93 protein-coding genes, 1 tRNA gene and 2 pseudogenes (2 of these 96 running past the window's edge) are annotated in these 115343 nt (G+C 65.1%); 43 read left to right on the top strand and 53 right to left on the bottom strand.

The annotated features are described in order from the left end of the window. From VT84_RS33320 to VT84_RS33305, 4 genes are all read left to right on the top strand, one after another. Positions 1-1311 carry the 3' portion of a DNA repair helicase XPB gene (locus VT84_RS33320; protein ID WP_162666341.1) on the top strand. Its footprint begins 456 nt before the window's first position, so the window shows 1311 of its 1767 coding nt (coding positions 457-1767); its start codon lies off the left edge, out of view; it ends in the stop codon at positions 1309-1311. 4 nt (positions 1312-1315) lie between these two features. Next, entirely contained in the window at positions 1316-2365 is a 1050-nt protein-coding gene (locus VT84_RS33315) for a TIGR02996 domain-containing protein (protein WP_082842571.1), read from the top strand. Positions 2366-2577: 212 nt separating this feature from the next. Next, the gene (locus VT84_RS33310) at positions 2578-2805 is read left to right on the top strand and encodes a hypothetical protein (RefSeq protein ID WP_052551018.1); all 228 of its coding nucleotides are present in this window, start codon (positions 2578-2580) and stop codon (positions 2803-2805) included. A gap of 82 nt (positions 2806-2887) precedes the next feature. Next, entirely contained in the window at positions 2888-4975 is a 2088-nt protein-coding gene (locus VT84_RS33305; RefSeq protein ID WP_082842570.1) for a helicase-associated domain-containing protein, read from the top strand. A gap of 272 nt (positions 4976-5247) precedes the next feature. Here VT84_RS33305 and VT84_RS33300 read toward each other — a convergent pair whose 3' ends face one another. Both VT84_RS33300 and VT84_RS33295 read right to left on the bottom strand, forming a co-directional pair. Then, positions 5248-5784 (bottom strand): hypothetical protein, encoded by a 537-nt coding sequence (locus VT84_RS33300; protein ID WP_082842569.1) that lies wholly within the window; start codon positions 5782-5784, stop codon positions 5248-5250. A gap of 120 nt (positions 5785-5904) precedes the next feature. Then, complete coding sequence (locus tag VT84_RS33295) at positions 5905-6381, bottom strand: hypothetical protein (RefSeq protein ID WP_082842568.1); 477 nt, start codon at positions 6379-6381, stop codon at positions 5905-5907. A gap of 621 nt (positions 6382-7002) precedes the next feature. Here VT84_RS33295 and VT84_RS33290 point away from each other — a divergent pair. From VT84_RS33290 to VT84_RS33275, 4 genes are all read left to right on the top strand, one after another. Continuing rightward, complete coding sequence (locus VT84_RS33290) at positions 7003-8133, top strand: AI-2E family transporter (RefSeq protein ID WP_082842567.1); 1131 nt, start codon at positions 7003-7005, stop codon at positions 8131-8133. Between the two features lie 244 nt (positions 8134-8377). Beyond that, positions 8378-8788 (top strand): ester cyclase, encoded by a 411-nt coding sequence (locus VT84_RS33285; protein ID WP_082842566.1) that lies wholly within the window; start codon positions 8378-8380, stop codon positions 8786-8788. 113 nt (positions 8789-8901) lie between these two features. Continuing rightward, positions 8902-9474 carry a hypothetical protein gene (locus tag VT84_RS33280; RefSeq protein ID WP_082842565.1) on the top strand — a complete coding sequence of 191 codons (573 nt, stop codon included), beginning with the start codon at positions 8902-8904 and terminating at the stop codon, positions 9472-9474. A gap of 437 nt (positions 9475-9911) precedes the next feature. Further along, positions 9912-10250 (top strand): low molecular weight protein tyrosine phosphatase family protein, encoded by a 339-nt coding sequence (locus VT84_RS33275; protein ID WP_052551032.1) that lies wholly within the window; start codon positions 9912-9914, stop codon positions 10248-10250. Positions 10251-10271: 21 nt separating this feature from the next. On the opposite strand, the gene VT84_RS33270 is transcribed toward VT84_RS33275, so the two are convergent. Next, the gene (locus tag VT84_RS33270; protein WP_082842564.1) at positions 10272-10895 is read right to left on the bottom strand and encodes a hypothetical protein; all 624 of its coding nucleotides are present in this window, start codon (positions 10893-10895) and stop codon (positions 10272-10274) included. 32 nt (positions 10896-10927) lie between these two features. Then, positions 10928-11524, bottom strand: a complete 597-nt coding sequence (locus VT84_RS33265; RefSeq protein ID WP_157470120.1) for a hypothetical protein — start codon at positions 11522-11524, stop codon at positions 10928-10930. Between the two features lie 823 nt (positions 11525-12347). Here VT84_RS33265 and VT84_RS33260 point away from each other — a divergent pair. From VT84_RS33260 to VT84_RS33225, 8 genes are all read left to right on the top strand, one after another. Then, positions 12348-12797 carry a hypothetical protein gene (locus VT84_RS33260; RefSeq protein WP_052551037.1) on the top strand — a complete coding sequence of 150 codons (450 nt, stop codon included), beginning with the start codon at positions 12348-12350 and terminating at the stop codon, positions 12795-12797. A gap of 53 nt (positions 12798-12850) precedes the next feature. Beyond that, positions 12851-13042: a hypothetical protein gene (locus tag VT84_RS33255; RefSeq protein WP_052551039.1), complete on the top strand. Its 192-nt coding sequence runs from the start codon at positions 12851-12853 to the stop codon at positions 13040-13042. Between the two features lie 70 nt (positions 13043-13112). After that, complete coding sequence (locus tag VT84_RS33250) at positions 13113-13457, top strand: hypothetical protein (RefSeq protein ID WP_052551040.1); 345 nt, start codon at positions 13113-13115, stop codon at positions 13455-13457. Between the two features lie 712 nt (positions 13458-14169). Further along, entirely contained in the window at positions 14170-14385 is a 216-nt protein-coding gene (locus VT84_RS33245; protein WP_052551042.1) for a carbon storage regulator, read from the top strand. A 197-nt stretch (positions 14386-14582) separates the two neighbouring features. Beyond that, positions 14583-14849 (top strand): hypothetical protein, encoded by a 267-nt coding sequence (locus VT84_RS33240; protein ID WP_052551044.1) that lies wholly within the window; start codon positions 14583-14585, stop codon positions 14847-14849. Between the two features lie 95 nt (positions 14850-14944). After that, entirely contained in the window at positions 14945-15883 is a 939-nt protein-coding gene (locus VT84_RS33235) for a N(4)-(beta-N-acetylglucosaminyl)-L-asparaginase (protein WP_052551046.1), read from the top strand. 485 nt (positions 15884-16368) lie between these two features. Next, entirely contained in the window at positions 16369-17193 is an 825-nt protein-coding gene (locus VT84_RS33230; RefSeq protein WP_082842563.1) for a hypothetical protein, read from the top strand. A 78-nt stretch (positions 17194-17271) separates the two neighbouring features. Continuing rightward, positions 17272-18555, top strand: a complete 1284-nt coding sequence (locus VT84_RS33225; protein WP_082842562.1) for a YkgJ family cysteine cluster protein — start codon at positions 17272-17274, stop codon at positions 18553-18555. Between the two features lie 10 nt (positions 18556-18565). On the opposite strand, the gene VT84_RS33220 is transcribed toward VT84_RS33225, so the two are convergent. Then, the gene (locus tag VT84_RS33220; protein WP_082842561.1) at positions 18566-19444 is read right to left on the bottom strand and encodes a WD40 repeat domain-containing protein; all 879 of its coding nucleotides are present in this window, start codon (positions 19442-19444) and stop codon (positions 18566-18568) included. Between the two features lie 382 nt (positions 19445-19826). Beyond that, positions 19827-20762: a WD40 repeat domain-containing protein gene (locus tag VT84_RS33215; RefSeq protein ID WP_082842560.1), complete on the bottom strand. Its 936-nt coding sequence runs from the start codon at positions 20760-20762 to the stop codon at positions 19827-19829. Positions 20763-21845: 1083 nt separating this feature from the next. On the opposite strand from VT84_RS33215, the gene VT84_RS33210 reads away from it, so the two are divergent. Beyond that, positions 21846-22085 carry a hypothetical protein gene (locus VT84_RS33210; protein WP_052551055.1) on the top strand — a complete coding sequence of 80 codons (240 nt, stop codon included), beginning with the start codon at positions 21846-21848 and terminating at the stop codon, positions 22083-22085. 156 nt (positions 22086-22241) lie between these two features. On the opposite strand, the gene VT84_RS33205 is transcribed toward VT84_RS33210, so the two are convergent. Both VT84_RS33205 and VT84_RS33200 read right to left on the bottom strand, forming a co-directional pair. Next, positions 22242-25652, bottom strand: a complete 3411-nt coding sequence (locus VT84_RS33205; protein WP_082842559.1) for a protein kinase domain-containing protein — start codon at positions 25650-25652, stop codon at positions 22242-22244. Positions 25653-25756: 104 nt separating this feature from the next. Continuing rightward, complete coding sequence (locus VT84_RS33200) at positions 25757-26356, bottom strand: RNA polymerase sigma factor (RefSeq protein WP_162271935.1); 600 nt, start codon at positions 26354-26356, stop codon at positions 25757-25759. A 216-nt stretch (positions 26357-26572) separates the two neighbouring features. Here VT84_RS33200 and VT84_RS33195 point away from each other — a divergent pair, with 216 nt between their 5' ends. Then, entirely contained in the window at positions 26573-29422 is a 2850-nt protein-coding gene (locus VT84_RS33195) for a beta strand repeat-containing protein (RefSeq protein WP_157470114.1), read from the top strand. Positions 29423-29660: 238 nt separating this feature from the next. Here the strand turns inward: VT84_RS33195 and mazF are convergent, their stop codons facing one another. The 7 genes from mazF to VT84_RS33160 all read right to left on the bottom strand — a co-directional run bounded on the left by mazF (position 29661) and on the right by VT84_RS33160 (position 35766). Further along, positions 29661-30029: an endoribonuclease MazF gene (gene mazF / locus VT84_RS33190; protein ID WP_052551061.1), complete on the bottom strand. Its 369-nt coding sequence runs from the start codon at positions 30027-30029 to the stop codon at positions 29661-29663. Further along, positions 30026-30184 (bottom strand): hypothetical protein, encoded by a 159-nt coding sequence (locus VT84_RS33185; protein ID WP_157470112.1) that lies wholly within the window; start codon positions 30182-30184, stop codon positions 30026-30028. Before VT84_RS33185 ends, mazF begins: the two co-directional genes overlap by 4 nt. A 142-nt stretch (positions 30185-30326) precedes the next feature. After that, on the bottom strand, positions 30327-30659 hold the full coding sequence (locus VT84_RS33180; protein ID WP_052551063.1) for a hypothetical protein: 333 nt from the start codon (positions 30657-30659) through the stop codon (positions 30327-30329). A gap of 115 nt (positions 30660-30774) precedes the next feature. Continuing rightward, positions 30775-31803: an NAD-dependent epimerase/dehydratase family protein gene (locus VT84_RS33175; RefSeq protein WP_082842556.1), complete on the bottom strand. Its 1029-nt coding sequence runs from the start codon at positions 31801-31803 to the stop codon at positions 30775-30777. Between the two features lie 105 nt (positions 31804-31908). Next, positions 31909-33015 (bottom strand): glycosyl hydrolase 53 family protein, encoded by a 1107-nt coding sequence (locus VT84_RS33170; protein WP_082842555.1) that lies wholly within the window; start codon positions 33013-33015, stop codon positions 31909-31911. A 72-nt stretch (positions 33016-33087) separates the two neighbouring features. Continuing rightward, positions 33088-33438, bottom strand: coding sequence for a c-type cytochrome (locus VT84_RS33165; protein WP_082842554.1), 351 nt, complete (start codon positions 33436-33438; stop codon positions 33088-33090). Between the two features lie 135 nt (positions 33439-33573). Next, a complete protein-coding gene (locus VT84_RS33160) occupies positions 33574-35766 on the bottom strand; it encodes a glutamine synthetase III (RefSeq protein WP_082842553.1) in 2193 nt (730 codons plus the stop codon). Positions 35767-36009: 243 nt separating this feature from the next. Between VT84_RS33160 and VT84_RS33155 the strand changes: the two genes are divergently transcribed. Next, positions 36010-36954, top strand: a complete 945-nt coding sequence (locus tag VT84_RS33155; protein WP_052551073.1) for a ParA family protein — start codon at positions 36010-36012, stop codon at positions 36952-36954. 146 nt (positions 36955-37100) lie between these two features. Here VT84_RS33155 and VT84_RS33150 read toward each other — a convergent pair. The 12 genes and pseudogenes from VT84_RS33150 to pgi all read right to left on the bottom strand — a co-directional run. Further along, a pseudogene (locus tag VT84_RS33150) lies at positions 37101-37943 on the bottom strand (tyrosine recombinase); the annotation flags it as partial. A gap of 5 nt (positions 37944-37948) precedes the next feature. Continuing rightward, entirely contained in the window at positions 37949-38701 is a 753-nt protein-coding gene (locus VT84_RS33145) for a hypothetical protein (protein ID WP_052551077.1), read from the bottom strand. Between the two features lie 33 nt (positions 38702-38734). Then, positions 38735-39493, bottom strand: a complete 759-nt coding sequence (locus tag VT84_RS33140; protein ID WP_052551079.1) for a DUF480 domain-containing protein — start codon at positions 39491-39493, stop codon at positions 38735-38737. A 152-nt stretch (positions 39494-39645) separates the two neighbouring features. Further along, positions 39646-41127, bottom strand: a complete 1482-nt coding sequence (locus VT84_RS33135; RefSeq protein ID WP_082842551.1) for a cytochrome-c peroxidase — start codon at positions 41125-41127, stop codon at positions 39646-39648. An 81-nt stretch (positions 41128-41208) separates the two neighbouring features. Continuing rightward, on the bottom strand, positions 41209-41811 hold the full coding sequence (locus VT84_RS33130) for a peroxiredoxin-like family protein (RefSeq protein WP_255359520.1): 603 nt from the start codon (positions 41809-41811) through the stop codon (positions 41209-41211). Beyond that, positions 41808-42251 carry a TIGR03067 domain-containing protein gene (locus VT84_RS33125; RefSeq protein WP_052551085.1) on the bottom strand — a complete coding sequence of 148 codons (444 nt, stop codon included), beginning with the start codon at positions 42249-42251 and terminating at the stop codon, positions 41808-41810. The genes VT84_RS33130 and VT84_RS33125 overlap by 4 nt, the downstream gene beginning before the upstream one ends. Then, positions 42248-43282 (bottom strand): glycosyltransferase family 2 protein, encoded by a 1035-nt coding sequence (locus tag VT84_RS33120; RefSeq protein ID WP_052551087.1) that lies wholly within the window; start codon positions 43280-43282, stop codon positions 42248-42250. The genes VT84_RS33125 and VT84_RS33120 overlap by 4 nt, the downstream gene beginning before the upstream one ends. A gap of 80 nt (positions 43283-43362) precedes the next feature. Next, positions 43363-44049, bottom strand: a complete 687-nt coding sequence (locus VT84_RS33115; protein WP_052551832.1) for a sugar transferase — start codon at positions 44047-44049, stop codon at positions 43363-43365. Positions 44050-44187: 138 nt separating this feature from the next. After that, positions 44188-44838 (bottom strand): hypothetical protein, encoded by a 651-nt coding sequence (locus tag VT84_RS33110; RefSeq protein WP_052551089.1) that lies wholly within the window; start codon positions 44836-44838, stop codon positions 44188-44190. A 57-nt stretch (positions 44839-44895) separates the two neighbouring features. Beyond that, positions 44896-47202 (bottom strand): tyrosine-protein kinase domain-containing protein, encoded by a 2307-nt coding sequence (locus tag VT84_RS33105; protein ID WP_082842549.1) that lies wholly within the window; start codon positions 47200-47202, stop codon positions 44896-44898. Between the two features lie 88 nt (positions 47203-47290). Then, the gene (locus VT84_RS33100) at positions 47291-48184 is read right to left on the bottom strand and encodes an exosortase/archaeosortase family protein (protein ID WP_162271933.1); all 894 of its coding nucleotides are present in this window, start codon (positions 48182-48184) and stop codon (positions 47291-47293) included. Between the two features lie 399 nt (positions 48185-48583). Beyond that, positions 48584-50218, bottom strand: coding sequence for a glucose-6-phosphate isomerase (gene pgi, locus VT84_RS33095; protein ID WP_082842547.1), 1635 nt, complete (start codon positions 50216-50218; stop codon positions 48584-48586). Between the two features lie 300 nt (positions 50219-50518). On the opposite strand from pgi, the gene VT84_RS33090 reads away from it, so the two are divergent. Then, positions 50519-51679, top strand: a complete 1161-nt coding sequence (locus VT84_RS33090; protein WP_082842546.1) for an acyltransferase family protein — start codon at positions 50519-50521, stop codon at positions 51677-51679. Positions 51680-51914: 235 nt separating this feature from the next. Here the strand turns inward: VT84_RS33090 and VT84_RS33085 are convergent, their stop codons facing one another. Next, the gene (locus VT84_RS33085; protein ID WP_082842545.1) at positions 51915-53354 is read right to left on the bottom strand and encodes a TIGR04222 domain-containing membrane protein; all 1440 of its coding nucleotides are present in this window, start codon (positions 53352-53354) and stop codon (positions 51915-51917) included. Positions 53355-53631: 277 nt separating this feature from the next. Between VT84_RS33085 and VT84_RS33080 the strand changes: the two genes are divergently transcribed. Next, entirely contained in the window at positions 53632-55680 is a 2049-nt protein-coding gene (locus tag VT84_RS33080; protein WP_082842544.1) for an RNA polymerase sigma factor, read from the top strand. 52 nt (positions 55681-55732) lie between these two features. Here VT84_RS33080 and VT84_RS33075 read toward each other — a convergent pair whose 3' ends face one another. After that, positions 55733-56227, bottom strand: a complete 495-nt coding sequence (locus tag VT84_RS33075; RefSeq protein ID WP_082842543.1) for a Clp protease N-terminal domain-containing protein — start codon at positions 56225-56227, stop codon at positions 55733-55735. 337 nt (positions 56228-56564) lie between these two features. Here VT84_RS33075 and VT84_RS33070 point away from each other — a divergent pair, with 337 nt between their 5' ends. Beyond that, on the top strand, positions 56565-57452 hold the full coding sequence (locus tag VT84_RS33070; RefSeq protein ID WP_082842542.1) for a hypothetical protein: 888 nt from the start codon (positions 56565-56567) through the stop codon (positions 57450-57452). Between the two features lie 14 nt (positions 57453-57466). On the opposite strand, the gene rdgB is transcribed toward VT84_RS33070, so the two are convergent. Continuing rightward, positions 57467-58081, bottom strand: coding sequence for an RdgB/HAM1 family non-canonical purine NTP pyrophosphatase (gene rdgB / locus VT84_RS33065; RefSeq protein WP_082842541.1), 615 nt, complete (start codon positions 58079-58081; stop codon positions 57467-57469). Positions 58082-58219: 138 nt separating this feature from the next. Here rdgB and VT84_RS33060 point away from each other — a divergent pair, with 138 nt between their 5' ends. After that, entirely contained in the window at positions 58220-59533 is a 1314-nt protein-coding gene (locus VT84_RS33060) for an acyltransferase family protein (protein WP_082842540.1), read from the top strand. Between the two features lie 7 nt (positions 59534-59540). Here the strand turns inward: VT84_RS33060 and VT84_RS33055 are convergent, their stop codons facing one another. Then, positions 59541-60698, bottom strand: a complete 1158-nt coding sequence (locus tag VT84_RS33055) for a serine hydrolase domain-containing protein (protein WP_082842539.1) — start codon at positions 60696-60698, stop codon at positions 59541-59543. Between the two features lie 105 nt (positions 60699-60803). After that, positions 60804-61127, bottom strand: a complete 324-nt coding sequence (locus VT84_RS33050) for a hypothetical protein (protein ID WP_082842538.1) — start codon at positions 61125-61127, stop codon at positions 60804-60806. A gap of 304 nt (positions 61128-61431) precedes the next feature. Here VT84_RS33050 and VT84_RS33045 point away from each other — a divergent pair, with 304 nt between their 5' ends. Continuing rightward, complete coding sequence (locus VT84_RS33045; RefSeq protein ID WP_082843479.1) at positions 61432-62856, top strand: trypsin-like peptidase domain-containing protein; 1425 nt, start codon at positions 61432-61434, stop codon at positions 62854-62856. Positions 62857-62922: 66 nt separating this feature from the next. Here VT84_RS33045 and VT84_RS33040 read toward each other — a convergent pair whose 3' ends face one another. The 3 genes from VT84_RS33040 to VT84_RS33030 form a co-directional block, all read right to left on the bottom strand. Beyond that, a complete protein-coding gene (locus VT84_RS33040; RefSeq protein WP_082842537.1) occupies positions 62923-64437 on the bottom strand; it encodes a DUF4339 domain-containing protein in 1515 nt (504 codons plus the stop codon). Between the two features lie 144 nt (positions 64438-64581). Continuing rightward, the gene (locus VT84_RS33035; RefSeq protein WP_162271932.1) at positions 64582-65115 is read right to left on the bottom strand and encodes a TIGR03067 domain-containing protein; all 534 of its coding nucleotides are present in this window, start codon (positions 65113-65115) and stop codon (positions 64582-64584) included. 569 nt (positions 65116-65684) lie between these two features. Beyond that, positions 65685-66974 (bottom strand): NADH-quinone oxidoreductase subunit D, encoded by a 1290-nt coding sequence (locus VT84_RS33030; protein ID WP_082842535.1) that lies wholly within the window; start codon positions 66972-66974, stop codon positions 65685-65687. Positions 66975-67059: 85 nt separating this feature from the next. Between VT84_RS33030 and VT84_RS33025 the strand changes: the two genes are divergently transcribed. Beyond that, positions 67060-67719, top strand: coding sequence for a GDSL-type esterase/lipase family protein (locus VT84_RS33025; protein WP_082842534.1), 660 nt, complete (start codon positions 67060-67062; stop codon positions 67717-67719). A 110-nt stretch (positions 67720-67829) separates the two neighbouring features. Here VT84_RS33025 and VT84_RS33020 read toward each other — a convergent pair whose 3' ends face one another. From VT84_RS33020 to VT84_RS32990, 7 genes are all read right to left on the bottom strand, one after another. Further along, positions 67830-68948 (bottom strand): hypothetical protein, encoded by a 1119-nt coding sequence (locus VT84_RS33020; protein ID WP_082842533.1) that lies wholly within the window; start codon positions 68946-68948, stop codon positions 67830-67832. 64 nt (positions 68949-69012) lie between these two features. Further along, positions 69013-69546, bottom strand: coding sequence for an NADH-quinone oxidoreductase subunit C (locus VT84_RS33015; protein WP_052551127.1), 534 nt, complete (start codon positions 69544-69546; stop codon positions 69013-69015). Positions 69547-69561: 15 nt separating this feature from the next. Beyond that, positions 69562-70176, bottom strand: coding sequence for an NADH-quinone oxidoreductase subunit B (locus VT84_RS41470; RefSeq protein WP_052551129.1), 615 nt, complete (start codon positions 70174-70176; stop codon positions 69562-69564). After that, positions 70176-70754: an NADH-quinone oxidoreductase subunit A gene (locus tag VT84_RS42045; protein ID WP_082842532.1), complete on the bottom strand. Its 579-nt coding sequence runs from the start codon at positions 70752-70754 to the stop codon at positions 70176-70178. Before VT84_RS42045 ends, VT84_RS41470 begins: the two co-directional genes overlap by 1 nt. Before the next feature lie 75 nt (positions 70755-70829). Beyond that, the gene (locus VT84_RS33000) at positions 70830-71405 is read right to left on the bottom strand and encodes an NADH-quinone oxidoreductase subunit I (protein WP_052551131.1); all 576 of its coding nucleotides are present in this window, start codon (positions 71403-71405) and stop codon (positions 70830-70832) included. A 227-nt stretch (positions 71406-71632) separates the two neighbouring features. Beyond that, the gene (locus VT84_RS32995) at positions 71633-76315 is read right to left on the bottom strand and encodes a carboxypeptidase-like regulatory domain-containing protein (protein WP_157470110.1); all 4683 of its coding nucleotides are present in this window, start codon (positions 76313-76315) and stop codon (positions 71633-71635) included. Positions 76316-76349: 34 nt separating this feature from the next. Beyond that, positions 76350-81230, bottom strand: a complete 4881-nt coding sequence (locus tag VT84_RS32990; RefSeq protein ID WP_082842530.1) for a VWA domain-containing protein — start codon at positions 81228-81230, stop codon at positions 76350-76352. 211 nt (positions 81231-81441) lie between these two features. On the opposite strand from VT84_RS32990, the pseudogene VT84_RS42040 reads away from it, so the two are divergent. The 9 genes and pseudogenes from VT84_RS42040 to VT84_RS32940 form a co-directional block, all read left to right on the top strand. Beyond that, positions 81442-81902, top strand: a pseudogene (locus VT84_RS42040) (formylglycine-generating enzyme family protein); the annotation flags it as partial. After that, positions 81809-82312 carry a formylglycine-generating enzyme family protein gene (locus VT84_RS41450; protein WP_410000373.1) on the top strand — a complete coding sequence of 168 codons (504 nt, stop codon included), beginning with the start codon at positions 81809-81811 and terminating at the stop codon, positions 82310-82312. The pseudogene VT84_RS42040 and the gene VT84_RS41450, both read left to right, overlap by 94 nt. A 69-nt stretch (positions 82313-82381) precedes the next feature. Further along, a complete protein-coding gene (locus VT84_RS32970) occupies positions 82382-83731 on the top strand; it encodes a response regulator (protein WP_204249677.1) in 1350 nt (449 codons plus the stop codon). Positions 83732-83874: 143 nt separating this feature from the next. Next, positions 83875-84633, top strand: a complete 759-nt coding sequence (locus tag VT84_RS32965; RefSeq protein ID WP_082842527.1) for a MinD/ParA family protein — start codon at positions 83875-83877, stop codon at positions 84631-84633. A 154-nt stretch (positions 84634-84787) separates the two neighbouring features. Beyond that, on the top strand, positions 84788-85255 hold the full coding sequence (locus tag VT84_RS32960) for a DUF5684 domain-containing protein (RefSeq protein WP_204249676.1): 468 nt from the start codon (positions 84788-84790) through the stop codon (positions 85253-85255). 40 nt (positions 85256-85295) lie between these two features. Next, on the top strand, positions 85296-85667 hold the full coding sequence (locus VT84_RS32955) for a DUF5684 domain-containing protein (protein ID WP_052551140.1): 372 nt from the start codon (positions 85296-85298) through the stop codon (positions 85665-85667). A gap of 9 nt (positions 85668-85676) precedes the next feature. Continuing rightward, a complete protein-coding gene (locus tag VT84_RS32950; protein ID WP_082842526.1) occupies positions 85677-86375 on the top strand; it encodes an RNA ligase family protein in 699 nt (232 codons plus the stop codon). Positions 86376-86556: 181 nt separating this feature from the next. Beyond that, positions 86557-87909: a DUF1501 domain-containing protein gene (locus tag VT84_RS32945; RefSeq protein ID WP_082842525.1), complete on the top strand. Its 1353-nt coding sequence runs from the start codon at positions 86557-86559 to the stop codon at positions 87907-87909. Positions 87910-88261: 352 nt separating this feature from the next. Further along, positions 88262-88549 (top strand): hypothetical protein, encoded by a 288-nt coding sequence (locus tag VT84_RS32940; RefSeq protein WP_052551146.1) that lies wholly within the window; start codon positions 88262-88264, stop codon positions 88547-88549. A 111-nt stretch (positions 88550-88660) separates the two neighbouring features. Here VT84_RS32940 and VT84_RS32935 read toward each other — a convergent pair whose 3' ends face one another. Together VT84_RS32935 and VT84_RS32930 are read right to left on the bottom strand one after the other, a co-directional pair. Next, positions 88661-89227, bottom strand: coding sequence for a hypothetical protein (locus tag VT84_RS32935; RefSeq protein ID WP_082842524.1), 567 nt, complete (start codon positions 89225-89227; stop codon positions 88661-88663). An 86-nt stretch (positions 89228-89313) separates the two neighbouring features. Continuing rightward, entirely contained in the window at positions 89314-89673 is a 360-nt protein-coding gene (locus tag VT84_RS32930) for a hypothetical protein (protein WP_082842523.1), read from the bottom strand. A gap of 81 nt (positions 89674-89754) precedes the next feature. Between VT84_RS32930 and VT84_RS32925 the strand changes: the two genes are divergently transcribed. Together VT84_RS32925 and der are read left to right on the top strand one after the other, a co-directional pair. Further along, a complete protein-coding gene (locus VT84_RS32925; protein WP_082842522.1) occupies positions 89755-90534 on the top strand; it encodes an SDR family NAD(P)-dependent oxidoreductase in 780 nt (259 codons plus the stop codon). Positions 90535-90634: 100 nt separating this feature from the next. Beyond that, entirely contained in the window at positions 90635-92122 is a 1488-nt protein-coding gene (gene der / locus VT84_RS32920) for a ribosome biogenesis GTPase Der (RefSeq protein WP_082842521.1), read from the top strand. Between the two features lie 493 nt (positions 92123-92615). Here der and VT84_RS32915 read toward each other — a convergent pair whose 3' ends face one another. The 4 genes from VT84_RS32915 to VT84_RS32900 all read right to left on the bottom strand — a co-directional run bounded on the left by VT84_RS32915 (position 92616) and on the right by VT84_RS32900 (position 98516). After that, positions 92616-93929, bottom strand: a complete 1314-nt coding sequence (locus tag VT84_RS32915) for a DUF1080 domain-containing protein (protein WP_082842520.1) — start codon at positions 93927-93929, stop codon at positions 92616-92618. Between the two features lie 108 nt (positions 93930-94037). Continuing rightward, complete coding sequence (locus VT84_RS32910; RefSeq protein ID WP_052551157.1) at positions 94038-95147, bottom strand: WD40 repeat domain-containing protein; 1110 nt, start codon at positions 95145-95147, stop codon at positions 94038-94040. Between the two features lie 322 nt (positions 95148-95469). Further along, on the bottom strand, positions 95470-96759 hold the full coding sequence (locus VT84_RS32905) for a DUF1501 domain-containing protein (protein ID WP_204249675.1): 1290 nt from the start codon (positions 96757-96759) through the stop codon (positions 95470-95472). A 122-nt stretch (positions 96760-96881) separates the two neighbouring features. Continuing rightward, a complete protein-coding gene (locus VT84_RS32900; protein ID WP_082842519.1) occupies positions 96882-98516 on the bottom strand; it encodes a DUF1549 domain-containing protein in 1635 nt (544 codons plus the stop codon). Between the two features lie 462 nt (positions 98517-98978). Here VT84_RS32900 and VT84_RS39195 point away from each other — a divergent pair, with 462 nt between their 5' ends. After that, positions 98979-99659, top strand: a complete 681-nt coding sequence (locus VT84_RS39195) for a hypothetical protein (RefSeq protein ID WP_157470105.1) — start codon at positions 98979-98981, stop codon at positions 99657-99659. A gap of 299 nt (positions 99660-99958) precedes the next feature. On the opposite strand, the gene VT84_RS32880 is transcribed toward VT84_RS39195, so the two are convergent. Further along, positions 99959-101578, bottom strand: coding sequence for a trehalose-6-phosphate synthase (locus VT84_RS32880; protein ID WP_082842517.1), 1620 nt, complete (start codon positions 101576-101578; stop codon positions 99959-99961). A 523-nt stretch (positions 101579-102101) separates the two neighbouring features. Here VT84_RS32880 and VT84_RS32875 point away from each other — a divergent pair. The 4 genes from VT84_RS32875 to VT84_RS32860 all read left to right on the top strand — a co-directional run bounded on the left by VT84_RS32875 (position 102102) and on the right by VT84_RS32860 (position 105783). Next, positions 102102-103601 (top strand): c-type cytochrome domain-containing protein, encoded by a 1500-nt coding sequence (locus tag VT84_RS32875; protein ID WP_082842516.1) that lies wholly within the window; start codon positions 102102-102104, stop codon positions 103599-103601. A 637-nt stretch (positions 103602-104238) separates the two neighbouring features. Then, positions 104239-104718 (top strand): RICIN domain-containing protein, encoded by a 480-nt coding sequence (locus VT84_RS32870; protein WP_052551167.1) that lies wholly within the window; start codon positions 104239-104241, stop codon positions 104716-104718. A 52-nt stretch (positions 104719-104770) separates the two neighbouring features. Next, entirely contained in the window at positions 104771-105631 is an 861-nt protein-coding gene (locus tag VT84_RS32865) for an alpha/beta fold hydrolase (RefSeq protein ID WP_052551168.1), read from the top strand. 68 nt (positions 105632-105699) lie between these two features. Beyond that, positions 105700-105783: transfer RNA gene (locus VT84_RS32860), tRNA-Leu, on the top strand. A gap of 501 nt (positions 105784-106284) precedes the next feature. Here VT84_RS32860 and VT84_RS32855 read toward each other — a convergent pair. After that, positions 106285-109551 carry a hypothetical protein gene (locus tag VT84_RS32855; RefSeq protein ID WP_082842515.1) on the bottom strand — a complete coding sequence of 1089 codons (3267 nt, stop codon included), beginning with the start codon at positions 109549-109551 and terminating at the stop codon, positions 106285-106287. 410 nt (positions 109552-109961) lie between these two features. On the opposite strand from VT84_RS32855, the gene VT84_RS32850 reads away from it, so the two are divergent. Beyond that, positions 109962-110822: an ADP-ribosylglycohydrolase family protein gene (locus VT84_RS32850; protein WP_052551174.1), complete on the top strand. Its 861-nt coding sequence runs from the start codon at positions 109962-109964 to the stop codon at positions 110820-110822. A gap of 47 nt (positions 110823-110869) precedes the next feature. On the opposite strand, the gene VT84_RS32845 is transcribed toward VT84_RS32850, so the two are convergent. Continuing rightward, a complete protein-coding gene (locus VT84_RS32845) occupies positions 110870-111286 on the bottom strand; it encodes a hypothetical protein (protein WP_052551176.1) in 417 nt (138 codons plus the stop codon). A 103-nt stretch (positions 111287-111389) separates the two neighbouring features. Next, positions 111390-113318, bottom strand: coding sequence for a DUF362 domain-containing protein (locus VT84_RS32840; RefSeq protein WP_239465540.1), 1929 nt, complete (start codon positions 113316-113318; stop codon positions 111390-111392). 35 nt (positions 113319-113353) lie between these two features. Between VT84_RS32840 and larC the strand changes: the two genes are divergently transcribed. Next, positions 113354-114571, top strand: coding sequence for a nickel pincer cofactor biosynthesis protein LarC (gene larC, locus VT84_RS32835; RefSeq protein WP_204249674.1), 1218 nt, complete (start codon positions 113354-113356; stop codon positions 114569-114571). A 7-nt stretch (positions 114572-114578) separates the two neighbouring features. Here the strand turns inward: larC and VT84_RS32830 are convergent, their stop codons facing one another. Continuing rightward, positions 114579-115343 carry the 3' portion of a hypothetical protein gene (locus VT84_RS32830; protein ID WP_052551181.1) on the bottom strand. 1326 nt of this gene lie beyond the right edge of the window, so only the last 765 of its 2091 coding nucleotides appear in the window; the start codon falls outside the window, past its right edge — the gene reads right to left on this strand; it ends in the stop codon at positions 114579-114581.

Here is a 115343-nt window from a genome sequence, read left to right as displayed (position 1 = left end):
GAGAAGCTCGACGACACGAGCTTCGTGGTCACCCCGGCGTACCGCGGGGTGCTGAAACAGGCGCTCATTACCGTTGGGTACCCGGCCGAAGACATCGCGGGGTACACCGAGGGGGCGATGCTGCCGATCGCGCTACGCGAAACGGCCGCGAGCGGGGTACCGTTCCACGTCCGCGATTACCAGCGCGAGGCGGCGGACGTGTTCCACGCGGGCGGCGACGTGCGCGGGGGCAGCGGGGTGATCGTGCTGCCGTGCGGCGCCGGGAAGACCGTCGTCGGCATCGTGGCCATGTCGCTGCTCCAGAAGAACACGCTCGTGCTGACCACGAGCATCACCGCGGTGAAGCAGTGGCGCCGGGAGATCATCGACAAGTCGACGCTCACCGCGGACGAGGTGAAGGAGTACACTGGCGAGACGAAGGACATCGGCCCGGTGACGGTCGCGACCTATCAGATCCTGACGTACCGACCCGACAAGACCGAGGACTTCCCGCACTTCGGGCTGTTCGAGCAGCGCGATTGGGGCCTCATCGTGTACGACGAGGTCCACCTGCTCCCGGCCCCGGTGTTCCGCGTGACGGCGCAGATCCAGGCGCGCCGGCGCCTCGGGCTGACGGCCACGCTGATCCGCGAGGACGGGCGCGAGGGCGACGTGTTCTCGCTGATCGGCCCGAAGAAGTACGACGTGCCGTGGCGCGAACTGGAAACGAAGGGGTGGATCGCGAGCGCGAGCTGTTCGGAGATCCGCGTCGCGCTGCCGACCGACGCCACCCGCATGGAGTACGCGGTCGCCGACCACCGGGCGAAGTACCGGATCGCGAGCGAGAACGTGGCGAAGGACGAGGTCGTCGCGGAGCTACTGGAGCGCTACAAGGACCAGCGCGTGATCGTGATCGGGCAGTACCTCTCGCAACTGCACCGGCTCAGTGACCGGTTCGACCTGCCGCTCATTACGGGCAGCACCGGCAACGTGGAGCGCGAGGACCTGTACGGCAAGTTCCGCCGCGGCGAGGTCCGGCACCTGGTGCTCTCGAAGGTCGGGAACTTCGCGATCGATTTGCCGGACGCGAACGTGCTGATCCAGGTGAGCGGGACGTTCGGCTCGCGCCAGGAAGAGGCCCAGCGCCTCGGGCGCATCCTGCGCCCCAAGAGCAGCGGCGACGGGGACGCGCACTTCTTCACGCTGGTGACGCGCGACACCCGCGAACTCGACTTCGCCCACCACCGCCAGATGTTCCTGACGGAGCAGGGCTACAGCTACGAGATCCTCGACGAGCGCGACGTGCTCCCGTCGAAGTCCGCCGCCGGGTAACGCGATGGACCGCGTCACCGAGTTCTTGGAAATCGAGTTCCCGAACACTGAGGAGCGAGCCATGCTCCTCGGTATCGCTACTTCACCGACCGACAAAACTGCAAAACTCGTTTACGCCGACTGGCTCGAAGACCGCTCCGACCCGCGCGGCGAGTACGTTCGTCTGCTGGCCGAAGGAAAGAAGCTCGCGCCGCGAGGCACCAAGCGCCTCGCGACGCTCCGGAAGAAGTGCTCGCCCGCGTGGTTATCGGTGATCGGCGAACTGCATACCGAGTTCGCGGACATCAAAACGCGGGCTGAGCCTCAAGGCCGGCGCCGGCCCAAGTTTCGCGCGACGTGCGACCGCGGACTCTGGGACATCCAATACTCCTGCGACCTGATGTCCGCTGACGGCCCGTTGGTCTCGGTGCTCGCGTTCCTGGCGCGAGGGGATATTGCGCCAGTGATTCGCTCGATCCGCCTTGATGTCAGCGGGACCGCGAGCGGGTTCATGGTGCTCGAACTGAAACTGCTAACGAAAGCGAAAACCGGTTTCGCCTATCTGGAAGCACTGGAAATTCAGGGAATGGGTGTAACCATCGGGGATAGCGCGGCCCTCTTCCCGTATGAGGAAGGCGGACAACTCGCGAAAATCCTTGCGCTGGCGCCGCGACTGAAATCGCTGATCGGCCCCTCTGCACCCAATGTGGCCTTCTGTAAAGGCGCTGGCCACCCGTTAGAGGTGCTAAACGTCCGCGCCGGCGCCGGCACGCAGAACTTCATCCGAAATCTGTCGCGCTCGACCCGGTTTCCCGACCTGCGGGAACTGGTTTACGACGATCTGGACGGGGACACGTTTCCGGACCAGGGCGACTGGACCCCGTTCGGTGATTTCGTCGCGTTCCTTCGGTCACCGGCAATGGCGAAGGTCGACAAGGTCCAACTGACTGGGATCGTCGCGACTCCGGCGCAAATTCGCGAACTCAAGAAGCTCCGCGCCAAAGGATTAACAGTTCGTCGACACCCATACGCGGCTTCTGCGGAAGACGGGGCGGACGGCGAGGAATACGATTGACGCTCCCGCTGCGGCGGCCGTAATTTCTTCGATCATTCGACTCCGATACGTGCCCGGTACGAGAGTCGTTCCCAGCGTGACCGCGGGTCGGGTCGAGCCGTACTTTAAAGATAAGTCCGAAAGACAGTAAGATAACGAGTTCCCGTTCGCGGTTGGTACGACCGCGGTTCGGAACGACCGGAACTGGTGACCGCTAACGGCCCGATAGAATTATGACCAACCCGACCGCTCGATTGGCCGCGAAATTGCATCGCCGGGTGTGCCTCGTCCTCACGGAGGACGCGGTACTCGCGGAGGAACTGCTCGCGCGGAAGAAGCTCGCGTCTGAGGTCGCCGGGCGCCTGTCCGAAAAGGTGCTGCTCATTCGCCCCGGGCGCCTCGACGCGGTTCTCGACGAACTCCGCAAGATGGGCCACACGCCGCAGGTAGTAGGGAAGTAAGCGAACGATCCGCGACCGCGAGGGAGCGGATCGTGAGAAAAACTCGACACCCGACGCCACCCGGTCGCCATACAACACCTTGATGCCCGCGATTTCCGAAACAGACTGGTCCCTTCGTTACCGTGACGCGCTCGCACGCTACGCCGAGCCGCTCCTGCGTGCGGTCGCGGACAAGCTCGTGCGCCCGCGCGCGAAGCAGCCGGCCGAAGAACTGCTCGACAAGGCCGTTGCGACCATCATCAACGCGCCGGTCATCGACCGGCGCATTAAAGACCAGCCCCCGGCCGCGCGGAAGCTCCTCGCGTTCATGGGGTTGAGTCGCCAGCCGCGCTGGAAAGTCGGGCACCTGCTCACGCTGCTCGCCGCGCTCGACCACAACGACGGCTTCGCCCCGGTTCAAACGCTCCTCGAAGCCGGGCTGCTGTTCCCCGAACTCGACGCCCAGGGGCCGCCGATCGACGACTTCGCCGCGTGGTTCGGCGCGGCCGGTACGCACAACGCGGTCGTGGTCGCACTTCCCGGGGTCGCGGCCCGCGCACGCAGCGAAGATTTGGGGCTGCCGAACCTGGCGAACCCCGACCACGAAGGCGGGACCGCGCGGCAGGCTGACGGACTCGAGTGGCCGCTGCGTCTCGCGGTCGTCTGGCAGCAGGTTCACGCCGATTCGGTCCGGCTCACGCAGGGGAACACGCTCTTTAAGCGCGACCTGCTCCGGCTCCAGTCGGACGCAGTTCTGGCCGCGCCGCCCGTTGACCAGATCGCGCCCATTGCTGACGCCGGCGTGTTCGCGCTCCTGTGGGCGCATGCGGTCGGACTGCTCACCGAGCGCGACGGCACGCTCGAAACCGGGGCGTTCCCGCCGGTGTGGGAGGGACCGCTGTTCCCGCTCCTCACCGACCTGTTCGCCGCGCTGCCGCTCGTAGAGTCGTGGGACCCGCTCGTGGGGTATGCCCCCACGGAAAACGGGCTGTCGGCTACCCCCACCGCGGGGCTACTCGCACTCCTGCTCGCGCGTGATTTCGTTCATCCCGACGCAGTCGCGGAGTGGCTGTGGTCCCAGCACCCGTCGTGGGCCGGGGCGCTCCCCGCGGAGTCCGCAAAGGACCGGGGGGCGGGCTGGGTCCGCGGGTTCCTGCTCGGCGTCGCGTACCCGTTGGGCGTGGTCGAGGTGTCCGGGGATCTCGTGCGGCTATCCGCGTTCGGCCGGTTCGCGCTGTTCGGCGAGAAGGAGCCGCCCGCGCCGCCCGCGTTCCCCCAAACGCTCCTGGTCCAGCCGAACGCCGAGGTGCTCGCGTACCGGCAGGGGCTGACGCCCGCGCTGATCGCGTCGCTGTCGCGGTTCGCGGGGTGGAAGGGGATCGGCCCCGCGTGTACGCTCGAACTCACGCCGGAACAAACGTACCGCGGGCTGGAGTCCGGGCTCACGCTGCCGATGATCGTGCAGACGCTCAACCGGCACGGCACGCGCCCGGTCCCCGCCGGCGTCGCGGATCTGCTCCAGCGGTGGGCCAGCAAGCGCGAGCGCATCACGGTCTTCGCGTCCGCGGTGCTGGTCGAGTTCCAGACGCCGGCCGAACTCGACGCGGCCGTGGCGCGCGGAATGGTCGCGCTGCGACTCACGGACCGCATCGGCATGACCGCGGACGGCGGGGAACCGTCGCTCTCGCACCTCCGGCTCATCGGGAACCGCGACTACGAATCGAAGCCGCAGCGGTGCCTCACGACCGCCGACGACGGCGTGACTCTAACTGTGGACACCCCCCAGGCAGATTTGCTTTTGGAAGCGGAAATCGGGCAGTTCGCGGAACCGCTCCCGATCGAGCCGAACGGCACGCGCCGGTTCCGGCTCACGCCCGCGTCGCTCCGGCGCGCGATCGAGAACGGCCGGCCACTCGTGGAACTCGATGCGTGGTTCGTCGAGCGCAGCGGGGCGCCGCTCTCGGCCGCGGGGAAGTTACTGTTACTCGGCTCGCAGCTACCCTCCCCGCAAGCACTTCGACTGCTCGTGGTGAAGCTGCCGACGGTCGAGGTCGCCGACGGCGTGATGCAGTGGCCCGGAACGCGGGCGCTCGTCGCCGAGCGCCTCGGGCCACAAGCCGTGAGCGTGGACGAAGACCAATTCGAGGCGTTCCGTGCCGCGCTCAAAGAACTGGGCGTGAACGTGACGTGAATCGGCCGGTAGCGGGCCGCGGCTTGACCCGCGACCGCAAGGGAGCGGGTGCAGAGGCTTCACGAGTGGTGCGCGCCGGCGCCAGGAACCACGTGTTTCCCACGCCCTTGCGGTCGCGGCTCGTCCCAAAAAACAACAGGATCAACAAGATCAAGAGAGCGACGTGAGCCGCCTTCTGAATCCGGTCGATCCTGGTAATCCTGTCAAAAACTCTTCGCGGATCTCACCGGCCGGCTCACACCGACCGTCCGCCTCAATAAGGGCCGTTCACGTTAGTGGCTCGCGGTTTCGCCCGTGGACGACACGGGTTGCGATTGGGGCTCACCGGTCCAGACCTGGGCCAGTTCCCGGTACTCGGCTTCGAGCCGGGCGAGGACCGCTTCGCGCTGGGCCGGGTCGTCCACCATCAGGCGCTCGACGCGGTTGATGGTGTGGCGCGCGTAGAGCAGGCGCGGGTCGCGCAGGGCCGGGTGCATCGTTTCGAGCGTCGCCCGCGACCCGGGCGCGTCCCGGAACAGGTCCGCCATGACCACGGCCGTGGTCGCGAGGTCGGCGTCGCGGGTGACGAGCCGGGCGGCGAACTGGTCGGCCAGGACGCGGCGCCGGGCGGACTCTTCGCCCTTGGCCACGATATCGTCCCGCTCGTCGGTCACCCGCTGCTGTTCCGCTTCGGCCGTTGCGAAGTTCCACACGTCCAGCCCCACGCTCCGGGACCACTTCGGAGCGAGCGCGTGAGCGGCGACCATGCTGATGCTCAGCCCGACCAGAACGGCCGCGGACGCGGCACCGGGGCGACGGATCGTAGCCATATCGGGAAACCTCGTAGCGTCGGGGACACGTGCGGGCGCCGGGGGGAACGCCCCGGCACTCCGCCGGGGCGTTGGAGAGATCCCGCCCGGTGAAACGGGCGAAGTCTGCGTGGCGCTAGCTCAGTGGGTGGCGCTGAGGGCGATCATCTGCTGCAACTCGTCGTCGAGGCGCTCGGTGAGGTCCGCGCGGGCGCCGGCCGGCGCGCGGAGGAGGGCAAAGGAGATCACGTTGCGGGCCGCTTTTTCCTGATCGGTGGTCCCGGAGTAGGTCGCACGGATTACGGTCCGGTACTCCGCGCGGGGCGCGTTCAGTTCGGTGAACTTCGCGGTCACTTCGGCGAGGCTGGTGCGGGCGGCGAGCAGGTCGTCGATGAGGGCTTCTTTCACCGCGATCCGGCGCAGGATGACGTCGCCCTGGGCGTCCAGTTGACCGCGCGCCTCCGTCGATTCTTGAAGTTGCGATTGGAGTTCGGCAACGTTCCACACGTCCGCGCCGACGGACCGGGCCAGCGTCGGGTGGCCCGTGAGGATCGCGAAGGACGCGAGCACGGTGGCGGTCGCAACGAGGCGCGGGCGTGTCGTCAGGGTGGCGAACAAGGATCAAGCTCCGTCGGAACAGTGTGTAAAGTCCCCGGACCCGTCCGCCGCAGGTGGCAGAGGGCAAACAGATATCGGCCGACGAAGCACCCATTGGAACCCGTCGGGGACGGTCCCGGTGTGCGGTGTCGGAGGGGGAGGTAGTCAGCACACGGTTAACCGAGCGGGGGCGATCCGCGGGTTATAGCCGGGCTGTTCGCGAGGGCCGTGCGGGTGCGCTTTCGCGCAACGGGACCGCAACGAGCAACGCCCGCTTCTGGCGAGGACCGTTCGTCTCATTCCGGGCCGGTGTTCCAGGCCGACTCGGATCGCGAACGGTAGGGGTGGGGAGTTCTGCTCTTCGCTCTCTTAAGGTAGTTCCGGCTACCCGAGAGCAATCTAACATTAATTCATGATGCAACACCCGAGCCGTGCGGATAATTTCTCCTGTCATTATTGCAAAGCCTTGTTAAGTAAGGATTTGCGGAATGAGTTTTTCTCGTGTGGATTCCCGAGGTACCGCGGTCTGCCCGACTGTGAGGCGGATTCTGCTCTGATTCGGCACACTTAACGAAGTGAGAATATTGCGGACGAAATTCCTTCACAAGTCGCGAGTGGCTCGCACCGGGAGCGTCGGGTAAGATGCGCGAACCCGGTTCCCGAATGGCCGCGCGCGAGAACCCGATGCCCGCACCCGATCCACCGCCCGACACCAAACCCGCGCCCCTCGTACCCGCGAAGTGGCGCGACCCGGACATTATATACACGGTCACGCTCCTGCTCGTGGGGGCGGCGGCTGGCTGGTACCTGATGCTGCAACTCGCATCGGTGCTGCGCCCGCTCCTGGTCGCGGTGTTCCTCGCCTACGTGCTGATGCCGTACCACTCGCGGTTGCGCAAGCACGTCGGCACGCCCGCGTCGATCGTGACCCTCGCCGGGGGCACGGCCGGGGTGCTCGTGGGGCTGGCGTTCGTCACGTCCGCCAGTGTGCTCGCGCTCCGCGACGACGTGCCCCAACTCGAACAGCGCGCCGACACCTTACTGACGAGTTTGGAAGAGACGATTGGGTCATACGCCCCCTGGATCACGCCCATCGATACCGGGCGCCCGATGCGCGGGCAGGTCGTCGAGCAGATCACGATCATCGTCCGGTTGGGGCTCAACGTGGCCGCGACCGCGATGCTCGAAGCGGGCGTGGTCGCGCTCTACCTGCTGTTCCTGTTACTCGAGGGCGCGCGCTTCCCGGACCGGGTCCGGCGCGCCTACCCCGAGGACCGCGCCGACCAGATCCTGCAAATGGCCGGGCAGGTAAACGCGGCTGTTATCAGTTACCTGAAGGCGAAGGTGAAATCGAGCCTGTTCCTCGCGGCGCCGGTCGGAGTGGTGCTGGGCGCGGTGGGCGTGAAGTTCGCGCTCCTGTGGGCTGTGCTGACGTTCCTGTGCAACTTCATCCCGTACATCGGGACCGTTGCCGCTTACGTGTTGCCGGTCGGGTTCACGTTCCTGTGGTTCGGACCGGCGTGGCAGCCGTTCGCCGCGGCCGGGCTGTTACTGGTGTGCCACGGGGTGTCCGCGTCGGTCCTCGAACCGATGATTATCGGCAACGCGGTCGGCGTCAGCCCGCTGGTGATTCTCGGTTCGCTCGCGTTCTGGGGGCTGCTCTGGGGCGTGCCGGGCATGTTCCTCGCGGTCCCGCTCACGGCCGTGATGGTCCTCGTGATGGAGCACTTCGACCAGACGCGCGCGCTCGCGAAGCTCCTCAAGGGCGGGTGATTTCCAAGGATGCGTGTAGCCGGCCGGTTACGCGGTTGTTGGTGAACCCCGCCCGCAAGGGCGGTGGGTGGACGTACCAGGCGCGAACACCACACCCAACAGGTGCCAAGCGACCCACCGCCCTTGCGGGCGGGGTTCACCAACAACCGGCACCTCACACCTTGTCGTCCCCACTGCCCCACGAACCACGCACCCGCCTGTCGTGTCTGCACCAGCGTTCACAATTCGAACGGAGGGCAGGGGCGTGCGAACGGTGCGCGAGGTGATGGTGGCGTGGGGAGAGGCGTGGAACGGGCACGACGCGGACGCGCTCGCGGCGCTCTACCACGACGACGCGGTCAACCACCAGGTCGCGTTCGGCGACCCGCGCGTCGGGCGCGACGCGATGCGCGAGGACTTTCGCGCGTTCTTCGCCGCGTTCCCGGACAGTTACACCCGCGTCGAGGTCACGCTGATCGACGGCGCCCGCGCCGCGGTGGAGTGGGTCGGCGGTGCGACGTGGACCGGTCCGTTCGCCGGGCGCGCGCCGACCGGGGCACCGTTCACGCTCCGCGGGTGTGGGTTCTTCTTCATCGTGGACGGCAAGATCAAAGCCCAGCGCGGCTACGTGGACCGTGCGACGTGGTTCGGTCAACTCGGGCTGCCGATTATTTGATAGTTCGCGGCGGAACGGTGGCTTTTGGCGCCCGACTTGCATCTGGGGCGATCGGAAGTAACTTGTTCCCAACGGGAGTAATTCGCTCCCACCCTTCTCGATGAGGCCCAGTCATGCTCGTTCGTTCACTTTCGGTTCTGGCCCTCGTACTGGCCCCGGTCGTTGCCCGCGCGGCCGACGAAGAGCACCCGTACAAGAGCGCCAAGGTCGGCGACTTCGCCACGTACAAGATGACCACGAAAGTGGCTGGCATCAACGTCAACGGTACGATGACCCAGACCGTGACCGAAAAGAGCGATAAGGAGGCCACCGTCAAGGCGTCCATGTCCATCGAGGTCAACGGCCAGAAGCAGGACATCCCGGCCCAGGAGCAGAAGATCGACCTGACCAAGCCGTTCGACCCGACGAAGGCCGCGAACCTGCCGGACGGGGCCGAGGCCAAGATCGAGAAGGGCAAAGAGGGGAAGGAGAAGGTCAAGGTCGGTGGCAAGGAGTACTCCACCACCTGGACCGAGTACACCGCGAAGATGAAGGTCATGGGCCAGGAGCTCGACGCCAAGATCAAGACGTGGACCGCGAAGGACGTGGGCGCGGGCGGGATGGTGAAGATGACCATGACCGCCTCGATCGCCGGTCAAGACATGGAAGTGCTGATGGAACTCACCGAATCCGGCAACAAGAAGTAACTCGCGCGGTTGCGCGCTCACACCGCCCGGCGCCGGATTCGTTTCGGCGCCGGGCGGTGGCGTTTCCCGGGCACTGGAAGGTGAATAAGAGCCGCTGATAACGCTGATAACTCTGATCAGACGTGAGTGTGGTTGGGTTTACGTGCCAACGGGCCGAGTACCGCGCAGTTCTATTGTCGAGTTACGGCCGAGCCATCCATTTCTTTGAATCCTGTCGATTCTGTCAATCCTGTCAAAATGGGTCTTCGCTAGTTGATGCGGCTGTTGTCAGCAAGAAGTGAATATTAATCGTCACTTCGTATTTGTATTTTTGCTCTGTTTGATCGCGAATTTGAGTGGATTGTTAGCCGGGATTCGGTCGCGTGCGGTCGAGAATGATGCGCTTTGCAGCAAATGTTAACCTGAAATGGTAACACGTCTCGGCAACGGAGAGCGGGATGGCGGCCGACGCGGTGTGCGCGCTGTTCGTCTGCGAGGGCAACCGGCACCGCAGCCCGACGGCCGAGAAACTGTACTCCGCAACGCCCGGAGTCGCGGCGCGCTCGGCGGGGCTGTCTTCGCTGGCTCGGGTGGAACTTACCGAAGAGTTGCTCGCGTGGGCGGACGTGGTGTTCGTGATGGAAGCCCGACTCGAAAAGCTCGTGCGGCGCCGGTTCGTACTCGGCGAGAAGCGGCTTATCTGCTTGAAGATCCCCGACGACTACCAGTTCATGCAACCGGAGCTGATTACGGTGCTGACCGAGCGACTCGTCCCTCACCTCGGCGAACCGAAGTGAGGGTGTTTCGCAACCGCGCGTCTACGCGGCGACAGGGGCTGCCGGGGCCAATCCGACAAAATTCAGAACCACACCGAGGATGCGGTCCGGCTCGGCGATGAGATATTCGGCTGTATCGATCTCAAGTGTCGTTCCGGTGAGACGCAGAAACTTCCACCCTTCACCGTCCGTCACGCACCCGTAAACGGTCGTGATTTCCGGGGTCCGCGTGCGGTTGAAACGCAGAGCCGCGACCATCGCCGCCGCACACTGCCCCAACCCGCCCATGATGCCCTCGTTCTTGGCTTCGGTGACCATCATTACCGGAGCCGTGACGGTATCGAGTTGCGGCGGGTACCCGAGAATGAAGTCGCACACGCTGGTCAACTCCGTGGCCGCGTCCACGTCGAACGCGACACCCGAGTAGAACGAGATCCGCCCGTTCCCGACGCGCCACGCTTCCGCAAGTAACGGAGCGATGAGCATTTCCGACCGCGCTTTTTCGGTGTTGATCGTCGTGGCGAGGCCGCGCTTGTGGACGAGCCACATGGCGACGGCGGAATCGACGGAAACGGGGGGAATGTGGCCGAACACATTCAGGCCCGTTTGCACCGTGATGCCGAAGTCCGACTGAACGCGGGCCAAATTGAAAGCACTGTAAGCCATTGCGACACCTCCCCGCCAGCATAGCGGCGCAGCTACTTGCTGTCGCTGGTGAATGATTTCAGCGACACACTGGCGGGGCCGCTCATGCGCACCAGCCCGAAGCCGTCCGCGTACCAGTACGAAACCACCTGGCCCGGGTTGCACTCCCAATCGACGCGGGCCGCGAGGATCTCACCGGCCGGGGTCTTCACTTTCTCGACCGGCCCGGATTTCATGTCGCCCCCGTGCCCCTCCGTGGTCCAGGTCTGTCCCTCTTTGTGCGGGAGTTTGAAGATGCACCACGGGACCGGGTACGTGGAGCCGTGTTCGGCAACCAGATAGATCCCCTTATCGCTGACCGACAGCGTCATGTGGTGGCTCCGCTTGCCGCCCGCATGGACGTATTCGGTGGTGACGAGCGCCGCTCCGTTCTTCTCTTCGACCTGACTGATCTGGCGCGTGCTCTCCTGCTTGTTGCCGACGTCGTACACCCACGTCGTTCCGACTCGAGTCGGGTGCGCGAACCGCGGTTCTTTGGGCATCAGGTGTTTGGGCACCGGGGCCGCTGCCGCGTGGGGCGCGGTCGCATCCGCTAAGGACGCGAAACCGATCGCGATACCGATGCACAACCAAGAGGTAAAACGGGGCACGGGCGTCCTCCGCGTTGGTGGGTTCCCGATGATACCGCGCCGATCGCGGCCGTTGAAACGATGTCTACGAGCGACCTCTGGGTGATTTGTGATTTTTTGTCCACGTGTATACAATTGGGTAAAACAGGTACAGGGTGGCAGCGTGTGGGAGGGCAGTTTTGGGTGCTGACGTTAGCCGACGGGAGCAGATCGTCCGTGTGTGCAACGGGGAATGTTGGCGAATGTTAGCAATCGGGAGCGTGATTCTGAGCGATTTTTAGACGTAAACATTTGGGATTTCAGTGCTTATTGCAGAGGTGCGTTCGGGGAGTCTCCGGGAATGTTAGCAAATGTCAGTGTGACTGCCGGGGGCGTGGCGGGTGGGTAAGTGTCTTTTCGTTTTCAACGGCCTGTGTCGGCTTCATTTCAACACGGTTCTCCCGGCGCTCGGGGAACTGGCGCTCTTCAGTGCATCAGATTCGGGCGACTGCGTGAAGTAGGCAATTAACGCAGGTTTCGGCCCGTTCTTTTTCCTCAGCGTTCGGCAGTTTCTGGCCGCAAAGCGAGAGCCTTCACGCTTTCAGAAGCCGCCGCACGCGACTCCACTTCAACACCGCATTAGTACGTGGACCGCCACTGCAAATGTCTGTTTTTGAACCTAGATGTTGTCTAAAATCGTCTATCAAAATCACGAAATGCGTTCTGGCAAAAAGAAAACCGAAAAATATGCACTTTGAAAGTTGACAGGGTTACTGAACAGGTGTATAAGTAGTGTGTCGGATGCAAATGAGGAGTTGGGAACAGCACCCGACGGGTGAAGCGGGAACAAGTGGGAGGGGCGACGATGGAAAGCTGGCGTCTGGTATGGCGTGACGGGTTCGTGCCGGTCCTCTCGACTGCCGGGTTGGAATCGCTCCGCGACGCACTCCGCGGCGACGATCCCCGGCTGACGCAGGGCAGCACCACCACCCCTCCGCCGCTGATGTGTGTGCAGGACTGGCCGGTCGAAGCCGCATGTGCCCTCGGGTTCTGTGGCTGGCAGGGCGACGAACTTGAGTCCGTGGGCCAGGTCGAAGAGTTCTTCGCCCGGGCCTGTTTCGAGGCCGATCAGCGCCTCGGCGAGCCGGCCGCGTGCCGCTGGTTCCTCAACTGGTTCGATGACACCCCGCGCGACGAGATGCGCCGCGACCTGCTCGCCGAGGTCGAACAGGCCCTCGCTCAGCGCCTGCCGATCGATCGCGTCGGTCCCGAAATCGACCGGCTCGCGAAGCACCCCGAAATCACGGCCGCGTAAACCGCACGCACGAAACACTAAACAAGATAACACTAGCCGACCGGGAGTCCACCATGTTTGAGGTAATCATTTGCACAGTTAGCTCGGGTCGGGTTCAACGCAAGGCGTTCACCAACTGGGAGGCGGCCCGTGCTTACGCGGACCGCTGGTCGGAAAAGGGCCGCGGGTATCGAGTTGCGCTCGAACGCATCGTTAAGCCGATGCCGCTTCGCGTGCTCCGCCCCGGTCGTTCGATGAGCATCTGACGCGCACAATCACCGCGGATCGCCCAAACGGTTTAACCCAAACATTCATCACAAAATACTGGATATCGCCATGAACCCGATCTGCCGCCACTGCGTGAAGTCGAAGGTCAACCGTCCCCGCGGGCTGTGCTGGAGCTGCTACTACACCCCGGGCGTGAAGGAACTGTACCCGTCCACGTCGAAGTACGCCCGCCGCGGGGTCGGTAACTTCACCGGTAGCGCGCCGCTGCCCTCGTCCCCGACGACCGCGGCCCCGGGTTCGCCCGAAAAGCTGGCCGTTCTTGAACAACGGGCGAAACTGAAACAGGCGATTTTCCACCCGGCCGACGCGCGGTTCGAGGGCGATCCCCGGCCGCTGGAGTTCATGAAGAACAAGGGCCGCAGCGCTGTGAGCGAGATGTCGTGTGTGGCGTGACCGCAAAAAGTCGCGGGTCGCGGCCGAATCCCGATTCCTGAACCGTAGGGGCGCCCCATTTCATCGTCAGAACGTCGCCGGCAGCCTCGCTCACTGCCGGCGACGCATTCTGACCCCTTTTGGCGCCGGCCTACCGCAGCAATCGGTCGATGACGTCGCGACCCGCGTCAAAACACGAGATCCGGGCGAATACAGGAAGCGTTTCGCCCGTTTCTCGCCGACGGTCGCCCGTTGTGTGCGGGCGACCGTCGTGCTTTCGCGACGTTTCTGCACTGTTCTGGGGCTTTCTGCTCATTTGCGGCTCCAAATGCGGCTAACAGAGCCGCAACAGTCCGAAAATCGCGTGATTCGGCCTCCGTCCGCACAATTCCTCGGCAAGTGACAACCGGTTGTCACCGCGTCCCACGCACAACGTGTCTAATCGTGGGGGGGGGGGGGTTACGCGGTTTGTGCAAATTGGGCGGAACAGATCTGTGAACCTCGGGCCAGTTGCGGTGGTCACCCTAATACCTGGCGCGATTCCGCCTGCAATGTGGGTTGGGCGCGGTGTTCACCCGTTCGGGTGTCTGGCGCACTCATTATTCCGGCCGTGCGCCCGCTCCCCCAGGTGTCGAAAAGCCAATTCCCCCGTCGCCGCAACCCCATACGGAATCGTGGCGTAGAATTGGGGAGCGTTTTACGGACGAGTGATGCACAACGGAGGGACACGATCATGCTCGTTCTGAGCCGTAAACTGGGTGAGAAGATCTTCATCGGTGAGAACATCTGTATCACGGTCGTGGACATCGATCGCGGCAAGATTCGGTTGGGAATCGAAGCCCCGCGAGACGTTCCGATCTACCGTCAGGAGTTGCTCCCGCTGAACCAGCAGCAACAGAGGGCCGACGCGGCGGCAGCGGGTCAGACGGGTGTTCCGACCGTTTCCTGACGTTCTCCGCTCGTAACTCACTTCCCCTCCCGGATTTGTGCTTCCGGTCACTCTGGTTTGCTTCATCCAGGGTCGCGTGGCGGGCGGTGCTCCCAGGTGAGCGCCGCCCGCCACGCATTTGGTCCCTCCAACCGGTCGTTTCACCGCGCTCTAGAGTTGCGTCGCCCGTGATTCGATCTCCAGTGGAGGAGCGGACAATGGCGTCGCCGGCAATGATCCTGGGTTGGAAGCAAGAGGGCCGGGCCGAGGGCTTCGCCGAAGGGCTGGCGTCGGGGATGATCGAAGCCCGGCGCGAGGACTTGCTGAAACTGCTGCGGGTGAAGTTCGTCACCATTCCACCGGAACTCAGCGCCGCGGTGCGGAGCGAAAACACGCTCGATCCGCTCACTTACTGGTTCGACGCGGCACTCGCGGCCCCGACGCTCGAAGCGTTCGCGGTGATGATCCGTTCCGGGGTGCGGTGAGTTCTCGGTTCCACCTCTTGCTTTGAGCCGGCGCCGCGTTCACACTGAAGCACTCTTCATTTTGAAACGCGGAACCCAGAACCCGGAACTTGCTCATGGCAGAACCAATTACGATCGCCACTTGGCCGTTCGGTAAGACTGCGGTCGAGGCCGCAATGAAGGTGCTCGCGCGAGGTGAACCCGCTCTCGACGCGGCTCTAGCCGGGGCACAGGCGGTCGAAGACGATACGAGTATCCGCAACTCGGTGGGTTTTGGGAGTTTGCCGGACCGCTTGGGCCGGCTCACGCTAGATGCGTGTGTGATGGACGGGCGGACGCTCGCGTGCGGCTCGGTGGCGTGCGTCGAGCACATCCGGCACCCTGCCGCTCTCGCGCGTCGTGTGATGGAAAAGACCCCGCACGTAATGCTCGTGGGCGACGGCGCGAAATGGTTCGCGCTCCAGCAGGGGTTCCCGCTGGAAGTTCCATACACGGCCGACAGCATCAAGGAGTGGCTCGACGCGCACCCCGACCTGAAAAAGAAAGAAAAGGCCGGTAAATCGCCGGTTCGGGCCGATGGTGCCGCGGACATCACCATAAACGAGTTCAACCACGACACCGTGACGGTGCTGTCGTTGGACAAGAAGGGGCACCTGGGCGGCGTCTGCACCACGAGCGGGTTGGGGTACAAATTGCCCGGCCGCGTCGGGGATTCGCCCATCATCGGGGCCGGGTTGTACGTGGACGACCTCGCGGGCGCGGCCGGCGGGACCGGTGTGGGTGAAGAGATCATCCGCATCGGCGGGAGCCTGTTCATCGCCGAGCAGATGCGCGCCGGCAAAACGCCCCAGGAAGCGTGCGAACTGGCCTGCAAACGAGCGAATGCGGCCGCCGGGCGCCGCGGCGTTCATCCGGCCCGGGTCGCGTTCCTGGCGCTCGATCCGAAGGGCAACGTCGGAGCGGCCTGCACCGAGAAGACCGACTTCAAGTATGCCGTTGGTCGCGGCGACAAGGTGGAACTGCTCACCGCCAAGGAGATCGGGCCGACCGCCTGATCGGTCGCTGGGAGCGGGATTCGGGACACAAAGCGGCGGCGTGAATTCGGTTTCTTCCCGAATCCCCGGTCATTTCGCTTCGAGTGGTGGGTAGAATTGATCTGTCCCACGTTTTCAGAGCGCGGAGGGGCGGAATGTCGTTGGTGGTAGTCCGGTGCCCGGCGTGTCGGGGTGCGTCTCGTGTTCCGCCCGACGTCCTGGGGCAAATGGTCGGCTGTCCGCGCTGTCAGGCTCCGTTCGTGGCAGCAGAAGACATCGCCCCAGTGTTGATGCCGTCGCGATCAAACAGTTCGTCTAGTCGCTCTGATTCCCGACCCCCGCGCGAAGCGCCAACCCGTTCGCCGTCTCGTCCGACTGCGGCGGTCCCCATCGCGCCTCCACGCCGGCGCCGACCCGAGCTTTCACGCGAAGAAACTGAAAGATCGGCATCGAATCCGGCCCCCGTACTTGCGAACGAGGTACCCGATCCCGAGCACGATCCCCACTTGCGGCCCGTTGCCGGGTTGCCGGTGTCGGTGCTCGTCGGCTTCGCCCTGATGCCGTTCGGCATTCCGCTGCTGTGGTTCGTGAGCCCGCTAGTTACCGGACAGGAAGCCGCTCTTTCACTCGCGGTGCCGGTGTCTCTGGCGATCGCGGCATCGGCCCTCTGTTTGGGCGTGGTCTACACCATCGACTGGACCGCCGCGACGCGCATCAAGGGCGTGTTGATCCTCGTCGGCCTGTCGTACTTCAGTGCGGCCGGCTTATTCTTCCTGAAGAAAGACCTGATGGACCGGGTCCAGAAGTTCTTCAGCGTGACTCCCCAGTGGTACCCCGTTACGGCAAAGGACAGGAGCTACCGGATTCAAATGCCGTTCCCGGCCCCGGAAGGGGAGAAGGAACGGTTGCTGCGCGGGATGGTCCGGATGACCGACGTTCGGACCGCCCAGTACCAGCCCGACGGACCGAAAGGGCCAACATTCCGGTACTGCTGTGGCGTGGGGCAGACCGTGCCGAACGCGGGTGATCTCGCCGACGGGTGGCTCGCTCCGATTCGCGAGCAGATGTGGTTCGCCCGCGTCGACGAGCAGCTCAAGCGCGAGTTCGGGAAGCTGGTCGAGGGCCAATCGATTCGACACCGGTCGGAGCCGGATTTGAGCGGGCGCCAGTGGGTGTTCAAACCGGATAACGGTCCGTCCGTGCGCATCGTGCAGATCTTCGTTGTCAGCGGGCGCGTGTATTACCTGTCCGCTGAGGGGCCGGAACTGGCGCCGAACGACGATCCGGCCGAGCGCTTTTTCAATTCGTTTGAGCTTCTCGCGCGGAAATAGGACGGGCGTTCCGCGTTCGGGTAAAATAAGCACGGCGACTTCCGCTTCAGCACCAAACACCGAACGCCGAACATCTCGATGCAAGTCCGCTCGCTACCCGTGTTGCAGAACTGGGACTGCCATTCCTGCGGCGACTGTTGTCGCTCGTATGCGGTGCCCGCGACCGCCGAAGAGCGCCGCCGTATCGAGGGCCAGGGCTGGGAATCTCTGCCGGAATTCCAGGGCGTTCCGTACTTCGTGAAGCGCGGCGGCGAGTTCTACCTGAACCACCGCGCCGACGGCGGGTGCGTGTTTCTGGGCGCGGACAACCTGTGCCGCATTCACGGGAAGTTCGGTTCGGCCGCGAAACCGCTCGCGTGCCGCATCTACCCGTTCCTCTTGGTACCGGCCGGCGATCACTGGAACCTCGGATTGCGGCTCGCGTGCCCCTCGGCGACGGAGAACAAGGGGCGAGCACTCAGCGCGCAACTCGGCGACGCACGCGAGTACGCGGCGTTCTTCGAGAGCACGACGTCGAAGGGCGCTCTCGAAGCCCCTCCGCCCCCGCTGCAAGGTTCGCAAGCCGTCTCGTGGAGCGATGTGGGGCGCATCGCGACCGCGTTCTCGAAACTGCTGGCCGACGAAGACGGCCCGTTCGAGCGGCGCTGGCGCAAGATCCTCTTCATCGTCATGATGTTGCGCAAAGCGACGTTCGATGGTGGCGGCGATCCCAAAAAGGCCGTCACGGGCGGAAAGCTGAGTGAACTGCTCCACGTCCTCGGCCTCGCGGCCGAGGACGAAGAACCAGCGTCGGCCACTGAAGTGAAGCGGCCCGGGTGGGCCGGACGCACCGTGTTCCGACAACTCGTGGCCGTGTTCTCGCGCAAGGACCACGGCGCCGAGAAGGGGACCGCCCAGCGCGGACCGGTGAGCCGGTTCATGTCTGCGGTGAAGTTCGCGAGCGCACGGGGGCGCGTTCCGAAGGTCCATGCCGCTCTACCGGACGCGGCCACGTTCGCGGCGGGCGAAATCCCGCTCGGCGCGCTGAGTGATACGACTGTGTCGCTGCTCGTGCGCTGGCACCGGATGAAAATCGAGTCACTCCAGTTCTGTGGCGCGCCGAACTTCGGGCTGAGCGTGTGGGAAGGAATCGAGTCGCTGGCCCTCACGTTCCCCGCGGCTATGTGGCTCGCGCGCGTGCTCGTCGCGGGCGGCAAAACGCCCGACGCGGCCGTAACACAGGCCGTGCGCATGGTGGACGACAACTTCGGTTTCAACCCGCTGCTCGGCTCGGTGCGCCAGAAGTTCGCGCTCCGACTGATCGCGAACCGCGGCGACCTCCCGCGTCTGGTCGCGTGGTACGGTCGAGTGGACGACGAATAGAACGTTCGCATCATTCATCCACGTCGAACTGCACGAGGCGCCCGTCGGCGGTACCGCACACGCCGGCGGACCCGTCCGCGGTGAACGCGAGACACGTTAGCGGGCCGCAATCCCAGTCGTACTCGCGAACGACGTCCCACATTTCCGGGTTCCACAATTTCAATCGCCCGTCGTCCCCGACGGTTGCGAACCGATCGGCAGAAGGAATAAACGCTGCGTCGCGAAACGGCGCCTCAATCATCCGGTCCGCCTTGCTCGTGCCCGTCGAAATGTCGAGGATGTGAAACTCGCCGTCCCACCCGAACACGCAGGTGCCACTGTCGCGGTCGAATGAGACGAACCCGGGCGATGTGAATTTGTAGTCTTTGGGCATCCGGTGGCGGTAGTCCAGCCCGCCCGAAACCGCGAACCGCAACTCGAAGCCGTCGTGCCAAATGCCGGCCAGGAATTCACCATTTGGGCTGAACGCGAGCCGACTGAATGGCGACCAGAAATCGAACCCGGTGATCGACCGCAAGGCGGGTAGTGCCCACCGCTCCAACTTTGCTTGTTCGGAGGAGTTGCGGAGGCTGGTCGCGACCAGTACTTTGCCGTCCGGCGAAACGGCGACACCGCCCGTAAACCGAACGGCCGGCTTCGGCGGAAGCGAAACGGGGGCGACGATTCTGTCGAGCCAGAGCCGTCCGAAGGTAACGCGCGCAGTCCATTGGGCGCCCGGTGCGAACGCAATCTGATCGGACGTTCCGAATCCCTGTGTGTTGTGCGCTGGTTCGCCCGTGGCCCAGTGGAAGATCCCAAAGGACTTGTTTCCAGCCGCGGCAACGAATCGACCGTCGGGCGATACGGCTACCGCTCGTACTTCACCCAGATCTGCCTCAATCAATCGCATTGATTTCTATGTATTTTGCGTTTGTTTGATGCCGCGCTGGGTGAAGTAGACCCTTCGCCTCGCTAACATTTGCTAACAATCTCGGCCCGGAAATCGGGTGCGATTTTCGCAACTGATTACAAGACAACGCTTTGCGAATGCCGCATTGCATTTTTAGCCTTCCAAACGGCTAACATCTACTAACCCTCAGTGTGGCAACTGCCCCGTTCGTTCCAGTACGCCCCTAAATCAATGCGCGCAATAATCCCTATCGACACCCATTTTATACAGGACAAATGTCCAGAGTGTCGCCATTTAAGAAAATGCGGTGATTGTTGTGGTGGGCAGTTCCTCGGCTTTGGGGCGAGTTAGTGCCGTCCGTACATCACGGCGACGAGCCTCGTTACTCCAGGTCGAATACGGTGACCCACCCGCGCCCGCCGTCGCCGCTCACCGCGGCGCGGAGCCCGTCCGGGTTGAACGCGACCGCACGCGGCTTTCCGATGTTCCAGTCGAGCGCGCGGACTTCGGTCAGCGTGTCCGGATCGAGCAGGCGCACTGTGGTGCCGGTCGCATACGCGACAATGCGCCCGTCCGGCGCCCACGCCAACCCGCGCCGATGTGCATCTTCGATGGCTGGAAGTTTCAGGGGTGGTTGGGATGAATCAAGAGGCTGAACGTAGAGGGCTTGGTCCGCAGTCCAGGCAACCCGGTTACCGTCGGGCGAGAGCGTCCAGTGCGCGATGCGGCCGGTTGCGGGGGCCGGGGCGAACGAACCAATGATGTTGCCGCTTTGGGGTTCCATTAGCTCGAACCGAAGCACTTCGTCGGTGTGGCGACCGAGCCCGAACAGGTTTCCGCTCGGGTGGTAGACAAACGAGTGCTCGTCAGCACATTTATCGTCCGGTCGTGACCAGATCTGATTCATCGTGCCGTTGCCGGTCACAGTGTACCCGGCGACCTCTCGGCGCTGGCGACTGGAGCGATAACGATAACGGTAACAGTAAAAAACGATTTCGCACCCATCGCCGGATATGGCCATGCTGCGAAACTGTAAGCTGTATTCTTTTGACCACGAGTACTGACGCTCTTCTCCTGTATCGGGGTTCCAGTTCCAGAATCCGCCAGCCTGGAACGCGACGAATAGTCGTCCCGTCGCGCGACAAAACTGCATCAGCCGCCCACCGTGCCCGGCGCTCAAGATGCGCTGGCCGGGGGCGTTTGTGCCCACATCCCATACTGTTACGCCGTCACCGCTTCCGGCGGCCACGAGCCAGCGCCCGTCCGGCGACCACGCCAATACTTGATTCGATTTCGTCGGGCCGGGCAGTACGCGCATGGCGCTGACTTCGAGTTGGAGGAGCGAACTTAATCCACGTCCCACACGGTGATGCCGCCTCTTGCGCCCCCGGCCGCGGCAAGTGATCCGTCGGGGCTGAAACGCATACATGCGGTGTCTAATTGACGCACCACTCTACCTGAAAAGCGACGGATGTGGTTACTTTGCTACAAGTTTCTGATTGGGAGTAGCGGTTTGGTGCCTTCTGTCCGCAAGGGCTGTGGGTAACAAGCCACTCTTGCGAGGTTGCAAACTTTCGGAGCCGGATACCGATTTGGCGGTGAGCGAGGCGACCCTGGCGGTCAGCAACGATTAATACACACAAACAACAGTTGGACTTGATGCGTGCAAAAAATGCGCTTAGTATGCACGTATCAGGTCGGTCCATACTGGATCGATCTGAGCGCACCGAAAGGTGCAGTTCCGGTATGAGACCCTGCTCAACCTTCGTAGGTCGAGCGGGCCGTCGATTACCGTTTGGGCACAAGCGAGGGCGTAGCCGGCCCGTTTTACGTCGGCGTTTGTTGCCTCCGTCGGTGTGTACTGGCGTGCCCTGGGCGCGCCCTTGCCAGCGGGGATCCCGTGAGCGAGGTTCGAGGACAGACACATCGAATCGTTTTACGTCCGTTGTGTGTTGCAACGGCGTCACCGCATCAAAAATCACCCGTTCCTTCCCAAATCGCTTTATGGTCGGCACCTCACCTCGGTGAGTAACGGGCGCCTGGGCGATCGGCCGGAACGCGGCGTGGGGAGTCACGGTATGTCCGTGAGCCTCAACGACGCGTTCATGCAGTCGTTGCTTCCCCACACGGGGGACAACGAGCATGAGCGTGCGTCAACGACCTGACTTCGAGGGCAACAGCAACGGCATGAGCTTGTCGCTGAGCCCGGGACTGCTGACCGTTGTGCGCTACTGCGGCGAGCGCGGCCTTACGATTTTCGGTACGGTCACCGGACTGGCGGTGACATATCGCTATGGCACTGAAGGCCTCGACCCGTACCAGAAAACCGTTTGCTTTGGTGTCTACTGCGCGGCTTCGGCGGTTGTCGCGGTGGTCGCACTCTTGACACGAAGGGTCTCGCATGCCGAGACAAAAGAAGCGAACCGAGACCGTGCGGATGAACCTGGAGATCAGCATCCCGACCCAGGAGCGCATCGGGCGCCTGCAAGAGACGACGGGCGCTCGGAGCATGGTGGAGGTGGTGAGTTGGGCGCTAGCGACCTACGAGAAGCTCGTGTCCCTAGAAGCCGAAGGAAACGAAGTTCTAATAAGGAACTTCAAAAGCAATAAGGAGAGCGGTCTCATCCTCACACCGATGTGACCGATCTCAGACACGGCCCGCTGTTGCGGGCCGTGTTCGTTTGCGAGGGCAGAGGTTCCTGTGAATTCACGCACGTGTGCATTCGGGCCGCGGCCCATCAGGTCACCGTGAGCGTAAAGGCGAGTGACGGAACTGGCTTCAGAAGATCAACTCACATCACTCGCGGGGGCGGCCCCATACACGCACCGCGTCGTCGAGGGCGTAAATGCGGTCCCCCGTTCGGTCCCACGCGACCGCGGAAACCGAGTCCCCGACTCCCGGAAGGGAGAGCAGTTCCTGGCCCGACTCCACGTCCCACACACGGACCGTTCGGTCGGACCCGCCGGTGAGCAGCCGGGTTCCGTCGGGGCTGAATGCGAGGGCGTTCACCCGCATCGTGTTCCCCACGAACGTTCGGACCGTTTGCCCGGTCGCCGCGTCGCGGAGGCGCACGCCGCGGTCCAGATCAGCCGTCGCGATCCACCGCCCGTCTGCGCTACACGCGAGCGTGGACGCTCCCCGACTGTTGGCGCCGTCACCCCACGACACCTGCGTTCTGGTCGTGACGTCCCACATGGTAACCGCGTCGCTCGAAGCCACGGCGAGCCGTGAGCCGTTGGGGAGGAATTCGAGGGCGTAAACGAACGAGTTGCCGGTTTCCAGTCGGCCGGTTGGCGAACCGTCCACCGGGTTCCACAACTGCACGCCGGTGCTCCGCGGACCGCGAGTTGCCAGGCGCGAGCCGTCGGCACTAAAAGCGATGCGCAGGCCCAACGGACCAAAGGGGCCGCCTTCGGCCGTGGTGGGGGCGTTCGGGAACGCTTGCGTCCAAACGTCCTTACCGGTGGCGAGGTCCAAGAGCGTTACGCGAACGCCCGCTTGCCCCACAACGAGTTGCCCGGAAACCGGGTGAAAGGCGATATCCGTCCTGGGCGGGAACCGGTGGATCTCCTTGCCGGTCGCGGTTTCGAGGACCGTTGATCGCGCGTGCGAAGGATTCGCGAGAACGGGGAATCCGACAGCTAACTGCTTCCCACCCGGTGCGAAAGACAGCGCCCCGCCACCGTTCGCGTCCGCGAGAGTGTGAACTTCCAGCGGTTGAGCCAAGTTCCAGATCCGAACCGTTTGGTCCCCCCCACCCGATACCAATCGCTTCCCGTCCGGGCTGAACGCGACGGCCGCAACCGTGGCGGTGTGTCCGCGTAGGGTTCGTGCGGTCCGGCGCCTGGCCGCGTCCCATATCACGATCTCCCCGTTCGCGCCGCTGATCGCGACCGTGCGCGGGTCGGTGCCGGTCGCGACGGCCGGGCGCCCGGCACCAGGGTAGTCGAGCCGGTCCCGGAGTTCTCCAGTTGTGGAGTCGGTGAACAGGACCGCGTCCGGGTGAACCTCAACGAGCACCCGGCCGCCGTCGGTAAACGCCAGCGCTGTAACCGGGAGCGGGACCGATCGCCGGTGAATCGATTGCTCCGTCACCAGATCCCAGGTGCGAACGGAGCTATCGAACGAACTGGTCACGAGCCGCTTCCCGTCCGGGCTGAACGCGCCCGCGGTAATCTTTTGATCGTGCCCGCGAAGTTCACCAGCCGGCTTCCAGTCCGGGGCCGACCACAACTGAACGGTGCCGTTGCTGGCCGTGGCCAGCCGGGTGCCGTCGCCGTTGAACGCGGCCCATTGTCCGCGTGCCGGTTGCGCGATTTGCTTGCCGGAGTCCGCATCCCAGATCATGACCGCGTTGCCGTCGGCGATCGCGACCCAGTTGCGGGTCGGATGGGCAGAGAGAGCGGCAATCGGGGAAGTGCTGACCGCCCAGTGCCACTGCTCCGCGCGACCCGCTGCATCCCATACGCGGACGTGTCCGGAGGTGTCGGCCGAAACTGCGCGACCGTCCGGCAGGAACGCGGTTCGGTTGATTCGTAGCGTGTGCCCGGCGAGACCCGGAGTGTCGGCCTTGCGGAGCGCGTCCAGGTACCGCCATTCCCACCCGCGGAACTGTTCCGGGCATTGATCGAGAACCGCCCACGCTTGCGGGAGCTGATTGGCCGCGTACAGCCGGCCCGCAGACGCGACGCGCTCCAAGTAAAGTGCTCGTTGCTCGCGGGCGAGCGTCTCCTCCAGTTTGTAACGCAGTGCGCACTCGCGCAGGTACGCGGCGCGGACTTCGTGCTCCTTCGCGCTGATGCGGGCGTTGCTGTCGGCCAGTATCGCGACCGCCCCGACGAGGGCCGCGAGCGTGGTGGTGACCATCGCGGAAACGATCGGGTGGCGCCGGACGCGGCGGTAGGCGTGTTCCCAGGCCGGGGTCGGGCGCGCTGAGATGGGCACGCCGAGGCGCCAGCGCTCCAGATCGTCGGCCAGTTCCTGTGCGGTCGCGTACCGGCATACCGGGTCTTTTTCCAGACACTTCAGGCAGATGGTGTCGAGATCCCGCGGGACGGCCGGGTTCAGGGCCGACGGGCGCTCGGCGGGTACGTTCGTAACCAGATCCAGCGTCGCGAGCGGTGTTTCTGCGGCGAACGGCGAGCGCCCGGTGAGGCGGTTGAACAGGATCGCGCCCAGCCCGTACACGTCGGCCGCCGTGGACACCTGCTTCGGGTTGCTCGCCTGCTCCGGCGCCATGTACGCGGGCGTACCCGCGACCACCGCGGTGAGCGTCGGCTGGTCGCTCGGGTCGATGCGCCCGGCCAGGCCGAAGTCGGCGACGTGCGGGTGCCCGTCGTCGTCGAGCAGGATATTGGAGGGCTTCAGGTCGCGGTGGAGCACGCCGCGCTGGTGGGCGTGGTGGACCGCGCGGGCGATGGCCTCGACGATTCGCGCATGTGCTTTGGGATCAGTCCCTCGACCGGCCGCGGCGTCGTTCAGGCTCCCGCCCGTGTACAACTTCATCGCGAAGTACGGGACCGTCGGGCCGCTCGCGCAGCGCCAGTCCCCGACCTCGTACACCGGGACGATGTTCGGGTGGTCGAGCCGGGCGATGGCTTCGGCCTCGCGCGCGAACCGGGCGCACCCGTCGGCACGCGGGGCGCTCGCGAACGTTTTCACCGCCACGGTTCGGTTGAGGAGCAGGTCGCGGGCCTTGTACACGACGCCCATTCCGCCGCGCCCGAGTTCCCCCAAGATCTCGTAGCCGGGAATGACCGGCGTCCCGACGAGCGGTCCCTCCGCGCGCTCCACCGGGCGCGTCGCGGTGAACCAACCGGTGCGGCCGTCGCCCGGCATTCGGGCGCGGAGGTCGCCGGTCATTTCCGGGAACCGGAGCCAGAACTCTTCCGGCCACGCGGGGGGACAGTGCCGGTTCCGCAGCGCGAACTCGGCGACGAGCAGATCGACGGCCAGCTCCCTTCGGCCCAGTGCGGGGAAGCGCGAGAAGTAGTCTTCGGCCCGGGCCGGCTCGCCCGCCCGGAGGCGGAACTCCAGGTCCACGTGAACCAACTCGACCAGCAGTCGCGTGGGGTGCGGCGCGTCCGGGGTGATGAACGCCCCGACGTCGGGCCGCGCGCCGCGCCGGCGCCAGGCGTCCTCGAACGCGCGGATCGCCGATTCGCACTCGCCCCATGCGGTCTCGCCGATCAGGGTGCCCTGTTCCATTCGTCGTTCCGGGGAGAGAACTGGTAACTCGGTAAATACCACATTAAGCGTTCCCGCTTATATCGTCAGGCGATTATTTTCTCCGGAGTGACTGTCGGGAATCATTACACTTCCGATTGCATTCGCTCCAGTCGCTTGCGGACCCGCTCGCGCAGGCGCCGGACCGAGCGCTCCGCGCGGCCGAGTTGCTCGCTGATCTCGGTCGCGGTGTGTCCCTGGAGGCTCAGTTCCAGGATCGCGCGCTCGTCCGGGTCTTCGATCGCGCGGAAAAGGGCGTCCACTGTTTCCGCGAGCGCCGCGGCCTCGTCCGGGAGCGGTTCACGGTCGAGTGCCAGGTCGACGAAGGCCGGCGCGCTGTCCCCCGCCCCAGTGCCGGCCGTTTCGCGGCCCACGTTACGCTTTTCCGCCCGGTAGTACGCGGCGCGGTCGGCGCATTTGCGCAGCGTAATCATCGTGAGCACGCCCCACAACCCGTCCCAGGTACCGACGTCCAGGTGCCCGTCGCGCTGGCGCAAGAAGAAGCTCTTGTAGGCGGACTGAACGACGTCCTCGGGGTCGACCTTCACCGCCAGTTTCGCGTCCAGGTGGGAGCGGGCGAGCCCGGCGAGGCGCGAGGCGAACCGCACGAACACCTCGCGCGCGGCCGCGTCCTCGCCGGACCGCAACCGGCCCATGAGTACGGCGAACGAGTCGTTTACGGACATTCCGACCTCCGTATCGAAGTCGCGCGAAATTTTTGGCCGGTTCTCGGCGGCACGCGGATCTACCCAATGTCCCGGTCGCAGCGGTCGGCTTCCCAGGTGTTGTACACCTCCGGGGCCGTCCGGCACAGAACTCGCAAGGTGCCCGTCGCACGTCTTGCCCATTCCGACCGCACGATACCCTCGAACCCCTCCACCGTCTTCGCAGGAGACCGTCCGATGTTGCGCGCTCTGTTCAAAGCCATGCTCCGCGGTGCCCGTCGGGGTGCGGCCCGGACCAATACCCGGACGCCCGCACTGTCGAGCCGGTTCACCCCGGGCCTCGAGGCACTCGACGCCCGCGAGGTGCCGGCCGTCGTCGCGACCTTCAGCGCCGGTACGCTCACCGTTTTCGGCGACAACCTCGATAACACGATCACCGTGAGCCGCAACGCGGCCGGGACGATCCTCGTGAACGGTGGTGCGGTCACCGTCCAGGGCGGCACACCGACTGTGGCTAACACCACCCTCATCCAGGCTTTCGGTCAGGGCGGGAACGACACGATCACCCTGAACGAGGCGAACGGCGCCCTGCCGAAGGCCAACCTGTTCGGTGGCGCCGGGAACGACGTGCTCACCGGCGGGTCCGGGAACGACCTGTTGTTCGGCCAGACCGGGAACGACACACTCTTGGGCAAGGGTGGCTCGGACTTCCTGTTCGGTGGCACCGAGAACGACACGCTGACCGGCGGCGACGCCGACGACCAGGTGTTCGGCGAAGCGGGCGACGACCGGATGATCTGGAACCCGGGCGACGACACCGACCTGAACGAGGGCGGTGCCGGCACCGATACCGTCGAAGTGAACGGCGGCAACGGCGACGAACAGTTCACCACCACCGCGAACGGCACCCGCGTGCGGTTCGACCGATTGAACCCGGCCCCGTTCAGCATCGACATCGGCACCAGCGAGAAACTCGTCGTTAACATGAACGGCGGGAACGACACGTTCTCGGCCACCGGCAACCTGGCCGCGCTGATTCAAATCACCGTGGACGGCGGGACCGGCAACGACACGATCCTCGGCAGCAACGGGAACGACATACTGCGCGGCGGCGACGGGGATGACTTCATCGACGGCAACCAGGGCACCGATACGGCCTTCCTGGGTGCTGGTAATGACGTGTTCCAGTGGGATCCGGGCGACGGGAACGACACGGTCGAGGGGCAGGACGGTACCGACAAGATGCTGTTCAACGGCTCGAACGCGAACGAGGCCTTCGACATCTCGGCGAACGGCAGTCGCGTCCGGTTCACGCGAAATATCGCGAACATCGTAATGGACCTCAACGGCGTCGAGACGATCGACCTGAACACGCTGGGCGGGACCGACACGGTCGCCGTTAACAATCTCGCCGGAACCAGTCTGAAGACCGTCAACATCAACCTCGCGGGCACCATCGGTGGGGGCGCTGGCGACGCAGCGGCCGACACGGTCACCGTCAACGGGACCAACGGCAACGACATCATCGACGTGTTCGGTGCGGGCACTTCGGTCAGCGTGGTCGGGTTGGCCGCGACGGTGAACATCACGAACTCCGAGGGCGCCAACGACGCACTCGTGGTGAACGCGCTGGGCGGGAACGACGGTGTGACCGCGTCCACGGTGCCCGCCGGGGTCACGAAACTGACCATCGACGGCGGGGCGGGCGACGACACGCTCCTCGGCAGCCGCGGGGACGACGTGATCCGCGGTGGCGACGGCAACGATTTCGTCTTGGGCGGCCAGGGCAACGACGTGGCCTTCTTGGGCGCTGGTAACGACGTGTTCCAGTGGAACCCGGGTGACGGGAACGACACGGTCGAGGGGCAGGGCGGCGCCGATAAGATGCTGTTCTTCGGCTCGAACGCGAGCGAGAACATCAACATCGTGGCGAACGGCAGCCGGGTGCTGTTCACCCGCGACGTGGCGAACATCGTGATGGATCTCGATGACGTCGAGAGCATCGAGTTCCGCGCCCTCGGCGGGGCCGACAACGTCGTCGTGGGTGACCTGAGCGGCACGGACCTGACGCGCGTCGACGTCGACCTGCGTGGGCCGGCGGGCGGCGGCGACGGGGCGGCCGACACGGTCACGGTCAACGGCACCCAGGGCGCTGATGCGTTCGGGGCCGCGGGCGACACGGGCGGGGTCAACGTGTTCGGACTGCACACCGCGGTCAACATCTTCTCCCAGGATCCGGCCAGCGACCGGCTGGTGCTCAACGGGCAGGGCGGTGACGACGTCATCAACGCGACTTCGCTCCGGGCCAACTCGATTCAGCTCACGATGAACGGCGGCCTCGGCAACGACCTCCTGATCGGCAGCGCCGGCGACGACCTCATCAACGGCGGCGACGGCAACGACACGGCCCTCATGGGTGCGGGCAACGATACGTTCGTGTGGAACCCGGGCGACGACAACGACACGCTCGAGGGCCAGGCGGGTTTCGACCGGATGGTGTTCAACGGGGCGAACGTGAGCGAGAACATCGATATCTCGGCGAACGGCGGGCGCGTGCGGTTCTCGCGTAATATCGCGAACGTCGTAATGGACCTCAACGACGTCGAAGGGATCGACTTCAACGCCCTCGGGGGCGCGGACCAGATCACGATCAACGACCTGTCCGGGACCGACGTGACGGAGGTGAATCTCAACCTCGCGGGCACCCTCGGTGGGAGCGCCGGGGACGGGGCGGCTGACACCGTGATCGTCAACGGCACCAGCGGCGACGACGTGATCGCCGTGTTCGGGACCGGGAGCAGCGCTCAAGTGCTCGGACTGCCCGTGGCGGTGAACATCACCGGTGCGGAACCGGCCAACGACCGGCTTGTGGTGAACGCACTAGCCGGCAACGACGTGGTCGAGGCGAGCGGGCTGACCGGTGCCGCGATCCAGTTCACCGGCGACGGCGGTAACGGCGACGATGTGCTGATCGGCGGCGCGGGCAACGACACGCTCCTCGGCGGGGCCGGCGACGACGTGCTGATCGGTGGGCCGGGGAACGATATCCTCGATGGTGGTACCGGCGACAACGTTCTCATCAACTGAGATCGGTACGAATCGATGAACCGGCCGCGGGCCAGTGCCCGCGGCCGGTTCGCATTTATTGGGTGCTCGAATCGACTGGGTTAATTCAGCGGTCGAAAGTCGGTGCGTCTGGATCTTGGCGCGGATACATGGATTTCAAGTTCCTCACGTGCTCTGCGCGTGGCGGAAAATGAACCGTGTGTGACGTGCGCCGAGGTGTAAGTCCCACGTGAATGGCAACTCGTGTGGGGCGGAAGCGTCACGTTTCTTCGGCCCCGAACACGTTGTTCGGATCGATCAACGGGAGTATAAGTGCGACCACTTCGTTGACCAATTCTTCGGGCACTTGCGTGTGCGGTTCAGCGTCTCGCTGCCGCCAGTCGAGGCTTTTCACCTGATCGGCGAGAACGACTCCTGTCACATTATGGCCGGCGGGAATGGCCACCTCAAAGGGATATCCCTTCGCCTGGTTCGTGATGGGGCAAATTATTGCGAGGCCACGGCGGTTATATGCGGCAGGGCTCAGAACAAGAGCCGGGCGGCGCCCGGCCTGTTCGTGACCCTTTTGCGGGTTCAAGGACAGCCAAATCACGTTCCCACGGTCGGGAACGTACTGTGAAACGGTCATAGTTCCTCGTTGCCTATCGGCGGACCGAGTTCTACCGGGGGCTGCTGGTTCGTGTCGGTCATGCGGGCCAACAGGCTGGTAAGTGACGGGCGTTTTCGGATCGGCTTCACGATCTTGATAATCACATGGTCTTTAGTGACTTCCTCCAGCGTCACGAGCTTCCCCGAAAACTCATCTGGCAGGACAACGCGCGATCGATCGTCTACCTTTCGAGTTAAAATAGACATGGAATTCCCGTCTCTTTTGAAATCTCATTAATTGGGTCGCAGTGTTGCCTAGCGACGCCAAACAACGCACTTAAAGGTAGTGTACCACCAATGGGGCGAATGGGTCAATGGGCCGTCCCGTCAATGGGATTGTGGGAAGCGGTGTAAAGGTCGCGCGATCGGGATAGCCGTCCAGTCGATGGTGCCTTGCTCGAATCGCCTCCAGATCCGCGACGGAAGCACGTCCGTCCGCGAATGCTTCAGCAGTATCTACCAAGTCGTGGTAGTCCTCTGGTACGAACGGTTTTGCGCGTTCGCAGCACGCCACGGCAATCAGGCGAAGCTTCCTATTGGTGGCCCTGCCGTGCAGGAACTCAAACATGGTTCCCGGGTCTTCGCATGCCAGCCACTCCGCTTCGGTCATCGTTTCTCCTTGGTACCTCAGCATGACCGATCCAGCGCCTGGTGCAAGTGTCAACAAAAACACCCGCCCATTGGGGCGGGTGTGCAACAGCATCGTTCGTATGGCGCCAGTGGCATCACGCCCCGGCGTACCGCTTCTTGATGCTCGGAATCAGGTACTCGCCGAACGCAGGCGCGAACCCGTACTTGGGGTTGTGGCCCCAATCGTTGCGCGCGGCAGAGTCGTCCACGTCCGCGGGCCACGAGTCCACGATGCCCTGGCGCTTCTCGTCCACCTTCGTGCTCATCTCCGCCTTCGGGAACGCCGCGTGGACCACGGTCGCGATCTCGGCCGCGCTCGGTGCGAACGCGCCGATGTTGTACACGGTCCGCGAGAGCCGCGCACGCGGAGCGTCCATCAGGCGGAAGATCGCGTCAACCGCGTCGGGCATCGCCATGAACGGGATGCGCGTGTCGGGCCGCACGAAGCACGCATAGGGCTGGCCGCTCGCCGCGGCGTGGATCATTTCGGGGGCGTAGTCACTCGTCCCGCCACTCGGAACCGTTTCCGCCGAGATCAGGCCCGGGAACCGGATGCAGCGGAAGTCCACTTTGCCACTCATCGTCTCGGCAGCGAGTTGCTTGTAGTGGCGCGAGTAGTAGCGCCCCAGGTGCTCGCAGTACAGCTTGTTCGCACCGTACATCGTCGTCGGCACGTTGTAGTCGTCCTCTTTGACTTGCCCCGCTTGCCCCTTGATATCGAGGCTTGGCAATCCGAACGCGGCGATACTCGACGGGTAGAAGAACGCGACCGGGCGCCCGTGACTCTCGCCCTGCTTCTGCGCGAACTCTAGCAGATTGAGCGTGCCCTCCACGTTCACCTTGTGGGCGAGCGCCGGGCTGAACTCGCTCCGCGTGGAGAGCAGCGCGGCAAGGTGGTACACGTGGTCAACCTCGTACTGCGCGAGGATACCGTCGAGCAGCGCGGGATCGAGGATGGACCCGTTCACCGCCTGTTTGACGAGCTTGGCCGACTCGGGCGGGAGCGGGTTCAGGTCCAGCGTGACGATGGGGCGGTCGGGGTCGCTGTGAGACAGCCGCGAGATGAGTGCGTGCCCGATCTCGCCCGACGCCCCAGTAATGAGAACCGACGGTTTGCGTGACATTGCGTGTCTCCAGAATAAGGAGACAGCATACGGAAACGGACCGCCGCGTGCGTAGCGCGCCGGCCCGTTTCAGACACCCGAGAGATGATCGGAAAGTTAATTAAATTACTCTTTGTGAACCAGTTTCGCTTTTAAGTACGTGTCCCATACCGCGAGTGCGGGCTTCGGCTTCTTGTCGCTGGTTTGCATGCCTGTAAACGCCCAGATGCGGGCGAGATCGTCTACTGGTGGCGGGAGTTTCGCACACAGCTTCTCGAAGTCGGTCGTCGCGAAGTTGATGACGAACAGGTAGTTGTCGCGGTCGGCCGTCTTGAGGAGCAGTTCCGTGAATTGTTTCTGGTCCGCTTCCGATCCTTTGAGCGTGAGCTTGAACGCCTTCAGTTCCACGTCCCTTGAGGTGAGGCCCGATTCGGACACCACGATGGGTTTCTTGAACTTCGTGGCAAAGTCGAAGAGGTCCGCGGGCACCGGGCGCGGGATCGCGAAACTCATGTGCGGGTAGGTACTCATCGCGAACACGTCGCTGTGTTTCATCAGCTCCGCGACCTCGAACTCCTGGTTGCTGGTCTTCGCCTCGCTCGCGAACTTCTTGTAGTGGTTCACTTCGGTGGTGAAGAACACCGGCAACTTCGGGTGCTTCTTTTTGATCGCGTCGTAGGTGTCGCGGTGGAGTTCCTTGAGTTGGGTCCATTTCTTCGCGTCGTGCGAGAGCAGCACGTTCGATTCGATCCCGATCGCGAGGTAGTCCGGCTTCATCGCTTCCACAGCACGTAGGCAGAAATTCAGGTACGCTTTTTTGACCTCCGGGCTGTTGAGGGCCAGTTTGTCCCAGCCCCTTGGGAGCGGCATGTTGTCTCTTTCGCCCCAATACGGCGCGATGTTCTTGCGGTCCTTATCGAGCGGCGAAATGGACAGGAAGAGCTGCGTGCCCACCGGCGGGCGGTACTTGAGGTTGTTGTCCACGTCCTTCGAGAACGGCTTGCCGTCGTGCGCTTCCGGCCACGGGACGCCGCCAATGAACATGACGGAAACAATGTCACCGTGGGCGTGCGCGAAGTCCTGGGCGGTGGTCGCGCCTTCGAGCGTGAGGTCGGCGGGCCAGCGCGTGAATCCGAGCCGGAACGGGCGCTTCTCGGGATCGGCACCGGACGCAGCGCAATGGGGAATCGCAGCGACCGCGACGAGCGCGGCCGTAAAGAAGTGAAGGCGCACGGTGAAGCCTCGCGGGGAGTTCGGGGTTCGCCCCACACTACCCGCGCCGCAGAGCCACGGTTTCGGGACGTGCTATTTCTTGGCCGCGAGGTACTCGGCTAGGGAGCGGATCTGGTCTTGCGTCAGCGTGGTACCGAACGCGGGCATTCTCGAATCGCTCTTCTTGCTCCGCGGGTCACGGATGTAGTCCGCGAGCCACGCGGCGGTGCGATTGGGTTCGCTCCCGATCTTCGCGAGGTTCGGACCCTTCGACGCGCCGATCGAGGGCGGCCCGCCCGGTTCACCGGCCTGCGCGTGGCACTTCGCGCAGTGCTGGTCGTAAACCCCCTTCGGCCCCTCCGCGACCGGGGCCGATTGGCCGCACCCGGCGAGCGCACTGAAGCCGACGAAGACGACGTACCCGATCCCGAACCGGCTGAGCATCGAAGAGCCTCCGCGGAACAACCCGACCGGCTCAGTGTAACGAAGAACGCCCGCGGGACACTGCAACGGGCTTCGGGAAACGAAAAAGTCCGCGGGGTTGGCCCGCGGACTCTCGCGCGATCGTGGCGCGATCACTTACTTGATGAACAGCATCTCGCGGTAGGTCGGGAGCGGCCATAGGTCATCGGCGACGATCGTTTCGAGCTTGTCGCCGAGGGTCCGCAGTTCGACCATTTTCGGGAGCACCGTGTCGCGCGTCGCCTTCGCGTCCGCGTAGGGGTCGCCCGAGTGCTTGTGGCTGACCGCGTGGTCCAGGTCCGCGGTGGCGGCCTGGAACTTCGCGATCGTCGCGGTCAGCTCCTTCAGGTGGTCGAGCTGCGCGCCCGCGTCCACGCCGGCGGCCTTGGTCGCGTTGACCGCGGTCGCCACCTCGCCCTGGTACCGCAGCGCCGCCGGGAGGATCAGGGTCTTCGCCATGCTGACCATCGTGTTCGCCTCGATGGTCACCTCCTTGACGTACTTCTCGCTGAAGATGTTGTACCGGCTGGTCAGCTCGCGCTCGGTGAACACTTTGTACTTGGTGAACAGTTCGACCGAGTCCTTGCGGACGATCACCGGCAGCGCGTCCACCGTGTTCTTCAGGTTCGGGAGCCCGCGCTTCTCGGCCTCCTTGTGCCACTCGTCGCTGTACCCGTCGCCGTTGAAGACGACCTTCTTCGATTCCTTCAGGATGCCCGGGAGCAGATCCTGGATCGCCTTGTTCAGCCGGGCCTCGCTCTTGTCGTCGCCCACGGCCTTCTCGAGCGCGGTCGCGATGAAGTCGATGGACTCGGACACGATCGTGTTCAGCACCGTGTTCGGCCCGCCGATGCTGAAACTGCTGCCCACCGCGCGGAACTCGAACTTGTTCCCGGTGAACGCGAACGGGCTGGTGCGGTTGCGGTCCCCGGCGTCGCGCGGGAGCTTCGGCAGCACGCTCGCGCCGACCTCCATGAACCCGCCCGGGATGGTCTTCTCGGGCTTGCCCTTTTCGAGCTGCTCCATGATGTCCTGGAGCTGGGCGCCCAGGAAGATGGAGATGATCGCGGGCGGGGCCTCGTTCGCGCCGAGCCGGTGGTCGTTGCCGGCGCTGGCCACGCTCACGCGGAGCAGCTCCGGGTACTTCGCGACCGCGCGGATCACCGCGACGCAGAACACGAGGAACTGGGCGTTGTCGTGCGGGGTGTCGCCCGGGTTGAGCAGGTTCTCGCCGGTGTCGGTAGACATCGACCAGTTGTTGTGCTTGCCGCTCCCGTTGATGCCCGCGAACGGCTTCTCGTGCAGCAGGCACACGAGCCCGTACTTCTCGGCCGTGCGCCGCATCACGTCCATCGTGAGCTGGTTGTGGTCGGTCGCGAGGTTCGAGTCCTCGAAGATCGGCGCGATCTCGTACTGGCTAGGGGCGACCTCGTTGTGCCGGGTCTTCACCGGGATGCCGAGCTTGAACATCTCGGCCTCGCACTCGGCCATGCACGCGAGCACGCGCTCGGGGATGGTGCCGAAGTACTGGTCCTCGAGCTCCTGGCCCTTGGCCGGCTTCGCCCCGAATAGGGTGCGCCCGCAGTTGAGCAGGTCGGGCCGGGCGTACAGGAAATTCTTGTCGATGAGGAAGTATTCCTGCTCCGGGCCGACGGTGGTGAACACCTTCTTGGCCTCGGTGTTGCCGAACAGCTTCACGATGCGAATCGCCTGCTGGCTCAGCGCCTCCATGCTGCGGAGCAGCGGGGTCTTCTTGTCGAGGGCCTCACCGGTCCACGACACGAACACCGTCGGGATCACGAGGGTCGCGCCGTTTGGGGCCTCGCGGATGTACGCGGGCGAGGTCGGGTCCCAGCCGGTGTACCCGCGGGCCTCGAACGTGGCGCGGATGCCGCCGCTCGGGAACGAGCTGGCGTCCGGTTCGCCCTTGACCAGTTCCTTGCCGCTGAACTCGGACACCGCGGAGCCGGTGCCGGTGGGCGCGAGGAAGCTGTCGTGCTTCTCGGCCGTCAGCCCGGTCATCGGCTGGAACAGGTGGGTGAAGTGGGTGGCGCCGTGCTCGATGGCCCAGTCCTTCATCGCGCTGGCGACCGCGTCGGCGACGGCCGGGTCGGTGAGCTGGGCGCCCTGCTTGATGGTCTTCTGGAGGGCCTTGAACACCGGCTTGGGCAGGCGCTGCTTCTGGACCTCTTCGCTGAACACGAGCGTGCCGAACAGTTCCTTCAGGTGGGCGGTGCGGAAATCGATCTGGTTCAGGTCGTACTCGGTCGTCGCAATGGCCTGGATCGCGGCCTGGCGTGGCGTGGTCATCGTGGGAAAGGCTCCTTTTTGTGGTGGTGCGAGGCCAATCTCGGTGTGTTTTGTGCCGACGCCCGGGGCATCCCAGTGGTAACGGGTACGGTTGGGCTGGTCGAGGAGAGGTTACTCAGGTTATAAGCCTCGTTCGGCACGCGGCAAGAAGGTCGGGAACTTAGCGAACCCGGGGGGCACCTGCCGGGGCGGAGCGACCCGAACCTCGGGCCGCGCCGGGAGCCGAGACACACGGGGCACACCATGCGCACGATCGCGGTCATCAATCAAAAGGGCGGGGTCGGGAAGACGACCACGACCGTTAACCTCGCGGCGGCCCTCGCACTGGCGGGCAAGCGCGTCTGCGTCATCGACATGGACCCGCAGGCGCACGCCAGCACGCACCTCGGCGCGGAACCGGACGGCACCCTGCCGTCACTGTACGACGTGTTAGTGTCCAACAAACCGCTGGCCGCCGTGCGGCGCATGGTGGGCGACAACCTGAGCCTGATACCGTCCGATATTAACCTCGCGGCGGCCGAAGTAGAACTGGCCGGAATCGTGGGCCGCGAAGTGATCCTCCGCGAAGCACTGGCGGCAGACGAGCGGCCCGGTTCGTCCGCTCCCTTTGACTATGTGCTGATGGACTGCGGGCCGTCGCTCGGCGTGCTCACGCTGAACGCGCTCGCGGCGGCGGACGAGGTGTTCATCCCGCTCCAGCCGCACTTCCTCGCGCTGCACGGGTTGTCGAAACTGCTCGAAACGACCGCACTGGTCGCCCGGCGCATCAACCCGAAGCTGACGGTCACGGGCGTGGTGGTGTGCCTCTACGACGCGGCCACGAAGCTCGCGCAGGAAGTGGTCACGGACCTGACCGCGTTCCTGGCTCAGAGCCGCGGGGCGAGCGTGCCGTGGGCGAACGCGAAGGTCTTCGGCACGAAGATCCGCCGCAACATCAAGCTCGCGGAGTGCCCGAGTTTCGGAAAGAGCGTGTTCGGCTACGCGCCCAAGAGCAGCGGCGCCGCCGATTACGCGGCCCTCGCGAACGAGGTGCTCGGCGTGTCCGCGCCCGTTGTGGTGGGACCGCTCAAGATCAGCGTTCCGGTGGAAGTGCCGCCCGCTGTGGACGTGCCGCCGGTTATAGAAGCTCCCGTGGTCGAACTGCCGGCTCGCCAGACGACGGTCGAAGTGGAACCCGCGGTCGCGTAGTATCGTGAGATCGAGTTTTTCAACCGCCCGGGCTTATGCCGCGGGCGGTTGTTCGTTTCCGGGCGGAGGTGGGGGAGGTGCACTTCCCCCCGCGGGTGGAACTGCTTGTGCATTGCCTTCAACCGATCGCGGTCCACGTGTGTGTAAATCTGCGTCGTCGCGATCGAGGCGTGACCGAGCAGTTCCTGTACGGTGCGCAGGTCCGCGCCGCCCGAGAGCAGGTGCGTGGCGAAACTGTGCCGGAGCGTGTGGGGGCTAACGGTCTTGGGCAACCCGGCTCGCTTGCAGTATTTCTTCACCAGTGACCACAAGTGAATCCGCGTGAGCGGGCGCCCGCTCTTGCTCACGAACACTTCCGTTGCTCCCTCGACCGGGCGCGCGCCCTCGTCCGGGGTGCCCATGAGGTACGCCCGCAGCGCGGCGACCGTGTGCCGATTCAGCGGCACCACGCGCTGCTTGCTCCCCTTCCCGACGCACCGGCAGAACGCGGAATCGAGGTACACGTCATTGAGCTTCAGGCTCACCACCTCGGTCGCGCGGCACCCGGTCGCGTAGAGCGTTTCGAGCATCGCGCGGTCGCGCAGGTAGAACCGGTCGCCCGGTTGCGGCGCGAGGATCAGCGCTTCCACGGCGGTGGGCGGTAGCACCTCGGGCACGCGCTCCCACAACTTCGGCGAGCCGAGCAGGTCCACGGCGGTCGCGTCCGCGCGCTCTTCGAGCCGCAGGAACCGGTAGAACATTTTGAGCGCGACGAGGTGCCGGGCGATGCTCGGCGGCGCGAGCTGCTCCTCGTGCAGGAACGCGACGTAGCGCGCGAGGTCTTTCAGGGCCGGTTTCTGGTACCGGGGGAGTTGCACGAGCGCGACCCAGCGCGCGAAGCGCTCGAGGTCGCGCCCGTAGGCGAGAACGGTGTTCTCCGCCAGCCCGCGCTCGGACTGGATGTAGTGGCGAAAGGCGATGATGTCGGCCCGCAGTTCGGAAAGGCCCATCGCGTTTACCCGTGATTCAGTATTCGGTCCACCACCCAGCACCCGCGGACGTGCCGCGCGTTGGTGTCGCGGCAGTGATCGAGGATCGCCGAGTTCGTGCAGCCGGCCTCTTGGAGCGCGTCGGCGAGGAACGGCATTCCCCCAAAATTGCGTGAATTGTACGCCGCTCGCGCCAGTTCGAGAGTGTCGGATGTGCGCCAATCCGAATCAAACGGGATGAAGACGTAGGGGTTGTAGTAAATTTCCCGGAGCAGATCGGTCGCGTGCAGCTCGCGCGGCACCCACTTGAACGGTGGGGTGTTCAGCACGAACGGCAGGTACACCAGGGACGCCAGCCCGCGCCACTCGGTCTCGGAGAATGGTTCGGGCACGACCGGGACATCGAATTGGTCTTCGGGGGCCAGGCGCGAGCGCACGCCACCGGGTGTGTCTTCTTCCCCCGCGCTCCGGAGAGCCCGAGCGGCCTCTTCGAGATCGCCCGGATCGCCCGCGGAATGCACGAGTTGCTCGGCGATCGGTGCGACCAGTGCGCGCAGCCGCGCTTCGCTTCGCGGGTACTCGGCGAACACCTCGGCCAGCGCGACGATTTCGCGACACACCCCGGGCAACCGGTTCCACTGCCGGCGCGCGCACGCCAGCAGGTAGTGCCGGCACTTGCGCGTCTGTAACACAACGCTCCCCTCGGAGCGCGTGGGGAACAGCGCGCTTAAGAGCGCGTGCGGATCGTTCTCCGTCCGCCAGAATTTTTCTTCGGTCATGGCGATGATCGGCGCCGCGAGTGGCGCCGGTACTTATGCGGGCGACAGGCCCAGTTGCTTCCGCACGTCCGCGAGTTGTGCTTCCAGTGTCGCGACGCGCTCCTTGAGCGCGTCGATTTCGGCCACGGCCGCGGTCAATTTGGCGTCGGCCGCGGGGCCGGGTGCGGGCGCCGAACGCAGAACGGGCGTTCCGGGGTCGGAGACCGACACCGGGGCGCCCGCGTGGAGCGCCTTTAGCCGCGTGATCTCGTCCGCCGTCTGGAACCCGTGCGTGACCACCGCGCCGCGTCGGTCCGGCTCGGTGAGGTAGACGACCAGTTTGCGCTCCACCAGCGGTTCCAGCACCTCGTCGAGCATGTCGAGCGAGTCGATGGGCGCCATCCGGGCCGCGCGCGTGCGCAAATCGCCTTTCGTTTGTGCGCCGCGGAGCAACAGTTCCGCGAGCACAGCGAGTTCGGGGCCGGCGCTGGTCCACACCGCGTAGAGCTCGTGCCGGAACCGGTCCACGCGCCCGCCGGTGACGCGCGTCACCAGCCCGCGCTCCTGGAGCGCGTCCAATCCCTCTTCGACCTCGATCTCGTCCAGTTCAAACACCGGATCGCGGTTAGATTTCTGGTTGCACCCGGTAACGAGGGCGTTGAGCGAGAGGGGGTACGAGTCCGCGGTCTTCGAGGTCTTTTGTTTCTCGACCAGCACACCGAGAATGCGGCGGTCGAGCGGGGACAACGGCTCCCACGCCGGGGCCGGCGGATCGGGTTGTGGTTGGGGCGCGGGACTCGCGTCGGACGACATGGCAACCACTTTCTCAGAAAAGGCGACGGCCCGTAGACTCATTCCACGGGCCGTCGTTGTACGAACTGCGCAAACTCGTCGCCACTGCTCCGGGGTTCAGGCTCAATTGCAACACCCGGGACCAACCTCGGGTGTGGTTTCCCGTTCGCAGGTCATTTCCCCGTGAACTTCTCCGGGTCCGCGACGATCGGGTCGAGCGGGTCGCCGTTAAGTGCCCGCAGGAACAGCACGAGGTCCGCTTTCTCTTGAGCGGTGAGGTTCAGTTTGAGCGGGATGATGGGCTTCTTCGTCGGGCCGTAGGTCTTCACGGCCGGGTCGACCGGCTTGCCCTCGGCGCGGGCCTTGATGTACGCGGACTCGGCCGCGGTGTCGCGCATCTTCTCGCTCAACCAGGCGTTCACGTTCCCGCCGCGGTCGTAGAAGTCCACCACTTGCTCCAGCGTCTTCTCGTCCCCGCTGTGCATGTACGGCGCGGTCCAGAGCAGCCCGCGCGTGCCCGGCGTCTTGAACGCGCCGACCAGGGCCGTGTCCTTGTGGCCCGTGGGCAGGCGCACGAACCGGCCGAACTCGTCGAGCGGCAGTTCGCCGTCCTTCGCGCCGATGCCCAGGTTGTGGAACCCGTGGTCGGTGTAGGTGTCCCCGGTGTGGCAGTTCGTGCAGCGGGCCTTGTTGAAGAACAGGTCGCGGCCCGCGAGCAGGCGCTTGCCGAGTTCGTCGGTCTTGCCCGCGTCGGTCGCGGCGTCGAGCCCCAGATCCTTCAGTGCGGTGCCCTTCGTGGCGAATTCGTCCTTCAGCGCGCTCGCGTAGTCTTCGGACTTGAGGACGAACTTTCCGCTTTCTTCCTCGATCACGCGCTTCCGCATGGCGGCTTCGGCCTTGTCGTGCAGGCTGTTGCCGAGCAGTACCGTGCGCTCGTAGGTGGCGATCGCCTTCGCCGCGGCGTCCCGGGTCGGGGCGTGGCCGAATACCGCGTTGAACGCCTTCACGTAGCCGGCGTTCGCGCGGAGCCGGGCCACCGCTTCTTCCCACGGGTCGGCCTTCCCGCCGAACATTTCCTTGTTGTTACCGACCGGACCCTGAGCTTGGTCTTCGAGTGACGACCCGCGCCCGTCCCAGAACTGGAACCGGTTGTACGCGGAGTTGAACACGGTGGGCGAGTTGATCGGGCCGAGCGCGTCGTTGATGCCGGTCGAGGTGCGCTTGCCGTCGGAGAAGCCCCGGGTCGGTGCGTGGCAGGTCGCGCACGCCACGCTCCCGTTGGTGGACATGATCTTGTCGTAGTACAGTTGCTTGCCGAGCACCCACTTCTCGACGGTCATCGCGTTCTCGGCCGGGACCACGGGGGCCTGCGTGAGCCCGAGCGGTACCTTCAACTTGACCACCTTGCGCGTTACCTTTTGCCCGCTGGCCGGGTCCGCGTCCTCTTGCGTGCCCTCGGTCCAGAAGCCCTTGAGCGTCTTCCACTCCGGCTGGTTGCTGGTGACGAACACCATCGGGACGCGGTCCTTGAACGGCGTCATCTTCGATTCGTTCGGCAGTAGGAAGTCGGCCGCTTCGAGCGGCGGCTGAGCGGCAGAGGCCGGTGCAGCGGAAGCGAGCAGTGCGAATAGAAGCGGAACCCAGCGAACTGTCATAACAGTCCTTTCGATGTTTCGCCGCGACCCAGAGGGGAACGAGGGCAGGTGGGTGCAATGCTGTGGGTTGGCAGGATATCGTTAGGTGCCGGCCGCGGGCGCGTCAACGTTTGGGCCATCGGGCGGGCGTTCGTGTGGAATCGGCGGTACCGATGGGAGAGTGGCGAGCAGATCGGTAACGCCCGGGCGATCGGTCGGGTTCGCCGACGGGTGCGCGAAGATCACATTACGAGTGCGTGAAAGAATGAAATCCCCGCCGAGCTGGAGCACGTCCTCGCCCGCGTAGGGCTTCTTCACGCGGTACCCGCGCAGCATCCCGCGGAAGTACCCCCAGAGCACGTGCGGCTTGAAGAACGTGAGCCACCCCGTGCGCTCCAGACCAAAGGCAGCATACGCGACACGTTCCGGATCGCACACGATCGGAACCGACCAGGTGTTACGTGTGACGAACTGCGTTAGCACTTCGGGCTTCGCTTGCGATACGACGAGAACGGAGCACCCCCGAGCCGCGAACCGGGCGCGGGCCGCGTCCACCTCACCGAGGTGGGCGTTACAGGGGATTCACGTGAGGTGCCGTAAGAAGATGAGGAGTAGGAAATCCGATTCGAGAAACGAGGACAGCCGGACCGAGGTGCCGTCCGGCCGGAAGAGCGTCAAATCGGGAGCCGTGTCGCCGGGGATCATTTCTTCACGCGCTCCAGTATCAGCACGCCGGTGCGCGAGTTCACGGCAGAATGGAACTCCTTGGGCCGCTCGCCGTCGGTGGCAAAGCAGATCGTAAGCTTATCCTTCTCCAGTTTGTAGATACCCTTCACCGTTTTGCCGGGCTCGTTCTCCAACTGGTACACGAGGTCGATGCCGCACGGTTCGGATTTGGGGTCCAATGTGAACGCGAACGCCAGGTTCTTTCCGTCGGTGCTGATCGACATCACGTTATCTTTCACGGTCAGTTTCGCGCTCTCCGCTTGCTCCTTGTCCCACGGCTCCCCTTCTTCGATGTGCGCCACGACCTTCCACGGACCCTGAAAACCCTGTTGCGCCGCCTTGAGCGGGTCAACGGGAGGTGCCGGAGGGACCGGCGCGGCAACGAGCGCCGACAGTACGATTGCGGCCAAGACTTTCATGACACTCCCGTGGGGTGTGGGTACCGGGACATCGTGCGCCACCGCTTCCGAACCTGTGCTACGAGTTCTTTCCCGAAGCCCCACGCGAAGCCGAAGTGGATCGCGACGAACACCATCGGGATGCGGGCGCCCACCGCGAGCGGTTTCCCTCGACCCAGGACCGCGCCCGCGCCGAGCAACACGGCGGCGTAAAGCGCCAGGCTCGCGAGCCACAACCAGCCGAGGTACGGGACCACCAGGCCCAGCGGCCCCGCGCCGAGCGCCCAAACCGTCCACAGTGGCGGTACGAGTGCGGGGAGCGAGAGGGATTTCGGGTGCTTGAAGGCCAGCTTCGCGCGCCCCTTACCGTAGCGCCCGAGCTGGTAGAACAGGGCGCTGAAGTCGCCCCGCGGCTCGTACACGATCTTCACTTCCGGGGTGAAGTAGCACGTCAGCCCGGCCGCGTGGACGCGCTCGTTGAACTCCACGTCCTCGCACGCATCGAACTCCTGGTCGAACAGCCCGATGGTGTGGAACACCCGGCGCGAGTACGCGACCGCCGTGCTCTGCGGTGGGACGAACTTCGCCTCGTTGGAGTAGATGTCGGAATCGGGGTTGTGCCCGAGCCGGCTGCTCCGCGCTGCGCTTACGGCCTCTTGGAACCGCGTCGGGGACTCGACGTCCAGCGGCTGCGGGCGCCCGAGGCAGTCCGCCCCGCTCGTGGCGAACGCGGCCGACAGCTTCTGGAGGTAGTCGCGGTCCGGGACGTGGCAGTGCCCGTCCACGATCACCACGACGTCCTTCGTCGCGTGGCGGATGCCGGTGTTCCGCCCGGACGACGCGAGCTTCTCACTGTTGAAGACCAACTTCAAGTTGGGGAACTCGGACTGGAGCCGGCGCACGATGAGCACGGTGTCGTCGGTGGACACCCCGTCGGCGACGATCACCTCGAAGTCGTCCCGGGGGAAGTCTTGAGTCAGCAGCAGGCGCAGCGTGTGCTCGATCGAGCGCGACTCGTTCCGCACGGGAACGATAACGCTTACAGAAGGCATGTCTCGTCTCCGGGCGCCCGCCCTAATATGTGGGCGGCACCTACAAGTTCGGTAGCCCGTCGCCCACAAGGGCGGGGCGCCTATTCCGTGGGGACGCGCGGCGCGCGGTAGTACAGGTGCTTGAGTCCGACCACTTTGAGGGCGGTGGCACCGAGGATGAACAGTTCCATGCCCAGCGAGCGCGAGCGGATGTAGAAGCGGTCGTAAGCGACCTTGTTTCGCACGCTCCGGATGCACGAATCCGGCGGCAGGTGGATCTGGGCGAACCCGGTGATCCCCGGCTTCACCGCGTGCCGGCGGTCGTACCCCGCGACCGCCTCGCGCAGTTTTTTCACGATCTCGGGGCGCTCCGGGCGCGGCCCGACCAGGCTCATTTCGCCCTTTAACACGTTGAACAGTTGGGGCAATTCGTCCAGGTGCAGTTTGCGCATCACGCGCCCCACCGGGGTGACGCGCGCGTCGCCCGGGGTGCTCCACTGCGGCCCCGTGAGGCGCTCGCAGTCGTGGTGCATTGTGCGGATCTTGTACAGCGTGAACACGCGCCCGCCGCGGCCCACGCGCGACTGCGTGTAGAGTGCGGGGCCGGGCGACGTGAGCCGGACCAGTGCGACGCACGCCAAAATAACCGGTAGCGCGGGCGCGAGCATGAGGGCGGCCGATACGAAGTCGGTTGCAGTTTTTACGCGCTCACGGGCCGAGAGCGGGGGCACGGACGGGGCGACGTTAACACTGCGCAACCGGGCGACGTGGGGAGCGGGTGTTCGCAACGCGGACCTCTGCTTATCCCGGGCGGGCGACATCCGTTTCACGTTCATCAGGTGCGATCCTCGCTTCGCTCGGGCGACCAACCGGTGACGGGGGAACTGTACCGGTGGCGCGCCGAAATCGGCGCGCCACCGCGGCCTTTAGCGGCCGAACGCCGCGGAGTATTGCGCCCACGCCGAGAGCACGAACGCCTTCGTCGTCGCGTCGTCTTCCGGGGTTTTGTCCCCCTCGTTGTCCCCGAGCGGGGTGGCGATGTAGACCTTGTAGATCGTGGGGGCGCGCAACTGGCTGGCGAACTGCCAGCGCGGGTTGTCCGGGGCGACCCACTCGCCCTCGGTCGTCCACGCCCAGCGCACCCGCACGCGGTCGCGCTTCGTCTTCGTTTCCTTCTCGAAGTCCGCGACGTACACGGTCGCCGGGCCGCCGGGCAGGTCGATGGTTTCCTTGTGGGCCGCGCGGAGCGTCTTGTACCCGCTGCCCGGGTAGCACACGTCGGGCGTGTGCGTCGCGACCGAACCCGGGATGCCGCTGATGAAGCTGACCACCGCGCTGTGCTGGCCGTCCGGCGCCAGGTAGCGCCGGCTGGTGGCGGTGCTGCGCTCGTTCAGGGGCATGTCGGTGTCCACGTTCTCGGACTGCCAGCCCTCGAACCGGACCTCCAGCGCGTGGAGCCGGTCGGTGCGCCCCCCGTCGGACGCGATCAGGTCCCACCGCTGCGTGACCGAGCCGTTGAGCAGCGCGCCGCACACGACCAGCCCGAGAATGGAACAGAACGTGAGTGGTTTCATCATGGGTGCTCCTCGAAAACGCCCCGCGCCCCTGTTGGGGCGCGGGAGAGGGGATTCTGTTTAGCAGAGGGCTTCCTGTTCAGTCGCGCCGATGTAGACGATGCCGGAGTACGGGATCTCCATCGCCGCGACGCGGTCCGCGGCGCGCTTCAGCAGCGGGGTGGCGGTTTCGCGGTACTTGGCGCACATCAGCACCACCTCGCACCGCCGGGCCACCTCGACCGATTCCGCCACGGTCAGCAGCGCGTGCCCGTGGATCACGACGCAGTCGTAGGGCTCCTTCAGCTTCGCGAGCAGGGCCTCGAGCTTCTCGCCGGTCGCGGCTTTACGGGCCTCGTCGGACCACTTTCCGGCCGGGAGCATGTGCAACCCGCTCGGTAGGAACTGCACCGCGGCCCGCGGGTCGATTTCCGCGCGGAGCAGCTCGCACACGCCGGCCCCGTTCGGGACGCCCGCGTAGGGGTGCAGGGCCGGTTCCCGGAGGTCAAAGTCCACGAGGAGCGTCTTGTAGCCCGCTTGAGCCAAGCTGCTCGCCAGCCCGAACGCGGTGAACGCCTTGCCCTCGTCCCCGATCGGGCTGGTGACGCCGATGGTGGTAGCGCCGCGGCTCAGCCAGGTCTGCGAGACGTAGGCGCGGAGCTTGTCGATGGCCTCGTTCGTGGCCGCGCGCTTGACCGGGTCGCGCCCGCCGCCTTGGGACGCGGTCGCGTCGCCGGGGGCGCACGGGATCACGCCCACCACCGGCGCGGGCGAGGACGTCTTCACGTCGGCGAGCGAGCTCACGCGCTTCGACATCATCTCGAACCCGAGCACGCCCAGGGCCATTAGCACGAAACCCATGATGCTGGCGAACGCGGTACCGAGGATCTGTTTCTTGGTGTCCTTCTGGGTCGGGACCGACGCGGGCTGGAGGATCTCGACGCGGGGCGGGGACTCGACCGCCAGCTTGAGTAGTTCCTTCTGGAGAATCAGGCGGCGGAAAACGCTGTCAACGGTTTCGAGGTCGCTGTTCTCGGGCAGGTACGGTTCCTTATCGAAGCGCGACAGGAACCCGCCGGCGCTCTTCTCGGGCGGCGCGGGCAGTTCCATCAGTTGCTTCATCGCCCGCGGGAGCGCTTCCTTCGCGTGGTCGAGTTGCTCCTGGTAACTCTGAATTCTCTGAATGATCTTTTCCAACTCGGTCGCGACTTCCCGTGCCTCTCGGACGCGCCGCTCGCGCTCGATCGTTTGGAGTTTTTCGGACCGGATCTCTTTCCACCGGGCCTCGTCCGATTCGTAAGCGTGCTTCAGTTCGAGGACCGCGGGGTTGTTTTTGTTGGTGCTCGTGTCCTCGCGGGTTTTCCAGAGCTGGTACGATTGAATCATCCGGTACTTGGCCGCCTGCACGTCCTGGTCGGTGCGGTCGATCGCGTCCTCGATCGATTTCGGCGTCGGGGCCTTTTGTATGGCCTCCAGTTTGTCCTGCAGCACCTTTTGCTGGCGCTCGTAGTCGCGGATGAGCAGCGGCAACTGATCGACCTTCTCCCGGTTCTTCATGATGTCGTTGATGAAGAAATCGGGACCGACGCGGTTGAGGATGACCTGGGGCAGCATGCCAGCGGTGGGAACCGGGGCCGGGACCGCCCCGGGTGCGGCCGGGGCTACTGGGACTGCCGGACCAGCCGCGCCCCCCGCAGGGATCAGCCCGTTGCCCCCGTCCTTTGCGGTCGCGCCGGACTTCACCGTGGCGCGGTTCGCGAGCTTACCCTTGACGTTGGTGTACCACTCTTCGACCTGTCCCAGGAGCTTGCGCGAGTCGCGCACTTCCCGCTCCACCACCTGCTCGATGAACGCCTTCTGCACCGCGTCCACGATCTTCTTCGCGTCGTCCGGGGCGTGGCCCTTGAACGTGATCCGGATCAACTCGGACCCGTCCTGCCCCGACACGACCAGTTCCTCGTCGAGGTACTTGAGGGGCTCCTTTTGGGCCTTGATCGTGGGGAGATCCTTGATGTCGCGGAGGGCCGCGTTCAGCACGAACTCGGACTTGATGAGCGCGGAGGTCGTCTTCGTGTACGTGACGAAGTCCGTCTTGGCCTGCTGCTGGTTCCCCTGGCCCGCGATCGTGGCCTGCACCGCCGACACCTTGAGTATCCCCGTGGACTCGTACTTGCTGGCGAGCAAGTCCCACGCGACGAACGCCCCGGCCCCGCCGAGCAGCGTGCCGCAGAACGCGATCATCAGCCAGTGGAGCCGCAAGTAGATGAGCACGCGCGCCGCCGGGTTGTCGTCCGGCTTCGCACCGGGGCGCGCGGCCTGGCGCGGCGCCCGGGGCGGCGCGGAGTGGGCCGTGGGTGCGGCGTGCGTGGCGAACGAGGGTCCGTTCATGGCCTGAATCCGTTCAGGTAATGTGGCGGGGCCGAAGGGGTGTAACACGGTTCCCGGCCCTCGTCAGTGAGGGCCGAGCCACTGGGAATCAGGTCCGAGACGGGTCGACCACGAGCCGCTTGAGCACCCACAGCTCGAGCGCGAGCAGCGCGAGGCCGATGAAGATCATCATGTAGCCGTAACCGTCGTGGAGGAACGCGCGCGTCCCCTCGTCGGTGAAGTTGGCGAAGCTCACGCCGGTCGCCGCGATGCGCAGCACGTTCGTGAGGATCGCGATGGGGACGATGCCGAGCAGCACCATCAGTTTCTCGAACCGGCTGCGCTGCATCATGAGCACGGCCCCGACCGAGAACGCGGCGAACGTGACCATCATCTTCAGCCCACTGCAGGCGTCCACGACGCCGATCCGGACGTCGTCGATGAGGATCAGGTTGCCGTCACGGATGGCCGGCAGCCCGAGCGTTTGCAGCAGGAACGTGCTGCACACCGTCGCGATCACCTTGAGCGGCGAGCCGACGTTGCGCTCGAGTTCGTAGGGCAGCGGGACCATGAACACCAGGAACGCGATCGCCGGCGCGGTGAACTTCGCCAGCGGCACCCCGCCGACCGCGAGGCTCACGGCGACGAGCGCGAGCAGCAGCGAAGCCGCGTCGAGCTGGTAGAACAGCAGCGCCCCGGCTACGGCGCGCATCACGAGGATCGCGACCAGGAGCGCGCACCCCAGAACGGGGAGCGGTTTGAGTACGAGTGCGTCGCTCTTCCACCCGCGCCACAGGAGGAACGCGGAGAAGAACGGCACGAGCAGGCCGTGTGAGTATTGGGGGTCGTTCAGCCACTTGTCAGCGAACACGCTGAGCATGGGCAGGTACGCCCAGCCGAGAACGGCGGCGAGCGCCGCGCCCTGCCAGATTGCGACGCGCGACTTCACGGAAGCCGACGCGGGAGCGGGTAAAGTCGGTGATGCGAAGCTAACTGACGACATCCGTGTCCCCGTGCGAACCGGGCGATCGCGGGTCCAATCCGTGACCCGGAATCCGAACCGAGCGGAATTGTGGCAGATGAGACTGGGGCGAATCAACCCCAATTGCGGAGGGGCGCTTTCAACTTCTCGGCGTGGCATTTCGCAATGTCAAAATGGGGTGGGCAGGAGTTGAGGGCGATCTTGGTTTTAAGCCCCGTTAGGGGCGGAAGTGAGTAGCCAGGGGTGGAGCGAGCCGAAGGCGACGTGAAACCCCTGGCGGACTTCCGTTTATCCTGACGGACCTACATTGCACCGAGGCTCGCCAGGGGTTGCGCATGCGCTTCACCCCTGGCTACTCACTTCCGCCCCTAAACGGGGCTTAAAACCAAGATTGTCGCTCGCGTCTGCCTTGTATCGAGGCTACTTCTTGCCGGCTCGATAGCGTTTGATGAGCGCGTTGGTAGACGTATCGTGTTTCAGTTCCGGTTCGGTCGCGGATTCGAGTTCCGGCGCGATCTTCGACGCGAGCACCTTGCCCAGTTCCACCCCCCACTGGTCGAACGAGCCGATGTCCCAGATTACCCCCTGCGTGAACACGATGTGCTCGTAGAGCGCGACCAGCGTGCCCAGTGCGAACGGCGTGAGCTTCTCCACCAGCAGCACGTTCGACGGGCGGTTGCCGGGGAACGTCTTGTGCGGCACCAGCCAGTCCGCGACCTTATCGGCCCGGACCTGCTCCGCGGTCTTGCCGAACGCCAGTGCTTCGGCCTGAGCGAACACGTTCGCCATGAGCAGGTCGTGGTGCCGGCCGACCGGGTTGAGTGACTTGCAGAACGCGATGAAGTCGCACGGGATGAGCTTCGTTCCCTGGTGAATCAGTTGGTAGAAGCTGTGCTGGCCGTTCGTCCCCGGTTCGCCCCAATACACCGCGCCGGTCTGGTAATCGACTTCCGCGCCGCCGAGCGTGACGCGCTTCCCGTTGCTCTCCATCGTGAGCTGTTGCAGGTACGCCGGGAACCGCTTCAGGTACTGGTCGTAGGGCAGCACCGCGACCGTTTCGGCACCGAAGAAGCTGCCGTACCAGACGCTAATCAGGCCCATGAGCGCGGGCAGATTCTTCTCGAACGGCGCGGTGCGGAAGTGCTCGTCCATCGCGTGGAAGCCGGCGAGCATCTCGCGGAAGTTGGTCGGCCCGAGCGCGAGCACCGTGGCGAGGCCCACCGCGGAGTCCATCGAGTAGCGCCCGCCGACCCAGTCCCAGAACCCGAACATGTTCGCGGAGTTGATGCCGAACTCTTCGACCTTCGCCTTGTTCGTGCTGACCGCGACGAAGTGCTTTGCGACCGCGGCCTTATCCTTGAGAGTGGCCAGCGACCACGCCCGCGCGCTCTCCGCGTTGGTCATCGTTTCTTGCGTGGTGAACGTCTTCGAGCAGACGATGAACAGCGTTTCGGCCGGATCGAGGTCGCGCACGGTCTCGGCGAAATCGGTACCGTCCACGTTTGAAAGGAACCGGAACGTAAGTTCGCGCTGGGCGTAGTGCCGTAGAGCTTCGTTCGCCATTACCGGACCGAGATCGGACCCGCCGATCCCGATGTTGACGACGTTCTTGATGGGCTTGCCCGTGAAGCCCTTCCACTCACCGGATCGGACGCGATCGGCGAACGCACTCATCGCGTCGAGGACTTCGTGGACCTCGGGTACCACGTTCGTGCCGTCGACCGTGACCGTTGCGCCCTTCGGGGCACGCAGGGCCGTGTGCAGCACTGCCCGGTTCTCGGTGATGTTGATCTTCTCGCCGCTGAACATTGCGTTAATGCGGCCCTTGAGGTCGCATTCCGTCGCGAGCGCGAGGAGCAGCTTCAGCGTTTCGTCGGTCACGCGGTTCTTCGAGTAGTCGAGGAAGATACCGGTGGCTTCCGCGGTCAGGCGCGTCCCGCGCCCCGGGTCGCTCGCGAACAGGTCGCGCAGGTGGGTGGTTCGCACCGTTTGGTAGTGCGATTGTAGTGCGGCCCACGCGGGGCGCTGAGTGAGCGAGGGGCGTTCGGCGGCCATTGGGGAATCTCCTGGGGGTGGCCGCTAATGTACCGCGTTCTGTGAACGGTTCCACGATTGACCTTAGAAATGCTTCGGGACCGCCGCTCTGATCTACACACGCTCTTAATCATTCCATTTTTCGGCAGATTACGGCTTGCAGTTCGGTAGGCTTGTCGGCCACAGTATTCGTCTCGCTGGTACTCCGAACGGTCCGGATGGGCGCTCGTCTTTGGCGCCCGCGGTACGGACCCGCCCACGCACCAATCACAGGGGCACCGGCCGGCGCGACCTCGAACCCATTAACACAAAGAAACTTCGATGCAATCCGCCCCTTATGGACTGGCTCCGCCCCCGAATTCGGCCGAATCCGCGCGCCTCGTCTCGCTCGACCAGTTCCGCGGTTACACCGTGCTCGGTATGCTGCTGGTGAACTTCGTCGGCTCGTTCGCGGTCATCAAGACGCAGCTCCCGGTCCTGGCGCACCACCACACGTACTGCAGCTACGCCGACACGATCATGCCGCAGTTCCTGTTCGCGGTGGGGTTCGCGTTCCGGCTCACGTTCGTGAAGCGCTTGGTCGCGGTTGGAGCACAAGCAGCTTACTGGCACGCGGTGCGCCGAAACCTCGGCCTCCTGTTGGTCGCGTTCACGGTGTACAGCGTCGGTTCCAAGTGGGAAAAGTGGGAAGATTTAAGTCAGCTCGATGTGGTTGTGCTCCGGTGGGCGAAGCAGGACTTGTTCCAGACGCTCGGGCACATCGCGGTCACGTCGCTGTGGGTGCTCCCGGTGATCGCGGCGAGTTCCCGTGTACGGATCGCGTACACCGTCTTTTCAGGTGTACTGCACGTCGCGCTGTCGTACTGGTTCAACTACCGCTGGACGAACACCCCGCCCAACGGCGTGGACGGCGGACCGCTCGGGTTCCTCACGTGGGCGGTTCCGCTGTTAATTGGTTCGCTCGCGTGCGATCTCTACCAATCGACACCGAACCGCGAACGGCTCTGCATTCGCTTTGCGTTTATCGGCGCCATTGTCGCGGCTCTTGCCTACGGCCTGTCCTGCGTTCACCTTGCGCCATCAGATATGGACGAATGGCATTTCAATGTCTCGGTTTCGACCGCCCCGCCGCCGCTCGTTTTCGTTAGCGTGAAGCCCCCGACGAACGACCTGTTTACGATGAGCCAGCGGTCCGGGAGTTTGACCTACACGTTGTTCGGGGCCGGGGTCGCACTCATGGTGTTGGCGGTGTTCGTGTTGGCGTGCGATATCGGTTCAATGCGAATTGGTGTGTTCCGCACGCTCGGGTCGAACGCGCTCGCTGCGTACATCATTCACGGCCTCGTGTACGAAGCGGTTAAACCGTTCGTTCCCCGAGACGCGCCGCTCTGGTATGTTGCCGCCGCTACTGTTGTGGCGCTCACTATTTGCTACGTGCTTATGCGCAGTTTGGAGAAGAATAAACTGTTCTTGAAACTGTGAGGGCAATTGTGCTGACTGGATGCGTTTGGTCTTATGTTTTGTGGCACAGGCCTCTGGCCTGTGTGAGCGCCTCCACAGGCCAGAGGCCTGTGCCACAAACACAAACATCCGGCACGGCAAGGGTGAGCACTAAGTCTGCGTTAGATGCAAATAAGCACGCACCTCGGCTCCTATGGCCGAGGTGCGTCTATTGTGAATCGTGTTTACTGGGTTGGCCCGGGCAGCGAAGTTTCAATCAGTCCCCGCCTCCGCACCCGCCACCTCCGCAACCTCCGCCTCCGCCACATCCGCCCCCGCACCCACTGCTACCGCCGCACCCGCCGGACGACGCTTCGTTGGTCTGCCTGGGGTACCACGTTTGCAGCGGGGCGATCGCGGTGCCAGCAAGCACCGACGTTCCGAACAGAGCGACGGCCATACCCGCGTCGCCGTTGCTTTCCCACCGCGTACCGGCCCGGAGCGGGTCGTACTGTTCCTTCTGCTTCGCCAGGAGCGCCCGCCCGCGGTGGCTCAAGCGCCCCGAACCAGCGAGTACGACTAGCAGACTGAAAACTCCGCCGACGATCGACATAGTGGCCAAGTATTCCACTGATTTCTTCGCGTCCAACCCCATCAGAAGGCGAGGAAGCGAGAGGCACAACAGCACGACCGCGAGCGGCATCAGCGACGTGAACGCGATGAGCACCTGCCGGCCCTTCGGGATCACGATCCCCTCCTCTTCGAGGCGCTCGACGTTTCGGGCGAACGCGGCATCCACAGCTTGCTGAATCGGCTTCAAGGAGGCTGCGTCGTTCGAGACCGGTAGCCCTTGCAGCACCGCGCGCTCGGCGGAACTGACATCGTCTGGAATCGGCCCGGTGCGGATCAACCGCTTGCCGTCGTCCCCGACACGGGCCAGATCCCGCCCGACCAGGCGGGCGACGGCCGCAGTCATGAGCCGCCCCGCGCCACCGGCCAAGTACGCGGTCTGCTCCCAGTTCAGGTGGTATTCGTCGTCCGGAGGGGCATTGGGGGTAGACATCACGGAGCGAACTACCCGGCCGATGCACACGGCCGCGACCAGGGCGCACCCCAGTATGGTGAGGAAGTCCGCGTTCTTCAGTGCGAACGGGTTCACTCCACCGTTACACCCCGGAACCGCGAGCGCGATAAGCACGAACGCGGCCGTGAGTTGTGCGACGCGCTTGATGGGAGCTTTGGGAATGACCCAGTTCCGGGCGACGTTCACGACCCGGTGCCGGGTGTCGTCGCCGAACCGTTCGGCCCCGGCGGGCCAGATGTCCGCGGGCGCTGTGTGACCGAACGCTTCGCGGTACGCGGTCAGCGTCTCGGCGTACATGGCGAGGTGCTTCGCCCCCTCTGCCGGACCGCCCTTCGTGGGCTCGTGGTGCAGTGGGCGTTCCAGCACTTCGCTGCAAAGCCGCTTCCAGTAGGACTTGGTGTACGTCAGGTGCATGTGCCACGCCGCGTCGACGTCCTCGGACGGGCACCCGGTGAACCCGGCCGTCGCCGCGAGGAACACGTACCGCTTGTACTCTTCGATCACACGATCCGCGTGGGACCGGGACCAGCCGTGTTCGCGCGCCAGGCGCGCTGCGAACGGGAGGGCGACTTCGCCGCCGTCGATGTCGAACGCCAGGATGCTTGCGAGCAGTTCCGACCGATCGGGAGACATGGGGAGAATCCCTTGAGAGATACGATGCGAGCTACTCGCAGTGTACTTCGCTCGGAACGCGGGAGATTTGGAAAGATAGACGATTAAGAAGAAGAGATGAAAACACCCACCGTACCGCGCATGCGGCCCGCATTCGCTCTACAGGCGCGCCCGCACATGGACTGAGCAGGAATCACCAAACTCACTGAGGCCGTGCGAGAATTTCTCGAATCAGCATGTCGCGGGAGAGAATCGCGGGCACTAATAGCTCGGATCGAGTGGAAGCGGGGGAGAAGCAATGTCGCTCAGTGCGTTCGTGCGACAACTGGCCGGGCGCTCGGCGCCGATCAAGTCGGCCGACGCGGAGTTACTCGCGCGGTTCATTGCGACCCGCGACGAAAGTGCGTTTGCGGTGCTGGTGGACCGGCACACACCGACCGTTTTGGGTGCGTGTCGACGGCTGCTCGGCCATGCTCAGGACGCCGAAGACGCGGCCCAAGCGGTGTTCCTGCTCCTGGCACGCAACGCGGGTCGCGTGCGCCAGCCCGCTGCGTTGGGAGCTTGGCTGCACGGGGTCGCGGTGCGAGTGGCTCGAAAAGCACGCGCGCGGCGCCGACCAATTCAACCGTTACCGGAAGTGACTTCGCCCACACTGCCGCCCGAACCGAGTTGGGCGGACGCGCGCCGGGTGATCGACGAAGTGCTCGCCGCGCTGCCGGAAACGCTTCGGGCGCCGCTCGTGCTGTGCTACCTCGAAGGGCTGACACGCGACGAGGCGGCCGCGCGCCTCGGCTGGCCGCTCACGACGCTCCGCGGGCGCCTCGAACGTGGCCGGGAGAAGCTGCGTGCCGGACTCGGTCGGCGCGGGTTCCCGCTCGCCGCCGGGCTGTTGGCCGTGGTGCTCGAATCGCCCGCACCGGCCGCACCGAACTGGACCACCACGACCACCGCCATCGCAACCGGTGCAATTCCACCTCCACTCACCGTTGTCCCACTTTCCACTGGAGTGTTACCCGTGAAGGCACCTCTTGTTCGCATCGCTGTGATCGCGTGTCTCGGTCTCGCCACGGCCGGCGTGTTCGCGGCACGAAGGTCCGAACCGCCATCGATCACTCCCCCCAAGCCCCAGGCTCGCGTACTCGCACCGGACCCGAATGCCGGGCCGCCGGACAAAGCTCTCGCGGGGGAGTGGCGCCTCACGTTCACCTGGGACGGAGCCACCCGCACCGAAACGCTCCGGTTCGTGGACGGCAAGCACCTCGTCTGGCAAGTTCACCTGCGCAATCCGGGCGTGGATACGAGTGTCACGCTCCGCGGGAAATACGAGCTGAAGAACGGCGAACTGACCTACGACGTGACCGAGCGGTGGAACGGGGAAGAACCGATGCGCGTGAAGCCCGAAGACGCGGTGCGGAAGTATCAGATGACGTGGGCGGAAAACCGGACCGGGTTCGAGTTGAAGAACAAAGACGGCGGGAACGTCCGCACCTACCGCGCGGTAAAAGACGAGGTCGCTGTGCTGCCCTTCCCGGCTGTTCTCAACAAAATCGAGCGGACCATCAAGAAGGAGCCGAAGTACACGGGCGACCCGCGGTACTTGCTGTTGGCCTTCGGTCTCGAAGCCAAGTTCCGTACCTGGGTCGTGTTGGACGGAACCACCCTTTACATCGACCGGAACGGGAACGGTGATCTGACGGAAGACGGAGAAAAGTTCGATAACCCGAACACAGTACAGAAAGGGCTCGACGGAAAAGTGAGCGTCACGCTCACCGGAATCGACCTGACCGAACCCGACGGGACGAGCCACTCGATCAAAGTCATTACCACTCTGAAGATCACGGACACGAGCACTTATGTGAGGCTCGGCTCTCAAGCACGCGGGGGGCCGGATCAACTGGCCGGTCTGACCAACTTGCGTCTGGCAGAGACCGCAAAGGAAGCCCAGGTGCTTCATTTCGGAGGCAACGAGGTAATTGTGCGTCCGTCACTCTCGATGCCTTCGCCCCTGAGTGTGGACAAAGCGGTCGAGTTCCGGGTCCAGGTCGGCGCCCCGGGCATCGGGTCGGGGAGCTTCGCTTCGTTCGTCGGTGAGAAACTCGCCGAGGGGCTCGGGCCAGTCGCGGAATTTGAGTTCACCCCGCTGAAAGCCGGTGACAAACCGGTGAAGGTGACCGCGAACCTCATCGATCGGTGCTGCGGAGATCAGTTCTTTACGAAGGTTGCTGTACCGGACGGAGTGAAGATTGGAGTGAACGCAGTGAAGGTGACGCTCAGTTTCCCGGCGTGTCCGTGGGGGAAAGTGGAGTCGACCACACACTTCGTAGACGTGCTGCCGAAACAGAAGTGACACGAATTGGGCACGTTGACCGTACCCTCGTCTCGACCGTGAAAGAATCGTTCTACTGGGCGGGGACGTCGCGTTCCGCTAGCACCGCGAGTTCCGTGAGCTTGGCGGCCGTTACGCCGATCCGCTCGAAGCACTCGGCAACGATGCTGTTGGGGGTGGTGAACAGCGTGATGAGCAGGTCCATCGGGGTCACGACCCCGCGCCCGCAATCGCAGGCCCGGCCGTGAGCGTCGCGGACCAAGCGGATCACGTTATCGGAAAGGAATTCGCGGTTGAGTAGTAGGGGGGGGACGGGTTCGGCGTGGGCTTGGTGAAACAGGTCGCGGAACTGGTCGAGGAGCCCGGGCAGGTCGGCCCCGAGTTTCCCGGCCCACTTGAACACCCCGGAATCCGGAGCGGCCAAGAGGCCCATGAACAGGTGCGGGGTCCGCACGCTGTCCCAGTTCGTGGCTCGGGTGTGCCCCAAAGCCTCGCGCAGAACGCGGGTTGTGGCTTCGTCCAGGATGTCCGGACGGAGCCGACCACTTGGCAGGAAAATGTCGTCCACGGTTTTGGACCCGTTCCCATCTCGGACTGTGGCTGGGCGTGTGTGGCCCGTAGGGCAACGTTTCGGGTGTAGCGAACCGCCCGAAGTGTGAGGTGATTATGTCGCGCCGCGCTCCAACCCGCAAGACGGCCTGTCGTGTCCGCACACTTTTTCCTTGCTCGCCCAGATGTTCCGACCGACCATGAATCGCGCCGGGCGAAAATTGAGTTCCGGGACGCAGGAATTCCAATGTTTTCATGGTTCCGAACGCTTAAGTTCTCAGTGCTAATTTCCACTCGGCCCTTGGTTTGGAACACCTGGAGCTTTGGAACTCAGAGCTTGTTCAAAGGAGCCTCCCATGCGGCGCTGGGGACAGGTCGTGGTCGGGTTGATGTTGGTTTCCGGTCTGGCGTTCGCGCGAGCGGCTGATGGGCCGACCGAGGCCACCGTTACTGACGCCGATAACAAGGAAGTCAAAGTCGCCGGGCTGAAATTGAGCACGGGAACCCGCCGACTCGCGTGGTTGGGCGACCCGGCGGGCGATACCGAGGATGCCAAGAAAGGGCCGCTCGCGCTCGAACTCCGCGAGCCACACTCCACCACGTACTCCAAAGGGATCATCACTTACGTCCCCGTCAACTCGGTCGAATCGATTAAGTACGACTACGACAAGCAGGTCGCGTCGGTGGTGGTGAAGGGATTGGCGGAACCGCTCGCCGGAACGCTCCAGTACCGCGGCGTTAACGTCCTCGGTTTTGAGGGGACCGTCGACGATAAGGTGACCCGGTTCAGCGGCGGGGCGTTCACAAAAGGAAACATCAAGGCGGTCGTGTTCGCGGACGCAACACCAATCGCGTCGAAGAAGGGGACGAGTTCCTGGCAGGTCCAAATCGACCAGCCGAAGGCCGAGAACCCGACGCTTAAAGCGGGGAACTTCAAGTTCCTGTACCAGTATCCCGGCGGCGTTGAGGTGCTGGCCGAAGCCGCCACCGTGCGCAAGGGCGACCCGCTCAAACTGGACGACGCGGTGAAGACGTTCACGCCACTGGCCGTGGACCAGAACACGCACCTCGCAGCGATCGAGGTTCAGATCGGTGACACGGAAAAAGTCGTTGTGATTCCACAGCAGCTCGAGAAGGACGGCAAGACCGGCGTGCTCGTGGGGTTGGTCGGCGAGGTCGACGCCGGGTGGAAACTTTTTCCGCTGCACTCCATCAAGGGCATGAAGCGCCCCCGGCGAGATTGACGCGCGGTCGGGTGCTACGCGGGTGATTCGCCGCGCGCCAGTCGCTCCATTACCGGGCGCAGTTCGGCGAACGCTTTCGCGCGGTGGCTCATCTGCTGTTTGACTTCCAGCGGCAGTTCGCCGAACGTCTTCCCGTGTTCCGGCACGAGGAACAGCGGATCGTACCCGAACCCGCCGGTTCCGCGGCGCTCGGTGACGATCGTTCCGTGGCACCGCCCCTCGACCGACGCGACGACCTTACCCGTTGGGTCGGAGAGTACCGCCGTGCTGATGTAGTACGCGCCCCGCTCCGCGCCGGTGAGCGCGGCCATCTCGCGCAAGAGCTTGTCGTTGTTGGCTTGGTCGTCGCCGTGCGTGCCCGCGTACCGGGCCGAGTACACGCCGGGGGCGCCGCCGAGGGCCGGCACACACAGCCCGCTGTCTTCACCGATGATCCACGCGCCCAGCACCGGCGCGAGTTGTGTCGCTTTGAGCGCCGCGTTCCCGACGAAGGTGTCGGCAGTCTCCTCAACTTCGGGCGCGTTGGGGTACGGTGTCAGGTCCGTGAGATCCAGGCTCAGGTCACCGAGGAGGTCGACCATTTCCTTGAGTTTCTTCTTGTTGCGACTGCCGATGACGACGCGGATCATTGCGGCCTTCCGTTGTGGAGAGCGTTCTCACGACGCAATATATTGTCCCAACCGCACGGACTGAAGACCACGGTACCGCCGACGCGATCGAGTCGACCTCGTGCGGCTTCGGTTCCCGTTCTGGTAGTGGGGCGCTTGATGTCTGCACCGCACGACCGGTACCACGCGCTGGACAGCCTCCGCGGGTTCGCCATGTTCCTCGGCGTGGTACTGCACGCCGGGCTCTCGTTCGGGACGCAACCGCCGGTCTTCTGGCCCGTGCGCGACAACGACCCGACCCTGCTCGCGGACGTGTGCCTGTTCGCGGTCCACACATTCCGCATGCAGACGTTCTTCCTGCTCGCGGGGTTCTTCGGCTGCCTGCTCTACAAGCGGTACGGGCTCGGCGGGATGGTGCGACACCGCATTCTTCGGGTCGCGCTCCCGTTCGTTCTCTCGGTGATGCTAGTCACTCCCACCGTTATGGGGGCGTTCCTTTACGCGGAACTGGAGAACGCCCGTGCGCAGGGCGTTCCGGAGACGGCTTCCCCGGTGCGCCGGTTCGCGGCTGACCTGATCGCCGCGAACCCGGAGCAAAGCAGTGTTGCGATCGTTGCGGACCGCTTCGTTTCCGGCGCATACGTTTCCCTGCTACCGCTCGGGCACCTGTGGTTCCTTTACTACTTGCTTTACTTTTACGCCGCGGTGGTTCTGCTCGCGCCGCTCCTCGGAAGGTTAACCGGAACGCCGGTGCTTGCTGCTATTGACGATGCATTTCAGCGACTAATTGAGGGCCGGTGGCGCGTGCTGGTGCCCGCGCTCGCGACAATCCCGGTCCTCCTCACAATGAAGACGTGGGTCAGCGACACGCCGCTCCGATGGCAACCGGAAGGGCAGATTCTGGCCTATTACTTCGGCTTCTTCGCGTTCGGGTGGATGCTGTACCGGCACCGCGCTCTCGTACCCACGTTCGGGCGGGGATGGCGCTTCAATCTCACCATCGCGAACGTACTCGTGCTGCCGATCGGGTTGGTGGCTTTGGCCACCGGGATTGAAGCCGAAAAAGCCGACGCGAGTAGTGCGTTTGTGAGAAGGTTCGCGGCATTTGCGGCGCAGGCCGTGTACACCTGGCTCATGATCGTGGGTTTGTGGGGCGCGTTCCTGCACTACTTCTCTCTCTCGCGCGGATGGGCGCGGTACCTCGCGGACGCCTCGTACTGGTGCTACCTTGCGAGCATTACGCCGATCGTGCTGCTCCAGTTTTGGGTGAAGGACTGGCCGCTGCCGGGGTTGGTGAAGTGGGGGCTTGTGAGCGCTGCGGCAACGAGCGTTTTGCTTCTGAGTTACGAATGGTTCGTGCGCTACACCGTCATCGGGACCGTGCTAAACGGGCGCAAAACACGGGCGCGGGCAGAAGCTCCCCCCGCGTCCGTTGCGACTGTTGAAACACGCGAGGAATCCTCACCCGCGTAAGTGCGCGTTACTTCTTCCCGAGCGCCGTGGCGACGATCGTTCCGATTTCTCGGCGCAGAGGGGTGGCGTTACCCTTATCGTCCGGGTGAACGCGGTTCGCCAGCACGATAATGGCGGTCTTGGTACCCGGATCGACCCACGCGCTCGTCCCGGTGAACCCGGTGTGACCGTAGCCCTCGCCCTTTTTGAACAGGTTGCCGCGCGGGGCCGAGTACGCCGTGTCCACGTCCCACCCGAACGAACGGGAGCCCTTCGCGTCGCCCCCCTTCGTCATGGGCACATCGACCGGGTGCGGTTCGGTGAACAGCTTCACGGTCTTCGCGTCGAGGACGCGGGTGCCGTCAAGTTCACCGTCCCGAAGGAGCATCCGGCAGTAGCGCACCATGTCGTCGGCGGTGGAGAACAGCCCCGCGTGCCCGGCCACGCCGCCCATCTTGAACGCGCGCGGGTCGTGGACCTCGCCGAGAATGATTTTGCCGTCGCGAAGGCCGGTCGGGGCGACCCGTTTTTTGAGCGCTTCGGAGGGCGTGTACGTCGTGTCGGCCATCTTCAGCGGATCGAACACGTTCTTTTTCGCGAACTGGTCCACGGACGTTCCGCTGATCTTCTCGACCAGTTCGCCCAGCACGATGAACCCGACGTCGCTGTACTTGAACCGCGTCCCGGCGGGCGCTTCGAGCTTCAACCCCGCAATGCGTTCGAGTGCCTTCGCGTGGCCGTTGGCGTAGTCCTTGATGTCGTTGTCCGCGATCAGCCCCGAGGTGTGGAGCAACAGGTGCTCAACGGTGACCTTCTCTTTGCCGTTGGCCGCGAACTCCGGCCAGTGCTTGCTCACGAGATCCTGGGGCTTCAGCTTCCCTTGCTGAATGAGTAACGCGATCGACGTGCCCGTGGCGACGGGTTTGGTGAGCGAGGCCATGTCGAAAACGGTGTCGGTCGTCATCGCGACCTCATCCGGCTTCACCGCGCGCTTGCCGAACGCCTTGCGGTACACGACCGCGTCCGCGTGAACCACGACCACAACGGCACCGGGGCACTCGCCGCGCTTGATCGCGGCATCGACCGCGGTGTCGATCTTAGTGAGCTGGTCTTTGTCGAGGTCCGCGGCGTAGGCACCGAGTGGCAGCGCGAGTAGTGCAACAAACGTAGAAGCGACACGAAACATGAAGGACGTTCTCCGTGGGGATCTCGGCCGACGTTTGACCGTGTTTCGCGTGGCAGCGATTTTGGGGTTCACGGTCGCGATCACTGAAACTGGCAGCAACTCGTCTCATTCCAGGCTGGCGAGCAGCCCCTGCATTTCGCCCTGTGCGTGCGTGTCCCCGGTCTTGCGGGCCGCGTCGATTCCCTGCTTGAGTACCGCACACGCCTCTTCGGTTTGGTCGAGCCGCATGAGCGCTTGCCCGCACTGGAGGAACGCCGGGACGTAGGGTTCCGCCGCGGTTCGGGCAATGAGGTCGCGGAGCACGGTCGCGCACTCCGCGTCGTCCCCGGCGCTGGCGTGCTCCATCGCGAGGCCGTACCGCAGGAACGCATCGTTCGGGTCTTCGGCCAACAGTGCCTCGATCTGTGCCATGCGTGCTGTGCGGGCCATGTGTGCGCGGGGTCCGTGTGGGATTCGCGGCCGATCGTGAGGAAATTCCTCAAGTCGCGGGCGCACGTTCACCCTACTTGCTCCGGGCACGGGCGACAACGCGCGGTACGACCGGTCCAGCCCGCACGGTTTGCGAATCCGGCTAACCGTTCCGTTCGATCCCCAGCGCGTGCGCGGCGCAGGTGTGCCTCGAACGGGGCGCCGGGCGGGTTCCTTGTGCTCGCACCGTGTAGCCGATCGCGCCGGGATTCCGAACAGAAGTGTGCAGTCGAAGGAAGGATTCCGCCGCTGGCACGGGGGCCACATGCGTTCGGTGACTATCACCTCGTTACTCCGGTTCGCGCGCCACCGGCTGTTCGTGCCGGCCGCACTCGTCGCTGGGTCAGCAGGGCTGGCCACACTGTCCCCGGTGTTCTCCGACCCGCCCCCGGCGGCCCACGCGGGCGAGCGCAGCATCACCCCCGGCAAGCGGCGCGATCAGGTCGTTGACGTGTACGACCGGCTGAAGTCGGCCGTTGTGAACATCCACAGCGAGCGCACGGTCGCGGCTCCGGGCGACGACCCGTTCCGCCCCGCCGGGCAACCGCAGCGCGTGAACGGGATGGGCACCGGGATCGTGCTCGACGGGCGCGGGTACATTCTGACCAACTTCCACGTTGTCGACGACGTGAACACCCTCCGTGTCCGATTGCACGACGGTGGGAGTTACACGGCCCGCATTATCTCGACCGACAAGGAAGCGGACCTCGCTCTGATCAAGATCGATCCGCCGAAGGCGCTGCCGGTCATCGGGCTGGGCACGTCGTCGGACCTGATGGTGGGCGAATCGGTCATCGCCATCGGGAATGCCTTCGGGTACGAGCACTCGGTGACCGACGGGCGGGTCTCGTTCAAGGGGCGCGACGTCTCGTTGAACAAGGACATGGGTTACAAGGGGCTGATTCAGACGAGCGCGCCGATCAACCCCGGGAACTCCGGCGGCCCGCTTCTGAATGTGCTCGGCGAAGTGGTCGGTGTGAACGTCGCGATCCGTGCCGGGGCGCAGAACATCGGGTTCGCGCTGCCGATCGATTCGGTGATCCCTCGCGCCGCGGACCTGATCGGCGTTCGGCGCCGGCTCGGGATTCGCCACGGCCTCCAGCTCCGCGATCAGGTCACGCGAGAAGCGACCGAGAGCGCGTCGAAGCGAGCCGTGAGCGTCGAGCTAGTTGAGGTCAACTCGCCGGCCGCGAATGCGGGCTTCAAGGTGGGCGACGTGCTCGATCAGGTGGACGACATCACCGTTGTAACGTCCGTCGACTTCGAGCGCGGGCTGATCGACCGCCCGGCCGGGGCTAAAGTGCCCGTGAAGGTGGTGCGTGCCGGTGCGGTGACAGAACTGGACATGACGCTTCAAGCCGGCCCCAAGTTGCCGCCGGGCGTGAACGAGGCCGTGTGGAAGCGGTTGGGCGTGAAGGTCGCCCCGGTCGGTGCGGACGCGGTCACCAAAGCGAACCCGCAACTCCGGGGCGGGCTACAGGTCACCGACGTCGCGGTCGGGAGTGCTGCGGCCACGGCCGGCATTCAAAAGGGCGACGTGCTCGTCGGCCTGCACCAGTGGGAAACGCTCAACCTCGATAACGTGTCCTTCGTGCTGAACCACAAGGATCTGTCCACGTTCCTGCCGCTGAAGTACTTCGTCGCCCGCGACGGCAAACTGAAGGACGGCCTGATCGCGAACGTCCCGTAACGAATCACAAAGGAAGCACCCTCCTCGCGCCGCCTCGGGTCTCGCCACCCGGGGCGGTGGCGTTTTTTAGCGCGGGAGGACCGCAGAGCCGAGGCCCGTCATGGTGCGATCGAACCCGGCCGCTTCGGGAGACGCAGCAAACGCGCGCTCCTCGCGCCAGACCGAGAGCGCGATGTGCAGCAACAGATCCGAGAAGAACACCGTGAGGAACAGCGAGCGCCCGACGTAATCGATCCAGATCTTGTGCAAATCGAGCGTCCAGGGGCGGATGATCGCTTCTTTACTGAAGCCGAGGATTGTCTGGCCCGCGAACTTGCCCGTGAGCAGGTAAATGAGCAGCAGCCCCACACCGGTCGCGATGAGCACGAACACAGTGAAGGACGTGCGGGCGATCGCGGCGCGCTCGGGGGCAGCGGTCAGCGGGCGCGTGAACAGTTTGAACTTGGTGAAGCACACCAGCGGGGCGCCGATCCAGAGTAGCAGACCCAAAACGAGCAGCATGTTACTCGCCACGTGGTAGATCACCACGAACGTCGCCAGCGTGAGCAGCACGCACAACGGGACACTCGTGACCAGCCCCCAACCGGGAACCAGCGACTCGGGCAGGAACAGCTTCATGCGCACACACGCGCGGGCCACTGCGGGGAGCAGCGACATAACCGCGGGCATCAGGGCCATATAAAACGCGACGCCCAGCAGGATACCAGATACCGCGTGCGCGGCCTCGGCCGTCCCCACGCTCGCGCTCTTGTCGATCTTCAAATCAATGAGCCAGTCGGTGGGAGTGAACGCGATCGCCAGCGGCACCGCAATTGACACCACCCCGCCGCCCAGAACCCACTTCGTGGAAACAGCGAGACGGTCGTAAGCGAGTGCCCCGAGTACAGCGGCCACCGGTAGTGCGAACAGGGCCAGGGCCTGAACGTACTGCAACAGAATCCCGAACGCGCTCAGCAGCTCGCGTTCCTCTTTGCTCATGGCGAGCGTGTTGATGAACCCCAACACCGCGGCGAACGCACACGGTACGGCCGCAACAAACAGCACCGATCGGCGCCACACGGCGAGCTTCCGCGCGGTCGCGTCCATGATGCCGGACGCGGTGAGCTTCGCGCCTTCTTCCGTGGTCGGGGCGATCGCGGACGGGTCCGGATCGATCATGCGCCGGACGAACATCTGGGCCAGTTCCAGTACCTCCGCGAACCGGTCGTTCGCGTCCGAACCGGAGCCACGCTTCCGTCGAAGGGCAGGTGCCTCGTCGTCCAGCGAGAGCGCTTCTGCGGCGGGCTTCGGGCGCTTTTCGGACTCGGGGATGAACGTGAGCGTTGCCTCACTGCCGGTCGGCCGCGCCGGTGTGACCGGGACGAGAGCGTAAGTGCCTTCGTCGGATTGGCTCGATTCAGGGTGTGAGGTTGTGGGCAAAAGGCCCGTGATGGTGCGCGCCGCGACCCAATCGGTGGTGCCTTCCTGCCACACCAGGTCCGCCGGTCCCAGTTTTCCGGTTTCTGCTGCGGCCTTCAGTTCCGCGAACGTCACCGGGCCGACGCGATCCCCGTTGACGACGTAGTACCAGACGGATTCCATGTATCCCCGCAAAGTGGAACCGTGACGAGAGGAATTGGAGCGCTGAATATATCGGTGCGCGGTTGTGTGCGGCAAGGGATACAAACGCCCGCGGCGCGGGCCTCCCGTGGGAAGCCCGCGCCGCGAATGAGTGACAGAGATTGTTTACTTCATCTTTTCCAGGGTTAACACGTACCGGGACGAGCCTTTCGGGGCGGTGAAGTCGGTCGGGCGCTTCTTCTCGTCGTAGCTGATGCAGATTTTGAGCTTGTCCCCATCGAACTGGTAGATGGCGACGTTCTTGAGGGCGGTCGTCTTGGTCTTCGTCTTACCGCGGGACCGGATCTTGTCGGTCGTGGTGATCGGTTTGCCGGCGTCGTCCACGTAGGTCAGGTCCAACTGCTTCGGTTCTTTGTCCACCGTGAGAGCCAGCTTCTGGCGGACGAACACGTCTTCCTTTCCGTCCTTGTTGAGGTACACGAAACGCATGATATCGCCCTCGATCACGTAGTAGCTGTTTGGTTCCGGGGCGTCTTCATCGTCGTCACCACTTCGGGACGCGAGCTTCCACTTGCCCTGGAGCTTGTCCTGTTCGGCCTTGAGTGCGGCTTGTTCCGCCTCGATCTGGGCCTTGGACTTGCACCCGGAGAGAACCAGGGGCACCGCGCACAGCGTGAAAATGGATACGTACTTCAACATCAGATCACCACAGGGTGTGAGGCACCGGGGCGGATTGCCCGGTGTGTGAAACCCGCTCCGTTGCGGGCTCTTTGAGAAACAGGGACACATTGCTGATCGCCTCACCCGAACGCACGCGCGGCCGGGTTCGACGACCAACGGGACTCGACAAATCGAACTGCACTTCGGGCAGGTTCGTGAACGGCTCGGCTAAACACGCGATGCAGGCACTTCGGCTACTCTTTCGCCTCAACCCGTGACCAACCCACTGAGCGTCGGCGCATGCGCGAGGTCGCGCGTCGGCTCACACAAAACAGACCGGCGATTCGCGCTGAATGGTGACTCGTTCATGGCTCGCTCTCGCCGGTTCTGGTGTTCGCGGCCACAACCTTCGTGTTGCGAAGAACTGTGACCAACAGGCGTAGCGAGAACAGGGCGTGAGCGTTACAGGTGAGGCGATCAAATTTGTGCGGGTCACGCGAAGACGCGGTCCGCGTTTCGATCAGAGACGTGAAGATTGATTCGGTGTGACGTGATAGTCCGAGCCGCAGAACGCCGTTCGGACTTTGTTCCAGTGAAAGTGCAGTGACTTACCGATCGATTTCGCCCATCACCACATCAATGCTCCCCACGATTGCAGGAACATCGGCGACGAGGCACCCGCGGCACAGTTCGCCGGTGACGCTCAGGTTCGCGAAGCAGCTCGATCGCGCTCGCACGCGGAGTGGCACGTTCTCCTTGGCCGGGCGCCCGACGACGTGGAACCCCATCTGTCCGCGTGGGCACTCCGTCTCCACGTAACATTCGCCCGGGGTGAGTTGACGCGGTGGTTCCACGCGGTGCGCGTACTTCGTCTTGAGCAGGTCGGCCAACTTCGCATCGTCCTTCTTGGCGTCGTCGGCCGAGAGCGTGGGCTTGCGCGCGGCGAACTCGGCCTTTACGCTTTCGCCCTCAGAATGGAGCGCGTCGTACTTCACGATCGCTTGCTCCACGATCTTGATGGCTTCCAGCACTTCGAGCATCCGCACGTAGAACCGGTGCCAGCAGTCGCCGATGACCGCGCCGGCTGGCGCACGATCGTAGGGCGGGAGCGGCACCTCGAACTGGTACTGTTCGTAGCCCGAGTACGGTTCCGTTTTGCGGAGATCCCACGCCGGATCGCCCTTCGTGCGGTCGAGCGACGCCCGCAGCATCGGGCCGGTGCAGCCGTAGTCGAGCGCCATCTCTTTCGAGAGCACGCCGATGCCCGCCGTGCGCTTCACGAAGATGTGGTTATCGGTGAGGAGCGCGTGGTATTCGGGGATGCGCGGCTTGAAATATTCGAGGAACTTTGCCACCCGCGCGGTGAACCCCGCCGGGAGGTCGTCGTGCGCGCCGCCGATGGTGAGATAGCTGTAAGTGAGTCGGGCGCCGCACACGTCCTCGAAGAGATCAAGGATGTGCTCGCGCTCGCGGAAGGCGTAGAGGAACGGCGAGAACGTGCCGAGGTCCAGCCCGTAGGCGCCCATCCCGACGAGGTGCGACGCGATCCGGTTCAGTTCGCAGATCAGCACGCGAATGACTAGCGCCTTTTCGGGGATCTTCAGCCCGCACAGCTTCTCGATGGCGAGCGAGTAGCCGAGATTCATGTTCATCCCGGCGAGGTAGTCCATCCGGTCCGTGTACGGGATGAACTGGATCGGCATCACGTTCTCGCCGATCTTCTCCGCGCACCGGTGCAGGTAGCCGAGGTGCGGAGTTACTTCCGAAATGACCTCGCCGTCGGTGCGCAGCACGAGCCGCAGAACCCCGTGCGTGCTCGGGTGCTGCGGACCCATGTTGACGAGCATTTCGTCGGTGCGGACGTCGAACTCGATAACGGTGGGGTCTTCGGGGGGCATAGTGGAGAGACTCGGCCTGTTGAGTGGCGACTCGCGTCTGTGAGTGATGGTATCATTGACCCGATCAGAAATCAGGAGCGTTCCCATGTTCGCGCTGCTCTTACTCGCCCCCGTCCCGCCCGAGATTGCCCCGCCGCCGCGTGTCGCCGATCCGTTCGCCAAGTGGGAAAAGGACGTCGCCGCCATCGAGAAGCGGTTGCGCGCGAACCCGCCGAAGCCGGGCGCGGTGTTCTTCGCGGGCAGTTCCAGCATCGTGCAGTGGGATCTGAAGAAATCTTTCCCCGATGCGGGGTACGTGAAGGTCGGGTTCGGCGGCTCGGTCATCACGGACAGCACGCACTTCGCGCCGCGCATTCTGTCGCCGCACAAACCGGCCACGATCGTCTTCTACGCGGGTGACAACGACATCGGACGCGGCAGCAAACCCGAAAACGTCGTAGCGGATTTTAAAGCGTTCGTCGCGGCTGTTAGGAAGGACAACCCGAGTTGCCGCGTGCTGTTTATCGCAGTGAAACCGAGCCTCGCCCGGTGGAAGAAGTTCGAGGACCAGAAGAAGGCCAACGCGCTCGTGCGGGAGTTCTGCGAGAAGGAGCCGGGGCTCGTGTTCGTGGACGTTGTGCCGGTGATGCTCGGCGCCGACGGTACGCCCAATCCTGATCTGTTCGTGAAGGACGGGCTACACATGACCCCAAAGGGGTACGAGTTGTGGACGGCCGTCATCAAGAAGGCGCTTGCTCGGGAGTAGTTGTGTCTGAGTCGAAAGGTCTGAAAGTCCCAAGTCGTAAGGTCGAAGGTTGCGTTGGCCGAGATCTTTGACTTTCCGACCTTCGACTTTCGGACCTTCGACTCCCGACTTTAAGGCTTCGCCGGCTGAATGTCCCAGAACACGTCGCGGCGCCGCGGCCGCATCCACAGGTAGAGCAGGCACGCCAGACCGAGGAAGCCCAGCCCGAGCCACTCCGGGCGGAGGTTCTCCGCGATCCAGTTCCCCGCTTGCTGGTACAGCGGGAACCCATCGGCCTTTTGCGATTCGTAATCGAGCTTGAGTGACTTCAGACCCATCGTCATGTACGGGGCCGCGAGGCTCAGCAGCCCGCACGCGACCGCGAGTGTCTGTTTCGCGACTTTGACGTCCAGCGGCACGTCCGCGAGCACGCGATCGCCCTGTCGGATCAGCACCCGCGCCCCGTGAACGCGACCGAGCACGCGCGGCACGACCCAGAACGTTTCGGTGATCGCGTCTTTTGCGTCAATCGCGAGCGTGTGTCGCGGCGGGTAACAGTCGCACCCCGGGAGCACCGGCTCCACTTCGACCGCCGATCCCTCTTCCACTTTGAACGCTTCACTGACCGCTTGCTTGACCTTCGCCTTCACGATTTCCGCGATCTCCGCTTGGGAGAGGATCACCAGGAGCGGAAACATGCGATCGGGGTTCATCCGCGTGTAGTAGCGCACGGTGGCCCGGCGCTCGGTGGCGGGCTTGCGCATCTCCACGGCACCATCGGCTTCGTCAGCGTGGCGCGCCCGTGCCTTTTGTTTTCGTTTCCCGACTTGCATTGATCGCGGCGCGGCTTCCGCTTCTTCGTCGTCGAAGTCCATCTCCTCTTCGGCCGCGGGAGCGCGAGGAGCCGATCTTGGAGGGGGAGGTTGGGCCGGCGCGCCCGGGGGAGCAAAGCTGCCGGGAGCGGGAGCGAGACTGGTCCGGTCGAACAGAAACAGTTGCAGCGTTCCGCCGACCAGTGCGACTGACCCGAACTTCTCGGTGACGGCCCGGATCGTGTCCGTGAGTTGGAGAACCGCCGTGCCGACGCGAAAGGCCCAGTCCGCTCCAGCCGGCGCGTTCCCCTGGCGCAGAAGGCGCGCGAGGAGTTCGTGGAGTGTGATCGCGGGATCGACCATCAGTTCCACCGGGGCGTGAGCCGCTGTCGGGGAAATGATGTGAACCCGGACGGACTGAGTCGGCGCGTCTGACATCGGGAAGCCTTCACCGAGAACGTGATGCCAGTGTCTTCGTTGCCCGCGCCCGGATATTCGCGATTCAGCGGCAGCGGATGCCGTGGTACTCCAGCGGGAACTCGTAATCCTTGCGGAGCGGGTGGCCCACCCAGTCGTCGTTGAGCAGGATGCGGACGAGGTTCGGGTGCCCGTTGAAGAACACGCCCACGAGGTCGTACACCTCGCGCTCGTGCCAGTCGGCCCCTCGCCACACGCCCGAGACGGAGGGTACTTCCGGGATCGCGCCGATCACGTCGCCTTTCCACCGCGGGAGCACCAGTTTCAGCGTGAAGCGCAGGCCCGGGAACGCGAAGCTCGACAGGTGGTAGAGCACTTCGAGGTGCGGCTCGAACCCGGCCTTCGCGACCTTCTTCGCGTCCGTTTCGAGGTAGTCCACGCCGGTGATGTCGTTCAGGAGCGCGAACTTCAATCGGGGATCGTCCCGCAGGAACCGGCACACGTCGACCAACTGTGCCGGATCGACCGTCACGAACGGATCGAGCGCGTCGAGCTTCTTGCCCGTGATCGCGGGACCGAACCGTTCTTCGAGCAGCGCGGCAATTTCAGTAGCGGTCATGGTGGTTCCTGAATGTCACGCCTTGACGGGCTTGGCGCGTTCCTTGTTCTCCGCCAGGAACGCGACCGCCTTCGCGGGATCGGCGAGTTCTTCCGGCAACTGCACGCGCCCCGTGCGCGCGGGGATTGGCAACTCCGCCGGCTGGCCCTTCGTGAGTTCGCGCATCTTGTGGATCTTGTCCTGTACCCGCATTAGACCTTCCAGCAGCGCCTCCGGTCGCGGCGGACACCCGGGCACGTACACATCGACGGGCACCACGAGGTCCACGCCCTTCGCGACGTTGTAGCCGTACTTGTAGTACGGCCCGCCGCCGCACGTGCAGGCGCCCATCGCGATCACGAACTTCGGGTCGGGCATCTGGTTGTAGAGCCGGCGCACGCGCTCGGCCATTTTCAGGTTCACGGTCCCGGCGACGATCATGAGATCCGCTTGGCGCGGGGTCGCACGGAACGCGCCTGCGCCGAACCGGTCGATGTCGTACCGCGGCGCGCCGGCGGCCATCATCTCGATGGCGCAGCACGCCAGACCGAACGTCATCGGCCACAGTGACGACTCGCGCGCCCAGTTGATCGCGTGCTCCAGGTTCGTGACCATGAACCCGTCTTCGAGGCGCCCTTCGAGCAGACCCATCACTCACCTCCGGACGAATGGCCCACGGTAACCGGGCGTTCGGACGCGACCGTTTCGCGCGGCGGACCGGTCCCGCCGACCGGCTCCTGGGCCGCCACGCTCCGCACCCACTCCAGATCGCCGCGGCGCCACAAGTACGCGAACCCGACCAGCAGCACGCCGAAGAACACGAGAATGTCCGCGAACGCGATCCACGCGAGTGACTTCGCGGCCGCGGGCTCCGGAGCCACGGCTCCCGGTACAACACTGTGCGGTTGCAGGTTCGCCGCCGATTCGACGCGCACTGCGGCCGGTTGCGACTCGTCGGCGGTGCGCACCGCGCTGCCGAACACGACCGCCCACGGGAAGAAGAACGCGAGTTCCACGTCGAAGATCACGAACAGCAGCGCGACAACGTAGAACCGCAAGTCGAACTGAATCCACGCATCGCCGATCGGCTGCTCGCCGCACTCGTAAACTTCGGCTTTCTCCGCACTCGGGCGGTCGGGTCGGATTAGTCGACCCAATACGAGATTCGCCGCGAGCAGGGTTAAACCCGCCGCGAGGAAGATCAGGAGGAAGAGAACGAGAGTCGTCATGGATACTCCGGCCGAACCCTGACTGCACAGTCAGCGGGTGTTGCCATCAATCCCGGCTGTGAGATCGAGGCGCCGTCACGTCGCTTGCTTCCCGTCGGTCGCGGTTTTTGCTTCCGCGGGCTTCGGGGCATCGGCGGTCTTCGTCCACACGGGCAAACTGACTCGCTTCGACTCCTGCACCGCGGTCGGGTTCAGCGTCGCCTGTCCCCACGCGACGTCCAGCGGTAGTTTCGCGTAATCGACCACGCAGCCGTCGCGAGTGTAGGTGCTGATGTCGTGGTTCGATCCCATGAAAATGCAGTCGACCGGGCACGGGTCCACGCACAGCGCGCAGAACATGCACTTCGTGTAGTCGATCTTGAACCCGGTGACCACGAACCCCTTGGCGGGCGGCGCGGCCTTCTCCTTGTCGATGTAAATGCAATCGACCGGGCACGCGCGGGCGCACTTGTCGCACCCGATGCACGTTGTCAGGTCGAACCGGTGGAACCCGCGGTACCGCGGGCGCACGGGCACCGGCTGCTCCGGGTAAGCGAAGTGCTTTGTGAACGTGCCGCGCCGGAACGACTGCACGAAGTACCACAGCGTGACGTACATGCCCGAGGCGAGCGTGGTCGTCGCGAGGTAAACGTTGCGGAACCAGGCGCGCATGGGATGACCGTGCGGGGGAGGGGTTCGAGGAGGTGATTGTAAGGGAGGTGGCCCGGGAACCGCAAGGCGCGGCGTGACTAGTCTGTCACACTGGAGGCGAACGGCCGGTGTGGGCCGGCCGGTGAGTGCAACTCCACCCGCTCGTTGACACTCGCGGTTCGCCAAGAGGCTCCAGGCGAACCGCGAGTGTCAACGAGCGGGTGGAGCGTTTCGCCCAAATCCGGTCGTCACTTCAGTAGCAGCTCCAGATCCTTGGTGGTTTGCTCGCCGGGCTTCACGTCGACTTGTTCTTTCACCTGCCGGTTGGTTCGCTCTTTCTCGCTGAACAGGTAATACGTGCCCGGCACCAGCTCCTTGAACTCGAACGAGCCGTCGGCTTTGGTGGTCGCTTTGGCGAGGGCGTTGCCCTTCGCGTCGTACAGGAACACGACCGCAGTCGGTTGCGGGATGCGGTTCTCGACCAGCTTCCCTGCAATCTTACCCGGCGCGGGACGGTTCAGTTCGGCTGCGTCGAGCAGTTCGATTTCCTGCACCTCGATCGTGCTCAACCCGGCCTGCGAGGTGAACTTCACCCCGACCACAACAATGCCCTTCTGGTCCGGCATCTGAAGTGTGGCGCGCCACTCGCTCGCCTCGAATGGCACGCCCGGCATGGGGGTGGGGCTTGTGGGGAGTTCGTCCTTGTTCGGCCGGCCGACGAAGAACTCGACCTTCTTGATACCGGAGACGCTCGGCCCACACGTCGCCTTGACCGCGAGCGGCTGCCCCTTCGCGGCTTTCGGCGGCAGGTTGAGGAACTTCACATCCGTCGGCACGTTGCCGTCGAACACGATCGTCACGCGATCCTTCGTGACGACGTCGCCGTCGGGGGCGATGAGGCGCGCTTCGAGCGTGCGCTTGCCGGTGAGGAGATCGACCGGCAGCACCGATTTGTGGTCCGCGATCGAACCGACCAGCTCGAACCCCTCGCCCTTCGGGTCGAAGCGAAACCGTGCGAGCTTCTGACGTGCAGTAGCGATGGAATATGTCCGGTCGGCGTTGACGGGCGATGTTGCGTCTTTGGCGGTGCCGACGAGCAGTTCGAGCCGTGCCCCTTCGGGCGCGTTGTCCACTTCGAGCGCGACCGGTAACGGTGCCGTGCCCGAAGCGTATTCGACGGCCTTCACACGCACACGGGGACTCGTTTGCGGTTGGAGGCGCACCGTCTCGCCGAGTGTGGGGAGTGTGGCCGAGTACGTGGCCACGCGCTCGACGCCGTCTGCCGAAAGTGTGACCGTGACTTTAGCCCCGGTCGGGGAGGGGAACGCGATGTTCTCAACGTACAGCGTGACCGGTTTCCCGGCGGTGGCGATGTTCCCGGCCTGGCTCCCGTCGCGCACGAGCAATTTGGGGTTCGCTTCCGGTGGGAACAGGAGCTTCACGGGGCACGCGCCCGAACCCGGAATGTCGCCGGGCACGATTGTCGCGCTCAGTCGATTCAACCTGCCGTCGACCGCGGGGGTGAACACCGCGTCGCTCACCCGGAGGTAGCTCGCGGGATCTGCGACCACAACCGGGAGCGTGAACGTCTGAAGAACCACGTCCTTGTCGGCGGGATCGAACAGTTCGAGTGCCAGCGCGTTCCCACTAATTGGAGCGAAACCGTCATCGGGCTTCGCCACTGCCCCGGGCGCGAGGGGCGGCGGGGGAGGAGCGGTGGACGTGAACACGAGCGGAACCGGCTTGCCCGGTTCGAGGTTAATGGGGGCCGTCTCCCGGTTCAGCCCCACGAGGCGCGCTGCAATTTTTTGCGGTGCGGGGGACGGGTTGAACAGCACCAGTTGGTACGAATTCGGCTGGCCGTTCGGTCGGACGCGGAACTCCGTCAGTTGTTGCGGGGCGGCTTTGGGGTCCGTTCGCACGAGGAGATCGACGCGGCTCGAAAGCGTTCGCAGCGACACCGGTACACGCCGGTGGTACGTTCGCGTTTCGCCGCCGAGTTCCGCGGTCGCTTCGACGAGTACGCCGAGTGCGGTGGGGTGCGAAGTGGGCTTGCTGCCCGCAGCGAGCGGGAGTGAAAGCACGCTATCGCGGATCACTTCGAGTTGAGCTGAAGCGTCCGACGACGGTCTGAGCCACTCAGCGGCCGGCGAGAGTACCTGAACGCATGCCGTGGTCGGTGTGCCGACCGAGCGGAGGTGAATTTTTAAATCTGTGCTCGGTTTCTCGAATGTGAGTTTCGGTACCGATGGGTGCGTGAGTTCGAGGTACGGGAACCCGCCCGTCTTCGCCGCGGTCGCGCAACTTCGGGCGGCTGCGGTCGTAAATGGTGCGCTGGCAATGGCTGGGCTGGGATCAGCGGGATCGCGTAGTTCGTACTCGAAGCGCGCCGCGTGCCACGCCCACATCCGCAGTGCGGCTTCGCGTTGCTGGGCCGTGTGCGGGTTCGTTGTTGCGTCATCGAGTTTCGGTGCCGCGACAGAAGTAGGCCACACGGCCGCCGCGCGATCGGGCGCGCTTTGCGACAGTCGCGCGGGTACGTCTTCCGACCACGCGCGGCGCAGCCGGTCCGCGAACGCGAAGCGGTCCGGTGCGAGCCGCAGTAATTCGTCTTCGGTGCGATCTCCGGGATCCGCCGTGCGAAGAATTGCGCTGGTCCATCGCGACCGGCGCTTGGCGAGGTCGGTGTCGTGAGGCGCTTCGTTGGCCGGATTTAGAGTGAGTGTGCGCGGCTTGCCCTTTTGGGCTGCCTCGTTATCCGTCGTGTCCTTGCGAAGCGTACTTTCGCACAATCGCCGAGTGAGCGCGGACCGCGCGTTCCACAACGCCACGCGATCCGCGACCGGCACGAGCGGCGAAGCCAGTGCTGCGTCCAGTTCCGCATAGGTTGAGGGACCGGCATTCGGCCCTTCTGCGCGCCGGCGCAGTGCCCCAATCGCCTCGGGCGTGAGTGGTCGGTTCGCGGTGTTGAGAGCCACGCGGACACTGTTCGCGAGTCGGTCCCATTCTGGCACGCGGTCGGCGAACGTGTTCCCGGTCAATCCAGGCGTTGGCAGCAGTACGCGGTTCAATTTGCTTACCGCGTCGGCAACGGTGACCGCCTCCGTTATGTTCACCGCCCCGCTGTTTACGAGCGGTGTAACACCCGTTAACCACAGTGTTGCGTCGTCACGAATCGCGATTGCCGATTGCAACCGGTCTGCGGTGAGCTTCAACTTTCGTGCTTTAGCTTCTGCGGCACGGAGACGGGTCGTTGCATCGTCGGGGGAGGCGAACCCCGGCGCGAACAGGACTGCTTCGGCGTTCGCGCGAAGCGAATACGCTTCATCGAGTGCCGGCTTCGCCCAGGTCAACACGTCCGGTCGGGTCGCGGTGTCTTCGATCCACCGGGCCGTTTGGAGCGCGAGTGCCGCGCGCTCGTTCGCCCACGGCGCGAGTGCGTTCTGATCGGTGAGCGCGGCGAGTCGTCGGATGAGCAGCACTTCCGCGAACCGCACTTGTGGATCTTGCACGGCGAGCAGTTTTGCGAAGTTGCGGATGCGGGCCGGCGACGGGTCCGCGTCGTCTGTGAGCACCCGAAACACCGCGGCCGCGAGGAGCGGGTGCGGCTTCGTTTTGAACGCATCGAAGTCTGTGGGGAGCGGCGGTTCGGTCGGCTTCTCGTCGGGCTTCGTAGGTGTGGGCGCGGGGCGCGATTCCGCTGTCACTGCGGCCGTGCGAAGTTGCTCGATCAGTGCAGATTCCGGTATCGCGTATCCGGGAAACATCGCCGCAAGCGTGGGCAACGGATCGGGCGTTGGCACTGCGCGCAGTGCTTTGCCAATTTGCTCGGCGTGTGATAGCGCGAGCGTGAGTTTGTGCCTTGCATCCTCGGGAGGAAGCCCGTTTTGAAGGTCGCGCTCGGCACTGAGGAGGGCCGCACGTACTTGCCGGAACGCCCACGGAGCGGCCGTCGCCCGTCCGTCCGTGCGCCAACGGTCGTGTGCTTCCCACGCGGCTTTCAGCCAGTCGGGGTACGCGATCTCATTGATCGCTTGTTCCTCGGGAACGTGACCGGCCGGAATCGCTCGCAGTGTGAAGTCTTTCGCGCTGCCGACCAGAACTGGCGCTTGTGCCGGCCCGCGGTTCTCGCTCGACCAGCGGTTCACGCGCACGCGGACAAAGTTCGCGAGTTCGCTCACGGTCACGCGGCCGTCACGGTCGCTGTCTGCAACGCCCTTTAAGCCGGTTTCGAGGTAGTAACTGAAGACCGATCGGCCGAGTTCCGCTGAGGTGTGCGGCGTTTGCCCCGGTCCGCACGCGACGAGGCACAGGCGGTTGTCGTCGGGCACCGCGTCGAGTGCGGCAAACACTGCGGCCGAGAGGTTGCCGGCGGGCGGCGCGTAAAGTGGATCGCCACTCGGCGGCACGAGGTTCAGAACGAGCAGTTTGTTGTGTGCCGGGCAATCGCGCACGGCCGCGAGCAGTTCTGTGAGCGTGAGCCGATTGCGCGGGCTGTCCCCGACGGGATCGGCCGGCACCAGGAACACCGCTCCGCCGGCATCAACGGCCGCGGGCGCGGAAAGGGAAATGACCATCGGCTGCAAACGCGCCGTTTTCGCGAGCGCGGCGAACCGCAGGCGGATCTGGTCGCGCGACGGGTTCGCGCTCGGATCGTCGATCGCCTGCCCGAGTAAGTCAGACGTCGCCAGTGCCGCACGGTCGCGTTCCGCCCACGGGACCGCGCCGCTTTCCGCGGGGCCGGTCGTAATCGCTACGGGCAGCACGGCAACGGGGCGCGGGGGAGACACCCAGTAGAGCAAGCCGATCACGACGCCCGCGAACGCGGTGAGCACCACCAGCACGAGGAGTAACCGCGTGCGCCGACCCGCGCCGGGTGAGGGCGGCGCACTGAATCGCCACAACCGCGGAGTTTCTGGGGTGTCGGACATGCGTGAATCCTTCGCGAACACTTCACCAGAATCGTCACTTCGTCGGAGGTTCCGGGCGCGCTGAGGTGTCCGTTGGTGCGGGTGCGGTCAGTGTCAGGTGCCGCCCGTCTTTCTCTGCGGCGCGGAGCGCGTCGTTCAGCACCACGAACTCCAATCCCGTTGCCTTCGTTTTCACGTTCGCCCCGTTAAGCCCGTCCCACCAGTAGAGGCACGTGAGCTTGTTTGCGCCGCGGTAGAGCCGGACCTCGCGCCCGGTTGGAGGAGTCGCGCTCTGCGGTCGCGCGAAAATCGGGTTGCCGTCCGGGTGTGTGAGGCGCACGACGAGGCACGTTCGCTTCTGTCGCTCGCCGGGGGCCACTTCCACGTCGTGTTCTTCGAGCGTGATTGAATCGAGCGTGACTGCGGCCCCGTCCACAGTAACCGCGCGGTTCCTCAAATCGACGAGCACGCCGTCGGGTGCCTTGAATACTTCGCTTGCCGCGGTGAACGGCTCCGGCGCCCACCACGCACTGAGCTTGGGTGAGGCAGACGCTTGAGTACCGGGGAACTTCGGCCAGCCGGGTGAATGGAGCGACCACGCCGGGGCCGGGAACCCGCTTTCCGCGCGCCACCGAATTGCGATCGGCTCCGGTTTCGGCACTGATGGCGTGACCTCGAACCACACGTCACCGATTCGCGTGACTCTTGTGCGACGCTCAACGAGCGGGTTCACGTCGATGGCGGTAAACAGGTCTAGTTTCTCGGCTTTGGCCCCGTTTTGAAGAAGCGCGAGCCGCCACGGATCGGTCGGCGCGCCAGCCTTCGCGAGGGCTGGTACGGTGTCCGCGAACCAGTGGCGTTTGAGCCTTAGCTTGTGGTCATCCACGGTCAGATCGAGCAAGAGTCGGTCGCCCGGCGATAGTGGAACGTAGCCGCTGAATTTCGAGTCGCCGAATACTTGCAGCGTGTAGTTGCCCGGCGCGATCTTTCCCGCGTGCCAGTTATCGTGCTCGGCCGTCCCCGCCATCAGGCTCGCGGTGGGAACATCGGCTCCGTGCGGTCGGAGCGTGAAACGCACGCGCGGGTTCAATCCCGTGCGCAACCACGTCACCAGCTCATTAATGTTCTCCACGCCCACGAACTTGCCGGCCGGTGTGAACGACTCGGCGCTTTTGAATTCGGCCTGGGCGGGTTGCTCTTCTTTGTCCACATCGAACGCGGCCACACCGAGCGCGACTTCACTGGGCGGGAATTCGGCACGCAGCACGTCGCCGACCGTGCGCTTCTTCTCGCCGTAATCGGGATCGGTCGCGGCGCGGGTATCGACCGCGTCCGAAATCAGCGCGACCGCCTTGAACGGCACCTTCGCGTCTTTGATCCGATCCTTCGCGCGAACGACGGCTCGCGTGATGGGCGATTCGTGCCAGGGTTCGAGTCCGCGCACCTGCTTCAGCACGTCCTCAACGATTGCGTCCGAGTCGATCGGCAGGTCCGTGGGCGGGAGAACCTCGCGGATCGTGTCTTCGGGCACTTTGGCGCCGGGCATCTTTTGACCGAACACCCACACGTTGATGGTTGTGCCGGGTGGAAGTTCCTTGAGCAGCTTCGCGAGCGCGTCCACCGCGATCGGGTAATTGGCGACGCGCATCGGGTCTTTCGGGTCGCGCCCCATGCTGCCGGAGCAGTCGAGCACGATCGCGACCGCCCCCGTACCGAAGCCGTAACGCTTCAGCGCCCGGGTGTCGGCGCGCACCGCAAGCCCCACCGCTTGCGACAGCGGCGCGCTCACTGCCGTGCGGTCCGGCACTGCGAAGTAATCCACCGGGCACGATGCGTCCAGCGTGCGCCCGCGGAAGAAACCGGTCACTCGGAGTGCTTCGGTTTGAGCTTTGGGCGTGAGCGGTTGTGGGAGTGGCGGCCGCGTCAGGCTTCGTGTCAGCGCGGTAGCACCCGGGGCGGTGCTCACCGCAGTGCGTGTAGAAGCATCGGTCCAGAAGACGGGAAAGCCATCAATTCCCGTGGTCGGGTGCGGAGTGAATGGCACGTGTACGGTCGGGTGCGGTTCGTCCGTGATTGCGATGCGAGCGGGTAACTTCGGTGCCACCGGGAACGGCATTTCGGCGCGGTACGGCTTGAACGGATCGTCGGTCGGCGCAGGTGCTGCCGTGACCGCGTTCGCGTCGTCCGTGAGGCGCTGGACCGCGAGGGAGTAGTACCGCGTGTCGCCCTCACCGTACCAGTGGTCGGCAAAGGTCCGACTCGCCTGATACGCGATGTACCCGCGCACGCGCTCGCGCCGCACGCGCTCAATAGGCGCATCGGACACCGCAGCGCGGGCCGGTGAGATGCGAACCCACCGGTCGGCCGCGAGCGCGCTGTCGGGTTTCGTTGCAAGTGCGGTGACGGCGTCGAAGAGTTCGCCGGCGCGCGAGTTAAAGATCGCGAGCGATTGCCGCCCGTCGGCCTGGAACGCGAACCGCACGAGGCGCTCGTGCAGCGCGTTGTAGTCCTCGCCCGGTCGCACTCCGCACAGCGCGCGGATCAGGTTCGGCCCGCCGAATCGTTCGAGCAACAGTTGCCCGCGACGACTGGCCGTCTCGAACGCCGTTTCGCGTGCTTTGACCGCGGGAACTTCGGGAAGTGGCTCGGGCCGTGTTTCGCCCGTAATGAGCAACTGCCGCGACACGCGCCGGAATTCGCGTGCGAGTGCCACGCGGTCGCTCGGGTTGAAGTCCGGAACGGGGGGGGCGGTGAATACTGCGTCGGCCGTGTTCCACCACTTCACCGCGTTCGCGCGCGGAGTCGAATTCGCATCAAACTCCGGCCTCGTTTTGAGCAGTGTCTCGGCTTCGGTCGCCAGAGAGAGCCGGCCGGTCGCGCGTGATTCCGTGAGTTCTTTGCCCGCCTTGATGATCCCCTCAAGGGCGTTCCGCGTGTGGCCGGTCGGCTGTGCGGGCAGGTTCGCGGTTATGTGGAGTTGTTCCCACACCGCGCGCTGGGCGGCGAACCGGCTCCCGACGGAATCCGTGAACCAGCGGGTCATCCACTCCGTTTCGGCCACGGCGAGGTGTGAGCCGCGGTGCCACGCCACGAGCGCGTCACGCGGGCCACTTCCCCAACCCGTCAGCGTGTCGAACGAGTAGTCTGCGGTCACCGAACCGAGGGCGCGTTTCCAGCTCGCTTCGTCGGTCGCGAAACACAGGTCTTCGGCCTCGCGTCGCTTCGCGTCGACTGGCGCGAACTGAGACGCAATCCACGGGTAGAAGAACTCTGCGTAGGGGTAAACGGACGATTTTCCGGTGTGATCTGAGGCGAGCATCGCGGCGGTTTCTTCGGCCTTCAACCGCTGGTGAAGCACGCTCTTTAGTAACTGGCCGATCATTTCGGCTTTTGATGCAGCCGGGAGATGTCGTGCGAGTCCTGAGAGGAAATTCAGTTCAGCGGGCCGAATGGCGAGCCCGTCGCTCACGAGCGGCACGAGTTCGCGGGCGATGGGGAGGCGCGGGAGCGGTTCTTCGGCGGTCCATTCCACGAGCGCCCGGCACCAGAGCAACCGGTTCGCTTCGATGTCGCCGGTTTCGTCGCGCACGGCCGCCCACTCCTTCGCGCGGTCGGCCGGTTGCTTCCCGGCAACGCGCCCGATCCCCGTGAGGAACGGTTTCTGCACTTCGGGCGTCCAGGGCTTCCACCTCTGCCCGCCCACCGCCGACTGGATCGCGAGTGTTTGGGGCGAAATGTCGAGCGTGCGCGCGGATTCGATCTTCCGGCGCAATTCGGCCGCGTTCTCTCTCGCGCTGGCGGCGCCTTCGGTATCGCCCGCGAGCACGTGTTGTTCGTGCCGGAGCACCCAGGCTTCGTACTGGCGCCACAAGTGCGGCGAGTACGCGGTGGGCGGCGGAGTCGCCTGCGCGAGTGCGCGGTACTCCTGCCACTGCTGCTCCAACTCGGGCGGCGGCTCGAACGGGTCCGGCGCGGAGAGGGGCGCGGGCGGACCGTCCACCGAAACGAGGTGCATGTCGCGCACGCGCTGCTCGCCTTCGGCCTTCGGCAGCAGCACCGGGATCTGACGCGCGCCGCGGTGGTCGCGTGCCCAATCCGAAACGCGAGCCGTGACGAACGCGACCAACTCACCCGCGGTCACGCGCTTGTTCCCGTCGGCATCGGCCCCACCGTTCAGCCCGTTTGTGGCAAAGTGAGAGAAGGCGGACGTTCCCCACTCGGGCGACGCCCACGAGCGCTCGTCGAGTCCGCTGCTGAGCCACACCGCGAGGTTCGGGATCGCCGCGATGTCTGCGTCCAGTTCCGCGACGCCGCCCGCGAAGTCGTTGTGAACCAGCCCCAGATCGGTGAACGCGGGTTCGCGCGCCGCGTCGATGACGAGCAGTTTCTGTTGAGCGGCAGGGAGCCGCGCGAGTTGTTCGAGGAGCACTTTGAACCGCACGCGCTCGCCCGGTTCGCCGGTCGCGTCTTCGGGGAACAGGAACGGGCCGTCGCGGTCGCGCCCGCCGTGGGCCGAGACGAACACCACGACGCACTTCTCTTTCACCACCGAGAGGTCCGGGAGTCCGGCGCGGGTCAGTGGGGTGGCGGGGCCACCCATGAGCCGCGAGCGCGTGCCGAGCCAGCTCCCCGGCCGGGCGAGCGTCGCGAGTTCCCGGGCGTCGGCCTTGCCGTAAGCGTTCGGCGGCACGGCGAGCGTGCGGTCGTAGTTCGCCGAGAGGATCACGAGGCGGGCGGGAGCCGGCGGACGAATCCAGAACACCACCCACGTCACCACGGCGAGCGCAATCAGCCCCAATCCGGCAACGAGAGCAAGTTTTCGCCAGCGCGGGCGGTACGGTGTGCGGGCGGGCGGCGACCGCCAGGCCGGGCCGGACGCGGAGATCGACGGCGCCGACGACCCGCGCCACGGCGGTGCGGGTGTTGGTGTGCTCATAGGGTGCCCGAGCGAAGCGGTGTGTTCGTAACGGTTCTAACGGCGCGGCGGACCCGATCACGATACGCCCGCGGCCGGCCCATTCTTTCTCGGCCGATCGCGCACTTCCGCGAAAGGACACTTGGGACACCGGCGTAGAGTTTCTGTGCGGATCGGGTAATCTGTGCGAACCGGTGCGGTGGTGCCGGTGTACACCAGGGTTGGAGCGCGCATGTCGGAACCGGCCGAAGAAAAACGCGAGGGGACTCGTCGGGTTCCGCGTCGCGCCGACCTCAGCAGGGTGCTCGATAACGTACTCGGCGCCGTGCCCGCCAGTTCCGCGCCCAAAACGCTCACCAATTCCGTTGGTATGGCGTTCGTACTGATCCCGGCCGGCAAATTTTTCATGGGTTCGCCCCCCGGAGAGGCCGGGCACCGGACAAACGAAGGGCCGGTTCACGAGGTGGTCATCGGGAAATCCTTTTATCTGGGTATTCACCCCGTTACGCAGGCCGCGTACCGCACAGTGACCGGCCAGAACCCGTCGCGGTTCACAGCGGCCGAGGGGGGGGGCCAGAACACCCGGTCGAATCGGTTTCGTGGGCCGACGCCGTGGCGTTCTGTACGCGGTTAAACGCGCGCCCCGAAGAACAGGCCGCCGGTCGGAGCTACCGTTTGCCCACGGAAGCGGAGTGGGAATTCGCCGCCCGTTCGGGTACCGCGGCCCCGTTCGCGTTCGGAGACACGTTCTCGGCCCCACACGGGAACTTCGATGCGGTGTATCCTTATGGGGAGAGGGTGAGCCGAGTGCGGCCCCGGGGCGCACGACGCCGGTGACGCGCTACCCCGCGACCGCGTGGGGGCTGCACGACGCCCACGGGAACGTGTGGGAATGGTGCGCCGACTGGTACGGCGAGGCGTACTATGCCACCTTACCTCTCCGCGACCCGCCGGGACCGCCCGAGGGCCGGTTCCGGGTGCTCCGCGGGGGGAGCTGGCGCAACCACGCCACCGCGTGCCGGGCCGCGTACCGGAACGCTCTCGCCCCTCACCAGCGCGATTCGGCCACCGGGTTCCGGGTCTGCTGCGTGTTGAACACCTGACCGAACGTGTCTCGGCGCGGCCGGTCTTTCCCTCCCGGGTGAACACAGACCCCGAAGTGCCACAACGTTATGCCGCGCCTTCTGCTAGTTGAAGACGAACAAGTGAACCGCGATCTGTTCCGCCGCCGGTTGGAACGGAAGGGGTACACCGTTCTCACCGCGGAGGACGGGGCGAGCGCGCTTTCGCTCACCTCGAACGAGGCGCCGGACCTGGTGCTGATGGACCTCGGTCTGCCCGACGTCGACGGCTGGGAGGTGACGAAGCGCCTCAAAACGGACCCGGTCACCGCCGCGATCCCGATCATTGTGCTGTCCGCGCACGCGACCTCGGATGCGAAGGAACGCGCGTTCGCCGCCGGGTGCCAGGACTTCGAGACGAAGCCGGTCAACTGGGACGGGCTGTTCCGCAAGATCGAAGAGTGGCTCGCGAAGGCGCAAGACGGAACCACCCGCGCCGCGGCCGAAGCGACGGCCCAGACACTCGAACAGGCATCGAGCACGGGTGTAATGTCCGCGCTGCAAGCGATACGTGCCCTCCCGCCTGATACGTCCCCGGCGGAAACGCTCTTATTTAACCCCAAAACTGCCGGAGTTACCCCGCTCCCAACCGGCAAACACCCGGTTCTGAAGCCGCCGAAAGACGAAACAAAGGATACGTGCGAGGTCCGGCCGAAGTGCATTCTGGTGGTCGAGGACAACGACGCGAACCGTGTGATGCTGTGTCGGCGGCTGAACAAGCACGGGTACGCGACCGTCGAGGCCGCGAACGGCCGGGAGGCGCTCGACGCGGTCCACGCTCACACGTTCGACCTCGTGCTCTGCGACATCATGATGCCCGAAGTGGACGGGTACGAGGTTCTGCGCGAACTCAAGGCCGATCCGGATCTTAAAGCCCTGCCGGTCATTATGATCTCAGCGCTCGATGACATGACCGGTGTCGTCCGGTGCATCGAGATGGGGGCCGAGGATTACCTGCAAAAGCCCTACGACCCGATCATGTTGCACGCGCGCATCAATGCGTGCCTTGACAAGCGCCGGCTCCGCGACCAGGAACTGGCGTACTTGCGCGCGGTGACCACGCTCACGCGCGCCGCGGAACTTGTCGAGCAGGGGCAGTTCGATTCGGAACTGCTCGCACCGGTCGCGGGCCGCGACGACGCGCTCGGCACGCTGGCCCGGGTGTTCGATCGCATGGCCCGCGAAGTGCAAGCCCGCATGAAGCAGTTGCAGAGCGACATGCAGCAGATGACGAAAGTGGAGATCGATCACCGCGAAGTGGTTCACGAGGTCGCGCGGGTCACCGCATCGGATGCGTTTGAGAAGGCCCGCAAGTACGCGGAGGAGGCCCGTGCCCGGCGGCACAGTGCCCCCAACCCGATGACGGAGACAATGTTGTTGCCGAAGAAGCCGAAAGCGTAGGGTTTTGAGTGTGGTCCGCTCGCTCCGCGAGCGGTTCCGTGCCGCCCCCGTGGTGCCGATTCTGATCTGGTAGGGACAGCAAAAAACAGCCGTTCGCGGAGCGAGCGGACCATACTCAAAACGGGCCGGAGTTCGGGTTTTCCATGCGACAGATCGTGTCCATTCACTCGTACCGCGGTGGAACAGGTAAGTCGAACCTGACCGCGAACCTCGCGACCGCTGTCGCCCTCACCGGCAAGCGGGTCGGCGTAGTGGACACGGACATTCAGTCGCCCGGTATCCACGTACTGTTCGGCCTCGACGACAAGCAGATCACCCGCGCGGTAAACGATTACCTCTATGACCAGTGCGAGATCCAGGACGTTGCCTACCACGTTTCGCCGCCCGAAGTCACGCGGGCCGGCGGGCACCTGTACCTCGTTCCGGCGAGCATGAAGTCGGCGGACATCGCCCGCGTGCTGAAAGAGGGATACGACGTCGAGAAGCTGAACGCGGGGTTCGACCAACTGCTCGAATCGCTGGACCTCGATTTCCTGTTCATCGATACGCACCCGGGGATGAACGAGGAAACGCTGCTTTCTATTGCGATTTCCGACAGTCTGATACTCATCCTGCGCCCGGACCGGCAGGACTACCTCGGGACCGCGATCACGATCGAGGTGGCGCGGAAGCTCGGCGTGCCGAACCTCCTGCTCGCGGTAAACAAGGTGCTGGCGAGCATGGACCAATCCGCGCTCCGGAAGGACGTGGAGCGGTCGTTCGCGGCGGAAATCGGTGCGGTCCTTTTGCTCTCGGAAGACATGCTCCGGCTCGGCAGCACCGGCATATTCTCGCTCAAATTCCCGGACCACCAATTCACACGAGCGGTAGCGGAGTTGGCAACAAAGCTCGTGCGCGGCTAATACCGACCGTGACGGCCAGAAGATGAGACCCCGCGCCCGATTCCGTTTGTCGGGCATTGCGAACGCGCCAACCCGCCGCTACTATCTCCTCCCATAGCTACAAAAACGTTTGTCTTAACTGGCCCAATCACTCTCAATTTACGGGGACTCGCGCGTGAACACTCTCAACGCAAGCGGGCTTGTGAGCCTGTTTGCCCAGCAAGGTAACAATGACGCCGCGGGCGGTGCTCTTGGCCTCGCGTGTTGTGGGCCGGTCTTTCTCGCCTTCGGGCTGATGATCTTCGTGCTCTTCGCGATCCAGTGGAAAATCTTCACGAAGGCCGGGCAACCGGGCTGGGCGGCGCTGGTCCCATTTTACAACCAGTGGATTCTCGTAACGGAAATCTGCAAGAAGGAGCCACTCTGGTTCATCTTGTTTTTCGTGCCGATCGGGAACATCGTTGCTGCGTGGGTGGTGTGCATGGAACTGGCCAAGAAGTTCGGGAAGACCGAAACCTTCGGCATCGGACTGTTCTTCCTCTCACCGATTTTCATGGCGATCCTCGCGTTCGGTGATGCCGAGTACCAAGGCGGCCGTAAGAAGAAGCGCTCCAGCGACGTGGACGAAGACGATAACTGGTAACGAACGGGTGTCCGCCCACCGGCTTTGAGGACGTGTCCGCGTGGACGATCTGCTGTGGTATTTGGTGGTGTGGGGGGCCGTCACCGTTCCGGGGGTGGTGCTCGGTTGGCTTCGGGTGTTCCCGAAAGCCGGGCGCCCCTGGTGGGCGGCCCTCGTCCCGTTTTACAACATCTACGTGCTGGTGGTGGGCGTCGCCCGCCTCAGCCTCCTCTGGTACATTCTCGTTCTCATCCCCGTCGTGCAGGTCATCGCGGCCATCCTCGTGAACGTGGAGGTCGCGCGCCGGTTCGGAAAGAGCGAGGCGTTCGGCCTCGGGCTCGCGCTTCTCGGGTTCATCTTCTACCCGCTCCTCGGGTTCGGCTCCGACCAGTACCAAGAAGGCACCGCGGAACCCGTCGGCCCGACGTGGTAAATTGGTGGGATGGAAACCACCTACCCGTCGATTAAGGGGCCGGCGTTCGAGCAACTCGGTCAGCCCTGTGTCGCGTTCCACAAATACGACGGCTCCAACTTGCGCTTCCTCTGGCAAGAGGCAAAGGGCTGGTTCCGGTTCGGCACGCGATACAAGTGGCTCAAGAAACAGACCCCGAATTTCGGCGTCGCGATGGAGCTGTTCCAGGCGACGTTCGCGCCGGAATTACTCGCGACCCTGAAGCGCCACAAGGAGTACCGCGGGGTACGGAACTTGGTCGCGTTCTGTGAGTTCTTCGGCCCGTCGAGTTTCGCCGGGTGGCACCGCGACGACGAGCCGAAGGAGTTGCGCCTCTTCGATATCTGGGCTCAGGGGCGCGGGTTCATTCCGCCGAAGGAGTTCGCGCAGAACTTCGGGCACCTCTCCATCGCGGAAGTTGTGTACGAAGGTCCGTTCGACAAAGCGCTTATCGCCGCCGTGCGCGACGGAACGTACCCCGTGCGCGAGGGCGTCGTGGTGAAGGGAACGTTCACGCGGCGCGACAAAGTTGAGGTGTGGGCCGCGAAAGTCAAAACGCAGTCGTGGTTGGACGAACTCGCACGCCGCGCGAGCCAATCCGATGGGCTCCGCGAGCAGTTGGCCGAGAACCTGCGCGAACAGAGCGCGCCATCGGACGCGCCCGGTGATGTCGCAAATGAACCGGCGTGATTCGGGCCGCATTTCTCTGCTTGTGTCGAAGATACCTGTTCCCCCGAACGCGCTGCCGAGGTAAACTGCGGGAGCGCAGAAGTTTGTCCCCGCCGCGCGAGTTCAGCACCCGCCACCGCCGAAGTTAAGTGGTGTCCGCCCCATCGCTTCGCCCAAAGATCAACCGCCAGGAGCCGCTCCGATGCTCGACGTTGTGCTGAACCGCCAAACGCACACCGTATGTACCGACGCCCCCGCCCGTGGAACGAATTCGACCAACCGACGCGACTTCCTCCGCGTCGGAGCGCTCGCGGGGGTGTCGCTCCCCGCGCTACTCCGAGCGGAAGCCGGGGCCGCTGCGAAATCTGGTGGGAATAAGGGGGCGCGGGCGAAGTCGGTCGTGCTCGTTTACCTCGGTGGTGGGTTGTCGCACCACGACAGTTTCGACCCGAAGCCCGAAGCACCGGACGACATCCGCGGGAAGTACACCACGATCGAGACGGCCGTGTCCGGGCTCCGGATCGGCGAGCGCCTGCCGCTGATGGCGAAGGTGATGGACAAGATCGCCCTGGTGCGGTCCGGGGCGCACAACAACGACCACCACGAAACCGCGACCAACTGGGTGCTGTCCGGGCGGTTCGGCACTCCGTTCGGTGACTACCCCGCGGTCGGCGCCGTGGTCGCGCACGAAACCGGCTTCACCGGAACGCTGCCGCCCTACGTCGCGGTACCGCAGAACCCGTCGTTCACCTGGGAACTGGGGAAGAGCGCGTTCCTCGGCGGGCGGTACGAATCGTTCAAGGCCGGTGACCCGAGCCGCCAAAACTACAAGGTGCAAGACCTGACGGCCGCCGACGTGGACGCGAAGAAGGCCGCCCGCCGCGACACGCTCTTACAAGCCGTAGACGGGCTCGCGAAGCGCGTCGAGGGGAACGACCAGATCGCCACTTACGACGAGTTCCACGCACGCGCCCGGGCAATGGTGCTCTCGACCGAAGCGCGGACCGCGTTCGCGATCGACCGCGAATCCGACCGGGTGCGCGACCGCTACGGCCGCAACACGGCCGGCCAATCGATGCTGCTCGCGCGCCGGTTGGTCGAGAGCGGCGTGCGCTTCGTTACTGTGAATTACGGCGGGTGGGACCACCACGGCAAAATCTTCGAGGGGTTGGACAAGAAGCTGCCGGAGTTCGACCGCGCGGTCTCGGCGCTCGTCGAGGACATGCACGCACGCGGCACGTTCGAGAGCACGATGCTCGTTGTGATGGGCGAGTTCGGGCGGACACCGAAGCTGAACAAGGACGCGGGCCGCGATCACTGGGGACAGGCCGCGTCGCTCCTCTTCGCGGGCGCGGGGGTGAAGCCGGGGCTCGTTCTCGGCAAGACCGACAAGCACGGCGCGTACACGACCCAGCGCCCGGTGACGCCCGCGGACGTCGCGTACACCATCCTCGACTCACTCGGGATCGACCCGCGCAAGCAACTGGTCACCCCGGACGGGCGCCCCATCGAGATCCTCGACCAGGGCGAAACCGTGAAAGAACTGTTCGAGTGATTCTGGGTGAATGGCTGTTGTGGGCTTGGAGGCGTCTCCAGGCCCACAACGGTACTCACTTCCCGACCGCCTTCTTCAGCTCATCCAGGACCGATGTGACGTCAGTTTCGTTCACCGACACCACATCTGCTCGAAAGCCGTAATTCCAAATAGATCAAGCGTGTCATCTGCTTGGGGTGCACGCCGGGGTGCACTTGGCCGCCGGAAAACTACTCTGACCGGTGGCGAATGAAGCACGCTCTTCGGTCCCGCCCCTTGTGGCGCGGTGCGATCGGCATACATTCCACACGTCTCCGAGCGGCTCGCGCTAACTGCGACCGTGTGTTCTGATTCATCTCATTGGGGCATCGCAATGGCCGACAAGGTGTACGTGGTGGGCGCTTACGTGGCGAACGACGACCCCAATTTACGGGTCCGCGCGTTCGTACCCCTGACCACCGAATACCGGACCCTGGACGAAGCGGTTGCGGCGGCCGAGGCCGACTTCCGTGCGAGCGGCACACCGGCCGAGGGCGTCACGTTCATCGTGTACCGCTCGGGCGAAGGGGATGCGATCGTCGAGGTGAGCCGGGGCGGGCCGTTCCTCACCGCCGGGTTCTACAAGGTGGCGCTCGTCGAGGTCGGCGAAGCTGACGCTTAGCACGGAGGGGGACTTGCACCCCATCCCCGCCCTGCCAGGACGGTGTCTTACTCGTTAAACGACCGGTGTACGAAGTCGGCTGGGTTGCCCATTGCGTCTAGCCGTCGTTTCCTACTTTCCAACCGCCTTCTTCAGTTCGTCCAGAACCGGTTGGACGTCGGTTTCGTTCACCGAAGTGAACGCGAATGACTTCGCCACTTTCCCCTTGTTCACGACCACGACCGTGAGGTGAACGTCGGCGTTCACGCCCCAGTTGTTCGGGCCGCTCTTTTCGCCGTCGAACGCGGCCAGCGACGTTTTCGTGAACGTCAGCGACGTGTTGATCTTCGGCAGATACTCCTTGTGCTTGTCGAACGCCTTCTCGCCGAGCCATACCGCCACGATCTCGGCCTTGTCGGACGTGTCCCCGATTTTGTTGTCGAGCACCTTCATGAACCGTGCCGCGGGGCGCCCGCCGACCGGAATCCCGCCCTCCATTGCTTGCACGAAGACGTAGATCGTCGGTTCGTCCTTGCGGTCGGCCGCGAAGTCTGCTTCCTTCCCCTCTACCTTCCCGACCACGCCGAACACCTTCAGCGCCGGAACTTTTTCACCCGCTTTCGGACCGGACTCGTCGGCTCCGCGTGCGAGGGGAGCGAACGCAATGGCGGCGCACGCCGCGAATAATACCGATTTCATGCTGCCTCCTGATTCGGGCGAAGCGCCCGTGTGAGTAGAGTCACCGAATTGGCGCGGGCTTCCGAAAAAAGTGCGGGTTTATTGCCCTACGGGGCATCTCCATCGGGCGTCACGCTGAGCGGATACTCGGGCACCGTCAATCCCAGTGTCGGGATCGCGAGCAGCCTGCGATACCCGCGTGACACGCGGCGTTCTTCAGTCGCAACGAACGTCGGGTCCAGTTCCGCCTTCGCGAACAGCCCGTCACACGCGACAGGCTCAAACGTCGGGTCGACGATGTACTGGGCCAGCGCCGGGTTGCACTGCAGGTGCCGCTCGGGAAGGCGGTGGAGTAATTCGAGCGGCACTTCGCCGAGGACGAACCGCAGGTACAAATCGGATTCAGTCACGGTCTCAACGTCCGCGCCGCACACTTCGCACCGGTACCCTTCGTCGCACTTTGCCATTGTTTAACCAACGCTTGTGGACCGTTGGTAATATGTTAAGCGGTAGGGATGAGTTTCGGCTCGCAAAAGCGGGGCGCGTGAATGGGTGTGTTGGACCGGTTCCGGCTCGACGGGCGCACGGCGGTTATTACGGGCGGCAGCCGCGGATTGGGCCGCGCGATGGGGCAGGCGCTCGCGGAAGCCGGGGCCGACCTGATTCTGGTCGGGCGCGACGAAGAGGCTCTGGACACCGCGCGCCAGGAACTGCTCGCCCTTGGGCACCGGGTCGCGGTCGTCCCCGGCGACGTGTCCACGCCCGCCGGGGCAGAGGCCGCGTGTCGGCAGGTTCTGAACCTGAACCGCCAAGTGGATATCCTGATTAATAACGTCGGCGGGCGCCGGGTGGACGTCTCCATTGAAGACATGCCCCTGACTCAGTGGCAGGAACTGATCGACCTGAACCTGACGAGCGCCCTGGCGTGTTCCCAGCAGTTGTGCCGAGGGATGCTCGATCGGGGCCGCGGGTCGGTGGTGAACGTGACGAGCATCGCGGGGCCGATCGCGATCAAGGGGATCCGCGGGCGGCACTATGAGACCGCGAAATCGGCGCTCGCGGCCCTCACGCGCTCGATGGCCGCGGACTGGGCGCCCCGCGGGGTGCGGGTGAACGCGATTGCACCGGGCGTGTTCCTCACGGACCCCAACCGCCGGTGGTTCGGCGAGAAGCCGGACTTCCAGTCCGGGTTCGTGTCGCACATTCCGATGAACCGCATGGGCGAACCGGAGGAACTCGGCCCCGCCGCGGTGTTCCTCGCGAGCGACGCGGCCAGCTACGTCACCGGCACCACGATCGTCGTGGACGGCGGGTATACTTTATGGTGAGTTCCAAGTTCCAGGTTCCGAGTTCCAGTTAATACGGGACGCGGAACACGGCAGTGCCTTTTTCGGCTTGGAACTCGGAACTCGGAACTCGGAACTTTGCATGTCCCTTCCCATTGTTGCGATCGTCGGCCGGCCGAACGTCGGCAAGTCGTCGCTGTTTAACTGGCTCGCCGGGCGCCGGATCAGCATCGTTGATCCCACCGCGGGCGTCACGCGCGACCGCGTGTCCACCGTCGTCGAGCACGGCGGGCGCGTGTGGGAGATGATGGACACGGGCGGGATCGGGATCGTGGACGTGGACGATCTCAGCGCCGACGTGGAGCGGCAGATCCAGCTCGCCATCGAGTCCGCGGCGCTCGTCGTGTTCATGGTGGACGTGCGCGAGGGCGTCGTCCCGCTCGACGAGGACGTCGCGGCGCGGCTCCGGACGATCAACAAGCCGGTGATCCTGGTCGCGAACAAGGCGGACACGGAGAAGTTCGGCCAACAGGCCGGGGAGTTCTGCCGGCTGGGGTACGGCGAGCCGCTGTGCGTGAGCGCCGACCAGAAGCTCGGCAAGGACGACTTGTTCGAGGCCATCGTCGCGAAATTGCCGCCGGACACGGGGGAAACCGCGCCCGGCGAGGCCGCGCTCATGATCGCCACCGTCGGCCGGCGCAACGCGGGCAAGAGCACGTTCATCAACAGCCTGGCCGGGGCCGAGCGGGTGATCGTGTCCGAGGTGCCCGGGACCACGCGCGACAGCGTGGACGTGCGCATCGAGCGCGACGGCAAGTCGTACATCGCCATCGATACGGCCGGCGTGCGGAAAACGGCCAAGATGGGCACGAACATCGAGTTCTACAGCACCCACCGCGCCCAGCGGTCCATCCGCCGGGCCGACGTGGTGCTGCACTTCTTTGATGCGCGGCACCGCGTCAGCCGCGTGGACAAGCAGCTCGCCGAGTACGTCGTCGAGGAGAACAAGCCCGCGATCTTCGTCGTCAACAAGTGGGATCTGGTCAAGGATTCCATGAGCACCGAGAAGATGGCCGAGTACGTCCGGGCGATGTTCCCGATGCTCGACCACGTCCCCATCGCATTTATCACGGCGAAAGAGGGGAAGAACGTGCTCCGGCTGCTGCAACTCGCGGTGCAGTTGCACAAACAGGCCGGGCTGCGGGTGAGCACCGGCGACCTGAACCGCACGATCCGCGCCGCGATCGAGGCGAACCACCCGCCGATGTCCGGCAGCAAGACGCCGAAGGTGTTCTACGCGACGCAGATCGGCGTCCACCCGCCGACCATCGTGCTGTTCACCAACGGCCCGGAACTGTTCGACCAGACCTACATCCGCTACCTGACGAAAGTGCTCCGCGACACGTTCCCGTTCTCGGAAGTGGCCATCAAGATCGTTCTTCGCGCGAAGGGCGAGGGCATGCGCCGCGGACCCGAGGACGAACAGGTCGAGGAGATCCCCGACACAGAAGAAGAGACGCCGATCGTCCGCGCCCCGCGCTACACACCGCCGCCGGAACCGGTCGAGGAGAGCGAACCCGATCAGCGCCCGCGCAAGAAGCCCCGCGGCTCGGAGACGTGGGATTTCTAAGGGCGAACAGCCGGCGTGAGGCACTCAGACAAAGGCGAAAACGCCGCGGATAACGCAGATTACGCGGATCAGAGCAGAAGACAAAGGGCAGAGTTCAGAAGGCAGGTTGGTTTTGAAGCCCCGTGAGGGGCGAAGGCGAGTAGCCAGGGGTGAAGCGGAGCGCAACCCCTGGCGAACCTCCCGGAAGCCCTGGGTGGTGAATAAACGAAACTGCCCCGTGGGGTACCGGTACCAATTGGCTCCGGCGCCCCACGGGGCAGTTTCGTTTGGGTTCGTGGGCACCCGCCAGGGGTTGCGCTCCGCTTCACCGCACGTCCCAGTGCCGGTGCGGATTGTCCGGCCCGCGTGGGTACCCGCCAGGGGTTGCGCTCCGCTTCACCCCTGGCTACTCGCCTTCGCCCCTCACGGGGCTTCAAAACCAACCTGTTCTCTATCTTCTGAACTCTGCTCTCTGTTCCCTGTCTTCTGATCCGCGCTCATCCGCGGCGAATTCTTACTTCTCGATCTTGCGGATCTCGATCTTCCGGAACGCGACCGGGTCGTCGTGCCCGGCGAAGCCGAAGTGCCCCGAGGTGCGGTCCTTGCCGACGTGCGGGGTCTTGTCCTTGAACTCGGTGACCTTGCTCAGGTCCGCGTCGAGGACGCGCGTACCGTTCAGTTCGACCACGATCGTCGGCCCCTTCACGGTCACCTCCGCGAAGTTCCATTCGCCCACCGGCCGCAGGAACCCGCGGTGCGCCGGGACCATGCCGTAAGCGGAGAGGTTGTACTGGCGCGGGTCGAGCTTCGCGTACATTGGGTGGGTGTCGTCGAGGATTTGTAGTTCGCACATGGCGTCCGTCGCGACGTGCGCGTTCCCGTTGGGCGTGCGGATCGCGAGGCCGTTGTTCCCGCCGGCCGGGAGCTTGTACTCCAGGCGCGCCGTGAAATCCGCGAACTCGCCCTTCGTGATGAGGTTCCCGCCCTTGCCCTTCTTGCACACGATCGCGCCGTCCACGACCTCGTAGTTGTCCACCGCGCCGGCCCACCCGTCGAGGTTCTTGCCGTTGAACGAGCTGTCGAAGCCCTTGGAGTCGCGCTTGCGCAGGATCTCGTTCGCCTCGGCCGCGGGGATCTCGCGCACGAACACGTTGCGCCAGCGGATCTCGCCGCCGTGCGTTTGCAGCAGGATCTTGCCCGCCTTCGGCAGCGGCGCCTTGCGGTCCCAGAAGTTCTCCATGCGGGCGTTATCGACCACGAGCTTGTCGTTGAGGTACACCGTGGTGCGCTCGCCAACTTGAATGATGCGGAACGAGTTCCACTCGCCGAACGCCTTGTCCGCGTGGACCAGCGGCAGTTGCCCGGCCGCGCCCTTCGAGTTGTTGAACAGCCCGCCGGACCCCTTGTCCGCGCTCAGGTTCCACTTCCCGCCCTCTTTCGTCGTGTCCCAGATCTGGACCTGCGGCGTGTCGCGCAGGTAGATGCCGCTGTCGGCCTTCGCGACGGTCTTGTACTCGACGAGCAGCTCGATGTCGCCGTAGTCCTTGTCGGTGGTGAGGTACGCGCCGTTGCCGTCGTTGACCAACTCGTCGCCGGCGACGGACCAGTGCTTCTTCGCGTCGGCGGTCCACTCGGCGACCTTCTTCGCGCGGTCCTCGGGCGACAGTTTCGCGAGGTCGGCCGGGGCGCCGCCCTTCGCGTGGATGGCCCACCCGTGCCAGCCGTCGAGGTTCTTGCCGTTGAACAGCGGCGTGAACCCCTTTGGCGGTTCGGCCGCGAGGAGCGGGACGGCAGCGTACAGTGCAACGCAGGACAAGAGGTAACGCATGGGAGACCCGTGTGGAACAAACTGGCAGATCGACCGGCGGGATGAACGGGATACGTGAAAACGCGGGCAGCGTGAACCGAGTCCCGTTCGCCCCGCCGAGTATTCTCGTTATTTCGGGGCGAACGTATACACGTAAACGGTGCCGTTGGATCCGGCGATGGCGAAGCGCTCTCCGGTGGGACTAATGGTGAGGTCGCGCGCGTTCGCGGGGACGTTGATCGTGTGGGCGCTCGTGGGGTCTTCACCCTTCCAGAGCCAGACGCGCCCCTGTCCGCCTCCTCCGGCCGCGATCACCGTGCCCGATGGGTGGAACGCGACGCCCCACGCCGTCCCCTGGAACGCTTCCTTCGTCTTCAGCACTTTCGATTTGCCGCCCGCCCAGTCGACTAGCACTACCGCCGGGTTCCCGACGCCCGCGAAGGCGTTGCTCACGTTCGTGATCCCGCACAGCGCGAACGCGGACCCGTCCGACTTGAACGCGATCCCGCGTGCGCCGCCGATGTCGGCCATGAACCCGGAATCGTACTTGTGAAGCAACTTGGCGTCGATCTCGCGCTCGCACTTGCCAGTTTTCACGTCCCAATCTTTCACGATGCCCTTGAGATCACACGACACGAGCCGCGTGCCGCTCGGGTGGAACGCGACGTTGTAAACGTGCGACGAATGCCCCTCCAGCACGCGGACCGCGGCACCATCGGCCGTGCGCCACAGCTTCACCGTGTTGTCGTTCCCGCAACTCGCGACCGTGAGTCCGTCGGGGCTGACGGCGAGTGCCCGTACCCAGCCGTCGTGGGCCTGCACGGTCCGCACGGGCTTCGGTGCGCCCGCGTCTCCGGACCACCAGATGAGTTTGCCGTGGTAGTCGGCGGAAATGAACGCGAACGGCGCGGACTTCGGTGCCGGCGCTTCTACCGCGCCGAACCCGATCGCACCCCGAATCGCGCTCTGCTGCTTGGGCCACGCGACCAGGTCGGCGGGGACGGCTGGCGTTGGGACACCGAACGCCATTCCGCGCACCCAGCTTTCGTGGCCCGCGAACACGGTCTTCGCGCCGGTCAGCAGGTCGAATCGCTGAACGCTATCGTCTTCCGACGAGGCGAAGAGGAACCGGCCCGACGGGTCGAACCGGCAGCCGATGAGCGGTCGCGCGTGCTTGAACTCGCGCTCGACGCGCGCGGCGGTCGGGTCGAAGACGGGGCGCGGGGGCGGGATGGACATGGAAGCTCCACTGCAATGGTCGGGTGCCGTTCGCGGCGGTGTGTGTTGTCCCTGTCTGTATCCCAGGGCGTTGCCCTGGGCTGGGGAATCGCAGACCTTCGGTCTGCCCATTAATTCACCCCAAAGGGGTGGGATTCCTCAGCCCAGGGCAACGCCCTGGGATACGGGCGGGGACGCGGACGACGCTTGGGATCGGATCGGTACGGGCGGGGGCAACGCACCTGGGGCAACGGCCCCGGAATACCGGGCGCGGACGTTATTTGGGATCGGTACGGGTGGAGGTAACGCTCGAACACGGACATCGGGCGATATTTGAAGGCGATTACGCCAGCACTTCCTCGATCGCGGAGGCTTTGGGGTCGGCGACGGGTACGGGGCGCTCGTTCGGGTAGAAGTTCTTCGTCGAATCGAGGCCGACGGCCCGTAGGTACGTGTGGAACAGGTGGCCGCTGTACACCTCGCGGTCGGCAACGGCGGTGCCGTTCGCGTTCGTCTTGCCGACCACCACACCGCCCTTAATCCCGGCGCCTGCCAGCGCCACCGACCACGCCTTCGACCAGTGGTCGCGGCCGTACTGGGCGTTGATGCGCGGCGTGCGGCCCATCTCGCTCATCACCACCACGAGCGTGCTCTCCAGCATCCCGCGGTCCGCGAGGTCGTCCAGCAGGGCCGCGAAGGGGCGGTCGAACTCGCCGAGCTGTTCGATGTGGAAGTCGAAGTTCTCGTGGTGCGTGTCGTAGTTCGAGTGCGACACCTTCACGTAGGTCACGCCCGCTTCGAGCAATCGCCGGGCGAGAAGCAGGTGGCGGCCGAAGTCGTGGCGGCCGTACCGGTCCGTGAGCTTCGGGTTCTCCTTCTCCACGTCGAACACTTCGGCCTGTTTCACCACGCGCTCGGCCTGCGTGTACGACTCGGTGTAGGCTTCGGTCGCGGCCGACTTGCGCGACTTTGCGAACCGGTCGTTAAGCTTCCTGCGGAACGCCTCGCGCTCCTCGTCCGTGCCGGCCGGCAAGTTGGCGGGGCGGAAGAGGTCCGCGGGCGGCTTGCCGTCACCGAGGGAGACTGAAGCGAACTTGGGTCCGAGGAACGTGGCGTCGCCGCCGTTGAAGCCGCTCCCGCCTTTCGGCAGGATCTGGATGTGTCCGGGGAGCGATGACTCGCGCGACGCGAGCATCTTGGCTGATACCGCGCCGATGTGCGGGTAACTGATCCCCGCTTCCGGCCGGCGCCCGGTGAGCATGATGCTCTCGCCGATGCCGTGGTCGTCGGAGATCGAGTTGAGGCTGCGCACGAGCGCGAGCCGGTGTGCGTGCTTCGCGGTGTGCGGGAGCAGCTCGGAAATGCGCGTGCCGGTAACGGACGTTTGAATCGCCTTGAACGGCCCGCCGGTGTCGGTGTTCGGCTTCGGATCCCACGTTTCAAGTTGACTCACACCGCCGGCCAGAAAGATGACCAGCACGCGCTTTTGTGATTTATTCAGTTCCGCCGCGGACGCGGGGTTCGCGAATCCGTGGAGCCCCAGCGCCGCGGTGGCGCCGAGCGCGGACCCGAGAAACCCGCGGCGCGAAACGGTGTGGTCGGTGGACCGGCAGGCGTAGTTGCATGGCAGCATGGGAACTCCTGCTTGGTGAACCCTGACCTTGCGGGCAGGGGTAATTTGGTCAGACCGGAGGTCGGTGGGTAGGGATCGGTGTGCGGCGCGAAGACCCGCCGCCCTTGCGGGCGGGGTTCACTTCAATGGTTGAACCGGAACTCCGCGGACGCCACGAGCGCCCATACCAGTTCGTTGATGGTCGCTTGACGGTCCTTGGTGCTTCTCAGTACGTCGCCCACGTCCTTCATTTCGTCGGCCGTGGGCCGGCGCGCGAGCACCGCGGCGAAGAGCTCGTCCGCGACCGCGTCGGGGTTGGTGATCTTGCTCAGGCGGTCTGCGAGGTTGCCGGTTCGCGGCGGGAGCAATCCGCGGACTGCACCGCCGTACTTCAGGAAAAGCGTTTGGTCGAGCGTGGCGGAGAAATTCTCGCCCGCGTCGCCCGCCTTCCCGCCCAGAATGCTGCGGAACGGCCCGAGGCGCGGAGCGAGCTTGCCGTCGAGCGCCTCTTCGGTTGCCTTGGGGCCGAGTTTCTTGAGCGCGTCGCGTTCGGCGTCCGTGTGGCCGGTCGCCTGCATCAGCGCGTAGCCGAACTGTTCCGGCGTGAGTGGCTTCAGGACCGCGACGAGGTAACGGTCCGCGGGCGGCTCGCCGAGGTCGGCAGGGATCTCGCTCGACCGCTGGTAGGCGTCCGAAAGGGCGATCTCACGGATCAGCCACTTGAGGTCGTATTTGTGCGAAATGAATTCGCGTGTGAGTTCGTCTAGCAGTTCCGGGTGTGAGGGCGGGTTCTTGCTGTGGTCCCAGTCCACCGGGTGAACGATCCCGCGGCCCATCATCATCGCCCACATGCGGTTCACGATGTTCCGAGCGAAGGTCGGGTTCTCGGGGCTCGTGATTGCCGCGGCGAGGCGCTCGCGCCGACTGTAGGCGGGCACCGGCTTCACGTTCGGCGCGGGCGCGACCTTGTACTCTTTCCCCTTTTCGGCCTTCGGATCGTCAATTGCCTTCGCGCCGAGCATCTTCGGGGTCGTTGTGTGCTGCTTCTTGTTCTTGTCGAACACGCTCGTGAAGTTCACGTCGCCCTCGGCGCGCTCGGCGATCACGGCCGTCGGTGCCTGAGCGTTGGGGAACAGGAAGGAGCGGTTCAGGAACGCCTGGATGCCGTAGTAATCGGCCTGGCGGTAGTCGTCGACGTTCGGGTGATCGTGGCACTGGGCGCACTGCATGTTGCGCCCGAGGAACACGCGGCCGATGTCCTTCGTAACGAGGTGCGGTTCGAGGTCGCGGTCGAGCACGAACTTCGCGGCCGCGCGGGTCTTGGGATCGCTACCGTCGGTCGACAGTAACTCGCGCACGAGCGCGTCGTAGGGCTTGTTCTCCGAGAACGCCAGCTTCAGGTACTGTTCCCAGTCGGTCCGGGGCACTTTCGCATCGGGCCGGCGCTCCATTAGCATCACGTCGAAGTGCCACGCCATGCGGCGGGCGTAACCCGTGCCGGCGAGGAGCTTGTCGATGAGTTTCTCGCGCTTGTCCTTTGCGGAGTCGGCGAGGAAGTCGTGTAGTTCTGCTACGGTCGGGGCGGTCCCTGTGAGGTCGAGTGTCACGCGGCGGAGGAATTCTTCGTCGCTCGCGGCTGGTGCGGCCTTCTTTTGAAAATCGGGAACGCCGTTGGCAATGTGCTTATCAATGCGCACGCGCAGAGGTTCTTCAGCCCGTAAGAGGGCCGGCGAAGTGAATAGCGCAACGAGCGCGAGCAACCGGGAGGGAGCGAGCATTGCGGGTGGTCCTTCCAGGTGGGATGGGCGAATGCGAACCGGTGTGCGGGACCGCGCAACCGGCGTGGAGGTAGGAATCAGGCCATAGTCGCTCCTGGGAGTGCTCAAGTCAAGCGCGAATCACTCCACCAAAAAACCGAGTCCCGGTCGCAAGCGACCGGGACTCGGTTTTAAATCAGGGAACGTTACGGGTTAGTACCCCGTTCCACCACTGAACCCGAACTGCTTACCACCGCCGAACCCGCCACCACCAATCCCAATGGCGCCACCAGCACCGAACCCACCGATACCACCCTGGATGCCACCGAACCCCCCGCCGAATCCGCCCTGAATACCACCGCCGAAACCACCAATACCCCCGCCGAATCCACCCTGAATACCACCGAATCCACCCTGAATACCCCCGCCGAATCCGCCCTGAAAACCACCACCGAAACCACCAATACCACCGCCGAACCCGCCTTGAATACCACCGATGCCGCCGCCGAACCCACCAATACCACCGCCACCAAACCCGCCGATGCCACCAATACCACCGCCGCTACCGCCGAGGTAGCTCCCGATCGTCGGGAACTGCGAGATGTTGCCACCGATGCCACCGATGCTGAATCCGCCGGTGCCACCGATGCCACCACCAATACCCCCACCGATGCCACCACCAAGACCCCCGCCGAACCCGCCGAGGCCGCCACCGAATCCACCTTGGATGCCGCCGCCACCAAATCCGCCGATGCCACCGCCACCAAACCCACCGATACCGCCACCGCCGAACCCACCAATACCGCCACCACCGAATCCGCCTTGAATCCCGCCGCCGAACCCACCGATGCCGCCACCGAATCCGCCTTGAATCCCGCCGCCGAACCCACCGATGCCGCCCTGAATGCCACCGCCGAGGTTACCACCCCCGAACCCATTGAACCCCTGGTTGTTCCCGGTGTTGCCTTGGTTGCCGAGATTGCCTTGATTGTTTCCGGCGTTGTTCCCAATGTTGCCCAGGTTGTTTCCCTGGATGGCACCTGCTGGGCGCCACGCGCCTTGCGGCACGTAGGAGAAACTTGCGGGCGCGCGGTACCGACCGTTCGGCGGTTGTGCTTTCAATGCACCCGTGAGGGGGAGAAGAGCCAACGCGCCAAGCACTAGGGCGCCCCACGCCATCCGACGTTGGAGAGAATGAAACATGGTAACACCTACTAAATAAGTGCTCATCTCAGATAGTCCGACCCGCTGTGTTACGGGCTTCGATCGGCGGGAGGGACAGAGCAGCCACAGGTGCGCACTGCCACACGCGATTATACCACGACTTTTCTTCGGTCTTACACGAATTGACCGGCACCGGAACAAAAAGAACCGGCACGCGGCCGGCTCTCGCTATCTATTAACAAGCTGTGAGAAACTTTGTCTAACTAATCACAAGGCGACGACCACCCTATCGTGTGCAGTTAGACACCTGCACTTGCGAGGTACATCGCGGTCAGATACGTTTCGCGGGCGATTCGCTGCTCCTGCCGCCGTTCCCGGGCGGTTGGGGCCGCGACGGGCTCTGGTTCTTCGGCCTCCGCTTCGGTCGCCGACACCGATACGGGAACGGGATCCGGTACGCGCTTCCCCACTTCCGACAAGAGCATTCCGGCCCAGCGGTAGATGTTGTGGTCGTCTACTTGGCTGCGCATTCGGCGCATTCGGCGCTCTTGTTCCAATCCGGACATTGTGAGCGACGCATACAGTCCGTCTGCCATTTCCTCCACGTCGAACGGGTTCACGAGCACCGCGTCGGGCAGTTCGCGCGCGGCACCCGTGAATTGGGACAACACCAGCACCCCGCGTTCGTCGTCGCGTGCGGTCACGAACTCCTTCGCGACGAGGTTCATCCCGTCGTGTAACGAGCTGACGATGCACCCCGCGGCCGCCCGGTAGAGGACAAAGATGTCTTCTGGTCCGTGATGCTCGTTGAGGAACACCACCGGCTGCCAGTCTTCGGTCCCGTGCTCCCAGTTGATCTTTTCCGCGAGCGCGTTCACCTCTTCGGTCAAGTCCCGGTAGGCCGGGATGTGAGTGCGGCTCGGCGCACCGACCTGCACGAAGTGGAACTGCCCCTTCAGTTCCGGGTGTTTGTGGAGCAACCGGTCCACGGCCTGGAGCCGTTCCGGGATGCCCTTCGTGTAGTCCACGCGGTCCACGCCCACGATCAGGGGGCGGTCCCCCAGTCGGTGCTTCTTGCGCAGCGCGGTCGCGCGATCTTCCCAGTTGTTGCCCAGGTACTCCTGAGCCAGCGCCGGATCGACGCTGATCGGGAACGGGCGCACGGTCGTGGACTGCCCGGCGCGCTGCACCGCGAACCGCTCGCGGTCGATTCGGCATTCTAGCGCGCGGTCCACGGTATCGAGGAAGTTGTTACAATCGTGCTGCGTGTGGAACCCGAGCAGGTCGTTCCCGAGCATCCCGTCGAGCAACTCCTTGGCCCACGGGCACACGAGGAACTTCTCGGGACCGGGCCACGGGATGTGCCAGAACTGCGCGGTCACCAGATCCGGCCGGGCCGCTTTCAGCAGTCGTGGTAGCAGCGCGAAGTGGTAGTCCTGGACGAAAACGAGCGCGGGACCGCCTTCAGCTTCTTCGAGCACCGCTTGCGCGAACGTTTCGTTCACCCGGCGGTACGTTTCCCAGTGCTTGGGATCGAAGACGGGTCGCGCGAACACTTGGTGGCAGAGGGGCCACAACATGCTGTTGGCGGTGCCGTAGTAATACCCCTCCTCGTCATCCTTGGAGAGCCACACGCGGCGTAACACGTAGTTCGGATCGTCCGGAGGAACGCCCACGCGCCCGCTCATGTCCGTGACCGCGCGGTCCGCGTCCCCCGAGCCGTGCGCGACCCACACGCCCCCGCACGCTTGCATCACCGGGTCGAGGGCCGTGGTCAGTCCGCCCGCGGGCCGAATCCACTCGACCTCGCCGTTCTTGTACCGGTGGATGTACGGTTCCCGGTTCGCGACCACGATCAGCTTGGCCCCGCCCAACCGCGTGCGAGCCACTTCTTCCAGACGTTCCTTGCTCCAGCCCATGTGATTGGACCTCGCAGGCTTTAGATGGGGCGACGAGTTTGCAACGGGCAAAATCGTTACTGAGGCGAAAGGTTAACGGTTTGCAGCGGTGGCAGCACCGCTCCACGCAATCCGTCGCGAGTCGACCAATATGCAGAGAATCCGCACTGGATAACGATGTCAGTTGCAAACGTGGTGCCGACCAAGTGTCTGCTCACTCGGATCGGACGTTTTTTCAACTCAACCGACGGTCGGGGAGCGAGAGGGAGTTCGGATGTCTGAACTTCCGACTCCGGGTACCAATATAGGCGAACCGGGAAAGAAATGCACGCGCCGATCCACGGCGGCATTTTGTCGAAATGCGCTAATGGGCGTTTGCTACTCTGTCAGAGTTACCGATCCGAGTAGAAATGCGCATGAGCGCGCACACCCGCGCTCCGCGCTGCTACCCAGCGCACGCGATTTCGCTCGTTGATCCCGCGCGCCGCGTCCGGTACACTCTGTTCATCCTGCCCCGTACTCACTTTCCAACGAGACCCTCCCAATGCCGCGCTGGTTCCGTTCGCGTACCGCCCGCGCTGTGGCGTGCGCGCTGCTGTGTTCCGTTTCGCAAACGGCTCCCGCTCAGCCCGAGAAGAAGCAGCCGGAGAACAAGACCGGGGCGCCTACCAAGGGAGTGAGTTTCATCAACGATGTTGCGCCGATCTTGAAAGAAAATTGTTTCGCGTGCCACGACGCGAAGAAGAAGTCCGGCAAGTACGACATGACCACCTACGAGAAGATCCGCGCGGGGGGCGTGAACGGCGACCCGGTGGTGCCGGGCAAGCCCGATCTGAGCGAGTTCCACGAACTGCTCGTTACGGCCGAACAGCGCCGGATGCCGCCACGCGACAAGGGCGAGGCGGTGCCGAAGGACAAGACCGCGGTCATCGCCCAATGGATCAAGGAGGGGGCGAAGCTCGACGCGGGCCTCGACCCGAAGGCGGACCTGGTGAAGGAACTGCGCGTGCGGTGGGCGCCGCCGGTGCCGCCGAAGGTGTACCCGTTCGCGATCATCGTGAACGCGGTCGCCTTCACGCCCGATAACAAGCAGCTCGTTGTCGGCGGGCACCACGAACTAACCGTTTGGGACATCGCGACCGGCAAACTCACCAAGCGCATCTACACGCGGGCCGAGCGCGCCTACGGGCTAGCGTTCCTCCCGGATGGCAAACTCGCCGTGGCCGGCGGGCGCCCGGGGCAAGAGGGCGACGTTCGCGTGTACAACATCGATGCGAAGGGGAAGGTCGAAGACGGCGTTACGATTCTCGATGGCGTGAACGACAAGGCGGTGCTCCTCAAGCACCTCTTCGATGTGGAAGACTCGGTGCTGTGCCTCGCGGTCACGCCGGACGGGAAGACGCTCGCGGCCGGCGGGTGCGACCGTGCCGTACGCGTCTTCGACCTCTCGGAAGGGCTGGACAAGGCCAAGCTAGTTCAAACGGTCGAGAACCACGCCGACTGGGTGCTCGGGTGCGCGCTGTCCGCCGACGGCAAGTTCCTGCTGACCGCCGGGCGCGACAAGACCGCGAAAGTGTGGGACGTGAAGGGCAAGGAGTCCGTGGTCACGTTCCCCGAGCACCAGAACATCGTGTACGGGGTCGCGGTGAAGGCCGACGGCAGCGCCGGGTTCTCGGTGGGGGCCGACAAGCAGCTCCGCACGTGGAAGCCGAACGGCGAGGGCAAACAGGTCAAGAACGCGGGCGGGCACGGGGACGACGTGTTCAAGATCGTCGCCAACCCGAAGCAACCGCTGCTCGCCACTTCGAGCGCCGACAAGACGGTCCGGCTGTGGAACATGGAAACGCTCGCGGCCGGTAAGTCGCTGGCCGGGCTGGGTGATTACGTTTACACCGTGGCGTTCAGCCCGGACGGGGAACTCGTCGTGGGCGGGAGCTACGACGGCGGGGTCGCGGTGTGGAAGGTCAAGGACGGCGCGCTGGTGAAGGCGTTCAACGCCAGTCCCGGCCTCGTGACCAAGGAGCCGGAACCGAAGAAGAAGTGATCGCCGCGCTGGGGTGCCTTCCTGCTCCCGCGCTGGTGAACCCCGCCCGCAAGGGCGGTGGGTAGGCGTGGCGGAGGATTGCGTCCATCCTTATGTAGTCACCCGCCGCCCTTGCGGGCGGGGTTCACCAGCGCAGTGTGCCAAACTGAGCCAGGTAATCTGTTCTAGCCCCGTCAGGGGCGGCAGAGGGTAGCCAGGGGTGGAGCGAAGCGCAACCCCTAGCGGTTGAGCGCGAACGAATGGGCGACTTCTTGAATCCACAGGCAGCCGGTTCCGAGACCTTCTCTGCGGCGCTCCGCCGCGGGTGAACTTGCTAGCGATTGCGTCCCCCGTGTCGTTGTTCTTTTCGCCGCCCGCAGTTATCTCGGGGCGGTCTGAATCAACCTGCGTTTCCGCCCCGAGATAACTGCGGGCGGCGCGCGTGAACGACTCGGGTCCACGATAGAAGTCGGAACCGGCTGCCTCGGACATTTCTGTGACGATTCGGTGAATCTCACGTCGGAGTGACACAGCGCGTTGCCCTTCGCGTTGGTGGTGGAATAGAATCACCGCGACTCGGGTCCACGCTGCACGTCTTTTGGTCGTTTGCCCCGAGTCGTTCTCCCGCACCTCTCACGCGCCAATCAGGAGGATCTCCATGTTCCGCGCGCTCGCTACCCTGGCGGCCTGTGCCCTGTTCACCGCGCCCGTTGCGGCCGACGACAAGTTCGTGCGGCTCGTGAACGTGGACAGCGGGAAGGTGCTGTCCGTGAAGGACAACTCCGAAGAGGCCAGTGCCCGCGCCGTGCTCGCCAAGCTCGAAGACGACAACAAGACCCAGCAGTGGAAACTGGTCAAGGACGGCACGCACCTCAAACTCGTGAACCGCAAGAGCAACAAGGTGCTGGACGTGAACGACGACTCGAAAGAAGAGGGCGGGGACATCATCATTTGGGACGACAAGGACGAGGGGACCGACAACCAGCGGTGGGCGTGGGTCGGCGACGGCAAGGAGCGCCAGATCAAGAGCAAGTCGAGCGGGCTGGTGCTGGACGTTGACGGCGAGGGGCAACTAATTCAGAAGAAGGCCGACGAGAAGTCGAAGAAGCAGCTCTGGCGGGTCGAAGAAGTGAAGTAACGGCTCCGGCTCCCGTCCGCCCGGTGAGCGGGGCTCACCGGGCGGTTTTCTGATGTCCGCGCTCCCCGATGTTACCGACGAATCCTGCCGCGTCGCACTCGCCGCGTTCGAGCGGCATGCGGTGCGCGCCACGTTCGACACGGGCCGCTACGTCATGCGGCTCGCGACGTGGGGGCAGGGGCCACCGCTCGTCATCATTCACGGCCTCTCGGACGCGGTCCGCGGGTTCGCGATGGTGATGCACCACCTCGCCGCGCACTTCACCTGTATCGCCTACGAACTCCCCAACGGACTCGACGACGGCGCGAAACTCGGCGCCTACCACCACCGCGACTTTGCCGCGGACCTTTTCGCGCTCCTCGATGACCGGAAACTCGATCGGGTCGCGCTGCTCGGATCATCGTTCGGAACAACGGTCGCGCTCGCGGCGCTTGCGGCGGCTCCGCAGCGGTTCACGAAGTGTGTGCTGAAGGGCGGATTTGCGTACCGCCCACTGAAGTGGTACGAGCGGCTCGGCGCGCGCCAGGGGCGGTACTGGACCGGCCGGTTGTGCGAACTGCCGCTCCGCGAGTTCGCGATGTCCCGGGCCGACCCCGCGACGTGGAGCGGGTGCTCTCCGCTCTCGCGCGAATTGTTCCTCTGGTGCAACGGGCAGACGCCGATCCGCGCCGCGTGCCGCCGGGCCGTGGCCCTCGATACGCTCGATCTGCGACCGGTGCTGCCAACGATTCGCACGCCCGTCCTCCTGATAAGTGGCGACCGGGACCGCATCGTTCCCCACGCACGCGAAGCGGTTCTGGCGAACCATTTACCGAACGTGCGCCGGGTCGAATTCACCGATTGCGGCCACTACCCGCAGTACACGCACCCGCGTGGGACCGCGGACGCCGTTGCGAACTTCCTCGGAGAATGACAGGAGATTCGCGCCCTCCTCTTGAAAACTGACTCGTACCCGCAATAATTTCCGGAGAGCGATTCCATGCCGGAGTGGCGGAATTGGCAGACGCACCAGCTTGAGGGGCTGGCGGGAGCAATCCCGTGCAGGTTCAAGTCCTGTCTCCGGCACTTGAAGTAAAAGGGATTAGGTCAACAAACAGATCTAAATTCCTCGACGAGTTAAAAGCCTTGGCCGATTTCGGCCAAGGCTTTTGTTTTTGGCCGTGTCGCGGTGGTCACCCACAATCAGAACGGACCGGGCGCGGGAAGTGTTAATGGATGCCACTCTTGAGACGGGCTCTTCGTTACGGCGGTGGTGGTGAGCCCGCTTACTTTGGTCAAATCAATCGACGGATTTTGGCGCGCTCACGGGCAGCTCTGAACGACTCGACGGTGCCGGGTGCCAGCGGTCCGGTGCCCGTCACTGGTTCCCGACTTCTGCTCGGCTAACGGTTTCGTGCCCCTCAACAAGAGCTTCTGGTGCCGGTGACCCGCACGCGCGGGCGACAGCGGGCGACGAACCGGATCGGTGCTGGGGCAACAGCGCGCACGCGAAATCCGCGGGGCCGAACCTCGGTCGGGCGGTGGGCGCGACCGGGGCGGCCCAGGTGTTCACCCACTCGGCCCACGTCAGTTCGACCCGCCCGAACAGCAGTCGGCGGGCGGCCAGCGCCGGCCCCGGGCCGGGCGCCGCCCGGTCGGGGTGAGGGGCCGCAGCTCGGCCGCCGGGGCGAGCAGATCATAGAGCACCGGCGGGGTCGACTCGCGCTCCCCGTACCACACCAGTAGCCCCCGCGCGGAGACGTCGAAGTGGGCCGTCGGCGGCAACTCGGCCCGGACCTGTTCGCGGATCAGGTCGACCCCGGCCCGGCGGTGTAAGTAGGCCAGGGCGTTTTCGAGCTCCCGGCGCGGGTCGGGCGCGAGTTCGGCCAAGAAACCCGCCCCGCCCCACCCCGCGACCAGCCACCCGGACCGGTCCTCCCACTCCAGCCACGCGGGCTCGCCCGCGCCGGCGAGCTCGAGCCGGATCCGGTTCGTCCCCAGGTGGACGCGCCCGACCCGCAGCGCGGGGCCGCCCCACCCGGCGCTCCCGGGGCCCGGGTTGAGGACCGCGACCAGCTCCCGGGTCACGAACCGGCGGACCGCCTCCTCCAGTTCCCGGAGCGCTTCGCGGTGCGCCCGGACCTCGCGCCAGTTGTCCGTCCGGGCGGCGACGCGCTCGGCGGCCCGGAGCTGGGCGTAGAGCCGCGGCAGGGTTCCGGAATGGAACCCGCGGTGGACCAGTTCCTTCACCGTTTCCCCGTGCGGCCCGACCGCGACCGGTTTCAGTGCCACCGGCCGGTTCGCCCGGAACAGGCGCCAGTTCTCGCGCATCTCCCAGACCAAATAGGTGAGCGCGTCCGGGAGTAACCACAGAGTGCCCATTACCAGGAAGAACGCCACCGCCTCGCCCAGGTACGGGGCGAGGGGCGCTACCAGGGGCGAGCCGTACCCGAGCGGGGAGTGCGGGTCCCGGACCAGGATCTGAGGTGACAGGAGCAGGAGCGGGTAAACGAACTTCGCGCACACCAGGGTGAGCGGGAGCTTCAGCGGGTTAATCATGGGCTCGATCAGGACCACCGTGTAGAACCGCACCAGGAACGCGAACGGCATCCAGACGAGCCCGGCCAGCACCCGGACCGCGACCGAGAGCGGCCCCGTGCGCCCCCGGAGCCGGAACCAGTCCTCGGCCCGGGCGAGCACCCATTCGAGGGCGTACAGGAGGTCGCGGAACAGGTCGTTCACCCACCGCAGCACGGCCGGCGCGGCCGCGACCAGTTCCAGGAGCTCGCGGGCCGCGGCCAGTAGCAACTGCTCGCCCGCCCGCCCCGGGCGGCTGTTCACCGCGAACACGGCGGCCGCGAACGTGACGCCCCGGGCCACCCAGCCCCCGTCCCACAATTGCGGCCGGAACACGACCCACAGGGCGCCACTGAGGGCCAGGGGCTTGAGCCCGACGTTCAACAGGGTCTGCGCCCCGGCACTGGCGATGGCCGCTCGGACCCACGGGGTGCTCCACGCGCGAACGGGCAGGTCCCAGAACACGAACCGGGCGCCCCGGTACCCCGCGCGGAGGGCCGCGGCCACGGTCTTCCGGACCGCGGCGGAGCGGACGGTCGCCAGGAAGAAGACCCCCAGCCCCGCCCACCCGAGGTGGAACCACCACTCCGCGTTCCACCCGTCGAAGAACGAGGGCTCGTGTTCCCCCGCCGCCCGCGCCCCGGCCGCGCGCCGGTCGAACACGAGCATCCAGACGAACTGGGCCAACACGAGCGCGCCGAGGAACGGGACCGCGACGTTCGTAACGACCCAGCGCCCGGACCCGGTGCCGAACCCGAGCGCCGTGGCGCCCTCCAGCAACCGGGTGTACGACTCGCCGCGCCGGTACACCCCGTCCATCTGAGCCGCGAGCCGCTTGTCCAGGCGCAGCAGCGGGTCGCCCCCCAGGTACTCGGGCGCCCCGCTCAGGTCCGGGAGCTTCATCTGCCCGCGGGCGAGCGCGTCCCGGACGTCGGCGAACCGGAGGAACCCGGCCGACGAGATCCGGTCGAGCAGTTCCTCGACCGTCTTCTCGAGGGCCGCGCGCTCGGGCAGGGTCGCGGGCTGCAGCCCGGCGTCGTGGAGCGCGTCGGTCAGGACCGGGCGGAACCGCTGGCGGAGCCGGTCCTCGGCCCGGTCGAGGGCCCCGCGCAGTAGGGCCGCGAGGGCCTGGCGGTCCGCGTCACTGAGCCGGGCCGCGGTCAGCCGGCGGGTGGCCTTGCGGAGCTGCGCCGGGACCCGGACGAACCGCTCGCTGTCGAGCGGCCGGCGCACCGGGAGCCGCCCCGCGGACAGAACCCACTCGGCCGCGTCCAGGGCGTAGACCGGCTCCTCGTGGTCGCGGCACGCGCGCTGGAGGTCGTACAGGATCGCGGCCTCGACCGGGCGGCTGCCCTGGTCGGCCTTGTCGAGCAGGCTCGGCAGCACCCGGCGCCAGTTCTCGGCTTCGGCCCGGGCCGGTTCGAGGGCGCGCTCGAGCCGGTCGACCAGGGCGTAGATGTCCGCACGGGCCGCTTCTTGCGCCAGAACCGTCAGGGCGGCCGGGGCGACGCGCGCGGCCCGGGTGTGGAGGATCGCGGCCGCGACCGTGTCCCCCGCGGTGCTCGCGCGCCGGGCCTGGCGCGTGAGCTTGTGGTAGAAGTCGTGGGACTCGTCCGACTGGTCGTCGGTCCGGGGGTCCGGGTCCGGGGCACCGGGCGGGCGGGTCCGGAGGAACAGCCCGCGCCCGTCCACGTCCCCGGCCAGGGCCGCGCCCACCGGGTCCGGCGCCAGGCCCGGGAAGCTGACCGGGATCAGGGCCGGGTTGAAGAACCGGAGCTCGAGGAAGTACGCGACGAACTCGAAGTACGTGTCCCGGTCGTCGGCGCCCGGGGCGAGGTGCCCGTCCTGCTGGAGCACGTTCCGCACCTCCTCGAACTCGGCCGGCCCGATCACCTCGATCCGCTCCCGGAGCGCGGCCGGGGTGAGCTCGGTCAGGCGCTGCCCGAGCTCCCGGTGCACGCTCGCGTGGAACAGGAGGCGCCAGTACCGGCCGAGCAGGTCGTCGCGGGGGCCGGACAGTTCCTCGGGCGTCGGGCGCTCGAGCAGGAGCACGTGCGGCGGGAGCGAGTGGTCCGAGGGCAGGTGGAGCTCGTCCGGGTCGACGTGCTTGAACAGGGTAAACCGGTCGACCACGAAGCAGTGGCTGTGGGGCACCTCCCAGAGCGCCCACGAGAGCCCCGTGACCCGCTGGACCACGCGCGCGAGGACGGGTTTGGCGACGAGGACGGCGGCCGGGTCGAGGTCCCGGAGGATCCGGCCCAGTTCTTCAAATCGCATCGCCGGGCGCTCCTGTGTGCTCCGGGCCGGCCCCGGAGGAGCCGATCGTTCCCGGGCGTCGCGCGGGTGGTCGGGATCGAGGAGAGAATCTTATGGTACCTTCTTGGGCGCGCGAGGCGAGGGCCGCCCCTCCCCGGTATTTCCGCCAGCGAGATTTCGTTCGGTGGGTGCGTGGCCGGGGCGCCATCAACGAGCTCAAGTACCGGACTGGCCGGGCGAACGAAATCTGCCGCCATTTCCCAAAGGTAACGCACTGCGATCGAGGCTATAAAGCAAAATTCGCGCCGTATGGCGCGAAGCTGGCACAATCACTTAAAGTGCGCCGTCGGTACGCACGAAGCGCGCACGCGGGATTAGAGTGACTGCACTCTGACTCTATTTGTTTCCCGGTTCCTGATTGGGAGAACGCGATGCTTCTGGAGATCGCCGTCGGCGACGCGCTCGGGGCCGGGTACGAGTTCAACGACCCGGCCATCGAGCGGCACAAAGCCGACCTCCTCCACGGTTACGTCCAGCACGCCAAACACGTCGGCATCACGCCGGGCATGTACACCGACGACACGCAGATGTCGATCGGCACCGCGGAAGCGCTCGTTTCCGGCGATCCGTGGGAACCGAAAACGCTCGTGCGCCACTGGCTCGCCGCGTTCCAGCGCGACCGGCGCGACGGGTACGCACGCGGGTTCCAGGCGTTCCTCGAATCGCACGACACAGTCGAAGCGTTTCTCGCCGACATCCGCCCGGACAGTGACCGCTCCGGCGCCGCGATGCGGGTCGGTCCCGTGGGGTTGATCGCGGACCCGGTCCGCGTCGTCGAAATGGCGACCGTTCAGGCCGAAGTCACGCACCGCACCCCGGGCGGAGTCGCTTCCGCGGTCGCGGCAGCGCTGATGACGTGGTACTGCTTCCACACGACCGAGCCGAAGAAGGATTTGCCCGCGTTTCTGGCCGCTCGCGTGCCGGGTCACGCCTGGGACCAGCGGTGGATTGGGCGCGTGGGCGTGACCGGCACGGAGTGCGTCGCGGCGGCGCTCACGGCCGTGGTTGAATGCGATTCCTTATCAACTGTTCTGACGCACTGCATCCGCTATGGCGGGGACGTGGACACGGCCGCGGCTATTGCGACGGCCGCGGCGTCCGGTTCGCGCGAGATCCGTCAGGATCTGCCGCAACACTTGATCGACGGACTGGAGAACGGTTCCTACGGCCGCGACTACCTCGTTTCACTCGACGAGAAACTGCGTGCGGCGACCCTGTCGGGCCACCGGTAACTCCCCCCCCACAAGGATGGTATGCGCGGGCCGCCAGAACCGGCAATTCAAGGCTTGGCGGTTGGTGGCGGGGCGACCGCCGGTTCTTTTGCCGGCTGCACAGTGATGACGCCTTGCGAATCAATCAGGATCGTTGATCGGGTGCTCGTCGAGGGCGGTTGCGGGTAAAATGTGCCGTTGATTTTGAAACCCGCCTCGGTCACGTTTCGGTCACTGATGACGAACGTCCCGGCGGGCGTGGTGAACGTCGCCTCTGTGTCCGGGCGCGGACCCATCGGGTGGTTCATCGCGTAATTGGTGATCGTGTACTGGGCCGGCCCAGAGGTCCGCACTACGACGTCCATTGACCCGCGCTGCATGGTCAGCGTGTACGAGTCGGTGAACGTGCCCTTCGTGATAGTGGGCGGAGGGGAGCAACCGCTCAGGCACACGAGTAGAACGACCGCACAGTTGAGAACGCGCATGGCACGGCCCGCCTAATTTTTCGGGGAAGAGCTGTTCCATATTGACGCAAACGCCGCGCCGTTTGAACGACGCGGCGAGCTACTCGTGGCGTTCCGATGCGCGTCACGCGGGTTGCTTCGGAGCGGGGAGCAGTTCGCGTTCGATGAGCGGCGGCAGCTCGAACTTCGTCGCGACCGCGGCGATCGGTTCGCCGATCTGCGGAATTTCGGCCTCCACGATCCGCCCGACGCGCTTCGCCGCTGCGTAAACGAGCGTGGGGATGCGCTCCGGCGGGAGCCCCATAATCCGCGCGCACGTCGAATCGACCGCGACCGGGTCCAGGCCCATGACGAGCGCGCCGACGTGCTTGGCGGTGCCGTGGAGCGGGCCGTCGCCCTCCATTCCCGTGATACCGTCCACGATGGACAGGTTCGCCGGGTGCGTGCAACTGATGTCCACGATGCTCTGGGAGATGCCGCGCCAGTGCAGCTCGTTCTTCGGCCACCCGTAGCAGATCCCCGGGAGCGTGCCGAACAGGTTCTTGAGCGAGAGCGTCACCCCGGCCCAGTGGTGCATCTTCAGCTTCGGGAGCGAGATCAGCACGTCGGCGCTCAGAACCGTGCGCGACATGTAGAGGTGGTCGAGGCGCGTGAGCCGGCCCAGGTTCAGCACCTTCACCGGCTCGTCGTGGTTGATGTCCACGAACCGGACGCCGTGCTTGTCGAGCACCGCGCCGAGGCCGCTCTCGCGCACGAGGAACTGCACGTTCCGCCAGTGCCCCGGCCCCTCCGCGACGATGACCTCCGCCGCGCCCTCCTGCTTGCACAGCGTGATGACCGCGTCCACGACCCGCGGGTCGGTGTTAATCACCCGCTCCGGCCGGTACTCCACGAGGTTCGGCTTGATGACGACGCGCTTCCCGGCGAGCGTCAGAGCTTGCCGGAAGTGCGCGAACTGCGCCGCGAGGATCTCCGCGAGCGGCGCGTCGTAGCTCGGCGCGCGGGCGATGTGGACCGCCGACGTGATCGGGAGCGGTTTCAGCTTCGCGATGCCCGCGGCCATGACCCCGCGGAACTTCGACGTAATCTTCGCGAGCAGCCCGGGGGCCGGGGCGGGCGCGCTGCCGGCGTGGGCCGGAGTGCCCGGGGCGGGCGCGGCGTGCGCGCCGAAGCGCAGGCGCATGGGGCTCGTGTCTGCGAGCGCGAGGGCCGCGAGCGCGAGCCGGTGCGGGCTGGTGGCCGGGTCGCTCGCGAGGTCGAGGATCTTCTGGTCCAGCGCCGGGAACAGCTCGCGCGTCGCGGTGTCGGAGTCGTGGACCCCCAGTGCGATCCGCGCCCAGGCGAGGTGCTCGAGGTCGGTCGATTTTGCCGCGTGCATGCGCAGGTAGCCCACCGCGGCGTCGACGCGCGGGTGATCGACGGCCCCCTGCACCGCGAGCAACAGCACCGCAGTGGGGCCGGGGATCGGCTCGGTCGAGGTGCCCAGTACCACACGGTTCCCGTAGTTCGCGCCGCCGCTATCGAACGCGCGGTCGAGGAGCAGTTTCAGCCCCTGCTGGACCCGCGGGTGCGTCCCCAGGCCCGCGCCGCGGAGCGCGAGGCACGCCCACGAGGTCGGTTCCACCCACCCGAAGTTCGTCGCGCCCCACGGCCAGCCGACGAGCGTCAGGTCGATGTCGTTGGCCATGTCGTTCGCTTCGGGATCTTTCGCGATCGTGCGGCTCTCGATCGACAGGATGTGGTCGATCGTCGGCTTCAGTTCTTGTGGTGAAGCACCGAGAGCGAGGCGCGCGAAGAGTGCAATGGGCGTGGGCCAGGTGGCTTCCGGGCGCCCGGTGGCGAGCCGGTACCCGCCGTCGGGCTGGTGGTTGTGCGCGAGGCACGCGAGCCCGTTCGCGATCGGCCGGGCGAACGGCTCGCGCGCGGGCGCGAGGGCCAACAGCGCGAGGCACGTCGGTTCCGGGTGGCTGGCTTTACCGGCGTGGTACCCGTACCCGCCGTCCGGGTTGGCGAGTGCGACGAGGCGCGTGAGCAGTGCGTGCGAAGAAGACACAATCGGCCTCCGGCGAGACGGGGCGATATCAGTTTATGCCACGCGATACCGACTTCGGCCACTACAACACCGTCATACGGGAGGAAGAAGTCGTGCGCGTTGCTCATTTCGATTGTTTCAGCGGCATCAGCGGGGACATGGTTCTCGGCGCGGTGATCGACGCGGGCGTGCCGGCCGACGCGATCCGCGCCGCGCTCGATTCGCTCGGTTTGCCGATTCAGCTCGAAGTAGAACATGTGAAGCGGTGCGGGTTCGCGGCGACGAAAGCGACCGTCGAGGCCGCGGACCAGGAGGACTACCGCTTCCTGCCGGACGTGGAGGCGATTCTGGCGAAGGGGGCACTCACGCCCAAACAGCGCGAACTCGCGACGGCGATCTTCCGCAAGGTAGCGGGCGCGGAATCGGTCGCCCACGGCATGCCGCTCGAACGGGTCCACTTCCACGAGGTCGGCGCGCTCGACAGCATCGCGGACATCGTCGGCGCGGCGGTCGGCCTGGACCTGCTCGGGGTGGAGAAGTTCACCAGTTCGCCGGTCCCCACCGGGAGCGGAACGGTTAAGTGTGCCCACGGCATCATGCCCGTTCCGACGCCGGGCACCGCGGAGCTGCTGAAGGGCGTGCCGCTCGCGCCGTCCGTCATCAAAACCGAACTCACGACGCCCACCGGGGCGGCGATCCTGACCACCGTCGTGACGGAGTATACGGCCACTCCCGTAATGACCATCGAGCGCATCGGGCACGGGTCGGGGACCAAGGACTTCATCGAGCAACCGAACCTATTGCGCCTGATGGTGGGCACAGCGGCTCCCGAGCGGGGCCAGACCGAAGTTGATACCGTCGCGGTGCTGGAAACGAACCTGGACGACATCGCGCCGGAGGTGATCGGCTTCTGCACGGAGCGCCTGTTCGCGTGCGGGGCGCTCGACGTGTTCGCGGTGCCGATTCAGATGAAGAAGGGCCGGCCCGGGGTGCTTTTGAGTGCGATCTGCGCGCCCGACAAGGTGAGCGAACTCGAAGCGATCCTGTTCCGCGAAACGGGCACATTCGGTGTCCGCCGCACGACCGCGACGCGGGCGAAGTTGCAGCGCGAGGCCGTCACGGTGGGGACGCCGTGGGGGGCGGTTCGGGCCAAGCGCGGGTGGCGCGCGGACGGGTTCACGGTGCTCACGCCCGAGTACGAGGACTGCGCCCGGATCGCGCGGGAACACAACGTTCCCTTGCGCGACGTGTTCGCGGCCGTGGCCCGTGCGTGAGCTCGCGTCACTTCGGTTTCGCGCTGCCCGGGTTCGGGCGCTGGTGGAGCACGGGGCGCGCCTTGGTCCCGACGTGTACGACGAGTGCCCGCGCGTCGTGTTCGCTCAACCCGCGCTCCACCGGTGTGAACGACGCCGAGAACCGGACGTGAATCGTGACCGGCGTGTCCGCCGGCAGGTCGATCGGCTCCCACTCCACGTTCACCGCACGCAACTCGTCGGTCGCGCCCGCGGGGAGCCGTTTGCGGGGGCGGTCCGGTAATTCGACTTCCGCTACCACTTCGGGCACCCGGCCGAGGTGGTTCGGCATGACGCTGCGAACCAGTTCGATCCGCTGGCACCCTCGAAGGTCGCCCAGCGTGCCCACGAACCGGGCGCCCTCGGCCGGAACCCAACCATCCACAGTGAGGCCCTCGACGCGGAGCGCCTTGCGCGCGTAGGTCGTGACCGTTCGGCCGTGAATCTGGTACTCCCCGATCTTGAGCGCGTGCGCTTCGCAGTACGCGCGGAGCGCGGGGCGCATCCGCTCCATCGCCTCGTCGTAGGGGTACTTGAAGTGGCCGGCCGGTACGCCCTTGAGGACCACGATGTCGCTGCGCTCGAGGCGCCGGAGAATGTCTTCCTCGCTCTCCGCGAAGATCGAGGTGCCGTCACCGTATTCCGCCCAGCGCCCGCTGTGCTCGAACTCCAGAACTTGAAGTCCCAGGCCCGTCATGTCGTGCGTGCTGGCGTCGTTGAACACTTCGGGCGCGTCAAAATTCTTCTCGGCGCG

Source organism: Gemmata sp. SH-PL17 (genome assembly GCF_001610855.1).
Lineage (GTDB): Bacteria > Planctomycetota > Planctomycetia > Gemmatales > Gemmataceae > Gemmata > Gemmata massiliana.
The sequence above is the reverse complement of the archived record's forward strand: the minus strand, read 5'-3'. Positions and strand labels throughout refer to the sequence as shown.

What these genes read in the sequence shown, in the direction of transcription:
- VT84_RS32925 (WP_082842522.1), top strand. Translation starts at nt 89,755, where the DNA reads ATGGGTGTGTTGGACCGGTTCCGGCTCGACGGGCGCACGGCGGTTATT.
- VT84_RS32940 (WP_052551146.1), top strand. Translation starts at nt 88,262, where the DNA reads ATGGCCGACAAGGTGTACGTGGTGGGCGCTTACGTGGCGAACGACGAC.
- VT84_RS32935 (WP_082842524.1), bottom strand. Translation starts at nt 89,227, where the DNA reads ATGAAATCGGTATTATTCGCGGCGTGCGCCGCCATTGCGTTCGCTCCC.
- VT84_RS32880 (WP_082842517.1), bottom strand. Translation starts at nt 101,578, where the DNA reads ATGGGCTGGAGCAAGGAACGTCTGGAAGAAGTGGCTCGCACGCGGTTG.
- VT84_RS33085 (WP_082842545.1), bottom strand. Translation starts at nt 53,354, where the DNA reads ATGTCTCCCGATCGGTCGGAACTGCTCGCAAGCATCCTGGCGTTCGAC.
- VT84_RS33030 (WP_082842535.1), bottom strand. Translation starts at nt 66,974, where the DNA reads ATGCCCCCCGAAGACCCCACCGTTATCGAGTTCGACGTCCGCACCGAC.
- VT84_RS33180 (WP_052551063.1), bottom strand. Translation starts at nt 30,659, where the DNA reads ATGACCGAAGCGGAGTGGCTGGCATGCGAAGACCCGGGAACCATGTTT.
- VT84_RS32865 (WP_052551168.1), top strand. Translation starts at nt 104,771, where the DNA reads ATGTCCGCGCTCCCCGATGTTACCGACGAATCCTGCCGCGTCGCACTC.
- VT84_RS33055 (WP_082842539.1), bottom strand. Translation starts at nt 60,698, where the DNA reads ATGTTTCGTGTCGCTTCTACGTTTGTTGCACTACTCGCGCTGCCACTC.
- VT84_RS33105 (WP_082842549.1), bottom strand. Translation starts at nt 47,202, where the DNA reads ATGAACGGACCCTCGTTCGCCACGCACGCCGCACCCACGGCCCACTCC.
- VT84_RS33275 (WP_052551032.1), top strand. Translation starts at nt 9,912, where the DNA reads ATGGCGGCCGACGCGGTGTGCGCGCTGTTCGTCTGCGAGGGCAACCGG.
- VT84_RS33225 (WP_082842562.1), top strand. Translation starts at nt 17,272, where the DNA reads ATGCAAGTCCGCTCGCTACCCGTGTTGCAGAACTGGGACTGCCATTCC.
- VT84_RS33050 (WP_082842538.1), bottom strand. Translation starts at nt 61,127, where the DNA reads ATGGCCCGCACAGCACGCATGGCACAGATCGAGGCACTGTTGGCCGAA.
- VT84_RS33280 (WP_082842565.1), top strand. Translation starts at nt 8,902, where the DNA reads ATGCTCGTTCGTTCACTTTCGGTTCTGGCCCTCGTACTGGCCCCGGTC.
- VT84_RS33000 (WP_052551131.1), bottom strand. Translation starts at nt 71,405, where the DNA reads ATGCGCGCCTGGTTCCGCAACGTTTACCTCGCGACGACCACGCTCGCC.
- VT84_RS33135 (WP_082842551.1), bottom strand. Translation starts at nt 41,127, where the DNA reads ATGACAGTTCGCTGGGTTCCGCTTCTATTCGCACTGCTCGCTTCCGCT.
- VT84_RS33240 (WP_052551044.1), top strand. Translation starts at nt 14,583, where the DNA reads ATGGCGTCGCCGGCAATGATCCTGGGTTGGAAGCAAGAGGGCCGGGCC.
- VT84_RS33255 (WP_052551039.1), top strand. Translation starts at nt 12,851, where the DNA reads ATGTTTGAGGTAATCATTTGCACAGTTAGCTCGGGTCGGGTTCAACGC.
- mazF (WP_052551061.1), bottom strand. Translation starts at nt 30,029, where the DNA reads ATGACCGTTTCACAGTACGTTCCCGACCGTGGGAACGTGATTTGGCTG.
- VT84_RS32945 (WP_082842525.1), top strand. Translation starts at nt 86,557, where the DNA reads ATGCTCGACGTTGTGCTGAACCGCCAAACGCACACCGTATGTACCGAC.
- VT84_RS33090 (WP_082842546.1), top strand. Translation starts at nt 50,519, where the DNA reads ATGCAATCCGCCCCTTATGGACTGGCTCCGCCCCCGAATTCGGCCGAA.
- VT84_RS32990 (WP_082842530.1), bottom strand. Translation starts at nt 81,230, where the DNA reads ATGAGCACACCAACACCCGCACCGCCGTGGCGCGGGTCGTCGGCGCCG.
- VT84_RS33020 (WP_082842533.1), bottom strand. Translation starts at nt 68,948, where the DNA reads ATGTCAGACGCGCCGACTCAGTCCGTCCGGGTTCACATCATTTCCCCG.
- der (WP_082842521.1), top strand. Translation starts at nt 90,635, where the DNA reads ATGTCCCTTCCCATTGTTGCGATCGTCGGCCGGCCGAACGTCGGCAAG.
- VT84_RS32875 (WP_082842516.1), top strand. Translation starts at nt 102,102, where the DNA reads ATGCCGCGCTGGTTCCGTTCGCGTACCGCCCGCGCTGTGGCGTGCGCG.
- VT84_RS33310 (WP_052551018.1), top strand. Translation starts at nt 2,578, where the DNA reads ATGACCAACCCGACCGCTCGATTGGCCGCGAAATTGCATCGCCGGGTG.
- VT84_RS32910 (WP_052551157.1), bottom strand. Translation starts at nt 95,147, where the DNA reads ATGTCCATCCCGCCCCCGCGCCCCGTCTTCGACCCGACCGCCGCGCGC.
- VT84_RS33125 (WP_052551085.1), bottom strand. Translation starts at nt 42,251, where the DNA reads ATGAAAGTCTTGGCCGCAATCGTACTGTCGGCGCTCGTTGCCGCGCCG.
- VT84_RS32870 (WP_052551167.1), top strand. Translation starts at nt 104,239, where the DNA reads ATGTTCCGCGCGCTCGCTACCCTGGCGGCCTGTGCCCTGTTCACCGCG.
- VT84_RS33040 (WP_082842537.1), bottom strand. Translation starts at nt 64,437, where the DNA reads ATGGAATCCGTCTGGTACTACGTCGTCAACGGGGATCGCGTCGGCCCG.
- VT84_RS33145 (WP_052551077.1), bottom strand. Translation starts at nt 38,701, where the DNA reads ATGACCGAAGAAAAATTCTGGCGGACGGAGAACGATCCGCACGCGCTC.
- VT84_RS33250 (WP_052551040.1), top strand. Translation starts at nt 13,113, where the DNA reads ATGAACCCGATCTGCCGCCACTGCGTGAAGTCGAAGGTCAACCGTCCC.
- VT84_RS32905 (WP_204249675.1), bottom strand. Translation starts at nt 96,759, where the DNA reads ATGCTGCCATGCAACTACGCCTGCCGGTCCACCGACCACACCGTTTCG.
- VT84_RS33215 (WP_082842560.1), bottom strand. Translation starts at nt 20,762, where the DNA reads ATGCGCGTACTGCCCGGCCCGACGAAATCGAATCAAGTATTGGCGTGG.
- pgi (WP_082842547.1), bottom strand. Translation starts at nt 50,218, where the DNA reads ATGGCCGCCGAACGCCCCTCGCTCACTCAGCGCCCCGCGTGGGCCGCA.
- VT84_RS32970 (WP_204249677.1), top strand. Translation starts at nt 82,382, where the DNA reads ATGCCGCGCCTTCTGCTAGTTGAAGACGAACAAGTGAACCGCGATCTG.
- VT84_RS33120 (WP_052551087.1), bottom strand. Translation starts at nt 43,282, where the DNA reads ATGCCTTCTGTAAGCGTTATCGTTCCCGTGCGGAACGAGTCGCGCTCG.
- VT84_RS33300 (WP_082842569.1), bottom strand. Translation starts at nt 5,784, where the DNA reads ATGGCTACGATCCGTCGCCCCGGTGCCGCGTCCGCGGCCGTTCTGGTC.
- VT84_RS33195 (WP_157470114.1), top strand. Translation starts at nt 26,573, where the DNA reads ATGTTGCGCGCTCTGTTCAAAGCCATGCTCCGCGGTGCCCGTCGGGGT.
- VT84_RS33260 (WP_052551037.1), top strand. Translation starts at nt 12,348, where the DNA reads ATGGAAAGCTGGCGTCTGGTATGGCGTGACGGGTTCGTGCCGGTCCTC.
- VT84_RS33035 (WP_162271932.1), bottom strand. Translation starts at nt 65,115, where the DNA reads ATGTTGAAGTACGTATCCATTTTCACGCTGTGCGCGGTGCCCCTGGTT.
- larC (WP_204249674.1), top strand. Translation starts at nt 113,354, where the DNA reads ATGCCACGCGATACCGACTTCGGCCACTACAACACCGTCATACGGGAG.
- VT84_RS32995 (WP_157470110.1), bottom strand. Translation starts at nt 76,315, where the DNA reads ATGTCCGACACCCCAGAAACTCCGCGGTTGTGGCGATTCAGTGCGCCG.
- VT84_RS33025 (WP_082842534.1), top strand. Translation starts at nt 67,060, where the DNA reads ATGTTCGCGCTGCTCTTACTCGCCCCCGTCCCGCCCGAGATTGCCCCG.
- VT84_RS33165 (WP_082842554.1), bottom strand. Translation starts at nt 33,438, where the DNA reads ATGCTCAGCCGGTTCGGGATCGGGTACGTCGTCTTCGTCGGCTTCAGT.
- rdgB (WP_082842541.1), bottom strand. Translation starts at nt 58,081, where the DNA reads ATGATCCGCGTCGTCATCGGCAGTCGCAACAAGAAGAAACTCAAGGAA.
- VT84_RS33140 (WP_052551079.1), bottom strand. Translation starts at nt 39,493, where the DNA reads ATGTCGTCCGACGCGAGTCCCGCGCCCCAACCACAACCCGATCCGCCG.
- VT84_RS33220 (WP_082842561.1), bottom strand. Translation starts at nt 19,444, where the DNA reads ATGCGATTGATTGAGGCAGATCTGGGTGAAGTACGAGCGGTAGCCGTA.
- VT84_RS33160 (WP_082842553.1), bottom strand. Translation starts at nt 35,766, where the DNA reads ATGACCACGCCACGCCAGGCCGCGATCCAGGCCATTGCGACGACCGAG.
- VT84_RS33305 (WP_082842570.1), top strand. Translation starts at nt 2,888, where the DNA reads ATGCCCGCGATTTCCGAAACAGACTGGTCCCTTCGTTACCGTGACGCG.
- VT84_RS33200 (WP_162271935.1), bottom strand. Translation starts at nt 26,356, where the DNA reads ATGTCCGTAAACGACTCGTTCGCCGTACTCATGGGCCGGTTGCGGTCC.
- VT84_RS33110 (WP_052551089.1), bottom strand. Translation starts at nt 44,838, where the DNA reads ATGATGAAACCACTCACGTTCTGTTCCATTCTCGGGCTGGTCGTGTGC.
- VT84_RS32915 (WP_082842520.1), bottom strand. Translation starts at nt 93,929, where the DNA reads ATGCGTTACCTCTTGTCCTGCGTTGCACTGTACGCTGCCGTCCCGCTC.
- VT84_RS42045 (WP_082842532.1), bottom strand. Translation starts at nt 70,754, where the DNA reads ATGACGACTCTCGTTCTCTTCCTCCTGATCTTCCTCGCGGCGGGTTTA.
- VT84_RS33315 (WP_082842571.1), top strand. Translation starts at nt 1,316, where the DNA reads ATGGACCGCGTCACCGAGTTCTTGGAAATCGAGTTCCCGAACACTGAG.
- VT84_RS33245 (WP_052551042.1), top strand. Translation starts at nt 14,170, where the DNA reads ATGCTCGTTCTGAGCCGTAAACTGGGTGAGAAGATCTTCATCGGTGAG.
- VT84_RS32855 (WP_082842515.1), bottom strand. Translation starts at nt 109,551, where the DNA reads ATGCGATTTGAAGAACTGGGCCGGATCCTCCGGGACCTCGACCCGGCC.
- VT84_RS41470 (WP_052551129.1), bottom strand. Translation starts at nt 70,176, where the DNA reads ATGGGTCTGCTCGAAGGGCGCCTCGAAGACGGGTTCATGGTCACGAAC.
- VT84_RS33205 (WP_082842559.1), bottom strand. Translation starts at nt 25,652, where the DNA reads ATGGAACAGGGCACCCTGATCGGCGAGACCGCATGGGGCGAGTGCGAA.
- VT84_RS32845 (WP_052551176.1), bottom strand. Translation starts at nt 111,286, where the DNA reads ATGCGCGTTCTCAACTGTGCGGTCGTTCTACTCGTGTGCCTGAGCGGT.
- VT84_RS33175 (WP_082842556.1), bottom strand. Translation starts at nt 31,803, where the DNA reads ATGTCACGCAAACCGTCGGTTCTCATTACTGGGGCGTCGGGCGAGATC.
- VT84_RS33015 (WP_052551127.1), bottom strand. Translation starts at nt 69,546, where the DNA reads ATGACCGCTACTGAAATTGCCGCGCTGCTCGAAGAACGGTTCGGTCCC.
- VT84_RS33070 (WP_082842542.1), top strand. Translation starts at nt 56,565, where the DNA reads ATGCGGCGCTGGGGACAGGTCGTGGTCGGGTTGATGTTGGTTTCCGGT.
- VT84_RS33290 (WP_082842567.1), top strand. Translation starts at nt 7,003, where the DNA reads ATGCGCGAACCCGGTTCCCGAATGGCCGCGCGCGAGAACCCGATGCCC.
- VT84_RS33100 (WP_162271933.1), bottom strand. Translation starts at nt 48,184, where the DNA reads ATGTCGTCAGTTAGCTTCGCATCACCGACTTTACCCGCTCCCGCGTCG.
- VT84_RS32950 (WP_082842526.1), top strand. Translation starts at nt 85,677, where the DNA reads ATGGAAACCACCTACCCGTCGATTAAGGGGCCGGCGTTCGAGCAACTC.
- VT84_RS32900 (WP_082842519.1), bottom strand. Translation starts at nt 98,516, where the DNA reads ATGCTCGCTCCCTCCCGGTTGCTCGCGCTCGTTGCGCTATTCACTTCG.
- VT84_RS33210 (WP_052551055.1), top strand. Translation starts at nt 21,846, where the DNA reads ATGCCGAGACAAAAGAAGCGAACCGAGACCGTGCGGATGAACCTGGAG.
- VT84_RS32930 (WP_082842523.1), bottom strand. Translation starts at nt 89,673, where the DNA reads ATGGCAAAGTGCGACGAAGGGTACCGGTGCGAAGTGTGCGGCGCGGAC.
- VT84_RS32850 (WP_052551174.1), top strand. Translation starts at nt 109,962, where the DNA reads ATGCTTCTGGAGATCGCCGTCGGCGACGCGCTCGGGGCCGGGTACGAG.
- VT84_RS33045 (WP_082843479.1), top strand. Translation starts at nt 61,432, where the DNA reads ATGCGTTCGGTGACTATCACCTCGTTACTCCGGTTCGCGCGCCACCGG.
- VT84_RS32965 (WP_082842527.1), top strand. Translation starts at nt 83,875, where the DNA reads ATGCGACAGATCGTGTCCATTCACTCGTACCGCGGTGGAACAGGTAAG.
- VT84_RS33060 (WP_082842540.1), top strand. Translation starts at nt 58,220, where the DNA reads ATGTCTGCACCGCACGACCGGTACCACGCGCTGGACAGCCTCCGCGGG.
- VT84_RS33080 (WP_082842544.1), top strand. Translation starts at nt 53,632, where the DNA reads ATGTCGCTCAGTGCGTTCGTGCGACAACTGGCCGGGCGCTCGGCGCCG.
- VT84_RS33155 (WP_052551073.1), top strand. Translation starts at nt 36,010, where the DNA reads ATGCGCACGATCGCGGTCATCAATCAAAAGGGCGGGGTCGGGAAGACG.
- VT84_RS33270 (WP_082842564.1), bottom strand. Translation starts at nt 10,895, where the DNA reads ATGGCTTACAGTGCTTTCAATTTGGCCCGCGTTCAGTCGGACTTCGGC.
- VT84_RS33235 (WP_052551046.1), top strand. Translation starts at nt 14,945, where the DNA reads ATGGCAGAACCAATTACGATCGCCACTTGGCCGTTCGGTAAGACTGCG.